The organism is Variovorax paradoxus (assembly GCF_030815975.1).
In the GTDB taxonomy this organism is placed as follows: Bacteria; Pseudomonadota; Gammaproteobacteria; order Burkholderiales; family Burkholderiaceae_C; genus Variovorax; species Variovorax paradoxus_N.
In genome coordinates this window covers 2,592,501-2,703,749 of the sequence record NZ_JAUSXL010000002.1, presented here as the reverse complement: position 1 = coordinate 2,703,749, position 111,249 = coordinate 2,592,501, and the positions used below count along the sequence as shown (strand labels likewise).

Genomic DNA, 111,249 nt, shown 5'->3' with positions numbered 1-111,249 from the left:
GAGTCGTAGCCCTGCATCAGCGGATAGAGGAATTCGTGCACCGAGATCGACTGGCCGGCGTTGAAGCGCTTGTTGAAGTCGTCGCGCTCCATCATCCGCGCCACCGTGTACTTGGCCGCGAGCTGGATCATGCCGCGGGCGCCCAGCGGGTCGCTCCACTCGGAGTTGTAGCGGATCTCGGTCTTTTCGGGGTCCAGCACCAGGCTGGCCTGCCGGTAGTAGGTCTGCGCGTTGGCTTCGATCTGCTCGCGTGTCAGCGGCGGACGCGTGCTGTTGCGGCCCGAGGGGTCGCCGATGGTGGTCGTGAAGTCGCCGATCAGGAAGATGACGCGGTGCCCCAGGTCCTGCAGCTGCCGCATCTTGTTGAGCACCACCGTATGGCCGATGTGGATGTCCGGGGCGGTCGGATCGAGCCCCAATTTGATGCGCAGCGGCGTTCCGGTGGCTTCCGAGCGCTGGAGCTTGCGCACCCATTCGTCCTGGGGGAGCAGTTCGTGGGTGCCCCGGAGCGATATTTCGAGCGCTCGTCTTACACCATCCGAGAGGCTTGTGGATGTAACAGATTCGGCATTCATAGGCTTTTTCAGCTGATTTTCAGGTTGCCGAAGCTATACTCAGCCCGACTTTTCTTGCGCCGAATTCTAAGCGGCGCTTTTTTCCGCACCGTCCTGCCGCCCTGTCCGTCCTGGGCTTTGCAGCGCGGATTTGCAGAACCTGAGCTGGAATTCACAGTTTGATCAACGGCATTCTCGCCGCCGAGGAGCTACTTGCTTCTCGCGTGGCCTATACATTCCGGACCTATCCCAAGCAGATCACCGCGCTCATCGCGGCTGCCTTGCTGAGCGCCGGAACCCTGGCGGTGGCCTCCCTGGGCCCCGACGCTTCCGACCTCCCCGTCAAGCAGGTCCTCGAGGCGACTGCTCCACTGTCTTTCGCCCAACAGAGCGAATCGCTGGAAAACTTCAGCTTCACGCTGTTTCGCACCGATATCACGCGCTCCAGCGACACGGCCGAGGCCCTGCTGAAGCGCCTGGGCATTTCCGATCCGGCCGCCACGGCTTTCGTGCGCGGCAGCAGTGAAGCCCGCAATGCCCTGTTCGCGCGCGCAGGGCGCACCGTCACGGCCGAGGCTACGCAGGAAAACGAACTCAAGAAACTGAGCGCCCGCTGGATTCCCGATGGCGATGGCGGCTTCAAGCGCTTCGTCATCGAGCGCACGCCGGTCGGCTTCGTGGCGCTCACCGAACGCGACACGCTGACGCCGGGCACGCGCCTGGCCAGCGGCACCATCCGCACCTCGCTGTTCGCCGCCACCGACGACTCCCGCGTGCCCGACGCAGTCGCCAGCCAGCTGGCCGACATCTTCGCGGGCGACGTCGACGTGCGCGCGCTGCGCAAGGGCGACCGTTTCGCCGTGGTGTACGAAACCTTCGAGGCCGACGGCCAGGCGCTGCGCAGCGGCCGCGTGCTCTCGGCCGAGTTCGAGAGCGGCGGCAAGGTGCACCAGGCCGTGTGGTTCCAGCCTGCGGGTCAGAAGGGCAGCTACTACCGCCCGAATGGCGACAGCCTGCGCAAGGCTTACCTGAGCTCGCCGGTCGAGTTTTCGCGCGTGTCGAGCGGCTTCGCGATGCGCATGCACCCGATCCTCAACAGCTGGCGCCAGCACAATGGCATCGATTTCGCAGCCCCCACGGGCACCGCGGTGCGCAGCGTCGGCGACGGCACGGTCGATTTCGCCGGCACGCAAAACGGCTACGGCAACATCGTCATCATCAAGCACCGCAACAACCAGCAGACGGCCTACGCCCATCTGAGCCGCATCAACGTCAAGGCCGGCGAGAGCATCACCCAGGGCCAGACGGTCGGCGCCGTGGGCTCCACCGGCTGGGCCACGGGCCCTCACCTGCACTTCGAATTCCGCGTGAACGGCGAGTACCAGGACCCCACTTCCATCGCGCAAGAGGGCGGCGCCCCCATCACCGCGGCACTGCGCCCGGCCTTCGAGCGCATGGCGGTCGGTGCGCGCACCGAGCTGGCTGCCGCGTTCTCGGTCATTCAGGCCAGCGCGGACTGAGCCCCGCGCGGCACCCAGCGCGCGGCTCGCCTCCCATTCTGCGATGGTCGCCGAACTGTTCATCGGCCTGATGTCCGGCACCTCGCTCGACGGGGTCGATGGCGTCCTGGCCGATTTCGCGGGCGGCCGCATCGCCGTGCGGGCCTATGCCACGGCGCCCTTTCCCGCAGCGCTGCGGGCCGAGCTGATGGCGCTCAACACCCCCGGCGACAACGAACTTCACCGTGCCGCGCTGGCCGGCAACGGCCTGGCCCGGATCTACGCCGGCGTGGCCAATCAGCTCCTGGCGGACAGCGGCGTTCCCGCAGGCCAGGTGACCGCCGTCGGCGCGCACGGGCAAACGGTGCGCCACCGGCCCACCGAGTTCGACGGCGTCGGCTACACCCTGCAGGTCAACAATCCCTCGCTGCTGGCCGAATTGACCGGCATCGACGTGGTCGCGGACTTCCGCAGCCGCGACCTGGCGGCAGGCGGACAGGGCGCACCGCTGGTGCCGGCCTTCCACCGCGCGCTGTTCGCACGGGCGGGCGAATCCGTGGCGGTGCTGAATATCGGCGGCATTTCCAACCTGAGCCTGCTGCTCGCAGCCGATGCACCGGGAGACCCGGCGGTGCTTGGTTTCGACTGCGGCCCCGGCAATGCCTTGATGGACCACTGGTGCCAGCTTCATACGGGCCAGCCCTTTGACCGGGGCGGGCAATGGGCGGCGAGCGGGCAGGTCCTGCCCGAACTGCTCGCGCGGCTTCAGGCCGATCCGTATTTTTCGAAGCCACCTCCCAAGAGCACCGGCCGCGACCTGTTAAATCCCGCGTGGCTTTCCGCCTGCCTGGGCCCGGCCGCGGGCGCGGCGCCTGCCGACGTGCAGGCCACGTTGACCGAGTTCACCGCCAGCGTTTGTGCAGCTGAGGTTCTTCGCTACGGAAACAATAGCAATCTGCTGATCGTGTGCGGTGGCGGGGCGCTGAATGATCATCTGCTCGAGCGTCTGCGCGCACACTTGCCCGGCGTGGAAGTGGCCGCGTCCACGGCACATGGGCTGCCTCCGCTGCAGGTCGAGGCCGCGGCTTTCGCCTGGCTGGCCCGAAGCACGGTGCGGCGCGAAGCCGGCAACCTGGCCAGCGTGACCGGCGCAAGGGGCGGCCGCGTGCTCGGAGCGGTCTACCCCGCCTGAGCACGCAGGCCGTCACCCCTGGCCTGAAACCTCCGGCTGCGCAGGATGCACCGCGCGCACCTCTGCCGGCAAATACCAGAAGATCAGCGCGGAAGCGATCGTGACCAGCCCCATGCTCGCAAAGGTGGCCTGGAACGCGTCGAGCGTCTGCTTCGCCGTCTCCTGGCCGAAAACGCTGCTGTAGCCGGCCAGCACCGCGCTCGCAGCCGCCACGCCGAGGCTCATTGCAAGCATCTGGACCATCGACAGCAGGCTGTTGCCGCTGCTGGCCATGCCGCCGTCCAAGTCCTTCAGCGTGATGGTGTTCATGGCGGTGAACTGAAGCGAGTTGACGGCGCCGAAGACCAGCAATTGCAGGATGTGCAGCGCCACCGGCTGGTCCGGGCCGGTCAGGCCGAAACTGGCCATCGCGAGCCCCACCAGGACGGTATTGGCCACCAGCACCTTCCGGTAGCCATGGTGGGTGATCAGCGGGGCCGCGAAACGCTTCATGGCCATGCCGGCCAGCGCGATCGGCAGCATCATGAGCCCCGCCCGAAGCGGTGAATAGCCCAGCGACACCTGCAGCAGCAAGGGCACGAGAAACGGCATGCAGCTGCTCCCGAGCCGCGAGAAGAGGTTGCCGAGCAAGCCGATGCTGAGCGTGGGCACGCCGAAGAGCGAGGGCGAGAACAGCGGCTCTGGCCGGCGCGCGGCATGCAGCCAATAGGCCACCACGCTCGCAAAGCCGAACACCAGCAGCAGCAGCACGCTGACCTGGCGCAGCCCCGCGCCGGAAACGCCGTCGAGCGCCAGCGAGATCGCAACCATGCCGAAGGCCAGCATTGCGTAGCCCGCGCCGTCGAAGCGCCGCTCGACAGCCCCGCGCAGGTCGGGCATGAAGCGCAGCGTTGCCAGGCAGCCCGCCAATCCCACGGGCACGTTGATCAGGAAGATCCAGTGCCAGGAGGCGTACTGCACCAGCCAGCCACCCAGCGTGGGGCCGAGCAATGGGCCGATCAGCCCTGGAATGGCGACAAAGCTCATCGCCTGCAGGAACTCGCCGCGCGGCACGGTGCGCAGCAGGGCCAGTCGCCCCACAGGCAGCAGCAAGGCGCCGCCCAGGCCCTGCACCACCCGCGCAGCCACCAATTGCCCCACGCCCACCGACAGGGCGCACAGGACGGACCCGATGACGAACAGCACAATGGCCGAGAAGAACACGCGCCGGGTGCCGAACCGGTCGGCGATCCAGCCAGAGGCCGGAATCAGCATCGCCATGGTGAGCGCGTAGGCCACCACCACCGACTGCATGCGCAGCGGGCTTTCGCCCAGGCTGGCCGCCATGGCCGGCAGCGCGGTGTTGATGATGGTCGCGTCGAGCGTCTGCATGAAGAAGCCGACCGCCACGAGCCAGAGCAGGCTCTTGCGTGCAGGATCGATGGCCGTTGCGGCGAGGGTCATGAAATGGCGGGAAAGAAGAGAAAGGCGCCGGGCAGCAAAAAGCCGCCCGAAGGCGGCTTTCCTTAAAGAACGAATGCTGGTGACAGCATCAGCCGGGCGTCAGGCCGAGAAGCTCGATCCGCAGCCGCAGGTGCTGGTGGCATTCGGGTTCTTGATCACGAACTGGGCGCCCTGCAGGTCTTCCTTATAGTCGATCTCGGCGCCGACCAGATACTGGTAGCTCATGGCATCGATCAGCAGCGACACGCCGTTCTTGGTCATGGTGGTGTCGTCTTCGTTCGTGATTTCATCGAAAGTGAAACCATATTGGAAGCCCGAGCACCCGCCGCCCTGCACGAACACGCGCAGCTTGAGGTCGGGATTGCCCTCTTCGGCGATCAGGTCGGCCACCTTGGCGGCCGCGCTGTCGGTGAAGACGATCGGTTCGGGCATCTGGGTCTGGATGTTTTCGGCAACAGCGCTCATGGGGGGTAACTCCTTGGGGGCCGAACATGCGGCCAATGGACCAATGCTACTGCAATGCCGCATTCCTGGCTGGCAGGCGGCAGCGAGCACCCAATGCAAGTGGGGTCGAACACACACCCGCCAAGGGCGCGGCAATGAAAAAGCCGCCCGAAGGCGGCTTTGTTCGCAGCGAACAGGATCAACGCTTGCTGAACTGCTTGCGGCGGCGTGCAGAGTGCAGACCGACCTTCTTGCGCTCGACTTCACGTGCATCGCGCGTGACGTAGCCAGCCTGGCTCAACGCCGGCTTGAGGCTTGCGTCGTAGTCGATCAACGCACGGGTGATGCCGTGGCGCGTTGCGCCGGCCTGGCCCGATTCACCACCGCCGTTGACGTTGACCATGACATCGAAAGCTTCGAGGTTGTTGGTCAGCACCAGGGGCTGCTTGGCAATCATGATCGAGGTTTCGCGGCCGAAGAACTCTTGGATGTCCTTGCCGTTGACCGTGATCTTGCCGGTGCCTTTTTTCAGAAACACACGGGCGACGCTCGATTTGCGACGGCCGGTGCCATTGTTCCATTCACCAATCATTCTCAAGGCTCCTTACAGTTCCAGCACTTTGGGCTGTTGGGCGGTATGCGGGTGCTCAGCGCCACCGTACACCTTGAGTTTCTTGATCATCGCGTAACCAAGCGGGCCCTTGGGCAGCATGCCCTTGACAGCCTTTTCCAGGGCACGGCCCGGGAACTTGTTCTGCATGTCGCGGAAGTTCGTCGCCGTGATACCGCCCGGGTAGCCCGAGTGACGGTAGTACACCTTGTCGATCGACTTGGCGCCGGTGACGCGCAGTTGCGCGGCGTTGATGATGACGATGAAGTCACCGGTATCGACGTGAGGCGTGTAAATGGCCTTGTGTTTGCCGCGCAAACGGAGAGCAACTTCGCTGGCTACTCGTCCGAGGACCTTGTCGGTCGCGTCAATCACAAACCACTCGTGCGTCACGTCAGCGGGCTTGGCGCTGAACGTTTTGGTCATGAGTTTTTCTCTTGAAAAGAGGGTTTGGCGAGCCCTTTTCCACGGTCGGCGTTCCTCTGACGGGAATCTCTTAGGTGGGTTTGCACATGCCCCCAGGGCGGTGGTGTGTCTTCGCCGCGGGGCTACAAAAACGCTGCGAAGCCTGCGATTATACGAAGAATCGGCCAATCCGGGCAAATTCGAGCCGACCGCCCGCCCAAGCCGTTACCATTGACCCCATGTTCAGTTACCGCCACGCGTTCCATGCCGGCAACCACGCCGACGTGCTCAAGCACACGGTCCTGATTGCCACGCTCGACCACCTGCTCGAAAAAGAAGCAGCGCTGACCGTGGTCGACACCCACGCCGGCGCCGGCCTGTACCGGCTCGACGGCGACTACGCCGGCACCAGCGGCGAGGCCGCCGAAGGCGTGCTGCGCCTGCTGGCCGACAAGAAAGCAGCTGCTTCGCCGGCCCCTGCTGCAAAGTCCGCTACCAAAAAGGTAGCACCCGAAGCCGAGGCGCCCCTGGCCGACGCGATTGCACGCTACCTGAGCGTGATCCACGACTTCAACCCCAAGGGCGGCGCCCGCATCTATCCCGGCTCGCCTTTCATCGTGCATCACCTGCTGCGCGACCACGACAAGCTCAAGCTGTTCGAACTGCACCCGACCGATGCCCGCACGCTGGACGCCAACATCGCCCAGCTCGAGGCAGGCCGGCAGATCGCGGTGCTGCGCGAAGACGGCTTCGGCAGCGCCACCAAATTCCTGCCGCCGCCCTCGCGGCGCGCGCTGGTGCTGATGGATCCGAGCTACGAGATCAAGAGCGACTACGGCCGCGTGCTCGACTTCGCGGCCGAGGCGCTCAAGCGCTTTGCCACCGGCACCTACGCCATCTGGTACCCGATCATTCCGCGCCCCGAGGCGCACGACCTGCCACGGCGGCTCAAGACCCTGGCCACCAAGGCCGGCAAGCCCTGGCTGCACGCCACGCTGACGGTGAAGTCGAGCAAGCTGACCACCACGCCGACGGGCGAAACCCAGCGTCCGGGCTTGCCCGCCAGCGGCATGTTCCTGATCAACCCGCCCTATACGCTGAAGCCGCTGCTGGCTGCCGCCCTGCCCCAGCTGGTCGAGCGGCTGGCCCAGGACCGGCACGCCACCTTCTCGCTCGACGCGGGCGGCTAGCCTCCTGCGGGCCTTCTTCCGGGCTCATCGGCGGCGGCGCGGCGGCACCTTCACCTGGCGACGTGCAGGTGCCGGAGCTTGCGCCTGCGCCTCGCCCTCTTCCACCTCGGAGCCACCGCAGCGCATGCCCTCGCGGTCGATGATCGTCAGCGCCACCTGCTTGATGCCGAGCCCGATCAGCCCGATGCGCTCGGCCGCGGCGCGGCTCAGGTCGATGATGCGGCCCTGTGCATAAGGCCCCCGGTCGGTGATGCGCACCAGCACCTCGCTGCCGTTGACGAGGCTGCGCACGCACACGCGGGTATTGAACGGCAGGGTCTTGTGGGCCGCCGTCATGGCCATCATGTCGAAGCGCTCGCCGCTCGCGGTCTTGCGCTGGTGGAACTGAATGCCGTACCAGGAGGCTCCGCCGCGCTCGAAGATATCGCGCGGGCCGCCGTCCCCGGGCACGCCGTCGTCGGGCTCGCCGGTACCCGATACCGCGAGGTCATAGCGGACCGAAGGCACGTTCGATCGCGCCGGCGCGCCCGGCGGAACTGCCAGCTGGCGCGGCAGGGGCAGGAGCTTGGCGTCCTTGTCGGCCGGCCCGCCCTCGGTGGCCGGCGGCATGGCGCAGCCGGCCAGCACGCAGGTTGTCGCGACCAGCGCAACGCGAAGCGAAGTGAGCAGCCGATGGCCCGCTTCAGGACGCCACCCCTTCAACCGAGGCGCTCCAGTACAGCCAGCGTGGCCGCCGACTGGTTCATCGTGTAGAAGTGCAGCGCCGGTGCGCCGCCATCGCGCAGGCGCGCGCAGAGGTCGGTCACCACGTCGAGGCCAAACGCCTTGATGGAGGCCGTGTCGTCGCCGAAGCCCTGCAGCCGCAGGCGGATCCAGCGCGGGATCTCGGCGCCGCAGGCATCCGAGAAGCGCATGAGCTGCGTCGAGCTGGTGATCGGCATGATGCCCGGCACGATCGGCGTGTCGAGCCCGAGCTTGCGGGCGTCGTCGACAAAGCGGAAATACGCCTCGGGGCTGAAGAAATACTGCGTGATCGCCGAATCGGCCCCGGCCTTCACCTTGGTGGCGAAGGCCTGCAGGTCAGCCTCGGGCGAGCGGGCCTGCGGGTGCACCTCGGGGTAGCAGGCCACCTCGATGTGGAAGTCGCGCCCGGTCTCTTCGCGGATGAAGGCCACGAGGTCGCTCGCATAGAGGAACTCGCCGCCGATGCCGTAGCCGCTCGGCAGGTCGCCGCGCAGGGCGACCAGGCGCTTGACGCCCATCGCCTTGAGCTCGGCCAGCTGCTCGCGCACGGTGGCGCGCGTGGCGCCGATGCACGAGAAATGGCTCGCGGCGTCCACGCCCTCGGACAGGATCTCCTGCACCGCACCGAAGGTGCCCTGGTGCGTGGAACCGCCCGCGCCGTAGGTCACCGAGCAGAACTCGGGCTTGCGCACATACAGCTGCTGGCGCACTGCGCGCAGCTTGACCGCGCCTTCAGGCGTCTTGGTCGGAAAGAATTCGAAGCTCAGCGGAAGGCGCACCTGCGTCTCCTTAAGAACCGTTCGCCTGGTCTTGCTCCGCGCGAACGGCGTGAATGAAAAACTCGCGGTTGCCGTCGCCGCCGGCAATCGGGCTGTCGAACCACTGCAGCACGCGCAGTTCGAGCGCCTCGCAGGCATCGCGCAGGCGCTTCTCGACCACCGCGTACATCGACGGGTCGCGCACGATGCCGCCCTTGCCGACCTGCCCCGGCTGCAGCTCGAACTGCGGCTTGACGAGCATCAGCAGGTGGCCGTCGCCGGCCAGGAACGGCACCACGGCCGGCAGCACCAGCGTGAGCGAGATGAACGACAAGTCGCCGACGATCAGGTCGAAGCGCAGTTCGGAAGGCTCTTCGCCCTCTTCGTGCAGATCGTCCGGCGACAGCGCACGCGCATTGACGCCTTCGATGGCCACCACGCGCTCGTCCTCGCGCAACTTCGCATGCAGCTGCCCATGGCCGACATCGACGCCCACCACCTTTGCGGCACCGCCTTGCAGCAGGCAGTCGGTGAAGCCGCCGGTCGACTGGCCCACGTCGAAGCACAGCTTGCCGGCGGCATCGATGCCGCTGGCCGCCAGCGCGCCTTCGAGCTTGAGCCCGCCGCGCGAGACGTAGCGCGCCTCGGCCGCATCGTCGAGTTCGACCTCGGCGGCCTCGGGCACCTCGTCGCGGTTCTTCACGACCGCGCGCCACGCGTCCGCGGTACCCGCATCGCGCCAGCGCATGCCGCCGGCAATCAGCCGCACGGCCTGCGAACGCGACGCGGCGAGGCCGCGCTCCACCAGCAATTGATCAGCGCGCATCAGTACCGGTACGTGTCCGCCTTGTACGGACCCGCCTTGTCGACGCCGATGTAGGCGGCCTGCTCGTCCGTCAGTTCGGTGAGCATCGCGCCGACCTTCTTCAGGTGCAGGCGCGCAACCTTCTCGTCGAGGTGCTTGGGCAGCACGTAGACCTTGCCGGCCTGGTAGACATCGGGCTTGGTGAACAGCTCGATCTGGGCAATGGTCTGGTTCGCGAACGAGGACGACATCACGAAGCTCGGATGGCCCGTGCCGCAGCCCAGGTTCACGAGGCGGCCCTTGGCCAGCAGGATGATCTTCTTGCCGTCCGGGAAGGTGATGTGGTCGACCTGCGGCTTGATCTCTTCCCACTCGTACTTCTCGATCGACGCGACGTCGATCTCGTTGTCGAAGTGGCCGATGTTGCAGACGATGGCCTGGTCCTTCATCTTCGCCATGATGTCGTGCGTGATGACGTCCTTGTTGCCGGTGGTGGTCACGAAGATGTCGGCCTTGTCGGCGGCATATTCCATCGTGACGACCTTGTAGCCTTCCATCGCGGCCTGAAGCGCGTTGATGGGGTCGATCTCGGTGACCCACACCTGCGCGCTCAGTGCGCGCAGCGCCTGGGCCGAGCCCTTGCCCACGTCGCCGTAGCCGGCCACGCAGGCCACCTTGCCGGCGATCATGACGTCGGTTGCGCGCTTGATGCCGTCCACCAGCGATTCGCGGCAGCCGTACAGGTTGTCGAACTTGCTCTTGGTGACCGAATCATTCACGTTGATGGCGCGGAACAGCAGCGTGCCCTTGGCGCTCATCTCGTTCAGGCGGTGCACGCCGGTGGTCGTTTCCTCGGTCACGCCGATGATCTCGGCCGACTTGCGGGTGTACCAGGTCGGATCGACCGCCAGCTTGGCCTTGATGGCCGCGTAGAGAATGCGCTCTTCTTCGCTGGTGGGCTTGGCGAGCACGCCCAGGTCCTTCTCGGCGCGCTGGCCCAGGTGCATCAGCAGCGTGGCGTCGCCGCCGTCGTCCAGGATCATGTTCGGGCCTTCGCCCTGCGAACCCTTGGGGCCGAAGTCGAAGATGGCATGGGTGTAGTCCCAGTAGTCCTTCAGCGACTCGCCCTTGATCGCGAACACCGGCGTGCCGGCGGCGGCAATCGCGGCGGCGGCGTGGTCCTGCGTCGAGAAGATGTTGCACGAGGCCCAGCGCACGGTGGCGCCCAGTGCCTGCAGCGTTTCGATCAGCACCGCCGTCTGGATCGTCATGTGCAGCGAGCCCGTGATGCGCGCGCCCTTGAGCGGCTGCGCCTTCGAGAACTCCTCGCGGATGGCCATGAGGCCGGGCATTTCGGTTTCCGCAATGCGGATTTCCTTGCGGCCCCAGGCGGCCAGCGAAAGGTCGGCAATCGCCTGGTCGGCGGAAGAAACGGGGGTGGGCTTGAGAACAGCGCTCATGAGAACTCCAACAAAACTAGTTTGAAAGGTGCCACTGCGTTCGGGGGAAAAGACTCACCGCGAGAACAGCGGGTGAGCGTGGTTGCGATGTGTGGTCCGAGCCTCACGCCTGGCGGCGCTGCAACGCTCCTCGGAACGGCGGATTGTAAACGGGACGGCGAGGCGAGCCAATCGCCGGGGAATCCCACATGCCGGAAAGCGCGTTTCGCATCCGGGGCGTAAATTGACCTGCTCTCAACCACGGAAGTTCCTCCCATGCTCGTCAGAATCTCCCCGGTCTTGCTGGCCTCGGCCGTTCTTCTTGCCGCCGGCGCGCCGGTCCTGGCCTCCGCACAGGCAGCCCCCGACCCCGTGCGCATCCGCGGCACCATCGTGCGCATCGATGCCAGGACCCTCGTGGTCCAGGACCGCGGCGGCGAAGTCGTCAGCCTCGTTCGGCCGGCCGACATGGCCGTGTCGGAGGTCTATCCGATCAAGCTGTCCGACATCAGGCAGGGCAGCTTCATCGGCACCGCCGCCATGCCGCAGGCCGACGGCACGCAGAAGGCGCTCGAGGTGGTGGTGTTCCCCGAGGCCGCGCGCGGCACCGGCGAAGGCCACCGTCCGTGGGACCTGCTGCCGCAGAGCACCATGACCAATGCCACCGTGGCCGACCTGGCCGCGGCGCCGAAATCCGTGCGCGGCGGGCAGCAGCTGCGGCTGACCTACAAGGGCGGCGAGAAGACCGTCGTCGTGCCGCCCGACGTGCCGGTCGTGACCTTCCGCCCCGGCACCGATTCCCTGCTGGTGCCCGGCGCCAAGGTGCTGGTCAATGCGCAGGAAAAGGACGGCGTGCCCACGGCGCTGCGCGTCACCGCCGGGCGCAACGGCTTCGCGCCGCCGATGTAGCCCGAGCAAGGGAAATCCCGCAGGCAAATTTGTCGCCGCGGGAACCGCGGGCGTGCCGGTGCGGCGTATCGTGGCGAGGGACTTTTGCCGTCCGGCCGGTCCTTGCCACTCACCCGTTCTTCACCCGACACAGGAGATACCGCACCATGGCCACTGCCAAGAAAGCCGACGCGAAGAAGACCACTGCCAGCAGCAGCAGCACCAAGGCGGCTCCCGATGCCGCCGACATGCTCAACCCCATGAAGAACCTCAAGGCCATGACCGACCGCCTGCAGGAACTCAACCTGACCGGCGGCGCGAGCAAGCTGCTCGAGAGCGGGCAGAAGGACCTCCAGGCGCTGGTGCAGGCGAACGAAAAGTCCTACCAGGGCCTGCAGACCGTGGTGCAGCGTCAGACGGAAATGATCAAGAGCGCCATCGCCGAATGGCAGACGGCCGCCAAGGAAATGCCGGGCAAGGATGCCAAGGCAAACCTCGCCAAGCTCGACGAGCTCGGCCGCCAGTCGTTCCAGCGCGCCATCGACGACATCAAGGAACTGGCCAACCTGGCCGCCAAGTCGCAGGCCGATGCGTTCGAGCTGGTGCGCCAGCGCATCCAGGCCAATGTGGATGAAGTGACGAAGATGCTGCAGCGCAAGTAAGGCGTTTTCGGCGAGCCGGGCGGGCGACTCGGGGCCGCCTTCTAAAATCGGGCCATCCCCCTGCAGATTGCCCATCTTGTCTTTTCTCGCCGAAACCCGCCGCCGTCGCACCTTCGCGATCATTTCCCACCCTGACGCCGGCAAGACCACGCTGACCGAGAAGCTGCTGCTTTTCTCCGGCGCGATCCAGATCGCCGGTTCGGTGAAGGCGCGCAAGGCCTCGCGCCACGCCACGTCCGACTGGATGGAAATCGAAAAGCAGCGGGGCATCTCGGTGGCCTCGTCGGTCATGCAGATGCTGTACCGCGACCACGTGATCAACCTGCTCGACACGCCCGGCCACAAGGACTTTTCGGAAGACACCTACCGCGTGCTCACGGCCGTGGACTCCGCGCTGATGGTGATCGACGCGGCCAATGGCGTGGAAGCGCAGACGCGCCGGCTGATCGAGGTCTGCCGCCAGCGCGACACGCCCATCATCACCTTCGTCAACAAGATGGACCGCGAAGTGCGCGAGCCGCTCGACATCCTCGACGAGGTGGAGCGCGAGCTCGGCATGCCCTGCGTGCCGATGACCTGGCCCGTGGGCCAGGGCAAGAGCTTTCGCGGGATCATGAACCTGCGCACGCAGACGATGACGGTGTTCGAATCGGGCAGCGAGCGGCTGCCGCACGACTTCGAGACCATTGCGCTCACGGAACGCGAAACGCTCACCAAACGCTTCGGCGTCGACTTCGAATCGGCCATGGACAGCATGGAGCTGGCCACCGGCGCCTCGCCGACCTGGGACCGCGAAGCCTTCCTCGCCGGCAAGCAGACGCCGGTGTTCTTCGGCTCCGGCGTGAACAACTTCGGCGTGATGGAAGTGCTCGAGGCGCTGGTCGACCTCGCGCCCTCGCCGCAGTCGCGCATCAGCACCACCATGGTCAACCGCCAGCCGGTGGTGAAGGAGATCCAGCCCGAGGACAAGGACTTCGCGGGCGTGGTTTTCAAGGTGCAGGCCAACATGGACGCCAACCACCGCGACCGCATCGCCTTCGTGCGCATGGCCTCGGGCAAGTACACGCCGGGCATGAAGCTCAAGGTGCAGCGCACGTCGAAGGAACTGCGCCCCACCAGCGTCGTCACCTTCATGAGCCAGCGCCGCGAGGCGGTCGAAGAAGCCTACGCGGGCGACATCGTGGGCTTCACCACCCATGGCGGCGTGCAGCTGGGCGACACCATCACCGACGGCGCGAGCCTGCAGTTCACCGGGCTGCCCTTTTTCGCGCCCGAGCTGTTCATGACGGTGATCCTCAAGAACCCGCTGCGCACCAAGCAGTTGCAGCAGGGCCTGGCCCAGCTCGGTGAAGAAGGCGCGATCCAGGTATTCCGCCCCGAAGTCGGTGGGCCGATGCTGCTGGGTGCTGTGGGGCAGTTGCAGTTCGAGGTGGTGCAGCACCGCCTGAAGGCCGAGTACGACGCCGACGTGCGGCTCGAAGGCTGCCAGTACACCGGCGCGCGCTGGATCACGGCCGATTCGCCGGCCGAGCTGCGCGAATTCGTCAACGCCTACCCGGTGCGCATGGCGAAGGACGCGGCCGACACGCTGGCCTTCCTGTGCACCTCGCCGTACGACGTGCGGCTGGCGCAGGAGCGCTTTCCGAAGATCCACTTCCATCCGCTGCGGGAGCACGCGGGGCTGGCGCTGCAGAGCGCGGGCTGACGCGGGCTCAGCTCCCGGTCGAAGCGTAGCGGCGCAGCCCGAGGCGCCATGCGCCGAACGCCGCCGCGAGGAACGCGAAGCCCGCGAGCGGCGACACCATGCCCAGCCAAGCCGGCGCGCCCAGCGGGTCGGGCTTGCCGAGGATCGCGAGCGCGGGGTAATACGCCACGCAGGCCAGCGGCACGATGAAGGTCAGCACGCGGCGGAACCACTGCGCATAGAGCGCCAGCGGATACTGCGCCGCCTGCACGCCGCCGTAGGTGAGCACGTTGGCGATCTCCAGGCTTTCGACGGTCCAGAACGACAGCGTACCCTGCAGCACCAGGATGCCGAGGAAGAGCGCGATGCCGCCGGCCAGCGCGAACAGGGCGAGCACCACGGCGCCCGGTGTCCACGCGATGTGGGCCTGAACGGTCGCAAACGCCAGCACGCTCACACCCTGCAGCAGCCGGCCCAGGCGGCTGATGCGCACGTCGTGGCCCATGAGTTGCAACGCGAGCGGGCGCGGGCGCAGCAGCAGCCGGTCGAAGGTGCCGGTGCGCAGGAATTCGGTGCCGAGCACGTCGAAGCCGCGCCCCAGCGCGTCGGCAATCGCGAACATGCAGTTGACCAGGCCGTAGAACAACGCCACTTCGCCGATGGCCCAGCCCTGTACCTCGCCGAAACGGTGGAACAGCGCCCAGACGGCGACCAACTCGATGCCTGTGCCCAGGAACTGGCCCAGGGTCAGCAGCAGGGCCGACGCGGGGTACCTCGCCTGGCCGCCGATCGAGGCGGCCATGAGGCGGAAGAAAAGGGCGAGCGATCCCACGTCAGTGGCTCCCGCCGATGGTGTTTTCCACGCCGTTGTCCGGGGCGCGTGCACGACAGCGCTCCGTGAAGGAGCAGCAAGTCACCTCAGCCACCCTGCACCTGCAGACTGCGCATCGTGCGCCCCATGGCCAGGTGGCCGGATGCGGCCAGCAAGCCGATCCAGAAGCACTGCAGCCCCAGCCCGACCAGCGCATGCCAGCCGCTCAGCTGCCCGAAGTACAGCCGCGCCGGAATGTCGAACAGCCCCGCCAGCGGTTGCACCAGCAGCGCGGTCTGCCAGCCGTCGGGCAGCAGCGCCAGCGGCAGCAGGTTGCCCGAGAACACGATCACCACGGGGGTGACCACCGCGCTGATGCCGCGCTCGTTGAGTGCCGCCGTGGCCGCCACGTTGAGCAGCATCACCATCGCGGTCGACAGCAGCAGCGCGAGCCCCGCGGACAGCAGGAACGCCATGCCGGCCGCCGCGCTCGCGGGCAGTTGCCAGGCCCACTCGCCCAGTCCCGCCAGCGGCAGCGCAACCGCCGCGAAGGCCGCCATCAGCGCCGCGCGCGGCAACAGCCGCGCCGCGATCCAGCCGGCGCTGCGCGCGAACCACAGCACATACGCATCCACCGGTCGCAGACGGTCGTAGGCGACCGCGCCGGTGCGCACGGCCTGCGCCACCTCGGGGTCAGCGAGCCAGGGCAGCAGCACCAGCAGGCCTTGCGCGAGCCAGGTGTAGGTGATGGCCTGGGCGAGCGACATCGGCGAAGCCGCGCCCGCGACGGCGCTGCCGCCGTAGAACGCCGCGAACACCATCACCTTGATGCCGCCCCACCAGCACTGCGTGGCAAAGCCGGCGAGCGCCGCGGTGCGGTACTGCAGCATCTGCATGAAGCGCGACGCGAAGGCCGCGGCATAGGGGCGCAGCAGGTCGCGCGCGCTCACGCTTCGGCCGCTCCGTGCATGGCATAGAAGCGCGCGATCACCGCCTCGATGGCCATGCCCTCGAGGCGGATGTCTTCCACCGCGTGCTCAGCGGCGATGCGCGCGATCAGCGCGGGCGCCGAGGTGACCGCGGGATCGAAATCGAGCACCAGCGTCTGGCCGTCCCGCGCGTGCACCGTGGCGCCTTGCACCTGTTCGGGCAGCGCCGCTTCCTGCGCGAAGTCGACCACCAGCCGGCGCTCGGCCATCACCTGCGCGCGCAGCGCCTCGACCGGGCTGTCGGCCAGCACGCGGCCATGGCCGATGACGATCACGCGCTGGGCCAGCGCCTCGATGTCGTGCATGTCGTGCGTGGTCAGCAGCACGGTGGTGCCGCGCTCGCGGTTGGCGCGGCGCACGAAGTCGCGCACCGCGAGCTTCGAGGGCGCATCGAGGCCGATGGTCGGCTCGTCGAGGAACAGGATGTCGGGCTCGTGCAGCAGCGCCGCCGCGATCTCGGCGCGCATGCGCTGGCCCAGCGAGAGCTGCCGCACCGGCTGGCCCAGCACGCGCTCCAGGTGCAGCAGCGCGACCAGTTCGTCGCGCGTCCTGCGATAGCGCTGCGGATCGACGCGGTAGATGTCGCGCAGCAGGTCGAAGCCGTCGCCCACCGGCAGGTCCCACCACAACTGCGTGCGCTGGCCGAAGACCACGCCGATGCGCGCCACATGCCGCTCGCGGTCCGCGAAGGGATCACGCCCGTCGATCTCCACGCGCCCGCCGTCGGCGCGCAGGATGCCCGCGAGGATCTTGATGGTGGTCGACTTGCCCGCGCCGTTCGGGCCGATGAAGCCCAGCAGCTCGCCGCGCTCGAGCGAGAACGATACGCCCGACAGCGCCTGCACCGTGCGATGGCGGCGCTGCACGAGCCCGCGCAGCGCGCCCATCACGCCCGGGTCGCGCTCGGAGATGCGGTAGCTCTTGAGGAGGTGGTCGACGAGGATGTGGGACATGGAAAGCGCCGCGCCGGCGTGGAACGCGCGGCGGGGGCGGGATGCTACACGAAACCGCCGGTACGATCACGGGCTCTCCAGAAATTGCCCACCCGCCATGCCGTCGTCGAATTCCCTTCCGCCCTCGCCCACCCACCTGCTGCCGCTGGACCGCTGGGCCGCGCCCGCGCGCAGTGCGCTCGCCGGCGTGTTCACGGACATCGACGACACGCTCACCACCGAGGGCGCGATCACGCCCGATGCGCTGCAGGCGCTTGGCAGCCTCAAGGCCGCGGGCCTCGCCATCGTGGCGATCACGGGCCGGCCCGTGGGCTGGAGCCTGCCCTTCGTCCACACCTGGCCGGTCGATGCCATCGTGGCGGAGAACGGCGCGGTGGCGCTGCTGCCTGCGGCCGATGGAAAGATCGAGAAGCGCTACATGCAGGATGCGCCCACGCGCACCGCCAACTTCGAGCGCATGCAGTCCGTGCTGGCGCGCATCGAACGCGAGATCCCGGGTGCGCAGCGCGCCACCGACTCGCCGGGCCGCGAGACCGACATCGCCATCGACCACAGCGAGTTCGTGCAGCTGAGCGAAGAGACCATTGCACACGTCGTGGCGCTGATGCGCAGCGAAGGCATGCATGCCACGGTGAGCAGCATCCACATCAACGGCTGGTATGGCGACAACGACAAGCTCGAGGGCGCACGCTGGATCGTGCGCGAGCTCTGGGGCCGCGCGCTCGACGACGAGCTCCATCGCTGGGCCTACGTGGGCGACTCCACCAACGACCAGCTCATGTTCCGCACCTTCGCGAGCAGCATCGGCGTGGCGAACGTCGCGCGCTTCGTGCCGCAGCTGGAGCACCTGCCACGCTATGTGACCGAGGGCGAGCGCGGCGCGGGCTTTGCGGAGGCGGCGCGCGCGATTCTCTCGGCGCGCGCTACCCGCTGACCGGCCGGCTGCGCGCGCAGCGGCGCAGCACCGCCCATTGGCGCCAGGTGCCGAAGGCCGCAATCAGCAGGAGCACTGCCGCATAGCCCTCCGCCGTATTCAGCAAACCGAGCGGCGCCACCAGAAAGCCGGCCAGCATCGCGGGCAGGCTGAACGCGAGATAGCTCACCACGAAGATCGCGGCGAACAGTTCGCCGCGCTCGTGCGAATCGGCCTGCGGTGCGAGCGTCTGCACCAGCGCCGAGAACGAGCCGCCGAAGCCCACGCCCGCGATCGCGGTGCCGGCAAAGAACAGCGCAAGCGATCGGGTGGCCAGCGAGGCGAGCAGCAACGCGAGGCCGGCCGCGATGCTGGCCGTGCCGAAGATGACCGACCGCGGCGCGCCAAGGCGGCCGAGCAGGCTGGGCGCGATCGCGCCGAAGCCCGAGAGCACCGCCACCGTGAGGCCGTTGACCACACCGTTGTCGATGCCGAACACATGGTGCATCAGCGAGGGTGCGAGCGACAGATACAGGCCGCCCAGCGCCCACACCACGATGAACACCGGCAGGCCGCGCACAAAGTCGGCCCGCGCCCGCACGGGAATGGACACACGCGGCAGCAGCGAGGCCAGTGCACCGGCACGCGGCGTGACGGTTTCGGGCATCCACAGCACCGCGGCCGCACCCAGCGCGAACACCGCGGCGAGCACGCCGAACACCAGTGTCACCGGCGCCGCGGTGAACTTCACCGCCATGCCCGTCAGCAGCGCGCCCACCGCGAGCCCCGCGAGCGGCGACACGCTCGTGATCAATGCGCCCAGCTGCTTGCGCGCAGCCGGCGCGGCCTCGACCACCGCCGCGCTCAGCGCGCCGCTAGCGACGCCCGTGGCCACGCCCTGCACCACGCGCGCGGCGATCAGCCCGCCGATGCCATGCGCCAGCAGGAACAGTCCCATCGCCACCGCCTGCAGCACCAGCGCCGCCAGCACCACGGGCCGGCGCCCGATGTGGTCCGACAGCGATCCCGCCACCAGCAGGGAGATCAGCAACGCGATCGCATAGATCGCGAAAGCCACGGTGAGCATCGACGACGAGAAGCCCCAGGCGTGCTGGAACACCACGAACAGCGGCGACGGCGCGGCAGCCGCGAAGAAGAACGCAAACAGCACCGCGGCCAGCAGCGCAAATCCGACGGCCGCAGGCAGGCGCCGCGGCTCGGAACGCGCGGCGGCGGCTGCAGCGGCAAGCTCAGGACAGGAGGACGGCATGGGCGAATCCTTAACGCAACTTTTTTAGCTTTTGCGATTCTAGACTTACATCCCCCCTAAAGCAAATATCTTTGCGTTAAAGTCCTTCCATGAACGATGTCGTCCTTCCGAACAGGCGCCCCGGCGGCCGCAGCGCCCAGGTGCAGGCGCTGGTGCGCACGGCGCTCGAAGAACTGGTGGCCGAACAGGGGCGCGAACGCGTGACCGTCCCGGCCGTGGCCGAGCGCGCAGGCGTCAGCGCCTCCAGCATCTACCGCCGATGGGGCGACCTGTCCGGGCTGCTGGCCGAAACGGCGACGCACCGGCTGGACCCGAATCGGCCTCTGCCCGACACGGGCTCGCTGCGGCAGGACCTGACGGCGTGGGCGCAGGAACTCATCACGCACCTTGCGCGCCCCTGCAACATCCCGCTGTTGAAAGCCGCGGCCGCCCTGGCCAACGGCAGCGCCGACACCGACTGCCTGCGCAACCGCCGCAAGGAGGCCCTGAAGCTTGTCGAGCGGGCGCACGCCCGAGGCGAGCACGCGCCCGAGGCGCAGCAGGTGATCGATCACCTGATTGCGCCGATCGTGTTTCGGCTGGTGTTCGGCGGCGACCCCGTGAAGCCGGAGCTGGCGGGGCGGCTGGTGGACGAGCTGTTCGTGCTCAGTTCGTCTTGACTTCCTTCGCGAGCCCCAGCTTCTCGATCACCGCCTTCTCGCGCACCACCGTGTCCTGCGCAAACCTGGTGTACGTCGCCGAGCTCATGTAGTTCGGCAGCATGTCGTAGCGGCCGAGCGAGGCCACGTAGCTCGGCTCTTCCATCGCCTGCTTGAACGCGTCGTGCAGCTTCTTCACCACCTCGGGCGGCGTGCCCTTGGGGGCGCCGATGCCGAAGGGCGAGTTCTGCACGATGTCGTAGCCCAGTTCCTTCAGCGTCGGTGCGTCGGGGAACTTGGCGAGGCGCTTCTCGCCCCAGGTGTTCAGCACGCGCAGCTTGCCGGCCTCCACTTGCGGCGCAAAGCCGGTGCTGTCGGCGGCCGCCATCAGCTGGCCGCTGACCACGGCGAGCATCAGGTCGGCGCTGCCCTTGTAGGGCACGTGCTGCAGCTCGATGCCGGCCTTCTGCGCCACCAGTTCGGTCGTGAGGTGCGGACTCGTCAGGTTGCCGGTGGAACCGTAGGTGAGCTTGCCGGGATTGGCCTTGGCATACGCGACGAAGTCGGCCCAGGTCTTGAACGGGCTGCTGGCGGGCACCACGATGCCGAAGGCGTAGCCCGTGACGTTGAGCACGTAGCTGATGTCCTTGAGCGGATCCCAGTTGATCTTGGTGGTGTAGCCGAGGCGGAAGACGCCGAGCGGAATCTGCGCGACGGTGTAGCCGTCGGGCTGCGCGGTCTGCAGCGCCTGGGCAGGCAAGGTGCCGCCGGCGCCGGGCTTGTTGTCGATGATGACGGGCTGGCCGAGGATCTTGCTCGCGTTGTCGGCCAGCTGGCGCATCGTGATGTCGGTGGGCCCGCCCGCGGGGAACGCGATGATCAGCTTGATCGGCTTGGCGGGAAAGGCCTGCGCCAGAGCGGCCAGGGGAGAAAGGAGCCCGCAGGCAGCGGCAAAAGTGACGGCGCGGAGAAGGGATCGGCGGGACATGGCGGGTTCCTGAAACGGGAAAAAGGCAAAGGGCGCATTGGGCCCCGCCCTTCGCGCGGCGGCAATCGGTGCTCACCCGACTGCTGTCGCATGCGGCTCAGCCCGCGGCCTGGTCGAACCCCTGCAGCACGTTGACGGCGTTGACGCCCACCTCCGCCACCGCATAGCCGCCCTCGAACACGAACACCGTGGGCAGGCCGGCGCGCGCCAGGTCTTCGCCCATGCGCAGGTAGTCGCCGCTCTTAAGCCGGAAGCCCGCGACCGGGTCGCCTTCGAAGGTGTCGACGCCGAGCGACACGACCAGCGCGCCCGCGCGCACCGCGGCAATGCCGTCGAGCGCCGCCTTCAGTGCCGCGCGCCAGGTGGCGAAGTCGATGCCGCGCGCAAGCGGCAGGTTGTGGTTGAAGCCGAGCCCGTCGCCCGCGCCGCGCTCGTCGGCATGGCCCAGGTAGTACGGATAGTCGGTCAGCGGATCGCCATGCAGGCTCGCGAAATGCACGTCGCTGCGCTCGTAGAAGATGGCCTGCGTGCCGTTGCCGTGGTGGTAGTCCACGTCGAGCACCGCCACCCGCTCCACGCCCGCATCGCGCAGCGCCTGCGCGGCCACCGCGGCGTTGTTGACGAAGCAGTAGCCGCCGAAGAAATCGGCGCCCGCATGGTGGCCGGGCGGCCGTGTGAGCGCAAAGGCGGCGCGCTGGCCGCCGATGACGCGCTGCGCCGCGGTCCAGGCGCAGGCGGCGCCGTGGCGCGCGGCGGCCCAGCTGCCGGCCGTGAGCGGCGTGCCCGCGTCGAACGAGAACAGTCCCATGCGCGCGGGAAAGCTCTTCGGCAACACATCGGTGCGCATGCCGCGCGTGGGCCAGTACGAAGGCAGGGCATCGCGCGACACGTTGGACGGATCGAGCGCCACCCACTCATCCCAGGCATGGGCAATGAAGTCGAGGTAGCGCGGCGCATGCACCCGGGCCAGCAGCGCCTCGTCGAAGGCATCGGGCGCCTGCAGCGGGCCCAGGCCCCGGCGCTCCAGCTCATGCCTCACATGGTCGACGCGGGCGGGCACCTCGAAGCACGGCACCAGTTCGCCGCGAAACATCTCGACTTTGCCCTGGTGCAGTGCGTGCCGGTCGTTGTAGATGGTGAGCATGCCGCCATCATGCCGCACGCCGCAGCACCGCCCGGCGCCGGCCGGAGGCGGTGAGCCCGAACAGATCCTTCGGGTCGTCGAGTTCGGGCACCAGCGCGATCTGCTGGCCGATGCCGCGCTCGGTGGCAATGCGCTGGATGTAGCGCAGCGCCGTGTAGTCCTCCAGCGCGAAGCCGACCGAGTCGAACACCGTGACCTGCTCCGGGCTCTCGCGTCCGGGCACATTGCCGAGCAGCACCTCCCAGAGCTCGTGCACCGGAAAGTCGGCCGGCAGCTGCTGGATCTCGCCCTCGATGCGGGTCTGGGGTTCGTATTCGACGAACACGCGCGCCAGGCGCAGCACGTCGGGGTGCAGCTCGGTCTTGCCGGGCGAATCGCCGCCGACCGCGTTGATGTGCATGCCCGGCTCGATCATCCCGGGCGCGAGCACGACCGCATGGCCCTGGTGGGCCGTGACCGTGGTGACGATGTCGGCGCCGCGCACGGCCTCGGCGACGGACGGCGCGCGCACCACGGCGAGCGGCGTGCAGGCCGACAGGTGGCGCACCAGCTTGTCGGTGGCATGCGGATCGATGTCGAACACGCGCACCTCCTCGATCCCCAGCAGCGCATGGAAGGCCAGCGCCTGGAACTCGCTCTGCGAGCCGTTGCCGATCAGCGCCATGCTGCGCGAACCGGGCCGCGCCAGCGCCTGCGCGGCCATGGCCGAGGTGGCGGCGGTGCGCAGCGCGGTGGTGAGCGTGAGCTCGGACAGCAGCACGGGGTAGCCCGTGTCGACCTCGGCCAGCACGCCGAAGGCCATGACCGTGGGCAGCCCGACCGCTGTGTTGTGCGGATGGCCGTTGACGTACTTGAAGGCGTAGGCGCCGTCGTCGGCCACCGGCATCAGCTCGATCACGCCGAGGTGCGAGTGGCTGGCGACGCGCGCCTTCTTGTCGAACTCGCGCCAGCGCAGGAAGTCGTCGCGCAGCGCGTCAGCCAAGGCCGTGAGGAATTGGGGAATGCCGGTCTCGTCCACCAGGCGGACCAGGCTGTGAACATCGATGAAGCGGGTCATGGCATGGCTCCTTGCGTAGCCCCGGCACGGCGCTTCATCCCATCACATGCTCACTCCACCATGGCTGATCCAGGATGCGCCTGCGCCAGGGGTTGGAGCCATTGTGCGCCTGCCTGCGGGCCATTGCGAGCCCCGAGCCCCGTCACGTCAGCCGTGCCTGCTCTTCGATGCTGCGCTCCAGGAAGCGCCAGAGCCGCTCGTCTTCGCTGAAGGCCACGTTGAACCGCAGCCAGCCGGTGGGATGCGGGTTGACCAGGAACAGCTGGCCCGGGCCGAGCATGATGCCCTCCGCCGCGGCGCGCCGGGAGAGCTCGGCGCTGTCGGCAATGTCCGGATGCCGGGCCCACAGGTACATGCCGGCCGCGGCTTCGTGGAACAACTCGAAGCCGAGTCCATCGAGCCGCCGCGCGACACTGCCTTGTGCCTGGGCGAGGCGGTCGCGCAGCGACTTGAGATGCTTGCGCCAGCGGCCGTCGGTCACGGTGCCGAAGGCCAGCCGTTCGGTGATGTCGGACGAGGTCAGGCCCGAGACCATCTTGAGCTGCGCCAGGTCTTCGAGCAGCTCCTGCTGGGCCACGACATAGCCGACGCGGATGTTCGGCGAGATGGTTTTCGAGTAGCTGCTCACGTAGACCACGCGGCGCAGCTGCCCCAGGCTGGCGAGTGAGGGGCGCATCGATGCGTCCATCTCGGCATAGATGTCGTTTTCCACCAGCGTGAAGTCGTGCGTCTGGGCCAGCTGAAGCAGTTGCACCAGTTGCGGCAGCGAGGCCATCGAGCAGGTCGGACTCTGCAGCCGGGGCTGGGTGAAGAAGGCCTTGGGCCGGTGCACTGCGAGCAGCGCCTCGAGCGCCGGCATGTCGTAGCCCGTGGGGATGCGCGGCACGCCGATGATCTCGACCCCCAGGAAGCGCAGCATGAACATCAGGTTCGGATAGCCCGGGTCGTCCACCAGCACCGAATCGCCCGGCTTGAGCAGCCGCCGCGCCACCAGGTCCAGCGCCTGGCTGGAGCCCTGGGTCAAGAGGACCTGGGCGGCCTCGACCACGATCTGCTGTTCCGACAGCGCTTCGGCCGTGGCCATGCGCAGCGCCATGTGGCCGAAGGGCAGGCCGTAGCCGCCGATGTCGGTGCCTTCGGAGGCCAGGTGGCGCAGGCTCCGGCGCATGCCGTCCTCGAACAGCCAGTCGTGCGGCAGCCAGCCGCAGCCGGGCTTGAGCGGAAGGTTGCGGTTCTCGAAGATCTGCTGCAGGTACCAGCGGGCGTCGAAGCGCGGGTCTGCGCGGGGCGCGCTGGCGGTGCCGGCTGCGCTTTCTTCGCTGCGCCGCTTGACGAAGAAACCCGCGTTGGCGCGCGAAACCAGCAGGCCCTGGGCCACCAGCCGGTCGTAGGCTTCGACCACCGTGAAAACACTGACGCCGTGGGCCGCGGCAAAGGCGCGGATCGACGGCAGCTTGCTGTCGGCCTTGAGCTTCTGGGAGCCGATCAGTCCACGCAGCCCTTCCACGATCTGGCTTACCAGCGGCGTCGGCTGTTCGGGGCGAAGAATGAGCATCGGGGGCGTCTCCGGCGGTCCGGCCTGCACCATATTGAGGAAAGTATGTACAGGATACAAGACCAGTACAGTCTCCCGGGCGATCACTTCCGGTGTACATGGCCGGATCGATTCGTGCGACCTAGAGTGCCGGCATTCCTTCTTCAAAGCACAGGCCGCACCCATGCAACGCGAACCCCACCTCAGCAATGCCGCCCTCATGGCCCGCCGCAGCGCGGCCGTCGCCCGCGGTGTCGGGCAGGCCCATGAACTCTTCGTCAGCCGCGCCGCCAATGCCGAGCTGTGGGACGTCGAGGGGCGCCGCTACATCGACTTTGCCGGCGGCATCGCGGTGCTCAATACCGGCCACTGCCACCCGGAGATCAGCGCCGCCGTGAAGGCGCAGGTCGATCTCTATTCGCACACCTGCTTCCAGGTGGTGGCCTACGAGCCCTATGTGGAGCTGGCCGAGCGCCTGAACGCGCTGGCGCCGGGCGAATTCGCGAAGAAGTCGATCTTCCTGAGCACCGGCGCCGAAGCGGTCGAGAACGCGGTGAAGATTGCCCGCGCCTACACCCGGCGCCCGGGCGTCATCGCCTTCAACGGCGGCTATCACGGCCGCACGATGATGACGCTCGGCCTGACCGGCAAGGTAGCGCCTTACAAGACCGGCTTCGGCCCGTTCCCGGGCGAGGTGTTCCATGCGCTGTACCCGAATGCGCTGCACGGCGTGAGCGTGGACGATGCCCTGCATTCGGTCGAGCTGCTGTTCAAGAACGACATCGAGCCCGAGCGCGTGGCGGCCTTCATCCTGGAGCCGGTGCAGGGCGAGGGCGGCTTCTACGTGGCGCCCAACGACTTCGTCGAAGGCCTGCGCGCGCTGGCGGACCGCCACGGCATCCTGATCATCGCGGACGAGGTGCAGACCGGCGCGGGCCGCACCGGCACCTGGTTTGCCAGCGAGCAGTGGCCCGTGGCACCCGACCTGATCACCACCGCCAAGTCGATGGCCGGCGGCTTTCCGATCTCCGGCGTGGTGGGCCGCGCCGAGGTGATGGACGCGCCCGCGCCCGGCGGCCTGGGCGGCACCTATGCCGGCAGCCCCATCGGCTGTGCCGCGGCGCTCGCGGTGCTTAAGGTGTTCCACGACGAGCAGTTGCTGGCGCGCAGCCGGGCGCTGGGCGAACGGCTCACGGCCGGCCTGCGCCGCATCGCGGCCGAGGTGCCGGCCATCGGCGACGTGCGCGGGCTCGGCGCCATGGTGGCCATCGAGCTGTTCGAAGAGGGCGACACCGCACGACCTGACGCCACGCTGACCCGCCAGGTGGTGGCGGAGGCGGCGCGGCGCGGGTTAATCCTGCTGTCATGCGGCACTTACGGCAATGTAATTCGCGTGCTGGTGCCGCTGACGGCATCCGACTTGCTTGTGGACGAAGGCCTGGCGCTTCTCGCGGACAGCTTCGCCGCGCTGCGCTGATCGACCGATCCTTTCCTGAAATCCTCCATGACAGCAGAACCCTTGGTGCGCTTCCAGCGCGTCCAGAAGACCTACGACGGCGAACACCTGGTGGTGCGCCAGCTCGACCTGGACATTCACCGCGGCGAGTTCCTGAGCCTGCTCGGGCCGTCGGGCTCGGGCAAGACCACCACGCTGATGATGCTGGCGGGCTTCGAGTCGCCGACCTCGGGCGAGATCCTGCTCGACGGCAAGCCGATCACCGGCACGCCGCCGCACAAGCGCAACTTCGGCATGGTGTTCCAGAACTATGCGCTGTTCCCGCACCTGAGCGTGGGCCAGAACGTGGCCTATCCGCTCACCGTGCGCAAGGTGCCGAAGGAAGAGCAGCAGCGCCGCGTGCAGCGCGCGCTCGACATGGTGCAGCTGCGCGGCATGACCGACCGCCTGCCCGGCCAGCTCTCGGGCGGCCAGCAGCAGCGCGTGGCGCTGGCGCGCGCGCTGGTGTTCGAACCCCAGCTGGTGCTGATGGACGAACCGCTCGGTGCGCTCGACAAGCAGCTGCGCGAGCACATGCAGCTCGAACTCAAGGACCTGCACCGCCAGCTCGGCGTGACCTTCGTCTACGTGACGCACGACCAGGGCGAGGCGCTCACCATGAGCGACCGCGTGGCGGTGTTCAACGAAGGCGTGATCCAGCAGCTGGACACGGTCGACCGGCTGTACGAAACACCGTCCAACCGCTTCGTGGCCGGCTTCGTCGGCGACAACACCGTGCTCAAGGGCCAGCTGGGCCGCGGCGGCGAACACGCCGAGATGACGCTGCCCGACGGCCGCGTGCTGCACGGGCTCAACGTCGGCGGCGCAGCCGCGGGCACGGCCGTCGAGGCCTGCATCCGCCCCGAGCGCGTGGTGCTGCACCGCAGCCCGGCCGCACAGGGCGCCAACATGCTCGCCGCCGAAGTCGCGCGCGTCATCTACTTCGGCGACCACCTGCGGCTGCTGTGCAGCGTGGGCGGGGGCCAGGCCGAGGCCAGCGTGAAGCTGCCGCTGAACGGCGCGGGCGGTGCTGCCGCGCCGCAGGCCGGCGAAGCGGTGGTGCTCGAATTTCCGACGGCGCATGCGCGCATCTATGCCTCCTGAATCCGGTCCGTTGTTCCCTCGTTTCCTTTCATCACCCAGGAAGATTTCCACCATGAAAAAGACTCTCCTCGCCTGCACCGTCGCAGCCAGCTTCGCGCTGCCGGCCTTCGCCCAGCAGCAGCTCACCGTGGTCAACTTCGGCGGTGCCAACGCCAACGCCCAGAAGAAGGCCTACTACGAGCCCTACGAGAAGACCGGCACCAAGATCATCCCGGTCGAATACAACGGCGAGCAGGCCAAGATCAAGGCCATGGTCGAGACCAAGAAAGTCACCTGGGACGTGGTCGAAGTCGAATCTCCCGACGCGGCTCGCGGCTGCGACGAAGGCCTGTTCGAGAAGCTCGACTATTCCAAGATCGGCAGCAAGGCCGACTTCCTGCCGGCCGCCGTCACCGACTGCGGCGTCGGCCTGTTCGTGTGGTCGACCGTGATGGCCTACAACGGCGAGAAGCTCAAGACCGCACCCACCAGCTGGGCCGATTTCTGGGACGTGAAGAAGATCCCCGGCAAGCGCGGCATGCGCAAGGGCGCGCGCTACAACCTCGAGTTCGCGCTCATGGCCGACGGCGTGAAGCCGGCCGATGTCTACAAGGTGCTCGCCACCAAGGACGGCGCCGATCGCGCATTCAAGAAGCTCACCGAACTCAAGCCCAACATTCAGTGGTGGGAAGCCGGCGCGCAGCCGCCGCAGTTCCTGGTGGCCGGCGACGTGGTGCTGACCACCGTGTACAACGGCCGCATCGACGCGGCCAACCGCGAAGGCCGCGACCTCAAGATCTACTGGCCGGGCGGCATCTACGACCTCGACTACCTGGTGATTCCGAAGGGCGCGCCGAACAAGGAGGCCTCGCTCAAGTACATCCAGTTCGCGATGCAGCCGGCCAACCAGGCGGTCTATGCGCAGAACATCGCCTACGGTCCCACCAACACCAAGGCGCTGGCTTCGCTCAGCCCCAAGGTGCTGTCCGACCTGCCGACCTCGGCCACCAACGCCAAGGATGCGCTGCAGTTCAACGTCGGCTTCTGGGCCGACCAGGGCGAGGCGCTCGAGAAGCGCTTCGCATCCTGGGCGACGCAGTAAGCAGGCGGGCAAGAGGCCATGCACGCGGCAACGTTTGCTCCCCTGGGTTCCACCGAGGCGCCGCCTGGCGAGCTGCGGCGTGCGCTGGCGCGTGCCGACGCCCGCCGCAAGTGGCGCGCCTTCGCGCTCACGGTGCCGCTCCTGGTGTTCCTGCTGCTGACGCTGCTGGTGCCCATCGTGGCGCTGCTGCAGCGCGCGGTCGAGAACCCCGAGGTGGCCAACGCGCTGCCGCGCACCGTGCGCGCGCTCGACGGCTGGAACCGCAAGGAAGCGCCCGCGCCCGCGGCCTATGCCGCCATCGCGGCCGATCTCGGCCAGTTGCCCGACAGCTCCGACGCGGGCGCCCTGGCGCGCCGCCTCAACACCGAGATCGCGGGCGCCCGCTCGCTGGTGATGAGCACCTTCCGCGCGCTGCCGATCGCCGGCACGCCGGAAGAGGTCAAGGCGCGCATGCTCGAACTCGATCCGCGCTGGGGCGAACTGCCGTACTGGCAGGCCATTGCCAAGAACGGTTCGCGCTGGACCCCCGACTACCTGCTCGCCTCGGTCGACCTGCGGCGCGACGTGGCCGGCGAGGTGGAGCGCATGCCCGCCGACCAGCGCGCCTTTGCCGGCATCCTGCTGCGCACCTTCAACATCAGCGCCGTGGTCACCTTCTTCTGCCTGCTGCTGGCCTATCCGCTGGCCTGGTGGCTGTCGACGCTGCCGGCGCGCAAGGCCAACGTGCTGATGATCCTGGTGCTGGTGCCGTTCTGGACTTCCATCCTGGTGCGCGTGGCGGCCTGGATCGTGCTGCTGCAGTCCGAGGGCCTGGTCAACCGCGGCCTCATGGGCATCGGCCTGATCGACCATCCGCTGGCGCTGCTGTTCAACCGCACCGGCGTGATCATCGCGATGGTGCACATCCTGCTGCCCTTCATGATCCTGCCGCTCTACAGCGTCATGAAGAGCGTGCCGCCCACCTACCTGCGCGCGGCCGTCTCGCTCGGCAGCTCGCCGCTGGCGGCCTTCTTTCGCGTTTACGTGCCACAGACCTATCCGGGCATCGGCGCCGGCGCGCTGCTGGTCTTCATCCTGGCGATCGGCTACTACGTGACGCCGGCGCTGCTCGGCGGCGCGGACGACCAGATGCTGAGCTACTACATCGCGCGCTATACCAACGTGGAAATCAACTGGGGCATGGCCTGCGCGCTGGGCACCGTGCTGCTGGTCGCCACGCTGCTGCTGTATGCCGTGTACCGCCGCATCGGCAAGGCCGAGCTGAGCCTCGGCTGAGCGGCACGAAAGACAAGATGAAGCTTCCTCAATTCCCGGCCTACGCCACCTTCGCCGACAAGCTCGGCTGGTGGGCGGTGCGCGCCGGCTGCGTCGCGGTGCTGGCCTTCCTGCTGGCGCCGATCCTGGTGGTGATTCCGCTGTCGTTCTCCGACAGCTCGTTCCTGGCCTACCCGATCCGGGGCTGGTCGCTGCAGTGGTATCGCAACCTGTTCGAATCACCCGAGTGGGCACGCGCGGCGCGCAACAGCTTCATCGTGGCGCCGGCCGCCACGGTGCTGGCCACCGTGCTGGGCACATTGGCGGCAGTTGGGCTGTCGCGCACGAGCTTCGCGTTCAAGGGCCTGCTCATGAGCGTGCTGATCTCGCCGATGGTGGTGCCGATCGTGGTGGTGGGCGTCGCCACCTACCTCTACTTCGCACCCATCGGCCTGGCCGACACCTACCTTGGGCTGATCGTGGTGCATGCGGCGCTGGGCGCGCCCTTCGTGCTGACCACCGTGCTTGCCACGCTGGCCGGCTTCAACCAGAACCTGGTGCGCGCCTCGCTGAGCCTGGGCGAAACGCCGTTCAGGACCTTCATGCGCGTCACGCTGCCGGTGATTGCGCCGGGCGTGATCTCGGGCGCGCTGTTCGCCTTCGCCACCTCGTTCGACGAGGTGGTGGTCACGCTCTTCCTCGCGGGGCCGGACCAGGTCACGCTGCCGCGCCAGATGTTCACCGGCATCCGCGAGAACATCTCGCCCACCATCGCCGCCGTGGCGACGCTGCTGATCGTCTTCACCACCACGCTGCTGCTCGCGCTCGAATGGCTGCGCGGCCGGCGGCGCTGAAGTTCCGCCCGATGTCCGCCACCATTCCGAACCAGCCGCTCGGCGGCAACACCATGCCGCGCTTCGCCGGCCCCGGCACGATGATGCGGCTGCCAGCCGCAACGTCCGCGCAGGGGCTGGACGCGGCCTTCATCGGCGTGCCGCTGGACATCGGCACCTCCAACCGGCCCGGCGCGCGCTTCGGGCCGCGCCAGATCCGCGCCGAATCGGCACTGCTGCGGCCCTACAACATGGCCACCGGCGCGGCGCCCTTCGACCGGCTGAACGTGGCCGACCTGGGCGACGTGCCGATCAACACCTACTCGCTCGACAAGTCGCTCGCCATCGTCTCGGACTTCTACGACGCGGTGCTGGCCGCCGGCTGCGCGCCGCTGACGCTCGGCGGCGACCACACCATCGCGCTGCCGATCCTGCGCGCGGTGGCACGCAAGCACGGCCCGGTCGCGCTGGTGCACGTCGACGCGCATGCGGACGTCAACGACGACATGTTCGGCGAGCGCATCGCCCACGGCACGCCGTTCCGGCGGGCGGTCGAGGAAGGCCTCCTGGCCTGCGACAAGGTCTGGCAGATCGGCCTGCGCGGCACCGGCTATGCGGCGGACGATTTCGACTGGCCGCGCGAACAGGGCTTCACCGTGGTGCAGGCGCACGAGGTCTGGTACCAGTCGCTGGCGCCGCTGATGGCGCAGGTGCGCGAGCGCATCGGGCCGACGCATCCGGTTTACATCAGCTTCGACATCGACGGCATCGACCCGTCGTTCGCCGGCGGCACCGGCACGCCCGAGATCGGCGGGCTCACCGTGCCGCAGGCGCTGGAGATCGTGCGCGGCTGCCGCGGCCTGAACGTGGTGGGCGCCGACCTGGTGGAGGTCAGCCCGCCCTACGACACGAGCGGAAACACTGCGCTGCTCGGGGCCAATCTGCTTTACGAAATGCTCTGCGTACTCCCCGGTGTACCTTTTCGCTGACAGCGGCTGCTCATTTTTCCCGAGACCACACGACAACACCATGGACACGAAGACATCCCCTCTCGCATTGCTGAACGACCCGACCCTGCTCAAGACCGATGCGCTGATCGCCGGCGAATGGACAGCGGGCGCCAGCCGTTTCGACGTCAACGACCCGGCCACCGGCCGCAAGCTGGTCGACGTGGCCAACCTCACGCGGGCCGACGCGGCACGCGCCATTGCCGCCGCCAACAAGGCGCTCGCCGCCTGGCGCGGCAAGACCGGCAAGGAGCGCAGCATCGTGCTGCGCAAGTGGTTCGACCTGCTGATCGCCAACACCGAAGACCTCGGCCGCCTGATGACCGCCGAGCAGGGCAAGCCCTTTGCCGAGGCCAAGGGCGAGGTCGTCTACGGCGCGAGCTTCGTCGAATGGTTTGCCGAGGAAGCCAAGCGCGTGAACGGCGAGGTGCTGCCGCAGTTCGACAACAACCGCCGCCTGCTCGTGATGAAGCAGGCCATCGGCGTGTGCGCGGCAATCACGCCGTGGAATTTTCCGCTCGCCATGATCACGCGCAAGGTGGCGCCGGCGCTGGCCGCGGGCTGCACGGTGATCATCAAGCCCGCCGAACTCACGCCGCTGACCGCGCTGGCCGCCGCGGAACTTGCCGTGCGCGCCGGCATTCCGGCGGGCGTGCTCAATGTGCTCACGGCCGACAGCGGCAACAGCATCGCGATCGGCAAGGAGCTGTGCGAGAGCGACGTGGTGCGCCACCTGAGCTTCACGGGCTCCACCGAAGTGGGCCGCATCCTGATGAGCCAGTGCGCGCCGACGGTCAAGAAACTGTCGCTGGAGCTCGGCGGCAACGCGCCTTTCCTGGTGTTCGACGATGCGGACGTGGATTCGGCGGTCGAGGGCGCCATGGCCAGCAAGTACCGCAACGCCGGCCAGACCTGCGTGTGCGCGAACCGGCTGTATGTGCAGGACGGCATCTACGACGCCTTCGTCGAGAAGTTCGCGGCCAAGGTCAAGGCGCTGAAGGTCGGCAACGGCTTCGAGGACGGCGTGGTGCAGGGCCCGCTGATCGAGGAAGCGGCCATCGACAAGGTGCAGCGCCACGTCGCCGACGCCGTTGCCAAGGGCGGCAAGGTGCTGGCGGGCGGCCACAGGATGCAGGGCCAGTTCTTCGAGCCCACCGTGATTGCCGAAGCCAGCGCCGACATGCTGTGCGCGCGCGAAGAAACCTTCGGCCCGTTTGCGCCGGTGTTCCGCTTCAAGACCGAGCAGGATGGCATCGACGCGGCGAACAACACCGAGTTCGGCCTGGCGAGCTACTTCTACACCCGCGACGTGGGCCGCATCTTCCGCGTGGCGGAAGCGCTGGAATACGGCATGGTCGGCATCAACGCCGGCGTGATCGCCACCGAGCATGTGCCCTTCGGCGGCGTGAAGCAGTCGGGCCTGGGACGCGAAGGCTCGCACCACGGCATGGACGACTACGTGGAGATCAAGTACCTCTGCCTGGGCGACATCCAGAAATAGAAGGGCCGGGGCGAGCCCGCCCTCTCCTATCTCGCCAGCACCGGCTTCAGTGCCACGCCGGTGTGCGTGCCGAGCCGCACCACTTCCTCCGGCGGCGCCGCGGCAACGATGCGCCCGCCGGCGTTGCCGCCTTCAGGCCCCAGGTCGATGATCCAGTCGGCCTCGGCGATCAGGTCGAGGTCGTGCTCGATCACGATAACGCTGTGGCCGCCGTTGACCAGCCGGTGCAGCACGTGGATCAGCTTCTCGACGTCGGCCATGTGCAGGCCCACGGTCGGCTCGTCGAGCACGTACAGCGTGTGCGGCGCCTTCTGGCCGCGGCGCGTGATGTCGTCGCGCACCTTGCTGAGCTCGGTCACCAGCTTGATGCGCTGCGCCTCGCCGCCGCTCAGTGTGGGTGACGGCTGGCCCAGCGTGAGGTAGCCCAGCCCCACGTCCTTCAGCAGCTGCAGCGGATGGCTGATGTTGGGCATGGCCGCGAAGAACTCCACCGCCTCGTCCACTTCCATCTGCAGCACCTCGCCGATGCTCTTGCCGCGCCAGCTCACGGCCAGCGTCTCGGGGTTGAAGCGTGCGCCGTGGCAGACCTCGCAGGGCACCTTCACGTCGGGCAGGAAGCTCATCTCGATGGTGCGCACGCCGGCGCCGTCGCAGCCCGGGCAGCGGCCTTCGCCGGTGTTGAAGCTGAAGCGCGCCGGGCCGTAGCCGCGCGCCTTGGCTTCGAGCGTGTCGGCGAACAGCTTGCGGATGGTGTCCCAGAAGCCGATGTAGGTGGCCGGGCAGCTGCGCGGCGTCTTGCCGATGGGGGTCTGGTCGACCTCCAGCACGCGGTCGATGGTCTGGTAGCCCTCGACGCTGCTGCAGCCGGACCAGGCCGGGCGCTTGCCCGCGGCATCGGCGTCGCGGCCGGCCTTGGTCATGCGCTGGACCACGATGGCATGCACGCTGGCCAGCAGCACGTCGCGCGCGAGCGTCGACTTGCCCGAGCCGCTCACGCCGGTCACCACCACCAGCCGGTGCAGCGGCAGCGTGGCGGTCACGTCCTGCAGGTTGTGCAGGTCGGCGCCATGCACGGTGAGCCAGGCATTGGCTCCCTCCCCTTCCGGGGGTGGGTTGGGGTGGGGGCTCGCGGCGCTTGCACGGCCAGAGGCCTTGTTGGAGGCCGTCGTGCCCCCTCCCCGGCCCTCCCCCGGAAGGGGAGGGAGAGGGACAAGCCGACGGGCGTGCAGCGGGTGCTTGATCGCATCGCGCAGGTAGCGGCCGGTCTGCGATTCGCCCGCCGCCTGGATGTCGGCCACCGAGCCCTCGGCCACGAGGCGGCCGCCGCGCTTGCCAGCACTCGGGCCGATGTCGATGATGTGGTCGGCGCGGCGGATGGTGTCTTCGTCGTGCTCCACCACCACCAGCGTGTTGCCCTTGTCGCCGAGCTTGTGCAGCGCATCGAGCAGGATCTGGTTGTCGCGCGCATGCAGGCCGATGGTCGGCTCGTCCAGCACATAGCACACGCCCTGCAGGTTGCTGCCGAGCTGCGCCGCCAGGCGGATGCGCTGCGCCTCGCCGCCCGAGAGCGTGGGCGCGCCGCGGTCGAGCGTGAGGTAGCCCAGGCCCACCTCTTCGAGAAATTCGAGGCGGCTCTTGATCTCGGGCACCAGGTCGCGCGCGATCTCGGCTTCGCGGCCCGCGAGCGCCAGGCCTTCGAACCACTGGCGCACCTCGGTCACGCTCATGCGCGCGAGCTCGGTGATGCCGATGCCGCCCATGCCGTCGGCGACCGATGCGCCGAAGCCCACCGCGCGCGCCGTGGCATTGAGCCGCGTGCCTTCGCAGGTCGGGCAGGCGGTGTCGGCCAGGTCTTCGATCTCGGGCTCGGCAAAGGTCTGTTCGCGGCCCTTGTTGTCGTCGTCGCGGATCGAGTCGTCGAAGACCTTGCGCTCGTCCTTGCTGAGCTTGACACCGGTGCCCACGCAGTCGGGGCACCAGCCGTGCTTGCTGTTGTAGCTGAACAGTCGTGGATCGAGCTCGGCATAGCTGGTGCTGCAGATCGGGCAGGCGCGCAGCGTGGAGAACACGTTGACGCGGCCGATGCCGTGGGCCGACACGCCGGCCATCATCGCGGCCTTCAGGCCGTCGAGCTGGCTCAGCACATGCACCACGCCCTTGCCGTGTTCGAGCGCCTTGGTCAGCGCCTCGCGCAGTTCGGTCTCCTTCGAGGGCAGCACGTCGAGACTGGCCACCGGCAGCTCGATGCTGTGTTCCTTGAAGCGGTCGATGCGCGGGAAGCCTGTGGTCGGCAGGAACTCGCCGTCCACGCGCAGGTGCGTGAAGCCGCGCGGCCGTGCCCAGTCGGCCAGCTCGGTGTACACGCCCTTGCGGTTGCTCACCAGCGGCGCGAGCAGGCCGATGTGCTGGCCCTTGAAGTTGCGCATCAGCTGCGCGGCAATGCTGTCGGGAGTCTGTGGCTGCACGGCCGCGCCGTCGTGGATGCAGTGCTGGATGCCGAGCTTCACGTACAAGAGGCGCAGGAAGTGCCAGACCTCGGTGGTGGTGCCCACCGTGCTCTTGCGGCCGCCGCGCGACAGGCGCTGCTCGATGGCCACCGTGGGCGGAATGCCGTAGACCGCATCCACCTCGGGCCGGCCCGCGGGCTGCACGATGCTGCGCGCATAGGCGTTGAGCGATTCGAGGTAGCGCCGCTGCCCTTCGTTGAACAAAATGTCGAAGGCCAGCGTCGACTTGCCCGAGCCGCTGACGCCCGTCACCACGCTGAACTTGCCGCGCGGAATGTTCACGCTGAGGTTCTTCAGGTTGTGCTCGCGCGCATTGACGATCTCGATCGCGCTGCTGCCGGGCGCCGTCTTCGCATTGGCGATGTAGCGCCGTGCCGCGCGCTCGGCCACCTTGTAGGCTTCGGGGCCGACGGCCAGGTCGTAGTCGGCCAGCGCCGCGCCGGTGAGCGAGGCGCGGTTCTCGCGCAGCTGCTCGGGCGTGCCCTCCGCCACCACCTGGCCACCGCCCTCGCCGCCTTCGGGACCGAGGTCGATGCACCAGTCGCTGGCGCGGATCACGTCCAGGTTGTGCTCGATCACGATCAGCGAATGGCCGGCATCGAGCAGCTTGCGCAGCGCGCGCATCAGGCGCGCGATGTCGTCGAAGTGCAGGCCGGTGGTCGGCTCGTCGAACAGGAACAGCGTGCCCCTGCGCGCGACCGACTGCTTGCTTGCGGTCGCGCTCTTGGCCGCATCGGCCAGAAAACCCGCGAGCTTGAGGCGCTGCGCCTCGCCGCCGCTCAATGTGGGCACCGGCTGGCCGAGCTTGACGTAGTCGAGCCCCACATCGGAAATCGGCTGCAGCACGCGCAGCACGTCGCGGTCGGCCTCGAACACCGCGGCCGCTTCGGCCACGGTGAGGTCGAGCACGTCGGCCACGTTGTAGCTCTTGCCTTTGCGTTCGACCTTCACCTCGAGGATCTCGGGGCGGTAGCGCTTGCCGTCGCAATCGGGACAGCGCAGGTACACGTCCGACAGGAACTGCATCTCGACATGCTCGAAGCCCGAGCCGCCGCAGGTCGGGCAGCGCCCGTCGCCCGAATTGAAGCTGAACTTGCTCGCGGTGTAGCCGCGCTGGCGCGAGAGCGCGGCGGTGGCGAAGATCTCGCGGATCGCGTCCCATGCGCCCACATAGCTCGCGGGATTGGAGCGCGCCGTCTTGCCGATGGGCGACTGGTCGACGAAGACCACGTCGCCCAGGTGATCCGCGCCCAGCAGGCGGTCGTGCGCGCCCGGCGTTTCGGTGGCTTTGCCGAAGTGCCGCATGAGCGCGGGCGCCAGCACGTCCTGGATCAGCGTCGACTTGCCCGAGCCGCTGACGCCGGTCACGCACACCAGCCGCGCGAGCGGAAACTCGACCGTGATGTTCTTGAGGTTGTGCTCGCGCACGCCTTCGAGGATGAGCCGGTGCGTGTTCTCGCTCACGAGCCGCTTGAAGCCCATGCCGATCTTCTTGCGCCCGCCCAGGTACTGGCCGGTGAGCGTGTCGGCGTCGCGCAGCTGGTCGGTGCTGCCGTCGAACACGATCTGCCCGCCGCGGATGCCGGGGCCCGGGCCCATGTCGATCACGCGGTCGGCCGCGAGCATCACGGCCGGGTCGTGCTCCACCACCACCAGCGTGTTGCCGGCGTCGCGCAGGCGCAGCATGGCCTCGGTGATGCGGTTCATGTCGCGCGGATGCAGGCCGATGCTGGGCTCGTCGAGCACGAACAGCGTGTTGACCAGCGAGGTGCCCAGCGCCGTCGTGAGGTTGATGCGCTGCACCTCGCCGCCCGAGAGCGTGCGGCTCTGGCGGTCGAGCGTGAGGTAGCCGATGCCGACGTCGTGCAGGTAGCGCAGGCGGGTGGTGATTTCGTCGAACAGCAGCTTGAGCGCCTGCGCCTCGCCTTCGTTCGCGGTGCTGCCGTTGCCATGGCGCTCGACGCGGTCGAAGAAGCGCCGCAGCCGCTCGATCGGCAGCAGCATCAGGTCGTGCAGGCAAAGCCCCGGCAGCGCCTCGAGCTGCGCGCGCGTCCACTTCACGCCGGTCGGCAGGAAGCGCTTGGCGGGCTCCAGCACCGCATCGGCGTCTTCCTTGCTGCCGATGCGCCACAGCAGGCTGTCGAGCTTCAGGCGCGCACCGCTGCACACGGGGCATGGCGTGTAGCTGCGGTACTTGGACAAGAGCACGCGGATGTGCATCTTGTAGGCCTTGCTCTCCAGGTAGCCGAAGAAGCGGCGCACGCCATACCACTGCTTGTTCCAGTTGCCGTCCTTGTAGTTGGGCGTGCCCTCGATCACCCAGTGCTTCTGCTCGTCGGTGAGCTTGTTCCAGGGCGTGTCGCGCGGAATGCCGGCCGCCTCGGCGTGGCGCATGAGGTCGTCCTGCGCTTCCTTCCACGCCGGGGTCTGGATGGTCTTGATGGCGCCGGCGCGCAGCGTGAGCTTGTCGTTGGGAATCACGAGGCCCAGGTCGACGCCGATCACGCGGCCGAAGCCGCGGCAGGTGTCGCAGGCGCCGACGGCCGAGTTGAACGAGAACATCGACGGGATCGGGTCGGTGTAGCGGATGTCGCTCTCGGGGCAGTGCAGGCCAGTGGAGAACTTCCACACCTCGGCCACGGCGTTTTCCTCGGCGCCGGTCGCATGCACCGTGACGCGCCCGCTGCCGCGCTTGAGCGCCACCTCGATGGCTTCCACCACGCGCGAGCGCTCGGCGCTCGAGATGCGAAAGCGGTCGGCCACCACGTCGAGCACCTTGCGCGGGCCGGTGGGCGTGGCCACCTCGCGCTCGGCCTGCACGCGCGTGAAACCGCTGGCCGAGAGCCATTGCGTGACTTCCTCGGCCGTGGTGCTGGCAGGCAGTTCGACCGGAAAGGTGACGACCAGGCGCGGATCTCCGGCGGCAGCCGCCCGTTCGGCGATCTGCGCATAGATGCTGTCGGGCGAATCGTGGCGCACCGGCAGCGCGGTCTCGCGGTCGAACAGCTGGGCCGCGCGCGCATAGAGCAGCTTCAGGTGGTCGTTGAGCTCGGTCATCGTGCCGACCGTGGAGCGCGAGGAGCGCACCGGGTTGGTCTGGTCGATGGCGATGGCGGGCGGCACGCCCTCCACCTTGTCGACGGCCGGCTTGTCCATGCGGTCCAGGAACTGGCGCGCGTAGGCGGAAAAAGTCTCCACATAGCGCCGCTGGCCCTCGGCATAGAGGGTGTCGAACACGAGGCTCGACTTGCCCGAGCCGCTGGGCCCGGTGACCACGGTCATCTCGCCGGTGCGGATGTCGAGATCGAGGTTCTGGAGGTTGTGCTGGCGCGCGCCGCGAATCCGGATGGAGCCCTGTGTCATGAATGCCTTGGGGGGTGGGGCAAACATTCTAGGGAGTGGCCGGTGACGTTTTCGTGCACTCCGTCACATGGTCCGCGGCCGTGCAGGGGTTTGTACCGATTCAGTCCTTGTCACTTCATGTAACAAATAGCACCTTTGTTTTCATTCCCATCTGCACTTGAAAGTTGTCCCATGAACAAGCTGCACGTTCTTTGCGCCGCCCTGCTGGCAGTGGCCGCGACGTCCGCGCCGGCCCAGATCCTGATCGGCCAGACAGCGGGCATGACCGGCTCGGTGGCCGCCAGCGTGAATGAAACCATCGGCGGGGCCCAGCTGGTGATCGACGCGGCGAACGCCCAGGGCGGAATCCACGGCGAGAAGATCGAGGTGCTGCGCATGGACGATGGCTTCGACGTCAAGCGCGCCAGCGAGAACGCTCGCGTGCTGATCGAGGAAAAGAAGGTGATGGCGCTCTTCATGAGCCGCGGCACGCCGCATTCGCAGGCCATCATTCCGTGGCTCGACAAGCACGACGTGGCCCTGATCGGCCCTTCCACCGGGGCCATGGTGCTGCACAAGCCGGTGCAGAAGTACGTGTTCAACGTGCGCGCCACCTACCAGCGCGAAGCCGAGAAGGCGATCGCGCACCTGCTCACCACCGGCATCGCGCGCATCGCCGTGGTCCACGTGACCGATTCCTTCGGGCAGGACGCGCTCGAGGGCGCCATGGCCGGCTTTGCCAAGGCGCAGGCCAAGCCCGTCGTGACCGTGCCGGCCGACCGCGAGAAGCCCGACTACAAGGCCATCGTGCCGGCCATCAGGGACGCCAATGCGCAGGCGGTGCTGTGGATCGGCTCGGGCGCCGCGGTGGTCGACGGCATCAAGGCGCTGCGCGCGTCCGGCTCGGCCGCGCAGGTGGTCACCCTGTCGAACAACGCCTCCTCGGGCTTCATCAAGCAGCTGGGCGACGCGAGCAAGGGCGTGATCGTGACCCAGGTGTTCCCGAACGAGCGCTCCATCAGCTACCCCATGGTCAAGGAAGCGCTCGCCCTGGCGCGCGCCAAGGGCCAGGCCGAGCTTTCGCCGGCCGCGCTCGAAGGCTTTGCTTCGGCCAAGGTGCTGGTCGAGGCATTGCGCCGCGCCGGACCCAAGCCGACACGCGCCAAGGTGCTGGCGGCGCTCGAGAGCCTGCGCGCCTACGACCTCGGCGGGCTCGAGGTGAGCTATTCGCCGCAGGACCATTCGGGCATCGACTTCGCCGACCTGGCGATCATCAGTGACGGTCGTTTCAAGCGCTGAGCACGCGCTGGCGGCCCCGCCGCGGCAACGCCAGAGCACTGGGAACTATGGTTTGACAGGGTTTCCACGAGCGAGTGAATGTCACTTGCGGCAACACATTACACATCTTCTGACAGAAGCATCCGCTTCGCCCAAAGGCCTGTTCGATGATGAAGATGTTGTCCACGTCCCGCGCTGCTGCGCTGCTCTTTGCGCTGTCCGCCCTCGGCGCCTCGGCGCAGATCGTGATCGGCCAGTCGGCCGACCTGTCGGGCCCCGTGGCGGCAAGCGTGAAGGAAACGATCATGGGCTCGCAACTGGTCATCGACCAGGTCAATGCCCAGGGCGGCATCAACGGCGAGCAGATCGAGGTGATCCGGCTGGACGATGGCCTGGACGCGAAGCGTTCGATCGAGAACACGCGCATCCTGATCGAGGACAAGAAGGTGCTGGCGCTGCTGCTCAACCGCGGCACGCCCAACACCCTGGCCGTCATTCCGCTGCTCGACAAGTACGGCGTGGCGCTGGTGGGCCCTTCCACCGGCGCGATGGCGCTGCACAAGCCGCTGCAGAAGAACATCTTCAACGTGCGCTCGACCTACCAGCGCGAAGCCGAAAAGGCCGTGCAGCACCTGCACACCACGGGCATCCAGCGCATTGCCGTGGTCCAGGCCGACGACTCGTTCGGCAAGGACGCGATGGAAGGCGCGAGCAAGGGCTTCGAGAAGGCCGGGCTCGCGCCGGCCGTGCTGGCGCTGGCCGACCGCAGCAAGCCCGACTATTCGGCGATCGTGCCGCAGCTGCTCAAGGCCAATGCGCAGGCGGTGCTGTGGATCGGCTCGGGCACCGCGGTGACCGAAGGCGTGAAGGCGCTGCGGGCCGCGGGCTCGGCGGCGCAGATCATCACGCTGTCGAACAATGCCGCCTCGGGCTTCATCAAGGAGCTCGGCTCGGCCAGCGCCGGCGTGATCGTCACGCAGGTGCTGCCCTACGAGCGCTCGTTCGGCCATCCGCTGATCAAGGAGGCGATGGCGCTCGCCAAGGCCAAGGGACAGACCGAGCTGTCGCCGGCGCTGCTCGAAGGCTTCGTCGCCACCAAGGTGATGGTGGAGGCGCTGCGCCGCACGGGGCCCAAGCCCACGCGCGCGAGGCTGATTGCCACGCTCAACAGCTTCCAGTACGACCTGGGCGGCAACATCGACGTGAGCTACTCGCCGACGGACCATACCGGCATCGACTACGTCGATCTCTCCATCGTCAGCGAAGGCCGCTTCAAGCGGTAGCCGCCGCCGCGCGGCGCCTTACTTGGGTGCGGCGGCGGGCGCAGGCTCGTGCGTGGCGTCGCCGCCGTGCTTCTCGCCCGACATGTCGATCTTGTCGCCGGCATTCGAGATGACGTACAGGGCAATGGCGGCAAAGATGACGAAGCCGACAACGAGTTTCCACATGGGTTCTGTCTCCTGATGGGTTCAAGAAAAAGGCCTCATGCCGACGGCATGAAGCCTCTTTGTTGAACGGAGGGCCGGCTCTCGCCTCCCTCCTGTCTGAGCTTGCGGTCAGTCGTTCGCGTAAATGTCGACGTCCTTGGTTTCGCGGATGAAGAGCGTGCCCACCACCAGCGTGATGCCGGCGATGATGATCGGGTACCAGAGGCCGTTGTACATGTTGCCGGTGGACGCCACGATGGCGAAGGCGGTGGTCGGCAGCAGGCCGCCGAACCAGCCGTTGCCGATGTGGTACGGCAGGCTCATGGAGGTGTAGCGGATGCGGGTGGGGAACAGTTCGACCAGCATGGCGGCGATCGGGCCGTAGACCATCGTCACCAGCAGCACCAGCCAGAACAGCAGCCCGACCGTCACCAGCTTGTTGATCTTCGCGGGGTCGGCCTTGGCCGGGTAGCCCGCGACCTTCAGGTCTTCGGCCACGCCCTTCTTGAAGGCGGCGATTTCCTTGGCGGAGTTCTCGTCGAACTTGAGGTTCACCACGTTGCCCACAGGCGCCTCGACCGTCTTGTCGCCGATCTTCACGACCGCCTTCGAGCCCGACGCGCCGGCCACGTTCTCATAGCTCACCGAGTTCTGCACCAGATAGCGCTTGGCGATGTCGCAGGAACTCCTGAAGTCGATCTCACGGGCCACCGGGTTGCCCTGGAACGAGCAGGTCGCCGGGTCGGCCGTCACCGTGACGCCGGCGGTGGCTTGCGCCTTGGCCAGGTCGGGGTTGGCAGCTTCGGTCAGCATCTTGAAGACCGGGAAGTAGGTGACCACGGCCAGAAGGCAGCCGGCCATGATGATCGGCTTGCGGCCGATCTTGTCGGACAGCGTGCCGAAGACCACGAAGAACGGCGTGCCGAGCAGCAGCGCGGCGGCGATCATCAGGTTGGCCGTGGTCGCATCGACCTTGAGCTGCTGCGTCAGGAAGAAGAGCGCGTAGAACTGGCCCGAGTACCAGACCACGGCCTGGCCTGCCGTGAGGCCGACCAGCGCCAGGATCACGATCTTGAGGTTCTTCCATTGGCCGAAGGATTCGGACAGCGGCGCCTTCGAAGTCTTGCCCTCGGCCTTCATCTTCTGGAACGCCGGCGATTCGCTCAACGAGAGCCGGATCCACACCGACACGCCGAGCAGCGCGATCGACACCAGGAAAGGAACGCGCCAGCCCCAATCGCCGAACGCCTGTTCGCCGAGCCAGGTGCGCACGCCCAGGATCACCAGCAGGCTCAGGAACAGCCCGAGCGTGGCGGTGGTCTGGATCCACGAGGTGTAGGCGCCGCGCTTGCCGTGCGGCGAGTGCTCGGCCACGTAGGTGGCGGCACCGCCGTACTCGCCGCCGAGCGCGAGGCCCTGCAGCATGCGCAGCGCAATCAGGATCACCGGCGCCGCGACGCCGATGGTCGCGTAGCTGGGCAGGAGGCCGACGATGAAGGTCGACAGGCCCATGATCAGGATCGTGACCAGGAAGGTGTACTTGCGCCCGATCATGTCGCCGAGCCGGCCGAACACGATGGCGCCGAACGGCCGCACCAGGAAGCCCGCGGCAAACGCCAGCAGCGCAAAGATGAAGGCCGCGCCGGCATCCAGGCCGCTGAAGAACTGCTTCGCGATGATCGCGGCCAGCGAGCCGTAGAGGTAGAAGTCGTACCACTCGAACACCGTGCCAAGGGAGGAAGCGAAGATGACCTTCTTTTCCTCCGCGGACATGGGCCGGGGGGCCGGATGCGGCACCCCCCTCGAATCCAGTGTTGCTGCCATTTGCGTCGTCTCCTGTGTATGCGTTCGGTCGGCCCCGGCATTCGGGACCGTCAAGCATTCTTGGAGGCGCGACTGACCCGAGCCTTTCGCGAAACTGAACCGACGCTTACGAATTAAGGTGAAACCCGCGGGGCCCGTTTCAGCTTGTAAGAAATCGGGCGGTTGCTCAGCTTTTGCTGCTTCGCAGCAAGGAAGGCCGCTGGTCGGCCGCGTCCCATTGCGGGCCTTCGAACCACGCGTCCCGGCCCAGGTAGGCACGCAGCATCGCGAGGCCGTCGAAGCCCCAGAACAGCCGGCCGTCGGCCACGCAGCTCGGCGTGCCGAACACGCCGGCCTGCAGGGCTTCGTCGGTGTTGCGCTTGAGCAGCGCCTTGTTGTCGTCGCCGTTCATGTCGCGCTTGAGCCGCAGCTGCGCCGCCAGCGCAGCCAGGCGCGTGGCATCGCCGGCTTCCTCGCCGCCGCGCCACACGCTGCGGAAGATGGTCTCGGCCGCGAGGCGGCTGATGCTGCCGTCCTCCGAGGTCGACAGCGCGAGCCGCAGGTGCGGCAGCGGGTTGTACGGGTGCGAGGCCGGCATCTCGATTTCGATGCCGTTCGCGTGGCCGAGCCAGAGCACGTGGCGGTAGGTCCAGCTGCGCTTGGCCGGAATCTCGGCCGGCCCGAGCTGGCCGTGGTGCTTGAGGATCGCGCCGAGCAATACCGGCTTGTAGGCCACGCTGCAGCTCAGGCCCTCGAGCGCCTGGGGCAGCTGCTCGAACGCAAGGTATGCGTAGGGCGAGATGAAGTCGAGGTAGAAGTCGATGTGCTTCATGCGTGCTTGTCTCCTGGTTGCTCCGGGATGCGCCAGAGGCCGGCCCGTGCCCGCAACTCTATCGCGCGCCACACGCTGCGCCGCGCAACGTCTTCCATCGTGCTCCAGCCCGCGATCTCGGGGAGGGTGCGCAGGCACCCTTCGCAGAAGCCGCTCTGGCTGTCCATGCGGCAGACCGAGGTGCAGGGCGATGGCACATCGGACGCATCGTCGCTGGCCGAGCGCTGCACGGCCGCGGCGCGTTCGGCCAGCGTCTGCGCGCCGTCGACATTCACGTCGTCACACCACGTCCGCCACCGGCGCGCCGGTGAGCTTCTCGAGGTCGTGCGGGCGCAGCTGGAACACCGCATGGGGATGGCCCGCCGCGGCCCAGATCTCCTCGAAGCGGAACAGCTCGCGGTCGATCAGCACCACCGGCGGCGTGGCATGCGCCACCGGCGACACGCCGCCGATCGTGAAGCCGGTGCGCGCCTTCACGAACTCCGCATCGGCGCGGCCGGTCTTGCCGACCAGCGCATCGACCTTCTTCTCGTCCACGCGCTTGTCGCCCGAGGTGATGACCAGCACCGCCGCGTCGTCGCTCTTGCGCCGGAAGATGATGCTCTTGGCGATCTGCCCGACCAGAATGCCGAGCGCGTCGGCCGCCTGCTGCGCGGTGCGGCAGGCGTCGTCGAGCATGCGCGGCGAATGGGGGTGGCCGGCGTCCTGCAGCACGCGCGAGACGCGCTGCACGCCTTCGGGCAGCGAATGAAGTTCAGCGCCGCACATCACACGCCTCCCCGCTTTTCGTGGACGCTCATCATCCGGCCCTCTTCGTACGGAGCGCCTTCGACGCGCGCGAATTCGGCTCGCGCCCCAGCGCCTCGCTGATGTACACGCCCGCGTCGATCAGCTTGTCGAGGTCGATGCCGGTCTCGATGCCCATGCCGTGCAGCATGTAGACCACGTCTTCGGTCGCCACGTTGCCGGTCGCGCCCTTGGCGTAGGGACAGCCGCCCAGCCCGGCGGAGGACGACTGGAAGTTCCAGACCCCCAGCTCCAGCGAGGCCAGCGTGTTGACCAGCGCCTGGCCGTAGGTGTCGTGGAAGTGGCCCGAGATGTGGTCCACGCCGAAATGCGCCAGCGCGGCCTCGATCGCGGCCTGCACCTTGCGCGGCGTGCCCACGCCGATGGTGTCGGCCACGTCCACGCGCTGCACGCCGATGTCCTTCATCAGCTTTGCCAGCATGCCCACGCGTTCGGGTGCGATCTCGCCTTCGTAGGGGCAGCCCACGGTGCACGACATGGCGCCGCGCACCGCGATGCCCTTCTCGCGCGCCGCGGCCACCACGGGCGCGAAGCGCTCGATGCTCTCGGCAATGGAGCAGTTGATGTTCTTCTGGCTGAAGGCCTCGCTCGCGGCGCCGAACACCACGATCTCGTCGGGCCACTCTTCGCGCGGCGCGGCAATGGCGGCCTCGAAGCCCTTCATGTTGGGCGTGAGCACCGAATAGCGCACGCCGGCCTTGCGTTGGATGCCATGCATCACGGAGGCAGCGTCGGCCATCTGCGGCACCCACTTGGGGCTCACGAAGCTGGTGACCTCGATCTCCTTCAGGCCGGCGTCCTGCAGGCGGTGCACGAGGCCGATCTTGACTTCGGCGGAGACCGGTTGCTTCTCGTTCTGCAGTCCGTCGCGCGGACCGACGTCGACGATCTTGACCTTGGCGGGGATTTTCATGGGTGTCTCTGGGTTCGCTGGGAAAAGAAAAAACCGTCGGTCAATTGTCGGCCGTCTGCGTCCTGCGTGCTCGGCCGCGCCTGCCGCAGGGGTTGCAATGCCTGCCAGCGGCGTTGCAGATCGCGCCAGCGCCGCTGTTCACACCGTTTCGCGCTGCACGAAATCCGATGGCGGCTCGGCGGGCGCGGGCGCCTCCACCACTTCCAGCGCATCCACGCGCGCGCCGTCCGGCCCGCTGCGGGCCCACGAAACCAGCGCATCGACCGCAGCAGCCGGTCCGAAGGCCAGCGCCTCCACGCTGCCGTCGCGGCGGTTGCGCACCCAGCCGCGCACGCCCAGGCGCCGCGCGGCCTGCACCATCGACCAGCGATAGCCCACACCCTGCACCAGGCCGCGGACGACAAGATGGCGGGTGACGGCGGAGGGATTCATGGCATGGGCAACATCAGTACGACTTGGGCAGGCCGAGCGCCTTTTCCGCGATGAAGTTCAGGATCATCTGCGGGCTGACCGGCGCAATGCGCGGAATGTAGCTCTCGCGCAGCAGCCGCTCGACATGGTATTCCTTCGCATAGCCCATGCCGCCCAGCGTGAGCACGGCGTTCTGGCAGGCGTCGTGCGCCGCCTCGGCCGCCAGGTATTTGGCGGCGTTGGCCTCGATGCCGCAGGGCTCGCCCGCGTCGTACAGCGTGGCCGCCTTGAACACCATCAGGTCGGCCGCCTCGAGATTGGCCCAGGCGCGCGCGAGCGGATGCGCCACGCCCTGGTTCTGGCCGATCGGCCGGCCGAAGACGACGCGCTCCTGCGCGTACTGCGAGGCGATGCGCAGCGCCGCGCGGCCGATGCCGATGGCCTCGGCCGCAATCAATATGCGCTCGGGGTTGAGCCCGTGCAGGATGTATTCGAAGCCGCGCCCTTCGTCGCCGATGCGGTCTTCCTCCGGCACTTCGAGCCCGTCGATGAAGAGCATGTTCGAGTCGACCGCCGCGCGGCCGAGCTTGTGGATCTCGCGCACCTCGACCTTGCCGCGGTCGAGCGGCGTGTAGAACAGCGTGAGGCCCTGCGTAGGCTTCTTCACCTGGTCGAGCGGTGTGGTGCGCGTGAGGATCAGCATGCGGTCGGCCACCTGCGCGGTCGATATCCAGATCTTGCGGCCGTGCAGCAGGTAGCTGCCATCGGGCTGGCACACCGCCTGCGTCTTGAGGCTCGTGGTGTCGAGCCCCGCATCGGGCTCGGTCACGGCGAAGCAGGCCTTCTCGGTGCCCGCGATCAGCGGCGGCAGGAAGCGCTGGCGCTGCGCCTCGCTGCCGAACACCACCACCGGGTTGAGCCCGAAGATGTTCATGTGCACCGACGACGCGCCCGACATGCCCGCGCCCGAGGCGCTGATGGCGCGCATCATCAGCGCCGCCTCGGTGATGCCGAGCCCCGCGCCGCCCTGCGCCTCGGGCATCGCGATGCCGAGCCAGCCGCTGTCGGCCACCGCGCGGTGGAATTCGTGCGGGAACGCGGCGCGGTCGTCGTGGTCGCGCCAGTAGTCGGCGGGGAAGTCTTCGCAGAGACGTTCAATGGCCGCGACGAGCGAGCGCTGGTCTTCGTTCAGGGAGAAATTCATTCGCTGTCTTTCGCAGGGTCCGGTTGCAGGGTGACGCCACACGCGAGCATGCGGTCGATGTCTTCGTCCGCGTAGCCCGCTTCGCGCAGCAGCTCGACGCTCTGCTCGCCGATGCGCGGCGCCATGCGGCGGATGCCCGCGGGCGTGGCGCTGTAGCGGCCGACCGGCGCCAGCGTGCGGATGCGGCCTTCGCTCGGATGATCGAACTCGGGAAAGAAATCGACCGCGCGCAGGTGCGGGTCGCCGAGCAGGCTCTCGGTGCTGTGCAGCCGCGCGACCGGGATGTCGGCCGCTTCCAGCGCAGCCATCCATTCCTCGCTGCTTCGCGTGGCCATCACCTCGGCCACGAACGCATAGACCGCGCCGATGTTGGCGGCGCGCGCCGTGTGCGTGCCGAACATCGGCGAGGCACGCAGCTCGGGCCGGCCGATCAGGTCGAAGAAGGCCTGCCAGTGCTTGTCGTTGTAGATCAGCACGCTCAGGTAGCCGTCGGCCGTGGCGTAGGGCTTGCGGTGCGGCGCAAGCAGGCGCGCATAGCCGGTGGGGCCGAGCGGCGGCTCGAAACTGTGGCCGCCGAGGTGGTCGCCCATCACGAACTGCGAGAGCGCCTCGAACATCGGCACCTCGACCGCCTGGCCGCGGCCGGTGCGCTGCGCGTGCAGCACGGCGGCGAGCAGCGCGATGGCGGCCTGCAGCCCCACGGCGCGGTCGGCCAGCGTGACAGGCGCGTAGCGCGGCGCATCGCCGCTTTGCTGCGCGAACAGCGAGGCCACGCCGGCCGCGCCCTGGATCAGGTCGTCGTAGGCGGGCTTGCCGGCATAGGGGCCCTCCTCGCCATAGCCGAAGGCGCCGAGATAGACGATCTTCGGGTTGGCCGCCGCCACGGCCTCGTAGCCGAGCCCGAGCCGCGCCATGGCCTGGGGGCGCGTGTTGTAGATCAGCGCATCGCAGCCGGCCGCAAGCCGCAGGCAGGCCTCGCGGCCCTCGGGCTGCTTGAGGTCGAGCACGATCGAGCGCTTGTTGCGGTTGAGGTGCATCGCCATCGCGCCCATGCCGGCGTGGCGCATCGGGCCGACCGCGCGCAGGTTGTCGCCGGCGGGCGGCTCGACCTTGACGATGTCGGCGCCCAGATCGCCGAGCGTCTGCGTGGCGTAGGGTCCCATCACCACGGCCGTGAGGTCGAGGATGCGGATGCCTTGAAGCGGCCCGGTGGCATTCATGTCTTTGCTCCTTCCCCTTCCGGGGGAAGGCTGGGATGGGGGCAGGCAGAGCGCCCGATGGAGGCGCCGCTTGCCCCCACCCCTGCCCTCCCCCGGGAGGGGAGGGAGAAACTCAAATTCAACAACACGCTCATTCCGGTTGAATCCCCGCGGCCTGGATCAGCTTCTTCCACTTGGCCAGTTCCGCCACCGTGAACGCGCCCAGCTCCTCCGGCGTGCTGCCGAAGGCATCGAAGCCCAGCTTGGCCACCCGCTCGCGGAAGGCCGTGCCGTTCGCCATCTCCGACAGCACCTTGTTGAGCTTCAGCACCACATCGCGCGGCGTGCCGGCCGGCGCGAACACGCCGTTCCACGAGGTGATGTCGAAGCCCTTGAGTTCCGGCGTATCGGCCAGCGGTGGCAGTTCCGGAAACAGCTTGGTGCGCTCCTGCGTGGTGACCGCAATCGCGCGCATCTTGCCGGCCTTCACCGTGGCAAGCCCTGCGGCGAGGTCGACCACCATCATCGACACCTGCCCGCCGATCAGGTCGGCAATGGCCGGCGGCGTGCTCTTGTAGGGCACGTGCAGCATCGGCACGCCGCTCATGCGCGAGAGCGTGGCGCCGCTCACGATGCCGGTGCTGTTGCCGCTCGCATAGGTGAGCTTGCCCGGATGCGCGCGGCCCCAGGCCAGCAGCTCGGCCGCGCTCTTCACGGGCAGGTCGTTGTTCACCACCAGCATGAACGGCAGGTTGCCCATGCGGCTCACGGGCGCGAAGTCCTTCACCGGGTCGTAGGGCAGCGACTTCATCAGGCTCGGGTTGGCCGAATGCGTGGTGTTGGTGGTCATGAAGAGCGTGTAGCCGTCGGGCGGCGCTTTGGCCACCGCTTCCGCGCCGATGACGCCGTTGGCGCCCGCCTTGTTGTCGACGATGACCGAAGCCTTGAGCGCCTCGCCCAGCATCTGCGCCGTGATGCGCGCCACCGCATCGGTGCCGCTGCCGGCCGCGAAGGGCACGATCAGCTTGATCGGCTGCTTCGGGTAGCCCTCCTGTGCAAGGGCCCAGGGCGCCGCGCCGGCCAGGCCCGCGGCGGCGCCGATGGAAATGAAACGGCGGCGGCTTGCCACCGCGACCGTGGTTGTCGCGTTCTTCGTCGTCTGCATGGTTCTTGTCTCCGGGGGTTGTCGTTCAGGGCCGGATCACGCGCTCCGGCGATTCCTCGTACGGCGGGCTGTAGATCACCAGCACGCGCACCGGCTCGTCGCTGACCACCGTGAAGGTGTGCATTGCATCGGCCGGGAAAAAGCAGCTGTCGCCCGGGTGCAGTTCCTGCCGCTGGCCGCCCACCTCGGCGACCGCGCGGCCTTCGAGCATGTAGCAGACCTGCTCGATGCCCGGGTGCGCATGCGGCAGCGCGCCCTTGCCTTTCTGGATGTGGCCGACCAGCACTTCGAGCTGCTTCGCGCCCACGGTCTCGGGGCCGATCAGGCGCTTGTTGAGCGTGCCCGTGTGGTTGGCCGGGTGATAGCCAGTGATGTCGCTTTCGCGGACGAAGTAGCGTGCGGAGGTCATTGTTTTTTCAGCCTTTGTGTTCGATGGCCAGGCAGGCCGAGCGCAGCATGGCGGCCACCTCGTCGATGCGCGGCTCCAGCCGGTAGCGCGGGCCCGCCACCGAGATGGCATAGGCCTCGCCGCCGATGCGCAGCGGCCACGCGAGGCCGACGAGATCGGGAATGCTCTCGCCGAGGTTGCCGTACCAGCCGCGCGCGGGCGAGCGTTCGAGCTCCTGCTCGATGGCATCGGGCGTGGTCAGCGTGGCGTCGGTCAGCGGTGCCAGCGCAGTGGCTGCCAGCAGCTTGCGGCGCGCCTCGGGCGCAAGCGTGGAAAGCAGCGCGCGGCCCATCGAATTGGCATAGGCCGGGCGGGTTTCGCCCGACTCGGCGGAATAGCGAATGCTCTGCGGCGCACTCAGCACTTCCAGGTAGACGACAGTGCTCGGGTCGCGGAACTTGCCGAACAGCACGGTTTCGCGCGCGCCGTCGCGCAGCTCTTCGAGCGCGGGCCGCACGCGGTCGAGCACCGGGTCGTGCGCCGCGATGATCTGCGCCATCGCCAGCAGCCGGCCGGTGGGGTAGTAGCCCTGGCGGCGGCCGGTCTCGTACATGTAGCCCTGCTCTTCGAGCGTGCGGATCAGGCCGAGGCAGCTGGACACCGGCATCTCGAGCAGCCGCGCCATTTCGGACAGCGCGAGCGGCTGCTTCTCCCGGGCGAAGAGCTCGACGATCTCGATCACGCGAAAAGCAGTTTTCACAACCATGAATAAATTTTCGCGTATGTGAAAAACAAAAGCGTCAGGGTTTGCCCTGCCCGTGCCTCCTTTCAGCGTAATCGTCGGTAACGCAGGCGGTCAGTAGCCCCGGACCGGATCGACCACGCCGCTGACCGGCAGGCCCTGTTCCATCGCGCGGATCTTCCCGGCGATCTGGGCGATGGATTCCTCGCGCAGCGTGCGCGCCGAGCCGTGCGGCGTGACGGTGATCTTCGGGTGGCGCCAGAAGGCGTGGCCGGCCGGCAGCGGCTCGACCTGGAACACGTCGAGCGTGGCACCGGCCAGTTCGCCGGCATCGAGCATCGGGATCAGGTCGTCTTCCACCAGGTGCGCGCCGCGCGCAATGCTGATGAGATAGCCGCCCGGCCGCAGCTTGCCGAGCGTGTTGCGGTTGAGGATGCCGCGCGTGGCTTCGGTCAGCGGCAGCAGGTTCACGAGCACGCGCGTGGACGACAGGAACTCGTCGAACTGCGCCTCGCCGCTGAACACCTTCACGCCGTCGATGGCCTTGGTCGAACGGCTCCAGCCCAGCACCGGAAACTCGAACTGCGCCACGGCCTTGGCCACGCGCTCGCCGAGCACGCCCAGGCCCATGATGCCGACCGGAAAGTCGCGCCGCAGCTTCGGCTTGCGGTAGCTCCAGCGGCCTTCGCGCGCATCGGCCTCGTAGACGTCGAATTCGCGGAAGTGGCGGATCAGCGTGTGGCACACGTACTCGGCCATCTGCACCGACATGCCGGCATCGTCGAGCCGCACGATGCGCGTGTGCGCCGGCACGCGCAGCTTGAGCAGCGCATCGACGCCCGCGCCGATGTTGAACAGGCCGCGCAGCTCGGGCTGCTCGTCGAGCAGCTGCTGAGGCGGCGCCCACACCACCGCGTGGTCGGCCTGGGCGGCGCCCGGCTTCCAGGCCTCGATCCGTGCATCGGGCAGTTCGGCCCGGAGGCCCTCGATCCAGGGTTCGGGGCGGTTGTCGGTCAGGGAGACGATGATTTTCATGAATCGAATCTTATTAGGGCCCCCGGCCGATCGGCGGCTTGTCCCTCCCGGTGCCTTCTTCTATGCTCGTGCGCGACCATCCAGAACATCGACACACCCGGAGACCGAAGCATGATCAAAGTCAGCGTGATGTACCCCTACACCGAAGGCGCGCGGTTCGACCACGCCTACTACCGCGACAAGCACATGCCGCTCCTGAAGGCGCGCATGGGCGACGCGTGCAGGTCGTACACCATCGACAAGGGGCTGGCAGGCGGCGCGCCGGGCACACCGCCGACCTATGTCGGCATGTGCCACGTGTTCTGCGACTCGGCCGAAGCCTTCCAGGCGGCGTTCGGCCCGCATGCCAAGGAGATCCTGGGCGACATCAAGAACTACACCGACATCGCGCCTGTGATGCAGATCAGCGAAGTGGTGGTGGGCTGAGCGGCGGCATTCAGGCCGCCACCGCAGCCATTCGCAGCAGCTCTTCGCCCTCGGCCACCTGCTCGCCGGGCGAGAACATCAGTTCTTCCACCGTGCCGTCGGCCGGCGCGGCAATGGTGTGCTCCATCTTCATGGCCTCCATCACCGCCAGCGGCTGACCGCGGCTGACCTTGTCGCCGGCCTTGACCGCGAAAGAGACGACCTTGCCGGGCATCGGCGCCGTGAGCCGGCCGACTTCGGCGTGGGTGTCGCCGGCATGGGCCAGGCGGTCGATCGCCGTGATCTTCGTGGCGCCCTTCGAGGCGAAAACATGGGCCGTGGCGCCGTCCAGGTGCACATCGAGCGTCTGCCGCGTGCCGGCGAATTCGACCTCGAACTCGCCCGTCGGGAACTGGCCCACGACCAGCGGACCCTGCACGCCGCCGGCTTCGAGCCACAGGCTGCCGTCGCGCCTGTAGGTCAGCAGCGCCGTCTGCTCGGCGCCGCGAAATTCGAAGTCGAAGTGGCGCCGGTACTCGCCATGCGAGCGCCAGCCGTCGCGCCGCTCGAACGGATCGGGCGCGCCAACCGGCCGCTCGGTGATCAGCGTGCGCGTGATGGCGGCGGCCGCGGCCAGCGGCAGGCCCAGTGCCTCGCGGTCGAACAGCACGGCGCGCTCGCGCTCGATCAGCGCGGTGTCGAGGTTGGCTTTCGAGAATGATTCGGTCGCGAGGATGCCGCGCAGGAACTGCACGTTGGTCGATACGCCCACGATCTGCACCTGCGCCAGCGCCGCGTCGAGCCGCGCCAGCGCCTCGGCGCGCGTGCTGCCGTGCACGATCAGCTTGGCGATCATCGAGTCGTAGAAGGGCGAGATCTCGCCGCCCTCGCGCACGCCATCGTCGATGCGCACGCGGCTGCGCTGGAATGCGGTGGCCTGCGGCTTGCGGTAGACGCGCAAGCTGCCTGTCGCAGGCAGGAAGTTGTTGTCGGGATTCTCGGCACAGATGCGCGCCTCGATCGCGTGGCCGTGGATTTGCAGTTCCGCCTGCTTCGCGGGCAGCGCCTCGCCCGAGGCCACGCGCAGTTGCCATTCGACGAGATCGAGGGCCGTGATGGCTTCGGTCACGGGATGCTCCACCTGCAGCCGTGTGTTCATCTCCATGAAGAAAAAGTTCATTTCGCCGCCTTCGCGCTGCTCGACGATGAACTCCACCGTTCCCGCACCCACGTAGTTCACCGCGCGCGCCGCAGCCACCGCCGCCTCGCCCATCTGCTTGCGCATCGCTTCGGTCATGCCGGGCGCGGGCGCCTCTTCGAGCACCTTCTGGTGGCGGCGCTGCACCGAGCAGTCGCGCTCGAACAGGTAGACGTAGTTGCCGTGCGTGTCGCCGAACACCTGGATCTCGATGTGGCGCGGCCGCTGCACGTATTTCTCGATCAGCACCGCATCGTCGCCGAAGCTGTTGATCGCTTCGCGCTGGCACGAGGCGAGCGCCGCGGCAAAGTCCTCGGCCCTGTCGACCGCGCGCATGCCCTTGCCGCCGCCGCCCGCGCTGGCCTTGATGAGCACCGGATAGCCGATGCGGTCGGCCTCGCGCTGCAGCAGCTGCGGGTTCTGGTCGTGGCCGTGGTATCCCGGCACCAGCGGCACGCCGGCCTTTTCCATCAGCTGCTTCGACTCGGCCTTGAGGCCCATCGCCTTGATGGCCGAAGGCGGCGGGCCGATGAAGACCAGGCCCGCGTCGGCGCAGGCCTGCGCGAACTCCTCGTTCTCACTCAGGAAGCCGTAGCCCGGATGCACGGCCTCGGCGCCCGTGGCCTTGGCCGCTTCGAGGATCTTTTCCCAGCGCAGGTAGCTGTCCTTGGGCGCGCTGCCGCCGAGGTGCACCGACTCGTCGCAGGCGCGCACGTGGTTGGCATGCGCGTCGGCGTCGGAATACACGGCCACGGTGCGGATCGCCATGCGGCGGGCAGTGGCCGCAACGCGGCAGGCGATTTCACCGCGATTGGCGATCAGGATCTTTTTAAACATGGAGGGCTTTCGCGGTGAATTCGCCTGCGCACGCTGCGCGTGCCAGGCAATTTGGCTTCGCCGCTGCGCCGCTTTGCGGCTGGTCACCACGGTTGGCGACGAGTATCTTCTTAAACATTCGGAGTGTCTCCCGGAGGATTCTTTTTCAGTTGAAACGCGGGCGTGACGCCCGGATCGGGCCGGCCGCTGAAGATGCGGGCCACGCGGGTGAACAGCGCCCTGAGAAAACGCCAGCTCTTGCGGATGAGCCACACGCTGAGCACCAGTACCAGGACGAACAGCACCAGGAAGACCAGCGGATGCGCCACCGCGAGCCACAGCCCGGTTGGCACCATCGTGTCCTCGACCAGCGACGCGCCCACGTTCGAGAACGGCTCGGGCGATGTGTTGATGGCCGCACGCGTCGTGGCCTTGGCCGCATGCGCGGTGGCCGCAAAGCCGCCGCCCACGAGCGCGGCCACGATGGCCATCGCACCGTGGTCGGAGCCGAACACGCTGGCCGCGAGCGCCGCGCCGGCGGGAATGCGGATGGCCGTATGCACCACGTCCCACAGCGAATCGAGGCCGGGGATCTTGTCGGCGAAGAACTCGATGAACACCATGAAGCCGCTGGCCGCGATGACCACCGGATGCGCCAGCAGCTGCAGCCCGCTAGGCAGCGGCACCCAGCCGAAGTAGCCGGCCAGCCCGGTCAGCAGCACGACCAGGTACAGCCGCACCCCGCTGGCCCAGCCGATGGCCGCGGCCAGCGCGAGCAGCTGGGGCATGTCGAGTGCGTTCATCGCGTTGCGCTCAGTGGCCCAGCCAGGACGGCTTGCGCTTCTGAAGGAAGGCCTGCACGCCCTCGCGGCCTTCTTCGCTGGCTCGGATGTCGGCAATGCCTTCGACCGTCTTCGCGATCAGCGCGTCGTCGATCTCGCGGCCGTCCACGTCGGCGATCAGTTGCTTGCAGGCACGCACCGCGGCCGGGCTGGCGCTGGTGAGCGCCTTCAGCAGCTCGTCGACCTTGGCATCGAGCGCATCGGCCGCCACCACTTCATGCACGAAGCCGATGCGGTACGCCTCGGCGGCCGTGAAGCGCTCCGCCGTGAGGAAGTAGCGCTGCGAGGCGCGCGTGCCCATGGCACGCAGCACGTACGGGCTGATGGTCGCGGGCACGAGGCCGATCTTGACCTCGCTCAGGCAATACCACGCGGTGTCCACGCTCACCGCCATGTCGCAGGCCGCGACCAGCCCCATGCCGCCCGCATATACATCGCCCTGCACGCGCGCGATGGTGGGCTTGGGGCATTCGGCAATGGTGCGCAGCATGGCGGCCAGCTTGCCCGCGTCGGCGATGTTCTCGTCGCGCGTGTAGTCGGCCATGCGGCGCATCCAGTTGAGGTTGGCGCCTGCGCAGAAGGCCGGGCCGTTGGCGCCGAGCACGATGGCTTTGACCTGCGGCTGAGCACCAGTTTCGATGAAGGCCTGCGTCAGCTCGGCGATGACGATGTCGTCGAAGGCATTGCGCGCGTCGGGCTGGTCGAGCCAGATGCGCGCGACGGTGCCCTGTGTTTCGAGTTTCAGTTTGGTGAAGGTCATGTCAGTGATCCGTGGCGCGGTGCGCGTTTATTCGGGGCGTGTGCACAGGCCACCGGGTACTCCCCTCCGCGAATGTCCCCCGGGCTTCGCCCTCCTCCTTGATTTCGCTGCGGGGAGCACCCGATGCCCTGTGCACTTGGGCAGGCTGCGGGTGTACCGCTGATCAACGACTGCTCCGTATAACGCTCTCGCTGGCGGGGTGCCTTGCGCAGCGAAATCAAGGAGGAGGCCGCAGGCCGGGGGACATTCGCGGAGCAAGGTACCCCGTCGGCGGGAGCGCGCCCTGGAGCACGATGACCGCATCGACTCGAATTACGCAAAAGCGGTGCCATGGCTACATCCGGAAGATGCCGAACTTCGGCTCTGGGATGGGCGCATTGCGTGCGGCAGCAAGGCCCAGCGCCAGCACCCGCCGCGTATCCGCCGGATCGATGATGCCGTCGTCCCACAACCGTGCCGTCGCGTAGTAGGGGTGGCCCTGGTCTTCGTACTGCTGGCGGATCGGCGCCTTGAAGGCTTCTTCCTCTTCCTTGCTCCAGCTGCCACCCTTCAGCTCGATGCCATCGCGCTTCACCGTGGCCAGCACGCTCGCGGCCTGCTCGCCGCCCATCACGCTGATGCGCGCGTTCGGCCACATCCAGAGGAAGCGCGGTGAGTACGCACGGCCGCACATGCCGTAGTTGCCGGCGCCGAAGCTGCCGCCGATGATGATCGTGAACTTGGGTACGTTGGCGGTGGCCACGGCCGTCACCATCTTGGCGCCGTGGCGCGCGATGCCTTCGTTCTCGTACTTGCGGCCCACCATGAAGCCCGTGATGTTCTGCAGGAACACCAGCGGCGTCTTGCGATGGCAGCACAGCTCGATGAAGTGCGCGCCCTTCTGCGCCGACTCGGAAAACAGGATGCCGTTGTTGGCGATGATGCCCACCGGCATGCCCTCGATCTCGGCAAAGCCGCAGACCAGCGTGGCGCCGAAGCGGGCCTTGAACTCGTGGAACTCGCTGCCGTCGACAACGCGCGCAATGATCTCGCGCACATCGAAGGGCTTGCGCGTGTCGGTCGGGATCACGCCGTAGAGCTCTTCGCGCGGGAACTCGGGTGGGCGCACTGCACTTGCCCCCGCCGCCGGCTGCGCCGCGGCCTTCGCATTGAGATTGGCTACCGCCGAGCGCGCGAGCGCGAGCGCATGCAGGTCGTTTTGCGCCAGGTGGTCCACCACGCCCGAGAGCCGCGTGTGCACGTCGCCGCCGCCCAGATCCTCGGCCGTCACGACCTCGCCGGTCGCGGCCTTCACGAGCGGCGGGCCGCCCAGGAAGATGGTGCCCTGGTTCTTCACGATGATCGACTCGTCGCTCATCGCCGGCACGTAGGCGCCGCCGGCCGTGCACGAGCCCATGACCACCGCGATCTGCGCAATGCCCTGGGCGCTCATGTTGGCCTGGTTGTAGAAGATGCGGCCGAAGTGGTCGCGGTCGGGGAACACCTCGTCCTGGTTCGGCAGGTTGGCTCCGCCCGAGTCGACCAGGTAGATGCAGGGCAGGCGGTTCTGCTCGGCGATCTCCTGCGCGCGCAGGTGCTTCTTGACCGTCATCGGGTAGTAGGTGCCGCCCTTCACCGTCGCGTCGTTGCAGACGATCATGCAGTCGACGCCGTTCACGCGGCCGATGCCGGCGATGAGGCCCGCGCCGGGTGCGGACTCTGCGCCCTTGGCATCGAGGTACATCGCATGCGCGGCCAGCGGCGCGATCTCGAGGAACGGCGTGCCGGGGTCGAGCAGTTCGGCCACGCGGTCGCGCGGCAGCAGCTTGCCGCGCGCGGTGTGCTTGGCGCGCGCGGCCTCGCCGCCGCCCTGCTCCACCTTGGCGAACTGCTTGTGCAGGTCGTCGACCAGCGCGCGCATCGCGGCGGCATTGGCTTGGAAGTCGGCCGAGCGGGCGTTGAGTTTGGTTTCGAGTTGGCTCATGCTGTCTTTTCTTGCTGGAGGCCGAGCTGCTCGGCCATCGCTTCGCGGATCTTGAATTTCTGGATCTTGCCGGTCACCGTCATCGGAAACTCGGTGACGAAGCGGATGTACCTCGGCACCTTGTAGTGCGCGATCTGGCCCTTGCAGAAATCGCGGATCTCGTCTTCGGTCGCAGCCTGGCCGGGCTTGACGATGATCCATGCGCACAGCTCCTCGCCGTACTTTTTGTCGGGCAGGCCGACCACCTGCACGTCCTGCACCTTCGGATGGCGATACAGGAACTCTTCGATCTCGCGCGGGTAGATGTTCTCGCCGCCGCGGATCACGAGGTCCTTGATGCGGCCGACGATGTTGACGTAGCCCTCGGCGTCCATGGTCGCCAGGTCGCCGGTGTGCATCCAGTGCTCGGCATCGATGGCCTCGCGGGTCCTGGGCTCGTCTTCCCAGTAGCCGTGCATCACCGAGTAGCCGCGCGTGCAGAACTCGCCGGAGCTGCCGCGCGGCACGATGGCGCCGGTCTCGGGGTCGATGATCTTGATCTCCAGGTGCGGCTGCACCGTGCCCACGGTGGACACGCGCTTGTCGAGCGGCGTGTCGGTGCTGCTCTGGCAGCTCACGGGGCTGGTTTCGGTCATGCCGTAGGCGATGGTGATTTCGCCCAGGTGCATTTCATTCACCACGCGCTTCATCACCTCGGTCGGGCACGGCGAGCCGGCCATGATGCCGGTGCGCAGCGTGGACAGGTCGAACTCCTTGAAGCGCGGATGGTCCAGCTCGGCAATGAACATCGTGGGCACGCCATGCAGGCCGGTGCACTTCTCGGCCTGCACGGTCTCGAGCACGGTGAGCGGATCGAAGCCGTCGTTCGGATACACGATGGCCGAGCCATGCGTGAGGCAGGCGAGGTTGCCCAGCACCATGCCGAAGCAGTGGTAGAGCGGCACCGGAATGCAGAGCCTGTCGGCGGGCGTGAGCTTCATGCACTCGCCGATGAAGAAGCCGTTGTTCAGGATGTTGCGGTGCGTGAGCGTCGCGCCCTTGGGAAAGCCCGTGGTGCCGCTGGTGAACTGGATGTTGATCGGGTCGGTGGCCGTGAGCGTCTTCTGCGTGGCGGCCACGCGCGGGTCGGCCGCATCGCCGCTTGCGAGCAGCTGGCTGAAGCGCTGCATGCCGGGCTGCTCGCCGCTCTCGCCGGGCTTGTCGATCCAGAAGGTATGAAGCAGCTGCGGCAGGCGCTTGGGCCCGAGTTCGCGCAGCATGCCCAGGTAGTCGCTGGTCTTGAACTTCGCCATCGTCACCAGCGCCTTGCAGCCGACCTTGTTGAGCGCGTATTCGAGCTCGGAGGTGCGGTAGGCCGGGTTGATGTTGACGAGGATCAGGCCGGCCTTGGCCGTCGCGATCTGCATCAGCACCCAGGGCGCGTTGTTGTGCGACCAGATGCCCACGCGGTCGCCGGGTGCGAGCCCCAGCTTCAGCAATGCGCTCGCGAGCTTGTTGGACTCGGCCTGCAGTTCGCGGTAGGTGAAGCGCCTGCCTTCGTGACGGCTGACGAGCGCCTCGCGGTCGGGCTGCTTCGCGGCCATCTCGTCGAAGAAATCGCCGATGGTTTGCTCGATGAGGGGGATGTCGGTGGCGCCTTGGGCGTAGCTCTTGTCCAGCGCAGCAGTCATGTTCATGTCCTTGTCTCCTTGTCTGGCTCCTTCCCCTTCCGGGGGAAGGTTGGGATGGGGGCACACGGCGCTTGTTCGGCGCTGTGCTTCATCGAACGCCGCGTGCCCCCACCCCTGCCCTCCCCCGGAAGGGGAGGGAGAAAAACATCCTAGGCGGTTTCAGCGAACAACTCGCGCCCGATCAGCATCCGCCGGATCTCGCTCGTCCCCGCGCCAATCTCGTACAGCTTGGCATCGCGCCACAGCCGCTCGACCGGAAAGTCCTTCGTGTACCCCACGCCGCCCAGGGCCTGGATCGCCTCGCCGGCCATCCACGTCGCCTTCTCGGCCGAATAGAGAATGGCGCCGGCCGCGTCCTTGCGGAAGGTGCGCGCATGGTCGTTGCGGTCGCAGGCTTTGCCGACCGCGTACACATAGGCGCGCGTGGCCTGCCAGGTCGAGTACATGTCCGCGAGCTTGCCCTGCATCAGCTGGAACTCGCCGATGCTCTGGCCGAACTGCTTGCGCTCGTGAATGAAGGGCAGCACCGCGTCCATGCAGGCCGCCATGATGCCCAGCGGCCCGCCCGAAAGCACCGCGCGCTCGTAGTCGAGGCCGCTCATCAGCACCTTCGCGCCCATGCCTTCGCCGCCGAGCACGTTCTCTTCGAGCACTTCGCAGTTGTCGAAGAACAGCGGGTAGGTGTTGGAGCCGCGCATGCCGAGCTTGTCGAGCTTGGTGCCGGCCGAGAAGCCCGCAAAGCCCTTCTCGACAATGAAGGCCGTCATGCCGCGCGCGCCCATCTCGGGTTCGGTCTTGGCGTAGATCACCAGCGTGTCGGCGTCGCCGCCGTTGGTGATCCACATCTTGCCGCCGTTGAGCACGTAATAGCCGTTCTTCTTCTCGGCCTTGAGCTTCATGCTCACCACGTCGGAGCCGGCGTTGGGCTCGCTCATGGCCAGGGCGCCGACGTGCTCGCCGCTCACGAGCTTGGGCAGGTACTTCTTCTTCTGCGCATCGCTGCCGTTGCGGTGGATCTGGTTCACGCACAGGTTGGAGTGCGCGCCGTACGAAAGGCCGACCGAGGCCGAGGCGCGCGAGACTTCTTCCATCGCCACGATGTGGGCCAGGTAGCCCAGCTCGGTGCCGCCGAACTCTTCCTTCACCGTCATGCCGTGCAGACCGAGCTCGCCGAGCTTCTGCCAGAGGTCGTGCGGAAACAGGTTGTCGCAGTCGATGTCGGCGGCGCGCGGGGCGATCTCATGAGCGGCAAAGTCCTGGATCGCGCTGCGCAGCGAGTCGATGGTGTCGCCCAGGTCGAAGTTCAGGCCGGGATCGTGCATGTGTGTTGTCTCCTCTGAGGGGTCGGCGCGCAGGCGGGCTGTCCCACGCGGATGGGCGCTTGGAAGAATGCAGCTTACGCCTCGCTGCGCCGCAATTGGCGCCACAATGGTTGCAAATTGCGCCACGCCGGCACCGCCTGACCATGTCGTCCCCGTCCTTCCTCCGACCCGCCCGCGCCGTCACGCCGATGGCCTTCGTGAGAGCCATTGTCAAGGGCTACGAGCGCTACGGCATCGATCCGTCCGCGGCGCTGCGAGCGGCACAGATCACGCCGCGCGAGCTGGCCCGGCCGGACGCACGGGTGACGGCCGCGCAGTTCGAGGCGCTGTCGGGCCACGCGATGCAGGAACTCGACGATGAGGCGCTCGGCTGGTTCTCGCGGCGGCTGCCCTGGGGCAGCTACGGCATGCTGTGCCGCGCCTCGCTGACCTCGCCCGACTTGGGCGTGGCCATCAAGCGCTGGTGCCGCCATCACCGCCTGCTGACCGAGGACATCACGCTGGCGCTGGAGGTGTCGGGCGGCGTGGCCACGCTGCGCATTGCCGAGCACCGCCCGCTGGACGAGGCGTTCCGCGAGTTCTGCCTGGTGACGAGCCTGCGCTTCCTGCACGGGTACGTCTGCTGGGCCATCGATTCGCGCATTTCGCTGCGCGACGCGGCCTTTCCCTTTGCGCCGCCGCCGCACCGCGATGCCTATCCGCTGATGTTCACGCCCGAGGTGCGCTTCGATGCACCCGAGGCCAGCATCAGCTTCGACGAGCGCTATCTGGCCCTGCCGCTGCAGCGCGACGAGCGCGCGCTGCGCACCATGCTCAAGCGGGCGCTGCCGCTCACGGTGCTGCAGTACCGGCGCGACCGCCTCTTGGGGCAGCGCGTGCGCGAGCTGCTGCGCTCGCGCGCCGCCGAGGCCACCACGGCGGAGGCGCTGGCCACGCTGCTCAATGTGTCGAGCCGCACGCTGCACCGGCAGCTGCATGAAGAAGGCACGTCACTGCAGACGCTGAAGAACGAAGTGCGCCACGAGATGGCGGTGGAGCAGTTGCGCCGCACCAACCGGCCGATCAAGCAGGTGGCGCTGGCGGTGGGATTTCGCAACGAGAAGAGCTTTTCGCGTGCGTTCCTGCAGTGGACGGGACATGCGCCGCGGGACTTTCGGCTGCGGGGGTTGTAGCGGTTCGGGGCGCTGTTGTTTCGGCGCTGTTGTTCGGGGCGCGTGCACAGGACACCGGGTACTCCCCTCCGCGAATGTCCCCCGGGGCTACGCCCCTCCTCCTTTATTTCGCTGCGGGGAGCACCCGATGCCCTGTGCACCAGGGCACGCTGCTGGTGTACGGCCGATCAACGACCGCTCTGCATAACGATCACGTCGATGGGGTGCTCTGCGCAGCGAAATTAAGGAGGAGGCCGCAGGCCGGGGGACATTCGCGGAGCAGAGCACCCCGTCGGCGTGAGCGCACCCTGAACAACGGCGCTCCGAACAAGGCCCCCACGCGAAGTTGCGAGGCTCAGCCCGGCTGCGCAATCAGCGCCAGCGCATCGGCGATCGATTGGCTGTCTTCGGGACGCACCAGCTTCGCGACCTGCTGGCCGTCGCGCATGAACACCAGCGTGGGCCACAACCGCACGTTGAACGAGCGGCCCAGCGGACGTCCGCTGCCGTCCTCGACCTTGATGCGCGGGATGTCCGGGTACTTGGCGAAGGCCTCGGCGATGTTCGGCTGCGCGGCCTTGCAGATGCCGCACCAGTTGGTGCCGAACTCGACCACGGCCGGGCCCTTCAGGGCATCGATCTCGGCGCGGTCGGGCTGCTCGGTCTTGTATTCGGAAGTCATGGGATCCGGCTCCTTGTGGAACTTGCTTGCTTGACGCCATTGCAGCAGAAACCCCGCAGGCTTGCTCGCGGCAGGGGCTTGGTCTTCAGGCCGGCTGCAGGCCGTGCGAAGCAAGCAGCGCGGGCAGTTCCCGCATGTCGCTGAACACCTGCAGCGCGCCGACGCTGCGCAGCGCCTCCGGCCCGCTGTGGCCGGATTCTCCGGTGCTGTAGCCGAACACCGTGGCACCCGCGGCCACGCCGGCCATCGCGCCCGTGACGGTGTCCTCGACCACCGCGCACCGCTTCGGATCGACGCCCAGCGCCTCGGCGGCGGCAAGGTACACGTCGGGGTGCGGCTTGGAGCGCGGCATCTCGTGGCCGCTGAAGATGCGGCCTTCGAAGCAATCGAGCAGGCCGACCTTGGTCAATTGCAGTTCGACCTTGTGGCGGTCGGCGCCCGAGGCGCAGGCGATGCGGCCCCTGAGCCGCGCATGAATTTCGCGGATGGCCGCGGGGGCGTGAGGAATGGCCCCGAGGTCGCGTTCGAGGGCTTCGTTGCGGCGAGCCCGGAAGGCCTTGAGCCAGTCCTCGGTGATCCTGACGCCGGTCTTCGATTCGATGAGCGCGGTTTCGTCCTTCACGGCCTTGCCGGTGAAGGTGTTCATCGACTCCTCGGTGGTCAGAGGCCAGCCGAGTTCGCCGAGCATTTCGGCGAGCACGCGGTTGGTGATGGGTTCTGAATCGACGAGGACGCCGTCGCAGTCGAAGAGCACGGCGTCGAAGGGGAATGGGGTCATTGCGCTGCAGAGGTTCGGGGGAGTTCCCCCATGGTAGCAATGACCCCGCGGGAACTCAGGACACCGGCTGGATCGGAATATAGATCTCGCCGCCACCCGCCATGAACTCCCTGGATTTCTGCTCCATGCCCTCGGCCAGGGCTTCTGCCTCGGCCACGCCCTTCTTCGCGGCGTACTCGCGCACTTCCTGCGTGATCTTCATCGAGCAGAACTTCGGTCCGCACATCGAGCAGAAGTGCGCCACCTTGCTCGAATCCTTGGGCAGCGTCTCGTCATGGAATTCGCGCGCGGTGTCGGGGTCGAGGCCCAGGTTGAACTGGTCTTGCCAGCGGAATTCGAAGCGCGCCTTGCTGAGCGCATCGTCGCGCGAACGCGCCCCCGGATGCCCCTTGGCCACGTCGGCCGCATGCGCGGCGATCTTGTAGGCGATGATGCCCTGCTTGACGTCGTCGCGGTCGGGCAGGCCCAGGTGCTCCTTGGGCGTCACGTAGCAGAGCATCGCGGTGCCGGCCCAGCCGATCATCGCGGCGCCGATGGCGCTGGAGATGTGGTCGTAGCCCGGTGCGATGTCGATGGTCAGCGGGCCAAGCGTGTAGAACGGCGCCTCGTGGCAGTGCTTGAGCTGCTCGTCCATGTTGGCCTGGATCATGTGCATCGGCACGTGGCCGGGCCCTTCGATCATGGTCTGGACGTCGTGCTTCCACGCGATCTGCGTGAGCTCGCCCAGCGTGCGCAGCTCGGCGAACTGCGCTTCGTCGTTGGCATCCGCACCCGAGCCGGGGCGCAGGCCGTCGCCGAGCGAGAAGCTCACGTCGTAGGCCTTCATGATGTCGCAGATGTCCTCGAAGCGCTCGTACAGGAAGCTCTCCTTGTGGTGCGCGATGCACCACTTGGCCATGATCGAGCCGCCGCGCGAGACGATGCCCGTCATGCGGTCGGCCGTCAGGTGGATGAACGGCAGGCGCACGCCGGCATGAATGGTGAAGTAGTCGATGCCCTGCTCGGCCTGCTCGATCAGCGTGTCGCGGAAGATCTCCCAGGTCAGGTCCTCGGCCACGCCGCCCACCTTCTCGAGCGCTTGGTAGATCGGCACGGTGCCGATGGGCACGGGGCTGTTGCGCACGATCCAGTCGCGCGTGGTGTGGATGTTCTTGCCGGTGGAAAGATCCATCACGTTGTCGGCGCCCCAGCGGATCGCCCACACGAGCTTTTCCACTTCTTCCTCGATGCTCGAGGTGACGGCCGAATTGCCGATGTTGGCGTTGATCTTGACCTTGAAGTTGCGGCCGATGGCCATCGGCTCGACTTCGGGGTGGTTGATGTTGGCCGGAATGATGGCGCGGCCGCGCGCCACTTCGTCGCGCACGAACTCGGGCGTGATGATGCGCGGAATGCTCGCGCCCATCGGGTTGCCGGCCACGCGCTTCGCGCGCTCCTCGTTGGCGAGGTATTCGGCCATCCACTCGCGCTTGCCGTTCTCGCGCAGCGCCACGTATTCCATCTCGGGCGTGACGATGCCGCGGCGCGCGTAGTGCATCTGCGTGACGTTGGCGCCCGCCTTGGCGCGGCGCGGCGTGCGCTGCAGCGCCGAGGCATCGGCGCGCAGTGCAGCCAGGCGCTGGGCATCGTGGTCGTGCGCGTGCTTGAGGCCTTCGTCGAGCGCCTGGTGCGAGCGGCCTTCATAGCTCTCGGTGTCGTTGCGCTCGGCGATCCACGCATCGCGCACGCCGGGCAGGCCGCGGCGCACGTCGATCTCGACCTTGGCATCGGTGTAGGGGCCCGAGGTGTCGTAGAGCGAGACGGTCTCGCCGTTGGTCAGCAGCACGTCGCGCACCGGCACGTTCAGGTCGGGCCGGCTGCCCGGGATCAGGCACTTGTGCGATGCGGGAAAGGGCTCGCGCGTGAGCGAGAGCAGGGAGGTGAACTTGTCGGGGGCATTCATGCGGGGCACTCCTTGTTGAGGGAAAAGGTGCTCCGCAATCGCTCTGAGGACTTTGGGCCGCCACGGTGGGTGGGTGGCGGGACCGGAGTCGGGAGTGCAGCTCTTCTTACGCCGGTATGACCCGGATCAAGTTCGCGGGTCGGCACTTTGCCATCTCAGCACGCCACATGCGTGCACCCCGGAGCGGGGACTATTGTGCGGGCCGCGGCCCGGTGCGTCAACCGGGGGTCTGCAGGTCGCCTTCGAGGTAGAACCAGCGGTCCCCCTCTCGCACGAAGCGGCTGCGCTCGTGCAGGCGCGTGGCGGTGCCGGCGCTGCTGCGCTGGCGCGCGACGAATTCGACCTCGGCATGGTCGGCGTCGAGCACCGAGCGCGAGCGGATGTCGAGCCCGAGCCACTTCACGCCGGGTTCGAACTCGATCGACGCCGGACGCGTCGACGCATGCCAGGTGGCGAGCAGGTAGGGGCCGCGCTCCAGCACGAAGGCGGTATAGCGCGAACGCATCAGCGATTCGGCGTCGGGCGCGGGGGTGCCCTCGAAATCTTCGAGGTAGCGGCCGCAGCACAGGGCATAGCCGATGGGCTTGTCTCGGCGGTCCGTGCGGCCGCAGGGGCAAGGTCCGGTGGTGGGATCGGTGGCACTCATGAAGAACGCTATTGGAACATCCTCCGGGACCCTTCGCCGATGGGGCAAGCCCGAGGCCCGCCGGCGGCCGTGCGAAGCGCCCGGTTCAGGCCAGCGCGCGCTGGATCAGCAGCTTCTGGATGTCCGAGGTGCCTTCGTAGATCTGGCACACCCGCACGTCGCGGTAAATGCGTTCGAGCGGAAAGTCGTTCACATAACCGTAGCCGCCCAGCGTCTGGATCGCGGCGCTGCAGACGCGCTCGGCCATCTCGCTCGCGAACAGCTTGGCCATGGCCGCTTCCTTGAGGCAGGGCCGGCCGGCATCGCGCAGGCTGGCGGCGTGCCAGATCAGCTGGCGGGCGGCTTCCAGCTGCGTGGCGCATTCGGCCAGCCTGAAACCGACGGCCTGCTGGTCGAAGATCGCCCCGCCGAAGGCCTGGCGCTCCTTGGCATAGGCCAGCGCCACGTCGAAGGCGCTGCGCGCCATGCCCACGCTCTGCGCCGCAATGCCGATGCGGCCGCCTTCGAGCGCGCCCAGCGCGATCTTGTAGCCCTCGCCCTCGGCGCCGATGAGGTTTTCCGCCGGGATGCGGCAGCCGTCGAAATTGATCTGTGCGGTGTCGCTGCTGTGCTGGCCCAGCTTGTCCTCGAGCCGCGCCACGCTGTAGCCGGGCGCATCGGTGGGCACGATGAAGGCGCTCATGCCGCGCTTGCCGGCGCCCTTGTCGGTCACTGCGATGACGATCGCGACCTGGCCGTTCTTGCCGCTGGTGATGAACTGCTTCACGCCGTCGATCACATAGCCCTCGCCGTCCTTGCGCGCCGTGGTGCGCAGGCTCGATGCGTCGCTGCCGGCCTGCGGCTCGGTGAGGCAGAAGGCGCCGAGCATCCGGCCTTGCGCGAGCGGCTCGAGCCACTGCTTCTTCTGCTGTGCATTGCCGTAGCGCATGAGGATGGCGTTGACCGGGCAGTTGGTCACGCTGATGGCCGTGCTGGTGCCGCCGTCGCCGGCTGCGATTTCTTCGAGCACCAGCGCGAGCGTGAGGTAGTCGAGGCCCGCGCCGCCGTGTTCCTCTGGCACGCAGATGCCGTAGGCGCCGAGCGCCGCGAGGCCCTGGTGCGCTTCCTTCGGGAAGCTGTGCTCGCGGTCCCATTGGGGGGCGTGGGGCCAGAGTTCGGCTTGCGAAAAATCGCGCACCGCGTCGCGGATGGCTTCCTGGTCGGCACTGAGCAGCATGGCGTTGTCTCCTGTTTTTTCTACTTGTTTGCTTGCTTGCTTACTTGCCGGAGCCCAGATCCATGATGAGCCGGGCGGCCATGTACAGACGCCGCGGAATGGCGCTGATGTCCACGTACTCGGCCTTGTCGCTGTGGTAGCCGAAGCCCGGCAGGCCCAGGCTTTCGATCACGGGCTTGCCCGAGAGCGCCGCGTAGGCTGCGTCGGTGCCGCCGCCGGTGCGTTCTTCCACGCCCAGCGTGCCGCCGGCTTCCTTGTAGTAGGCCACGGCCTTGTCGACCAGTTTCTTGCCGCCTTCGCCGGCGTTGAAGGCCGGACGGCCGCGCGTGACCACCACCTTGACATCGGATTCGGGCAGCTTTTTCTGCTGCGCCTTTTCTTCCAGCGTCTTCATGGCGGCCTCGAAGTCCTCGTTCTGCGCATAGCGCACGTCGGCGTTCAGCGTGGCGCTCGCAGGAATGATGTTCGACACGTTGCCGGCCTTGGCCATGGTCCAGTTGAAGCGCAGGTGCTTCGCCTTGTCGTCGATGCTCATGGTCCGCAGCACGAGGTCGGACGCCTCGACCAGCGCGTTCACGCCCAGGTCGGGCGCGGCGCCCGCATGCGAGGCCTTGCCGGTGATGTTGACCTGCACATAGGCAATGCCCGAGGTGCCAAGCGAGAGCTTCTCGTCGCCCGCGCCCGTGGGTTCGAACGAGAGCACGTAGTCGGCCTGCTTTGCTTCTTCCTGGATCAGGTCGCGCGAGCCGAAGGAGCCCTTTTCCTCGTCGGTGTTGAACAGCACGGTGATGGTGCCGTAGTCGCGCACGCCGTAGTCCTTGAGCAGCTTCAGCGTATGCAGAATGACGGCGTTGCCGCCCTTGTCGTCGGCAATGCCGGGCCCGTAGGCCTTGTTGCCTTCGACGCGGAACGGCGCCTTGGCGAGCGTGCCCTTGAGGTACACGGTGTCCATGTGCGACATCAGCAGCAGGTTCTTGCCGCCCCGGCCCTTGAGCTTGCCGACGATGTTGTCGCCCACCACAAGCCCGGCGGACTTGCTGCGCGTGACGGTGAAGCCCAGGTTCTTCAGTTCGCCTTCGAGGTAGTTGCCAGCCGCGGCAAGGCCCTCGGCATCGCCCGTGCCGGTTTCGATGTTGACCAGCTGCTCCAGCGTCTTGAGCACCGCGGGCTGCGCATCGGTGGCTGCCTGGAACAGCACGTTGTCGCGCTTCTGCGCCCAGCCGGCGGCAGGCGCCAGGAAGGCGGCCGCCAGCAGGGCAGCGAGGACGGTGCGTTGATTGAAAGGGCGCATGAAGAATCTCCTGGCGTCTGCAGTATTCGTAGAGAAAAAAACCACGAAGCGCCCCGGCAAGGGGCGCTTGTGGCGGTTGTTTTTTGTTAAAGCAACTCGAGTGCCACGGCAGTGCCTTCACCGCCGCCGATGCACAGCGTGGCCACGCCGCGCTTCTTGCCGCGCGCCTTCAGCGCATGGATCAGCGTGACCATGATGCGCGCGCCGCTGGCGCCGATCGGGTGGCCCAGCGCGCAGGCGCCGCCGTTCACGTTGACGATCTCGTGCGAAACGTCGAATTCGTGCATCAGCGCCATCGGCACCACCGCGAAGGCTTCGTTCACTTCCCACAGATCGACGTCCTTGACGCTCCAGCCGGTCTTCTTGAACAGCTTGGCCACGGCGCCGACGGGGGCGGTGGAGAACCACTCGGGCTGCTGCGCGTGCGTGGCATGGCCGACCAGGCGCGCGATGGGCCTGGCGCCGATCTTCTTCGCGTGCGACTCGGTCATCATCACCAGCGCCGCGGCGCCGTCGTTGATCGACGAGCTCGAGGCGGCGGTGATGGTGCCGTTCTCCTTCTTGAACGCGGGCTTGAGCGTGGCGATCTTGTCGAGCTTGACCTTGCCCGGGCCTTCGTCGATGGAAATGACGGTGTCGCCGCCGCGGCCCTTCACGGTGACGGGCGTGATCTCGTCCTTGAACGCACCGGATTCGGTGGCGGCCTTGGCGCGCTGCACGCTCGCGATGGCAAACGCATCTTGCTGCTCGCGCGTGAACTTGTACTTGGCGGCGCAGTCTTCGCCGAAGGTGCCCATCGAGCGGCCCGGCTGGTAGGCGTCCTCGAGGCCGTCGAGCATCATGTGGTCGAAGATGCGGTCGTGGCCCATGCGGTAGCCGCCGCGGCCCTTGAGCATGAGGTAGGGCGCGTTGGTCATGCTTTCCATGCCGCCCGCCACCATCACCTCGTGCGTGCCGGCCAGGAGCAGGTCGTGCGCGAGCATGGCGGCCTTCATGGCCGAGCCGCACATCTTGCTGAGCGTGACGGCGCCCGCGCTGTCGGGCAGGCCGCCCTTGTAGGCCGCCTGGCGCGCCGGCGCCTGGCCCTGCCCGGCCATCAGGCAGTTGCCGAACAGCACTTCACCCACGCTCTCGGGCGCAATGCCGGCGCGCTCGACGGCGGCCTTGATGGCGGCGCCGCCGAGGTCGTGCGCGGCAAGGGAAGAAAAGTCGCCCTGGAAGCTGCCCATGGGGGTGCGGGCTGCGCCGACGATGACGATGGATTCGGACATGGTGATCTCCTTCGGGAAGTTGAAAGAAAGCGGTCGTCGTTGACCGGGACTCAATCAGAAATGGGTCGCATGGCCCTCATGCGGAAAGCGCTGCGACTCTTCGTACGGGAACACGTCCAGCATCTGGCCGGCGCGGATGCGTTCCTTGTGGTGCTGCCAGAAGGCAGCGTCGAGCAGGTCGGCATGGTGCGCCATGAAGGCTTCACGCACCGCGTCGTTGCCGAGCAGGAAAGGGCCGAAGGTCTCGGGGAACACGTCCTTCGGGCCCACTGAATACCAGACCTCGCCGCTCATCTCTTCTTCCTCGTTGCGCGCTTCGGGCACCTTGCGGAACTGACAGTCGGTGATGTATTCGATCTCGTCGTAGTCGTAGAAGACGACCTTGCCGCCGCGCGTGACGCCGAAGTTCTTCCACAGCATGTCGCCCGGAAAGATGTTGGCCGCCACCATGTCCTTGATGGCGTTGCCGTACTCGACCACCGCGTGCTCGAGCTGCTCCTTCGCGCGCTTGGCATGCGCCGGGCTTTCGGGGTCGGCCAGCGTATCGAAGGCCTCCTGCAGGAAGATATTGAGCGGGATCATGCGGCGCTCGATGTACACGTGCTTGAGCACGAGCTCCATCTCCCCGTTGACGTCGCGGTCGCCGATCTCGAGCTGGCTGGGCGCGAACTTCCGGATTTCCTCGATCAGCTCGGGCTCGAAGCGGTCGAGCGGAAAACCCACGTCGCTGTACTCCAGCGTGTCGGCCATGCGGCCCACGCGATCGTGCTGCTTCACGAGCAGGTACTTGCCCTTGATCTGCTCGCGCGTGGTGTCCTTCTGCGGTGGATAGAAGTCCTTGATGACCTTGAACACGAACGGAAACGACGGCAGATCGAACACCAGCATGACCATGCCCTTGATGCCGGGCGCAATGCGGAAGCGGTCGCTCGAATAGTTCAGGTGCGAGAGGAAGTCGCGGTAGAACAGCGTCTTGCCCTGCTTGGCCAAACCCAGCGCGTTGTAGATTTCCGCCCGCGGCTTGCGCGGCATGAGCGAGCGCAGGAACTGCACGCAGGCCGAAGGCACTTCCATGTCGACCATGAAGTAGGCGCGCGCAAAGCTGAAGAGCATCTGCAGGTCGTCTTCGCCGAAGAGCGCCGCGTCCACATAGAACTTGCCCTGGCTGTCGTGCAGGATCGGCAGCGAGAACGGGAGCTCGACGAAGCCGTTCATGATCTTGCCGACCACGTAGGCGCCCTTGTTGCGGTAGAACAGCCCCGAGAGCACCTGCAGCTGGAAATTGGCGCGCAGCTTCACCTGGTGGAAGCGCCCCATGATGGCGTGCGCCACGCGCTCGGCATCGCGCCGCTTGTTGGCAAAGCTGCCCTGCAGGCCGTAGTCGTCGAGCATCTGCTCGATGGTGTCGGCCAGCGTCTCGTGCGAGGGATAGTAGGGCCTGTAGGTGGGCGCACCGCGCGGCTCGATGTACTCGGTGCTGATGGCCGGGCGAACGAAGATGAAGTCGTTCTGGAAGTACGCCCGGTGCAGGATCTTCGTGGTCACCGAGTTGAAGAAGCTCTCGGCCAGCTCGGGCTGGTGGTGGTCCACCAAAAGGCCGATGAAGTGCAGCTTGACCTGGTGCCACACCTCCATCGACTGCTCGCCGGCCTTGAACTCTTTTTCGAGCCGGGCCACGGCCTCGTTCACGCGCAGGTCGTAGAACTCGATGCGCTCGCGCTGCGCGCGCTGCTGGCCGTGCCAGTCGGCCGTTTCGAAGCGGTGCTTGGCGCGCGCCGACTCGGCTCGGAACAGCGTGTAGTGGCGATTGAACCCGTCGATCATCGCCTTGGCGATGTCGTAGGCCAGCGGTGAATCGAGACGCTGCGGGAACATGGGCTCAGCCGGTTTTCGTTCCGGTGCTTTCGACGGCCTGGTCGACCACTGGACTCGCTTCGATGGCTTCGGTCCCGTCGGCCCCGGCCTGCGCCGACGGCGAGGCGCCCGCGGGCTTGCTCCACTTGTAGCGGATGCGCTGTACCGCGGCCTTGTAGACCGCATCGAGCGGCTTGGCGCCGTCGACATTCAGGCCCAGGTCCTGCAGCAGGCCGTCGTGCACGCCGAACGTCCAGCCGTGGATCTTGACCTTCTGGCCGCGGCCCCAGGCATCGACCATGACGGTGCTGACGGCCACGTTGACCACCTGCTCGGCCACGTTGAGTTCGCACAGTGCGTCGACGCGCACGTCTTCGGGCAGGGAGTCGAGCATCACGGCGTGGCGGTCGCGCACGTCCTGGATGTGGCGGATCCAATTGTCGGCCAGGCCGATGCGCTTGCCGCTGAGCGCCGCCTTCACGCCGGCGCAGCCGTAGTGGCCCACCACCATGATGTGCTCGACCTTCAGGTGCTCGACCGCGAACTGGATCGCCGAGAGCGCGTTGAGGTCGGAGTGCACCACGATGTTGGCGACGTTGCGGTGCACGAACACCTCGCCCGGCTCCAGGCCGGTGATCTGGTTGGCGGGTACGCGGCTGTCGGAACAGCCGATCCACATGTAGCGCGGCGTCTGCTGCTTCACCAGGCTGGTGAAGAAGCCAGGCCGGTCGCGTTCCATCTGTGCGGACCAGGCACGGTTGTGGGCGAACAGGTCATCAAGATTGTCGGACATGGTGGTGATTGTCGATGAGTCGTGGTTCGGCCGGGATCTCAGGCGGTCCTGGCCGCTTTCTGCGCCTTGGCCAGGGCCGTGCGGCCCTTTTTTTCGTGCTCGCGCACTTCCGCCAGGTTGGCCTGCAGCTCGGCCAACTGCGATTCGAGTTGGGCGCGGTGCGTGCCCAGCACGCCAAGGAACTTCTGCAGCTGCGGCACGGTGTCGCGCGGGCTGTCGTACATGTCGAGAATGTCTTTCGCCTCGGTCAGGCTCAGGCCCAGGCGCTTGGCACGCAGCGTGAGCGTGAGCCGCGCCCGGTCGCGCGCGCTGTAGACGCGCTGCACGCCGGCGCGCTCGGGCGTCAGCAGCCCCATGTCTTCATAGAAGCGGATGGCGCGCGTCGTGAGGTCGAACTCCTTCGCGAGCTGGCTGATGGTGAAGGTTTGCACGGACATGGACCGATATCTGTCGAAAAGCCGTCTGGAGGGGCGTTGCGGTGGCGACAGCAGGATGGCCCCGCTCTCCCTACAATAATGCATCAACCCATGACGTTTACGTAAACGTCAATCTTACATGAACCTCCTCGAACGCGAACTCCACTACCCCCTGGGCGACACCCTGCCCGCCCCCGGCGAAGCACTGGAAGTTGCGCCGGGCGTGCGATGGATCCGCATGCGGCTGCCGTTTGCGCTCGACCATATCAACCTCTGGCTGCTGCGCGACAGCCTCGACGGCGTCGAGGGCTGGACCGTGGTCGACTGCTGCATCGCGCACGACGAAGCCCGCGCGCAGTGGGAGCAGGTCTTCGAAACCCAGCTGCAGGGCTTGCCGATCCTGCGCGTGATCGTCACCCACATGCATCCCGACCACATCGGCCTGGCCGAGTGGCTGTGCACGCGCTGGAACGCGCCGCTGTGGATCAGCTCGACCGACTACCACGTGGCCCGCGTGCTGAGCACCGCCGGCGACACGCTGGCGGGCGGCGACGCCGCGGCGCGCTTCTTCGCGTCGCACGGACTCGTCGATCTCGAGGCGGTCGCCAAGATCCGCGCGCGCACCAACTACTACGCCAGCATGGTGCCCTCCGTGCCCGACCGCTTCACGCGCATGATGGACGGCGACACCGTGGCCATCAACGGCCACGCCTGGCGCTGCATCAGCGGCTACGGCCACGCGCCCGAGCACATCGCGCTGTACTGCGACGAGCTGAAGCTGCTGCTGGGCGGCGACATGATGCTGCCGCGCATCTCGACCAACGTGAGCGTGCATGCGGGCGAGCCCGAAGCCAACTCGCTGCGGCTCTTCCTGGACAGCATCGACAAGTTCAAGGCGCTGCCGGCCGACACGCTGGGCCTGCCCTCGCATGGCAAGCCGTTCACGGGCATTCACCGCCGCGTCGACCAGCTGCAGGAGCACCATCGCGACCGCCTGGCCGAGCTGCTCGAAGCCTGCACCGCGCGTCCGCTGACCGCGGCCGAGGGCCTTCCGATCCTGTTCAAGCGCGAACTCGATCTGCACCAGATGACCTTCGCCATGGGCGAGACCGTGGCGCACCTGCACCTGCTGTGGTTCGCGGGCCAGCTCAGGCGCGAATTGGGCCCGGACGGCATCTACCGCTTCGGCGCGCGCAGCGCCGCGGCCCGGGCACTTTAGACTCGCCGGATGGACACGCTTGCTGAGCTGCGCGCGGGCCGGCTGGCAGGCGCCACCAGGCTCGACCTCTCGTGCGGACTCACCGAGTTCCCGCGCGAAATCTTCGACCTGGCCGATTCGCTCGAAACACTGAATCTTTCAGGCAATGCGCTCGATTCGCTGCCCGCCGACCTCGGCCGGCTGCACCGCCTGCGCGTGCTGTTCTGCTCGGACAACCGCTTCACGCATCTGCCCGAATCCCTCGGCCAGTGCCAGGCGCTGGAGATGGTCGGGTTCAAGGCCAACCGCATCCGCATCGTGCCTGCCGCTGCGTTGCAGCTGCCGTCGCTGCGCTGGCTGATCCTCACGGACAACCAGATCGAGAACCTGCCCGAGGCGCTCGGCCAGTGCACTGCCATGCAGAAGCTCATGCTGGCCGGCAACCGGCTGCGGGCGCTGCCGGAATCGCTGGCGGCCTGCGGCCGGCTCGAACTGCTGCGCATTTCCGCCAACCGCTTTGAGGCGCTGCCCGCATGGCTGCTCGCGCTGCCGCGCCTCTCATGGCTCGCGGGCGCGGGCAATCCCTTCGACATGCAGGCCGAGGAAGCCGCCATCGCCGCGCAGTCGGTGCCGCACGTCGACTGGCGCGAGCTGAAGCTGGGGCAAAAGCTCGGCGAAGGCGCGTCGGGGGTCATTCACCAGGCGACCCAGGGCCCCGCGTCGCAGCCGGTGGCCGTCAAGCTGTTCAAGGGCGCGGTCACCAGCGACGGCTGGCCGCACAGTGAAATGGCCGCCAGCATTGCAGCCGGCGCGCATCCGACGCTGATTGCCGCGCAGGGCCGTGTCGACGGCCATCCCGACGGCACCCAGGGCCTGGTCATGGCGCTCGTGAATCCATCTTTCCGTACGCTCGCCGGCCCGCCGAGCCTTGCGTCCTGCACGCGCGACGTCTATGCAGCCGATGCGCAGTGGACTTCCGAAGTGGCGTTGCGCATCGCCCGCGACATCGCCTCCGCCATGCGGCACCTGCATGCGCGCGGCATCCTGCATGGAGACCTCTACGCGCACAACATCCTCTGGAATGCGCAGGGCGGCGGACTGCTCGGCGACTTCGGCGCGGCCTGGATGACCGGCGCGCTCGACACGGCGCAGGCCAGGGCACTGCAGCGGCTGGAGATGCGCGCCTTCGGCTGCCTGCTGGAAGAATTGCTCGAGCGCTGCAGCGATGCACCGCCGCAGGCCATGGTTGCGCTGAAGGACCGCTGCATGCAAGCCGACGTATCCGCGCGGCCCTCGTTCGCCGAGGCCGTGGCGCTGCTCCAGGCCGAACTCTCGCAATGACGAGCCAACGCCTGCCCCTGCCCACGCGCGACGGCGTCGGCCCGAGCTGCGTCGGGCTTCCGCAAGGCCCATGGCCCACCATCGTCGAATTCCTGATCGAACGCTTTCCCGCGATCACGCGCGAAGCCTGGATGGCCCGCATCGAGGCCAGCGACGTGGTCGACGAACACGGCGTGCCCGTGACCGCGCAGCGCCGCTACCAGGCGCCCTTGCGCGTGTACTACTACCGCACGCTCGATGCCGAGGTGCGCATTCCCTTCGACGAGCAGGTGCTGTTCCAGGACGACCAGCTCCTGGTGGTGGACAAGCCCCCGTTCCTGCCCGTGACTCCCACCGGCAAATACCTGCAGGAAAGCCTGCTGGTGCGGCTCAAGCGCAAGCTGAAGCTCGACGACCTGGTGCCGCTGCACCGCATCGACCGCAGCACCGCGGGGCTGGTGCTGTTCTCGGTGCGTCCCGAAACGCGCGGCGCCTACCAGGCCATGTTCCCGGAGCGCCGCATCGCCAAGCACTACGAGGCCGTGGTGCCGTGGCAGCCGGGCGTGTCGTCGGTGCCCGGCACCTACCGCAGCCGGCTGGTCGACGACGACCACTTCATGCGCGTGAAGGAAGAGGCCGGCGAGCCCAACTCCGAAACGCGCATCGCCGTGCAGCAGACGGCGGGAGGCCACGCCCTGCTGGCGCTCTCGCCGGTCACGGGCCGCAAGCACCAGCTGCGGGTGCACTGCATGGCGCTGGGCATGCCGATCGTGAACGATCCGTTCTACCCCGTGCTGCTGCCGTCCGGCAGGGACGACTTCGACAAGCCCCTGCAGCTGCTGGCCAAGTCGGTGGCGTTCCAGGATCCGGTGAGCGGCGAGCTGCGCAGCTTCACGAGCCCGCGCAGCCTGGCACTGCCGCCAAGGTGACGCGCCGCGGGCACGCGGCGCACTAAGCTCGTTTCCTGAAATTTTTCATTCAGGAGACACCTGCACCATGGACACCACCCAACTCTTCTCGCTGAAGGGCCGCAGCGCCTTGATCACCGGCGGCTCGCGCGGCATCGGCCGCATGATCGCCGAGGGCTTCCTGGCCCAGGGCGCGCGCGTGTACATCTCGGCCCGCAAGGCCGCGGCCTGCGACCAGGCCGCCAAGGAGCTTTCGGCCTTCGGTCCTTGCGTGTCGCTGCCGGCCGACGTGTCGACGCTGGAAGGCGCGCAGGCGCTGGTCGATGCCTATGCGAAGCATGAAGATGCGCTCGACATCCTGGTCAACAATGCCGGCGCAGCCTGGGGCGCGCCGTACGACGAATTTCCCGAAAGCGGCTGGGACAAGGTGGTGGACCTGAACCTCAAGACGCCCTTCTTCCTGACCCAGGCACTGACGCCGATGCTCAAGAAGGCCGCAACCGACCACCTCGCGAAGGTGATCAACATCGCATCCATCGACGGCATTTCGGTGAATCCGCAGGAGACTTATTCGTATGCGGCGAGCAAGGCCGGCCTGATCCAGCTCACGCGGCGCATGGCGCTGCGGCTCGCGCAGGACCGGATCGTGGTGAGCGCGATTGCGCCCGGGGCGTTTGCCTCGGACATGAACAAGCTGGCGCGCGACCATGGCGACGAGGTGAAGGAACGGATTCCCGCGGGGCGCATCGGGGTGCCTGAGGACATGGCGGGGGCGGCCATCTATCTCGCCTCTCGGGCGGGGGACTATGTGATGGGGTCTACGTTGGTGGTGGATGGGGGGGTGACGCACGCGCGGTGATTTTTTTGTGTTCCGGGGCCGGGTCTCGCCCCGGCGGGCGAGACCCGGCCCCGGACCCCAACCAAAGCCAGCAAGCAATCAAGACCACCGAGGCACAGCCTCATCCTTGAGCTGCTGCCGAAGCAGATCGTAGTCCGGCACCACGCTCTCCACCGTGTCCCAGAACCGCTGCGAGTGGTCCATCACCCGCAGGTGCGCCAGTTCATGCGCCACCACATAGTCGATCACCGGCAGGCGAAAGTGGATCAAGCGCCAGTTCAGCCGGATCGATCCATCGGCGCTCGCACTCCCCCATCGGGTCGCGGCATTCGACAACGACAGCTTCTGCCACCGCACACCCAGGCGGGGCGCGAAGTGGTCGAGCCGCTCGATGAAAAGCCGGCGCGCCTGCCGCATGAGCCAGGCCTGGGCGGCATCGCGGATCTGCGAAGCCTCGGCGTTCTGCGACACGGCCAGGCGCAGGATGCGCAGCCCGGCGCCGTCGTCGCTCGCATCGAGCGTGCCGCCGACGCTTGCAAAGCCGTGCTTCGGATCGAGGCGGATCACGACCGTTTCGCCCATGAAGGGAAACTCGGCGCCGTCTTTCCAATCGATGCGCGTGGCCTCGACGCGCGCGTGGCGCTGCCGTGTCTCCAGCAGCTTGCGCAGGATCCAGTCGGCCTTTTCCTGGATGGCGGCATCGACGTCGCGCAGCGTCACCCAGCGCGGCGCGCGCACCGACAGGCCTTCGGCGCCGACCACGAAGCCGATGGTCTTGCGCTTGCCGCGCTTGAACTCGTAGGCCACGCGCGCCGACCCGAGCACCGCTTCGCGCGTGGCCTGGGGGTGCACGAAGCTCGCGAGCGCCAGCGTGTCGCGCAACGGGATGGCGGGCAGCGCCGGGCCGGCAAGGTCGGCCCTTTCCTGTGACTGCGCATCGGCCACGAAAGGCGCGGCCACGGGCACCACGACAGGCGGCGCCGCCTTTTTCCTGACCTTCTTTCCGCGGGGCTCGGTCGGCTTGGCCGGCGCAAACTCGTTGCCCAGCCCTTCGAACAGGTCCATCGTGAACTGGAGCAGTCCCCGCATCGGGCTCTTTCTTTTTTCTTCTTCAGCGCACTTCTTGCGGCACCTGCGGCAGCGGCAGGCTGTCGCGGTACGCCTCGGGGTCGAGCCTGCGCATTTCGGATTCGATCCAGGCTTCGACTTCGCGCATCAGTTCGTCGGGCTTGCGGCCCACGCTCGGAATGGCCGGGCCGATCGACACGTCGACCACGCCGGGGCGCTTGATGAAGGCCTTGCGCGGCCAGACCTTGGCCGAGGTGACGGCCACCGGGATCACCGGCACGCCGGTCTCGCATGCGAGCCGTGTGCCGCCGCTCTTGTAGGTGCCCTTCTGGCCACGCGGAATGCGGGTGCCTTCGGGAAACATGATGATCCAGATGCCCTGCGCAAGCAGCTTGCGGCCTTGGTTCACGACCTTGTTGAAGGCCTGCGCGCGCTGGCTGCGGTCGATGTGGATCATGTCGAGCCGGGCCATCGCCCAGCCGAAGAAGGGCACGTAGATCAGTTCCTTCTTGAACACGAAAGCCAGCGGATGCGGCATGAGCGTGGGCATGAGGAAAGTCTCGAGCGTCGATTGGTGCTTGACCAGCAGGACCGCGCCGGCCAGCTGGTCGGTCGGCAGATTTTCCATGCCGGTCACGCGGGTGCGGATGCCCAGCAGCACGCGCGCGCCGCCGATGGCCCAGCTGAGCCACTGCTCCGCCATCCAGTAAAGGGGAATGCCGCGCTTCCAGAGCGAGCTGACGCACATGATGATGCCCCAGGGCACCACGGTGACGAGCATCCACAGTGCGTGGAGAACGGATCGGATAAACGCCATCAGACAGCCACCTGCAATGCAGCCTGCGCTTCGCGCGCAAGCAAGAAATCGACAAAGGCGGCGAGGTTCTCGTGAACCAGGGTGTTCGCCGGGTATTCGGGGGGCAGCGGATCGACGCCGCGGCAGGCCGCACCCATGCCGGTGAGGCAGCAGGTGCGGCTCGCAACCGGCGGCCGCGCCGGCCTGCAGGTCGCGCAGGCTGTCGCCCGCGGTGGGCACGTCCTTCAGGTCGATGCCGTAGCGGTCGCCGATCTGGCGGAACAGGCCCGGCGCGGGCTTGCGGCATTCGCAGCCCTCGTCGGGGCTGTGCGGGCAATAGAAGACCGCATCGACCCGCCCGCCCACGGCCGCGAGCATCTTGTGCATCTTGGCGTGCATGGCGTTGAGCGAGGCCATGTCGAACAGTCCGCGACCCAGGCCCGACTGGTTGGACGCGACCACCACGTGCCAGCCCGCATGGTTGAGCCGGGCCACGGCCTCGAGCGCACCGGGCAGCGGCGTCCATTCGATGTCGCTTTTGACGAAGTCTTCGCGGTGCACGTTGATCGTGCCGTTGCGGTCGAGGATGACGAGTTTCATGGGGCAGTCCCTTCAGACTCCAGCTTGCGCCGCTCCAGCCAGGCCCTCAGGTGCGGCAGCGAATACTTGGCCGCATCCAGCATGTCGATGCGTTCTGTCAACGTGGCGGCTGACACCAGTCCATGTTTCAAGAGTTCTCGGACAAAATCGGCGTCCTTCTCGCGACCAGCCACGCATTTGGAGACGACGAGGTCGTGCAGGTCCGGGCAGATGGCCGTGATCTCGCCGATGTAATGCAGGCTTGCACGGCTCATCCAGTCGCTGGGCATGACGGCTGTCTCGGGGCCGACACCGTCCGCGAAATAGCCGAAGGTCTCATGGAAGCTGGAGTGCATGCCGATCGCACCATCGATCAGATCCGCGCGCTCCGGATGCAAGGCCGGATAGAGATCGATCTCGCGCGACACCAGCAGCGCCTCGGGTGGATGCTCGAGCAGGAGCAGCACGGCCTGGCTGCCGACGACGACAAAGGATTTTTCGTTCGAGATCGCCGCGGAGGCTCGCAGCACGTGCTGCAGTTCGTCGAGCTTCATTGCAGTGCGGCTTGCTCGCGCGCCTGCTTGAGCAACACCATTCTTTCGCTCTGCGACACAAGCCCGCCAAGCGGGGACACGCTGCGCAAGAGCTGGCCGTGGTCAGACTCGACCAGCGCCGCGCTTTCAAGCGCGGCGAACTCGTCGGCGAGCAGCTGCTCCCATTCGTCCCACAGCGCATCGGACCGTGTTGCGCCCGCCTGCCGGCGCCAGCGCGCCAGCGTCTGGCGTGCATGGTCGCGCAGCGCGGGCTCACGGCGCAAGGCATCCAGCGCCCGCCGATGCAGGGCGAGCGAGAACTGATCCAGTTGCTGTTGCCGGTTCATGCGCAATTATCGAACGACAGAGGTCAAGCAGCCAGCCGCTCGAGCTGCGCCACGCGGTTCATCGCGGCGTGCAGCGACATCAGCAGGCCCAGCCGGTTCAGGCGCAGGTCGGCCTGTTCGGCATTGACCATCACGCCGTCGAAGAAGGCATCGACCGGCTCGCGCAGCGCAGCCAGGGTCTGCAGCGAGGCCGTGTAGTCGCCGGCATCGAACTGGGCATTGGCGGCGGGCACGACCTCGGCCATGGCGGCATGCAGCGCCTTCTCGGCGGGTTCCTTAAGCAGCAGCTCGCTGACGTGCGCGTCGGCCTCGGGCGCCTTCTTGAGGATATTGCCGATGCGCTTGTTGGCGGCGGCCAGCGCGGCGGCGGCGGGCAGCGCGGCAAAGGCGCGCACCGCTGCCAGCAGCTTGGGCACTTCGCCCAGGCGCTGCGGCCGCGGCGCCAGCACGGCGTCGACTTCCTGCGCGCTGGCGCCCTGCTCGCGCAGGCTGCCGGCCAGGCGATCGAGGATGAAGTCCTGCAGTTCGACCGTGGCCTTGCTGCCGTCGAAGCCCTCGATGCCGCCGAACTGCGAGGCCGCTTCCTGCAGCAAGGCATCGAGCCCCAGCGGCAGGTCTTTCTCGATCAGCATGCGGATCACGCCGAGCGCATGGCGGCGCAGCGCGAAGGGGTCGCGGTCGCCGGTGGGCAGGTTGCCGATGCCGAACATGCCGACCAGCGTCTCGATCTTGTCGGCCAGCGCCACCACGATGCCCACGCTGTTGCGCGGCAGCTCGTCGCCGGCGAAGCGCGGCTTGTAGTGGTCTTCGATGGCGTCGGCCACTTCGGTGGACAGGCCGTCGTGCAGTGCGTAGTAGCGGCCCATGGTGCCCTGCAGTTCCGGGAACTCGCCGACCATGTCGGTCACGAGATCGGCCTTGGCGAGCTGCGCGGCCTGGGTGGCATGCGCCGCGAGCGTGGCGCCGCCGAGCTTCTCGGCCATGCCGCGCGCAATGCGCATCACGCGTTCGACGCGTTCGCCCTGGGTGCCGAGCTTGTTGTGATAGACCACCTTGCCCAGCGATTCGACGCGCGAGGCCAGCGACTTCTTGCGGTCCTGGTCGAAGAAGAACTTGGCGTCGGCCAGGCGCGGGCGCACCACGCGCTCGTTGCCGCCGACCACCGCGCTCGCGTCCTCGGGGCTGATGTTGCTGACGACCAGGAACTTGTTGGTGAGCCTGCTCGATGCGTCGAGCAGCGGAAAGTACTTCTGGTTGGCCTTCATCGTGAGGATCAGGCACTCCTGCGGCACTTCGAGGAATTCGCGCTCGAAGCTGCAGACCAGCACGTTGGGCCGCTCGACCAGCGCCGTCACTTCGTCGAGCAGCGCGTCGTCGTGAATGGGCACGGCGGCGCCGCCGACCCGCACGGCCGCGGCCGCGAGCTGGCGCGCGATCTCGGTGCGGCGGGCTTCGAAGCTCGCGACGACCGCGCCTTCGTCCTGCATCTGCAGCGCGTAGCTGTTGGCATCGCGCAGCACGACCGGATCGACCGCCGCCTCGAAGCGGTGGCCATGGGTTTCGCGGCCGGCCTTGAGCCCAAGCGCCTCGACCGGCACCACGGCATCGCCATGCAGCGCCACCAGGCCGTGCGCGGGGCGCACGAAGCTCACGCTGCTCCAGCCGGGCAGCTCGCAGCCGCTTTCGAGCTGGTAGCTCATCACCTTGGGAATCGGCAGCTTGGCGATCGCTTCGGCCAGCGCCTTCTGCAGGCCTTCGGCCAGCGTCGCGCCCTTGGCAGTGCTTTCATAGAACAGCGCTTCGGCCTTGCCGTCCATCGCGCGCTTCAGGCCGGACACGGCCGAGGCATCGGCTCCCAGTGCGGCAAGCCGCTTGAGCAGCGCGGGCGTGGGCTGGCCCGAGGCGTCGAGCCCCACGGCCACGGGCATGAGCTTTTGCGAGACGGCCTTGTCGGCGGCGCGCTCGGCCACGTGCGTGAGGTGCGCAGCCAGGCGGCGCGGCGACGCATAGGCCGTGAGCACCGAAGCAGGCTCGGCAAGCCCCTGGGCCACGAGCTGGTCGCGCAGCACGCCGGCGAAGGCATCGCCGAGTTTCTTCAGCGCCTTGGGCGGCAGCTCTTCGACGAAGAGTTCGACCAACAGGTTCTTTTGCACGCTCGTCATCGTTCAGGCCGCCTTCTTCGTCATTTGTGCAACCCACTCGCGAGGCGCCATCGGAAAACCGAGCCGCTCACGGCTCTCGTAGTAGCTCTGCGCCACGCTGCGCGCGAGGTTGCGGATGCGGCCGATGTAGGCCGCGCGCTCGGTCACGCTGATGGCGCCGCGCGCGTCGAGCAGGTTGAAGCTGTGCGCGGCCTTGAGCACCTGCTCGTAGGCCGGCAGCGCGAGCTGCTCGGTCATGAGGTGCCTGGCCTGCTTCTCGTGCGCCGCGAAGGCGGTGAACAGGAACTCGGCGTCGCTGTGCTCGAAGTTGTAGGTCGACTGCTCGACCTCGTTCTGCTTGTAGACGTCGCCATAGCTCAGGCCCTCGGTCCAGGTCAGGTTGTAGACGTTGTCCACGCCCTGCAGGTACATCGCGAGCCGCTCCAGCCCGTAGGTGATCTCGCCGGTGATGGGCTTGCAGTCGATGCCGCCCACCTGCTGGAAATAGGTGAACTGCGTCACCTCCATGCCGTTGAGCCAGACTTCCCAGCCCAGGCCCCAGGCGCCGAGCGTGGGGTTCTCCCAGTCGTCTTCCACGAAGCGGATGTCGTTCTTCTTGAGGTCGAAGCCGAGCGCTTCGAGGCTGCCGAGGTAGAGCTCCAGGATGTTGCTGGGCGCGGGCTTGAGCACCACCTGGTACTGGTAGTAGTGCTGCAGGCGATTGGGGTTCTCGCCGTAGCGGCCGTCCTTGGGGCGGCGGCTGGGCTGCACGTAGGCGGCCTTCCAGGGCTCGGGGCCGAGCGCGCGCAGGAAGGTGGCGGTGTGCGAGGTGCCCGCGCCGACTTCCATGTCGTAGGGTTGCAGCAGCGCACAGCCCTTGTCGGCCCAGTACGACTGCAGTTTGAGAATGATTTGCTGGAAGGTCAACATGAAGCAGGCCGGCGTGACCGGGCGTTGGACGGTAGCGCGGTGACGCACCGCGAAAGCAGACGATTTTACGGTCGGAGGGCCGCTCTCCCACAGCAAGCCGGGATGCCGGCCGCCTGCGCGGGCCGGCCGGCCATGCGACAACCGCAGGGCGGGGGCGCGCACCGCGCTTTTCCCGGGCTTCCTGCCCCTCGCGCCCGAACTTTCGCAGCCCACCGCGCTCTTCCCTCCTTTTTTCCGGTTTCCATCGACATGCAGCCGTCTCCCCTCGGTCCGAGCTCCCCCTTGTTCGTCGTTCTCAATGCCGGCTCCGGCAGTGCGGACGCCGCCGAAACCCGCGAGATCATCGAGGCGGGCTGCGCCGCGGCCGGCCGCAGGCTGCGCATCTTCCTGGTCGACGAACGCACGACGGTGCAGGCGCTCGCGCGCGAGGCGGTGGAGCGCGCCCGCGCCGTGGACGGGGTGGTGGTGGCCGCGGGCGGCGACGGCACCATCAACACGGTGGCGCGAGCCACGCTCGGCAGCGGGCTGGCCTTCGGCGTGCTGCCGCAGGGCACCTTCAACTATTTCAGCCGCTCCCACGGCATTCCGCGCGACACGGCAGAGGCGCTGCAGGTGCTGCTGGCCGAGCAGCCGCGGCCGGTGCAGGTGGGGCTGGTCAATGACCGCATCTTCCTGGTGAATGCCAGCATGGGCCTGTATGCCGAACTGCTGGAGGAACGCGAAAGCTACAAGGTGCGCTACGGCCGCAGCCGCTGGGTCGCGTTCTTCGCCGGCCTGCTCACCGTGATGCGCGGCCACCGGCACTGGAACCTGCGCATCGCCTCGCACGGGGTGGAGCGCGACATCCGCACGACGACGCTTTTCGTGGGCAACAACCCGTTGCAACTGCTGCAGGTAGGCATCGAGCATGCCGATGCGCCCGAGAACGGCCAGCTGGCCGCCGTCGCGCTGAAACCGGCGGGTGTGCTGGCCATGCCCGGCCTGCTGGTGCGCGGCGCGCTCGGCCGGCTGGGGAGCGCCGACGAGGTGCTGAGCTTCCCGTTCGAGTCGATGACGGTGAAGGCCGGCCGCCTGCACCCGCCGCGCCGCGTGAAGGTGGCCACCGACGGCGAGATCGCCTGGGCCGAGATGCCGCTGCTGTTCCGGGTTTCGCCCGAACCGCTGTGGCTGGTGCGGCCCGACATCGCTCCCGAGCTGGAGGCCGCGAAGCAATGAGCTGCCTGCTGCAGATCTCCGACACGCATTTCGGCACCGAGCAGCCCGAGGTGATGGCCGCGCTCGAGCGGCTCGCGCATGCCTTGGCGCCGCAGGTGGTGGTGCTCTCCGGCGACATCACGCAGCGCGCCACGCGCAAGCAGTTCGCGGCCGCGCGCGCCTTCGTCGACCGGCTGGCCGCGCCGGCCGTGGTGGCCATTCCGGGCAACCACGACATTCCGCTGTTCCAGCTGGGTGCGCGCCTGTTCTCGCCTTATGGGCGCTACGCCGGCGCCTTCGGCACCGACCTGGAACCGGTGTTCGAATCCGCCGACTGGCTGGTGGTCGCGGTCAACACCACGCGCTGGTGGCGGCATGCGGACGGCGAGGTCTCGCCCGCGCAGATCGAACGGGTGGCAGCCCGGCTGGCGGCCGCTTCGCCCGCGCAATTGCGCGTGGTCGTCACGCACCAGCCGGTGATGGTGACGCGGCAGAAAGACCTGTCGAACCGGCTGCACGGGCGCGAAGCCGCCGTCGCGCGCTGGTGCGCGGCGGGCGCCGACCTGATCCTGGGCGGCCACATCCACCTGCCGTTCGTGCGTTCGCTGCACGGTGCGTACGCCGGCTGCCCGCGCACCACATGGGCGGTGCAGGCCGGCACGGCCGTGTCGTCGCGGTTGCGCGCGGGGCATCCCAACTCGGTGAACGTGCTGCGCCTGGAAACACCGGAAGCCGGCCGCGTGTGCCAGGCCGAGAGGTGGGACCATTCGGCAGTCCACAAGGCCTTCGTGTGCGCCAAGGTATGGCGGCTTCCGCTTGCCAGCGCCGCGGCGCCCGCTTAGGGTGCGCCGCATGCCGATGGAAGCCCCTGCCCTCGTTCTTCTCGCCCGCCAGCTGGGCGAACATTCGCTGGCCTGGTTCGCATGCGCCTTCGCCGCCTCGGTGCTCGGCGCCGGCATGGCCTGCCGGGCGCTGCAGCGGCGCCGCATCGGGAGATCGTCGAGCGAAGAGCCCGACGAACCGCGGCTGGCCGCCGGACTGGTCATCGGCTTCCTGTCGATCCTCGCAGCGGCCAGCCTGGTGGCGTACCTCGCATCGAAACTCGGCGACGGGCGCCTGCTGGGCCTGGCCGACCAGGCGCTGGCCGATGCCATCGGCGAGCATGTGCCGTGGGCGACGCTCGTGGCCTTCAGCTGGCTCACGCACCTGGGCGATGCCGAACTGCTGGCGCCGGTGTGCCTCGTGGTGGCCCTGCTGCTGTGGCGCCGCGCGCACCATGGCCTGGCACTGGGCTGGGTCATGGCGCTCGGCGGCATCGTGCTGCTGAACCCGGCGCTCAAGCGCATCTTCGCGCGCGCGCGGCCGCTGCACGACCACGGGCTGGCGCTGGAGACGAGCTTCAGCTTTCCGAGCGGCCACAGCGCGGGCGCAATCGTGAGCTACGGCATGCTGATGTACTTGGCGCTGCGCCTGTTGCCGGCGCGCTGGCATGTGCCGGCGGCCATGGCGGCGGCCGCCGCCATCGTCACCATCGCGTGCAGCCGCGTCTTCCTGCAGGTGCATTTCGCAAGCGACGTGGCGGCCGGCCTGCTGACCGGCCTGGCCTGGCTGCTCGTGTGCGTGGGCAGCCTCGAATACGCGCGGCACCGCAAGCGGCGCGCCGCGCGCTGAGGGAGATCAATACTCCCAGAAGATGCGTTGGAGTTCTTTCGTGTCGCTGGTTTTAGTGAGAGCCACCATCGCCAGGATGCGCGCCTTCTGCGGACGCAGGTCGTGCGCCACCACCCAGTCGTACTTGTCGTCGGGCTGCTCGGCGTTGCGGATCACGAAGCCGTCGGGCACGCGCGAACTGCGGATCACGATCGCGCCGCCGGTGCGCGCCTTCTGCAGGTTGGGCACGATGCGGTCGGCCACCGAGCCGTTGCCCGTGCCGCCATGGATGATCGCCTTCACGCCGCTCTTGGCCAGAGCGTCGATGGCAATGGACGAAACACCTTCGTAGCCCATCGCAATCTCGACCGGCGGCAGCGCATTGATGCTGTCGATGTCGAACTCCGAATTCATGGTGTGGCGCTTGACCGGCGCGCGGAACCAGTAGTTCCTGCCCTCGACCACCATGCCGAGCGGGCCCCACTGGCTCGAGAAGGCGCTGGTCTTGACGTTGACGTTCTTGCTTACATCGCGGCCGCTGTCGATGTTGTCGTTCATCGTCACGAGCACGCCCTTGCCCGCCGCGTCCTTGCTGCCGGCCACGCTGACCGCGTCGTACAGGTTGAGCGCGCCGTCGGCCGAAAGCGCCGTGCCCGGGCGCATCGAGCCGACCACGACGATCGGCTTGCTGGTGTGCACGGTGAGCGTCAGGAAGAAGGCAGTTTCTTCCAGCGTGTCGGTGCCATGGGTGATGACGATGCCGTCCACGTCCGGCTGCTTCGACAGCGCGGAGACGCGCTTGGCCAGCGTCAGCAGGTTGTCGTTCGTAAGGCTTTCGGAAGCGACCTGGAACACCTGCTCGCCGCGCACGTTGGCGATCTTGGAGAGTTCGGGCAGGCCGGCGATCAGCTTCTCGACACCGACCTTGGCGGCTGCGTAGGTGGCGCTGTTGACGGCCGAGGCGCCGGCCCCCGCAATGGTGCCGCCGGTGGCCAGGATCACCACATTGGGCAGTGCCTGCTGGGCTTGCGCGAGGGCGCTGGCTGCGAGCAGCGCGGCACCGGCCGCGAAGGCCCTGAAACGGGGGGAAAGGTACATGAAGGAACTCCTTGTCTTGAACGAATTTCTGGAAGCGGCAAGAAGATACATGAACCATGCCCGCATGCCCTTCGCTTCCATGCCGGCATGGCATGCGGCCATGCGCCAAGGATTACCATCGCCGGGCGTACCGCCGCATATCCGCCACCCCATGAACGCCGATCCCGCCGCCCTGTCCCCGAGTACCGCCCAGGAAATGCCCGCCCCCGACGGTCCGCTGTCGCGCGCGCGGCCGGGGCGCGAACGCATCATGGCGGCGATCCGCACCGCGGCCGTGGCCGAGTTCAGCCTGCACGGCCTGAAGGGCTCCTCCACCCAGGCCATTGCCGCGCGCGCCGGCCTCACCAAGCCCCAGCTGCACTACTACATCGCCGGCAAGGAAGAGCTCTACGAAGAGCTGCTGATGCAGGTGCTGCATGCCTGGAAGGTGGTGTTCTCGTTCGAGGACGCGAGCGATCCGGCCACCGTGCTGGGCGACTACATCCGCAAGAAGCTCGACCACGCCTTCGACAACCCCGAGATCTCGCGCATCTTCACGCGCGAAGTGCTCGACGGCGGCCGCAACCTCGAGCGCTACTGGCCCAACGCGCGGGCCTGGACGCAAAAGAAGGTCGACATCATCAACGGCTGGATCGCGCGCGGGCAGATGCGCCCGCTCGACGCGCGCCTGCTGCTGATGCACATCTGGGCCATGACCCAGAGCTACGCCGACTACGCGATCCAGACGCGCGTGATGCTCGGCCTGCCGCCCGACGCGCCGATCGACCGCGAGCCGATCGCGCGCGAGCTGGTGGCTTTCGTGCTGGCCGGCTGCGGCATCGGTAGCCGAGCCTAGCCGCAGGCCTTCATCAGACCGTGCCCCGGCAGCACGGCGTTCTCCTGCGTTCGCAGAGCGCTTGGCGTTGCCCCCTGGTGACTTTCGGCACTGGTTCGCCCGCGGGGGCGGCTGTACCTTCACGCCCGCCGCCGGACTGATCCGTCGCGGCGAGCCCGTACCAAGGAGGCGGGAGAACATGGAAACAAAGTTGCTCTTGACGGTGGCTGCGACGGCCTTGCTGTTGGCCTGCGGTGGCGGCGGTGGTGGCGGTGGCGGGTACAGCGGCTTGCCGATCAGCGGGGCCCCGCCCAGCCCGGAGCCCAATCCGAACTCGAACCCGAACCCGAGCCCGAATCCGAGCCCGGCCCCGGACCCGGCCCCGAATCCGGCGCCAACGCCGATCACCGCCAACTACAAGTTCCTGACGTTCGAGCAGAACGTCGACATCGGCAACGACCCGCCCGAGAAGCGCTTCAACGACTACGTCGCGCTGCTGAACCGCGAAGGGGCCTTGGGCTATCGCTATATCGCGGGCAGTCCCGGCGGCAACAACGTGTCGCTGCAGGACAGCTTCATGATGGTCAAGGACAGCGAGACCACCTACAGCTACGAGTACAAGACCTTCGAACTCGACATCATGCGGACCGACGGGCTGGCCCGGCTGCTGCAGCAGATGAAGGAACAGGGCGCGCAGGGCAAGGTCCTGGTGCAGTTCCTTCCGCAGATGACCCTCACGCCCCCGCCGAACCTCAATCCGGTCTTCGGCATTCTCTACCGCAAGGACGAGGGCTCGTCAGCCACCTATGACTTCGACGCCTTCATGTTCCCCAATGCCATGGCCGACCTGGTGAACGGGGCCAACGCGCGGGGCGCCAACGGCTTCAGGCCCTGGGCCACGCCGAGCATGCTCACCCAGGGGAAGGCGCAATTCTTCATCAAGGACCTGAGCAGCTCGGCACGCTATGAACTGAAGGCCGTGGTCAGCCCGCTGAGCCTGGTCGGCGGCGAGACGCCGCACGTCAAGGCCCAGATCCGCGAGCAGGGCGCGCTGGGGTATCGCCTGGTGACCGAGCGCTTCATGACGGCACCGGACGGCACGAGACCCAGCTACATCTTCTACGTGAAGGACCTCACGCAGTCGAGCACCTTCGAGTACGAATTCCTCGAGAACCCGGACCCCGTGTTCGGCCTCCAGGCAGCCAACGCCGCGCAAGCCAACGGACAGACGGCGAACGGCCTGCGCTACCTCGCGCTGCCGGACGCACCGGTCTTTTTCCGGTCTCTCAACTGCGCGGGTCCGCTGTGCGTGTCGCCGACCCTGCTCGAGACGAGCGAGTGAGATCACCCGGCGCCCCGGCCTCCCAGGCACGGCCCGCCGGGTCGGCCAGCGCGAGCCGCATGGTCTCGATGAAGCGGCGCAGGCGCGCGGGCTGGAAGCGCGACGGCGGATAGATCAGGTAGACAGGCAGTGCCGCAACATGCCATTGCGGCACCAGCTGCACCAGCCGGCCGGCGGCGATGTCCTCGTTCATGAGCCACGCCGAGCCGATGCAGGCGCCCAGGCCCATGCGGACGGCGCTGTGCAGCGCGTAGAGGCTGTCGGTGCTCATGCGCGGGCGGATCGGCACCCGGGCGACCTCGCCGCTCGGCCGGTGCGTGAGCACCACCTCGCGGCGATAGAAGGTGCGCAGCGCGAGCCACGGCAACTCGGCCAGCTCCGACGCATGCGCGGGCGGCGCGCGCCCGGCCAGCACCGATGGCGCGGCGACCACCACGCGCGGCACTTCGGAGAGCTTGATCGCCACGGCCAGGGTGTCGGCCGGCTCGCCGACCTGGATTGCGCAGTCGACGCCTTCGGCGATGAAGTCGGGCCGGCGGTCGTTCAGCAGCCATTCGACGGCCACGCGCGGATAGGCCCGAAGGTAGTCGGCCAGCGGACCGACCAGCAGCAGCTGGCCCAGCGCATGCGGGGCCACCACACGCAGCGTGCCCTCGGGCTCGTCGCCCACGCCGCGCAGGTCGGCCTCGAAGGCGTGCCAGTCGGCGATCAGCTCCCGGGCGCGCTCGTAGCAGCGCTCGCCGTCCTCGGTGAGTTTCATGGCGTGCGTGGAGCGGCGCAGCAACCGCACGCCCAGCGAGCGCTCCAGCGCCTGCAGGCGGCGGCTCACGGTGGGCTGCGTCGCACCCATCTGGAGCGCGGCGGCCGAGAGGCTGCCGGCCTCGACGATATGGACGAAGGTCTGCATCAGCTCGATGCGGTCGGCGGCGGGCGAAGGAGTCGACATGGCCTGTCTTTATGCGTTCAGTGTATGGGCATTGTGCGATCCATGGGACTACCAAGCCAAGTCCCATAGGCGCACATTTCAACCATCGCTCGATATTCAAGGGTTAATACCATGTCTTCCATTCAAACAGTGCATGCGGCGACGGATACCGCGCCGCAGGGGCGCGACCTGCCGGCCTCGCTGGTCCTGCTGCTGGCCACCGGCGCAGGCCTGTCGGTGGCCTCGCTCTACTACGCCCAGCCGATGCTCGGCGTGCTGGGCGCCGACATCGGTGCCTCCACCCGGTCGGTGGGTTTCATCCCCACGCTCACGCAGCTGGGCTATGCGCTCGGCATCCTGCTGCTGGCGCCGCTGGGCGACCGCTTCGACCGGCGCCGCATCGTGCTGGCCAAGGCGGCCGCGCTGTGCGCCGCGCTGCTGGTGGCCGGCGCCGCGCCTTCGATCGGCGTGCTGCTCGCGGCCAGCCTGGCCATCGGCCTGGCGGCCACGATGGCGCAGGACATCGTGCCCGCCGCCGCCACGCTGGCGCCCGAGGCCACGCGCGGCAAGACGGTCGGCACGGTGATGACAGGGCTGCTGCTGGGCATCCTGCTGTCGCGCGTGGTGAGCGGCTTCGTGGCCGAGCATTTCGGCTGGCGCGCGATGTTCATCGCGGCCGCGGCCAGCATCGCGCTGATCGGCGCGGCCGCCTGGCGCGGACTGCCGCGCTTCAGGCCCACCACGCACCTGGCCTACGGCGCGCTGCTGGGCTCGCTGGGCACGCTGTGGTCGCGCCACGGCGCACTGCGCCGCGCCGCGCTGGCCCAGGCGCTGCTGGCGGTGGGATTCAGCGCCTTCTGGTCGACGCTGGCGGTGATGCTGCACGGCGCGCCCTTCCACCTGGGCAGCGCGGCGGCCGGCGCCTTCGGCCTGGCCGGCGCGGCCGGTGCGCTGGCGGCGCCGCTGGCCGGGCGGCTGGCCGACCGGCGCGGGCCGGAGCTGGTGACGCGCCTGGGTGCCGGGCTGGTGGTGGTGTCGTTCGCGGCCATGGGCCTGGCGCCGCTGATGCTGCCGCACGCGCAGCTCTGGCTGCTGGCGCTGGCCGCGGTCGGCTTCGACCTGGGCATGCAGGCGGCGCTGATCGCGCACCAGACCATCGTCTACGGCATCGAGCCCGGTGCGCGCAGCCGGCTCAATGCGGTGCTGTTCACGGCCATGTTCATCGGCATGGCGGCGGGTTCGGCGCTGGGCGCGCTGGCGCTCGCGCAATGGGGCTGGGCCGGCGTGACCTGGCTGGCGACCGGCACGGCCGCCGCCGCGCTGGCCGTGCGGCTCTGGCCGCGCAAGGCAGCGTAGCCACCGGGCCGCGGGCAGCCCCCGCCTCCCCAGGCTGGTGCATCCGGACTGGCACGTCGCTTGCATAACCTGACCACTTGCTCTGATTAAGCGGTCAAACACACCATGCGCGTGCTCGTCGTCTACTGCCATCCGGTCGAAACCAGTTTCCACGCCGCCCTGCACCAGGAGGTGCTGAAGAACCTGCGCGCCGCCGGGCACGAGGTGGACGACTGCGACCTGTACGCCGAGGGCTTCAATCCGGTGCTCTCGCGCGAGGAGCGGCTCGGCTACCACGAGGTGCCGCACAACCAGCTGCCGCTCAAGCCGTACGTAGAGCGGCTGCAGTGGGCCGAAGGCCTCGTGTTCTGCTTTCCGACCTGGTGCTTCGGCCTGCCCGCGATGCTCAAGGGCTACTTCGACCGGCTCTTCATGCCCGGGGTGGCCTTCGACATCAGCGATCCGGCCCACGTGAAGCCGATGCTCACGCACATCAAGCGCATCAGCGCCGTGGTCACCTACGGGCGGCCGCGCTGGATGGCCTGGTACATGGGCGACCCGCCGCGCAAGATCGTCACGCGCTACATGCTGCGGCTCACCGGCCGCCGCGCCCGGGTGGACTACCACGCCCACTACCACATGAACGTGGCGACCGAGCCCCAGCTCAAGCGCTTCATGGCACGGGTCGGCGCCGCGATGGCGCGTTTCGCATGAGGGCGCCCGCCGTGCTCGGCAACGCGCGCCTGCCGCGCTGGCTGCTGCCCGCCGACTGGCCCGAGCGCGACGGCGTGCCGGTGCTGGCGCGCATTGCGCTCGAAGCCGGGCGCGTGCAGTCGCTGCGGCCTGTTTCCGACCAGGACGAGCCCCATCCCGAAGATTGGGACCTGGCCGGCACCCTCGTGCTGCCGGGCTTGGTCGACGCCCACACGCACCTGGACAAGGCCTTCACGCTGCCGCGCATGAAACAGGTGCAGCCCGGCCTGCTCGGCGCCATCGACGCGATGCTGGCCGACCGCGTGCACTGGAGCCCCGCCGATGTGCACGAGCGCGCCGCGCGCGGCCTGCAGTGGGCCTGGGAATGCGGCACCACGCACCTGCGCACGCATGTCGACTGGTGGGAGCCCGATGCGGTCCCGCTGGCCTGGCCCGTGATGGCCGAGCTCGCGCAGGAATGGGCCGGCAGGATGCGGCTGGAACAGGTCAGCCTCATCAAGCTGCCGCTGTTCGAGGACGCCGCGCAGGCCCTGCGGCTCGCCAGGCAGGTGAAGGCCACGGGGCCGCACGCGCTGCTCGGCGGCTTCGTGCACTCCACCAACTGGAGCGCGAACGCGCTGCGCAACCTGCTGGTGGCGGCGCAGGCCTGCGATCTCGACGTCGACCTGCACGTCGATGAAGAACTGAATCCCGCGGCGGCCGGCTTGCAGACCACCGCCCGCATCCTGCGCGAGATCGGCTTCGAAGGCCGCGTGGTCTGCGGCCACGTCTGCGCACTCTCGGTGCAGCCCGAAGCCGAGGCGCTGACCACGCTCGACGCGGTCGCACATGCGCCGATCACCATCGTCTCGCTGCCCGCCACCAACCTGCTGCTGCAGGACGCGGTGACGGGCCGCACGCCGCGCATGCGCGGCATCACGCTGGTGAAGGAAGCGCGCGAGCGCGGCATTCCGCTGCTGTTCGCGAGCGACAACGTGCAGGACCCGTTCTGCCGCCTCGGCAGCTTCGACCCTGTCGAGGCCCTGGGCACCGCCGCGCTGGTCGCGCAGCTCGACGACCTCTTCGACGACTGGTCGCAGGCACTGTGCCGCAGCGACTGGCTGCAGCGCGCGCCGGCCACGCCCACGCTGGTCGGCGCCACGGCCGACCTCGTGCTGTTCACCCAGGCCGACCGCCACGGCTGGCCCTCGCGCAGCGCCGCGCGCGTGGTGCTGCGCGAAGGCCGCGTCACACACGGCGACGCGGCGCCTTTCCTTCCCCGCTGACGCACAAAGGACATCCTATGCTCCACGGCTACATCCCGCCCCACCGCTTCCTGCCCTACCTGAGCTGGACCGAAATCGCCGCGCTGCCCGACCGCGAAAACACGGTCATCGTGCTGCCCTGCGGCGCCATCGAGCAGCACGGCCCGCACCTGCCGTGCTCGGTCGACAGCGTGATCGCCTCGGGCGTGATGGGCAAGGCGCTCGAGAAGCTGCCGGCCGAGGTGCGCGCCTTCGCGCTGCCCACCATCACCTACGGCAAGTCGGAAGAGCACCTGCACTTTCCCGGCACCATGACGCTCACCGGCACCACGCTGCTCGCGACCGTGACCGAGATCGGCGAGTCGGTCTACCGCGCGGGCTTTCGCAAGCTGCTCTTTGCCAACGGCCACGGCGGCCAGCCGCAGGTGCTGGAGATGGCGGCGCGCGAGCTGCGGCTGCGGCATGGCGACTTCGTGGTGGTGCCGCATGGCGTGTCGCGCCTGCCGAACGCATCGAGCAAGCAGATCAGCGAGCAGGAAAGGCGCCTGTCGATGCACGCCGGCCATTCCGAGACCGCACTGATGCTCGCGCTGGCGCCCGACACCGTGCACATGGAGCGCGCCGCCGCCAACTTTCCGCCCCCGTTCCCGATCAAGCTGCTGTCGGCCGACGGACGCCCGGCCTGCGCCTGGACCGCGCGCGACTTCGGCCCCAGTGGCGTGATCGGCGACCCGACCAGCGCCACGCGCGAGCAGGGCCAGGAGATCCTGGACACGCTCTCCGACAGCTGGGTGCAGGCGCTGACCGAGCTCCATGCGCTGCGCTGGGTGGTGCGCGAGGAAGCCACCTGGGAGCGCGGCCACCAGCAGGGCTTCATCCAGCAGTCCTTCGAAGCGGCCTGAGGCGCGCTCCTTGCATCGGTCGATCGCCCCTTTTTTCCAACCGTTCCTTCACCCGCCTTCGAGAGGTTCCCACCATGCGCTCCTTCGCTCTTTCCATGGCCGGCGCCGCCGCGCTCGCACTGCTCGCCGCTGCACCAGCACCGGCCCAGGCGCAAGACAAGTTCACCTACATGACCAACTGGTACGCGCAGGCCGAGCACGGCGGCTTCTACCAGGCAGTAGCGCTGGGCATCTACAAGAAGCACGGCCTCGACGTGACCCTCAAGATGGGCGGGCCGCAGGTCAACATCACGCAGATGATGGCCGCGGGCCAGGCCGACTGCATCATGGGTTCGAGCGATATCCAGATGATGCAGGTGCGCGAAGGCGGCGTGCCGGTCGTCAACGTGGCGGCCTTCTTCCAGAAGGATCCGCAGGTGCTGATCGCGCACGACGACGTGAAGAAGTTCGAGGACCTCAAGGGCAAGACGCTGCTGATCGGCGCGCAGGCCAACCGCGGCTACTGGCCCTGGCTCAAGGCCAGGTTTGGCTTCACCGACGAACAGACGCGCCCCTACACCTTCAACATCCAGCCCTTCGTGGCCGACAAGAACACCGCGCAGCAGGGCTACCTGACCTCGGAGCCCTACGCGATCCAGAAGGCCGGCGTGAAGAGCACCGTGCTGATGTTCAGCGACCACGGCTTCCCGGCCTACGCCACCACGGTGTCGTGCATGGAAAAGACCGTGAAGGACCGCAGCAAGCAGGTGGAAGCCTTCGTGAAGGCCTCGGCCGAGGGCTGGAAGAGCTACCTCGCCGATCCGGCGCCCGCCAACGCGCTGATCAAGAAGGACAACCCCAACATGACCGACGACCAGCTGGCCTACAGCGTGGCCAAGCTCAAGGAAATGGGCATGGTCACCGGCGGCGATGCGGCCAAGCTCGGCATCGGCGTGATCACCGACGCGCGCTCCAAGGCGAGCTACGACTTTCTCGTCGCCGCCAAGCTGCTCGACCCGGCGAAGGTGGAACTGGCCAAGACCTACACCACAGAGTTCATCAAGGACGCCAAGGTCCTGCCCTGAGCTTTTCCTCCTCATGAACCGCATCGAACCCCACACCCTCGCGCCGCCCGCGGCGCCTGCCGTGCCCGCGGTGGAAGTGCTCTCGGCCGAGAAGACCTACCCCAACGGCACGCAGGCGCTGCTGCCGGTGGACCTGTCGATCGCAGAAGGCGAATTCGTCACGCTGCTCGGGCCTTCGGGCTGCGGCAAGAGCACGCTGCTCAAGATGGTGGCGGGCATGCTCGAGCCGAGCGACGGACGGCTGCTGGTGTGGCGCAAGCCGGTCAGCCAGTTGCACGACAGCGCACGCCGGATGTCCTTCGTGTTCCAGTCGGCCACGCTGATGCCGTGGGCCAGCGTGCGCACCAACGTGCGGCTGCCGCTCGACCTGGCCCGCGTGCCGCGCAAGGACGCCGACGCGCGGGTGATGGAGTCGCTCGCGCTGGTGGGCCTGGAGAAGTTTGCCGATGCATTGCCGCGCGCGCTCTCGGGCGGCATGCAGATGCGGGTGTCGATCGCGCGCGGGCTGGTCACGCAGCCCGACCTGCTGCTGATGGACGAGCCCTTCGGCGCGCTCGACGAGATCACGCGCCACAAGCTCGATGCCGACCTGCTCGACCTCTGGCGCAAGAAGAAGCTCACGGTGATCTTCGTGACGCACTCGATCCACGAGGCGGTGTTCCTGTCGACCCGCGTGGTGATGATGGCCGCGCGGCCGGGCCGCGTGGTGGAGCAGTTCCACATCGACGAGCCCTACCCGCGCACCCCCGACTTCATGGTGACGCCGGAGTTCGCGCGCCATGCCAGGCGGCTGCAGGACAGCCTGCTGCGCGCGAGCAACGCCGACGAGGAGTACGCACGGTGAAGGCCAAACCTCTTCTGAGCCAGCCGCGCGTGCAGCGCGTGCTCTATCCCGTGCTCATCGGCGTGGTGCTGGTCGCGCTGTGGCAGTGGATGGTGGTCGCGATGGAGCTGCCGCCCTACCTGGTGCCCTCGCCCTTCCTCATGGTGCAGACGCTCGTCACCGACTGGGTGCCGCTCGGCAACGCGCTGCTGGTCACGCTCAAGATCACGCTGCTGTCCTTCGCGCTGGCCACCGTGGCCGGGGTGCTGATCTCGTTCCTGTTCGTGCAGAGCAAGCGCATCGAGACCGCGCTCTTTCCGTATGCGGTGCTGCTGCAGGTGACGCCCATCGTGGCGGTGGCGCCGCTCATCATCATCTGGGTGAAGAACCCGACGGCGGCCATGACGGTATGCGCCGCGCTGGTGGCGCTGTTCCCGATCATCAGCAACACCACGCTCGGCCTGCGCAGCATCGACCCCGACCTGCAGAGCTACTTCAAGCTCAACCGCGCGACGCGCTGGCAGCAGCTGGTGCGGCTGCGCATCCCGAGCGCGCTGCCGTACTTCTTTGGCGGGCTGCGCATCTCGAGCGGGCTGGCGCTGATTGGCGCGGTGGTGGCCGAGTTCGTGGCCGGCACCGGCGGCTCGGGCGCGGGGCTGGCTTACCAGATTCTTCAGGCCGGCTTCCAGCTGAACATTCCGCGCATGTTCGCGGCCCTGCTGCTGATTTCGCTGACCGGCGTTGCGCTCTTCGTGCTGATGGCCTGGCTCACCAAGCTGGCGCTGGGCTCGTGGCATGCGAGCGAACTTTCCCAGGATTGAAAACCTTGACCATGAACGCTTCCATTTCCGCCATCGAGCAGTTGCTGTTCGAACTGCCCGACCTCGACTGGATCACCGACGAAAGCCGCGTGGCGCGCCTGTCGCAGGACTTCTCGTGGTTCAGCCCCGTGCTGAACCGCCAGCTGAAAGACAAGCGCGCCGACGTGGCCGTGCGTCCGCGCACCGAGGACGAAATCCGCGCCGTGGTCGGCGCCTGCGCGCGACGCAACCTGCCGATCACCATCCGCGGCAGCGGCACCGGCAACTACGGCCAGACCACGCCGCTCGCGGGTGGCGTGGTGCTCGACATGACGGGCTACAACGCCTTCCTGTGGGTGAAGCCCGGCGTGGCCCGCGCACAGGCGGGCATTCGCCTGGGCGAGCTCGAGAAGCAGACCCGGCCCTCGGGGCAGGAGATGCGCAGCGTCCCCTCCACCTACCGCAGCGCCACGCTCGGCGGCCTGTTCGGCGGCGGTTTCGGCGGCGTGGGCTCCATCAACTATGGGCCGCTGGGCGCGCCCGGCAATGTGCTGGGCATCCGCGCGATGACCATCGAGGCCGAGCCGCAGATGGTCGAGCTGCGCGGCGCCGAGGCCATGCGCATGCACCACCTCTGGGGCACCAACGGGCTGGTGCTGGAGCTGGAGATCGCACTCGCGCCCGCGCACCCCTGGCTCGAAACGCTGGTGACTTTCGACAATTTTGCAGACGCGCTGCACTTCGCCGACAAGCTCGCGAATGCGCCCGGCATCGTGAAGCGGGAGATCGCCTTCTTCGCCGCCCCGATCTCGGACCACCTGGCGCAGCTCGCCGCGCACCTGCCCAAGGGCTGCCACACGGTGCTGTCGCTGGTGGCGCAATCCTGCGAGCCGGCGATGCTGCAGCTGGCCGAGGCGCATGGCGGCACCGTGAGCTACCGCAGGACGGCGGCCGAGGTGCAGAAAAGCAACCGCACGCTGGTGGAATTCACCTGGAACCACACCACGCTGCATGCACTCAAGGCCGACCCCACGCTCACCTACCTGCAGAGCGGCTTCGTGCCGGGCCGGCATGTCGAACAGGTCATCGAGATGGAGCAGCTGCTCGGCGGCGAGGTGCTGATGCACATCGAGTTCATCCGCAACGTGGCAGGGCTCATGACCTGCAGCGGACTCCAGCTGGTGCGCTTCAGTACCGAGGAGCGGCTCGCGGAGATCATCGGCATTCACCGCGCGCACGGCGTGCACATCAACAATCCGCATGTGAACATCGTGGAAGACGGCAAGGCGGGCGGGGCGCTGCCGCCCGAGGTCATCGAGATGAAGAAGCGCTTCGACCCGATGGGCCTGCTGAACCCGGGCAAGCTGCGCGACTGGCCCGTGAAGGCCGCAGCGGCGGCCGCCTGACGGTGATGGCGCGCTGCGTCAGCCCCAGCGGCGGCGCAGCGCGAAGGCCATGGCCACGACGGCGATCGCCGCGATCCACAGCGGCCACAGCCCGAACGGCGCCACCCAGCGCGCATAGGGCGTGAGGCCCGTGCGGCCTTCGACCGACGCTTCGAGCACGCCGCGCGTGAGGCGCGGCAGCTGGTGCGTGACGCGGCCTTCGGCATCGATGACCGCAGTCGCGCCGGTGTTGGTGGCCCGCACCATCGGCCGCGCGAATTCGAGCGAGCGCATGCGCGAGATGGCCAGGTGCTGGTCGATGGCCACCGAGTTGCCGAACCACGCGATGTTGCTCACGTTGAGCAGGATGGTCGGCGCCGTGGCCTGGTCCTTGAAGTTGGCGCCGATCTCGTCGCCGAACAGGTCTTCGTAGCAGATGTTCGGCGCAATGCGCTGGCCCTGCCAGGCGAAGGGCGCCTGCGCCAGGCCGCCGCGGGCGAAGTCGCCGAGCGGGATGTTCATCATGCGGATGAACCAGCGAAAGCCCGGCGGAATGAATTCGCCGAACGGAACCAGGTGGTGCTTGCTGTAGCTGTAGGGCTCGGCCGCGCCGGGCTGGAAGCCGAGCACCGCGTTGCTGTAGCTGCCCTGGCCGCCCAGCGGCAGGCCGACGATGGCGGCCTGCGTGCCCTGGCTGTAGCGCGCCTGTATCGCCTCCAGGTAGCCGGCGGGCAGTTGCTGTGGCAGCAGCGGCAATGCGGTTTCCGGCGTCACCACGAGCGAGGCCTTGGCATCGCGCAGCTGTTCTCCGTACCAGCGCAGTGCAAGGTCGATGCCGCCGCCGGGAATGAATTTTTCGTCTTGCGGGATATTGCCTTGCAGCAGCGCGAGTTGCAGCTTGCCGCTCGAGGCGCCGGCGCCCTGCGCAGCAACGGGCAGCGGTGCCGCGAGATGCGGCGCGGCGAATGCAGCGGCGGCAAGCACCAGGGCCTGCGCCAGTGCGACGCTGCGCGCGGGGCGGGTCAGCGCCACCAGCGCGGCCACCAGCGCAGCCACCGCGCCAATGCCGTACACGCCGATCCACGGCGCCCACGCAGCCAGCGGCCCCTCGACGTGCGCATAGCCGCCCGCGCCCCAGGGCAGGCCCGTGAACCAGCTGCCGCGCACGAGTTCGGCCAGCGTCCACAGTGCGGCGAACACCAGCGCGCCGGCCACGGGCCCGCGAGGCCCGCGAACGACGAACCAGGCGCAGGCCACCGCGTAGTACAGCCCGAGCGCGGCCGCGAGCAGGAGCACCGCGATCGCCGCAAGCGGCGCCGCAAGCCCGCCATAGGTGTGCATCGAAATGAAGAGCCACCAGAAGCTGCCGGTGAGCCAGGCGGTCGAGAAAAGCCAGCCATGCAGGCCGGCGCGGCGCCAGCCCGCGCCTTCGGCGCGCAGCCGGTCCAGCAGGCCGACGAGCACCGCCAGCGAGACCAGCTGCAGCCACCACAGCGGCCGCCCGTTCGCGGGCCAGGCAATGGCGGCGGCCTGTGCGAAACCCGCGAAAGCGAATCCAAGAAGGCGCAGCAGGCCCACGGCGGAAAAGGCGCGCGACGTGCGGAGCGTGGCCGCTGCGGGCAGCGGCATCAGTCGGCCGCGTCGCTGCCGCGGGCCGGGGACACCTTGAACCAGCGCACGGCCCCGCCCTTGGTGTGCAGCACCACGAAGTCGAAGCCGCCCATGGCGTGGTGTTCGCCGCGCTTGGGCACGTGGCCCATCTCGTGCGCGATGAGTCCGCCGATGGTGTCGAAATCTTCGCTCAGCTGTTCTTCGTCGAAGGTGATGCCGAAGGCCTCGGCCACGCGCTCGATGGGCGTGTCGCCCGAGACGCGGTAGGTGTGGTCGGCCAGGCCGAAGATGTCGCCTTCGTCTTCGGCAATGTCGAACTCGTCCTCGATCTCGCCGACGATCTGCTCGAGCACGTCCTCGATGGTGATGAGGCCGGCCACGCGGCCGAACTCGTCGATCACGATGGCCAGGTGGTTGCGGTTGCCGCGGAACTCGCGCAGCAGGTCGTTCAGGCCCTTGCTCTCGGGAACGAAGGTGGCGGGCCGCAGCAGCGCTCGGATGTTGAGCCCCGGCGCGCGCTGCAGCTTGAGCAGGTCCTTCGCGAGCAGGATGCCGATGATGTTTTCCTTCTCGCCCTCGTACACCGGAAAGCGCGAGTGCGCGGTGTCGATGACCAGGTGCAGCAGCGCGTCGAAGGGCGCGTCGATGTTCACCAGGTCCATGCGCGGAGCCGCAACCATCACGTCGCCGGCCGTCATGTCGGCCATGCGCAGCACGCCCTCGAGCATGACGCGCGACTCGGCGCCGATCACCTCGTTGTCCTCGGCGTCCGCGAGGGTTTCGATCAGCTCGTCGCGGGAGTCGGGGCCAGGGTGGATGAATTCGGCCAGCTTCTGGAGAAAGCCGCGCTTGTCTTCCCGTTCGACGGGTGCGCGTTCAGGGTGAGGTTCGGCCACTGCGGGAGGCGTAGTTGAAGAGATACAAGGATACCGGATTGCGCGTGACAGGCTCTACCTTCACCTTTCCTGTCGGGACAGAACGCAGGCGGCCGCCGCCGGGCCGCCCCAAGGCGAGCCGCGCCTCCCCCTCGGGGGTGGCGAATTACACGCAGCGCAGCGAAGTGAAAAGCCCGGGGGGCCAACAGTTACGGGGCGGACTTGCTGCGCGCGTCCCGCATGCCGCTGCGCACTTCCTGCAGGCTGGCCAGGAAGGACCAGAACTGCTTGGCGCGGGTCTTGAGGTGGTAGTCGACCGCCGCGTACTGCTCGAGCGCGATCTCGCTCATGCGGCTGTCGAAGGTGGCGCTTGGCAGCTGCAGATGCGCTTCGGATTCCGAACCGCTGCGCACCACGGTCGCGCCGGCGTTGCGGGCGATCTTCAGCATGGCGGCGTTCTCGCTCAGCGCATGGATGAACAGCATGCCCACGCCTTCGTTGCGCGCCACGACCACGGCACGCTCGAAGAGGCGGGCCCCGTAACCACGGCCGCGCGCATGCGCAGCCACCGACACGCCGAATTCGGCGCAGTCGCTGTGCTGCTCGTCCGGCGCAAATGCCAGGTGGGCCATGGCGATCAGGTCGAGCCGGCGGTTGTAGATGCCAAAGAGCTCGTCGCGCTCGAAGTCGAGCCCTTCGACGTAGCGCCGCACCTGCTCGTCTCCCGCGGCATAGCCGAAGCGCAGGTAACGGTCGTGCGGAGTCAGCGCCAGCAGGTGCTGCGCGATGCGGTCGCGCTCGCGCGGGCCAATCGAGCGGATCGGCACCATGACGGGTTGTGGCGCGAAGGCCGCGCGCGGTTGCGCCTCAACCATCGGCGCCTTCAGGAAAGAGCCGAGGCCGAGGGACGCCTTCAGGAGGGTCTTGGCGGTAAGCATGGCTCAAATATAAGGGTTTTCCCTTAAACACCAAGCCAGCAGGGGTACTTTTGGGCCACATTCGTGAATCAATACCAGAGGGCGTGTCGTTCACACAACCAATCGTGGCTAAACCGGCACGGCCGTGGTGGCCTTGACACGGTCGAGCACGAAGCTGGTCTTGCAATCCTCCACGCTGGGATGCTTGAGCAGGGTGTCCATGATGAAACGGCTGTAGTGCCCCATGTCGGCGACCACCACGCGCAGCAGGTAGTCCATGTCGCCGGTCAGGGCCGCGCACTCGACCACTTCGGGCCAGGTCTGCACGCTGGCGCGGAACAGGTCCATGGGATTGCGCTTGTGGGTTTCGGTGTGCTTTTCGAGGCGCACATTGAGATAGGCGGTCAGGCCCAGGCCGATGACTTCGGGGCGCACGAGCGCGACATAGCGGTCGATGACCCCGCTCTCCTCGAGCCGCTTGACGCGCCGCAGCACCGCGCTCGGAGAAAGGCTGACCTGCTCGGCGATCTGGTCGTAGGTGGCGCGCCCATCTGCTTGCAGCGTGCGCAAAATAAGCCGATCAATCTTGTCGAGTGCTTCCATGACTCTATTTTCGCAGTTTTACTGCGTCACACGCATCTTCAGCGCCCAATAACGCTGGAAACGTGAGTGGCATCCGCTCTACAGTGCAGCACTGGTCGTTCTCACCCATTCGTTCGCTATTTCATTCATTCGAATCCCACCTCTGGAGACCCTCACATGAGCCACACCGACGCGCCCCCCTTCACGCCCTGGGACAACCCCATGGGAACCGATGGCTTCGAATTCATCGAGTACGCGGCGCCGGATCCAGTTGCAATGGGGAAGGTGTTCGAGCGCATGGGCTTCACGGCCGTGGCGCGCCATCGCCACAAGAACGTGCTGCTGTACCGCCAGGGCACGATCAATTTCATCGTCAACGCCGAGCCCGATTCGTTCGCACAGCGCTTTGCGCGCGAACACGGCCCGAGCGTCTGCGCCATCGCCTTCCGCGTGCAGGACGCCAAGCAGGCCTACGAGCGCGCCATCTCGCTCGGCGCATGGGGCTTCGCCGACAAGGCCGGACCTGGCGAACTGAACATTCCCGCCATCAAGGGCATCGGCGACAGCCTGATCTACCTGGTCGACCGCTGGCCCGGCAAGAACGGCGCGAAGCCGGGCGACATCGGCAACATCGGCTTCTACGACGTCGACTTCGAGCCGCTGCCGGGCGTGGCCTCGCAGGATGCGCTGGCGCCCAAGGGCAACGGCCTGACCTACATCGACCACCTCACGCACAACGTGTACCGCGGCCGCATGAACGTCTGGGCCGGCTTCTACGAGAAGCTCTTCAATTTCCGCGAGATCAAGTACTTCGACATCGAAGGCCAGGTCACGGGCGTGAAGAGCAAGGCCATGACCAGCCCCTGCGGCAAGATCCGCATCCCGATCAACGAAGAAGGCAAGGAGCAGGCAGGCCAGATCCAGGAGTACCTGGACATGTACCGCGGCGAAGGCATCCAGCACATCGCGATGGGCTCGGACAACCTGTACGAGACTGTCGACGCGCTGCGCGCCAAGGGCGTGACCCTGCTCGACACGATCGACACCTACTACGAACTGGTCGACAAGCGCATTCCCGGCCACGGCGAAAGCGTGGCCGAGCTGCAGAAGCGCAAGATCTTGATCGACGGCAAGAAGGACGCGCTGCTGCTGCAGATCTTCAGCGAGAACCAGCTCGGCCCGATCTTCTTCGAGTTCATCCAGCGCAAGGGCGACGATGGTTTCGGCAACGGCAACTTCAAGGCGCTGTTCGAAAGCATCGAACTCGACCAGATGCGCCGCGGCGTGCTGTCGGCCCCAAAATAAGCGCCTCTTTCACTGGCCAGGAGCCTCCATGCGCAGCACGTTCTCGATCGGCTTGATCCTCATCGCGGCAGCCGCCGTCCTTTCCGGTTGCGCGATGGCGCCGGCCGTCAACCCGGCCGGCTCGCACCTCGACACGGTGCAGAAGACGGCCGCGCTGCGCATCTGCACGCCGGGCGATTACAAGCCCTTCAGCTTCCAGAAGGCCGACGGCGCGTTCGAGGGCATCGACGTCGATCTCATGACAGGCTTCAGCGCCAGCCTCGGCGCGAAGCCCGAGTGGGTCAAGACCACCTGGGCCAACCTGCTGCCCGACCTCAGTGCCGGCAAGTGCGACATTGCCGTGGGCGGTGTTTCCGTGACCACCGACCGCCAGAAGCGTGCCTTCTTCAGCGCGCCCTACATGGTGAACGGCAAGGCGCCCATTGCACGCTGCGCCGACGTCGCCAAGTACCAGAGCGTGGCCGACATCGACAAGCCGTCCACACGGGTCATCTTCAATCCGGGCGGCAGCAACGAGCGCTTCGCGCGTGCCAACTTCAAGCAGGCCAAGCTCACGCTGCACGGCGAGAACGTGACGATCTTTGACGAGATCCTGGCCAATCGCGCCGACGTCTTCGTGACCGAATCGGCAGAAGCCATCACGCAGCAGAAGCTCAAGCCAGGCCTGTGCGCAATCAACCCCGACAAGCCGCTGCAATACGGCGAAATGGCCTGGATGCTGCCGCGCGACGACGTGGCATTCAAGGCCTACGTCGACCAATGGCTGCACCTGCAGCAGGCCGGCGGCGACTTCCAGCGCGTGATGGACCGCTGGCTCAAGTAAACCGAAAGAGCATTCCCATGGACACTCCTGCAGCAGCCGCTGTCGTCACGCCCGCCGTCTACGGTGCCTCGGACCGTCCGCCGCGCGGCGACTACTCGCGCGGCGGCGCGGTGCTTGCCGACTACACCTGCCCGCAGGACTGGGCCAGCTACACGCCGGCCGACCACGAGACCTACAAGCGCCTCTACGAACGGCAGGCCGCGCAGCTGCCGGGCCTCGCCTGCGATGCATTCATCGAGGCGCTGCCCTCGCTGGGCGTGAAGGACCGCATCCCGCGCTTCGACGAGATTAACGAGCGGCTGCACCGCGCCACGGGCTGGGAAATCGTCGCGGTGCCGGGCCTGATTCCCGAGTTGCCGTTCTTCACGCTGCTCGCGAACCGCAAGTTCCCGGTGACCGACTGGATCCGCAAGCCCGAGGAGTTCAACTACATCGTCGAGCCCGATGTGTTCCACGACCTGTTCGGCCACGTGCCGATGCTGTTCGACCCCACCTTCGCCGACTATGTGCAGCGCTATGGCCAAGGCGGCATCAAGGCGCATGAACTGGGCGCGGGCGAGAAGCTCGCGCGGCTCTACTGGTACACGGTCGAGTTCGGCCTGATCCGCCAGCCCGACGGCCTGCGCGCCTACGGCGCCGGCATTCTGAGCTCCGTGGGCGAACTGCAGCACGCCGTGCGCAGCGACGAGCCGCACCGGCTGCAACTCGATCTGCTGCGCACCATGCGCACGCTCTACAAGATCGACACCTACCAGAGCAACTACTTCGTGATCGAGAGCTTCGCGCAGCTCTTCGAACTCACGGCCCCCGACTTCACGCCGCTCTACCAGGCGCTCGAGGCTCTGCCCGACATCCCGGCCGGGACGCTGCTGCCCGGCGAGTCCGGCAAAGCCTGATGAAAGCGCTCCCCGCGCACTGACTGCCGCGGCATGCATGCGCTGCGGTGCGCTATCGCGTGCGCGACAGCGCACGCCCTGCTCCTAGGACAAGCCCGCTGGCGGCTGAGTGTGTATGGCTCCCACAATCCGCGCAACAGGAGCTTGCATGCAGACATCCGCGCGACAGAACTACCCGGCCGACGTGCCGCACGAGATCGACCCGGAGCAGTACCGATCCCTGCCCCACATGTTCGACGAGGCCTTTGCCCGCTATGCCGAGCGGCCGTTCTCGGTCTGCATGGAGCGCTGGATGTCGTATGGGGAGCTCGACGGCCTGTCGAAGGCCCTGGGCGCGTGGCTCCAGTCGCTGGGCCTCGAGCCTGGCGCACGGGTCGCCATCATGCTGCCCAACGTACCCCAGTTCGCCGTCACGATGTGCGGCGTGCTTCGCGCAGGCTATACCTGCGTCAACGTCAATCCGCTCTACACGGCGCGCGAACTCGAGCACCAGCTCAAGGATTCGGGTGCCACGGCCATCGTCATTCTCGAGAACTTCGCCGCGACGCTGGAACAGGTGATCGAGCGCACGCCGGTCAGGCATGTGGTCGTCACTTCGATGGGCGACCTGCTGGGCGGACTCTACGGCGCCTGGATCACGGTCGCGGTTCGCCACCTGGCGAAGATGGTTCCGCCGTACAAGCTGCCTCTGGGCAACGGCCGCACCGTCACGCCTTTTTCCAAGGTCATCGAAGAGGGGCGTGGGCGCGCGCTGGCGCCGGACCAGAGCACGCTCGATTCGATCGCATTCCTGCAATACACCGGCGGCACGACGGGCTTGTCCAAGGGGGCGGTACTGACCCACCGCAACATCGTCGCGGCCACGCTGCAGGCAGAAGCCTGGTTCACGCCCGCGCTGTCGCGGGCGGGCGACCTGTCGAAGGTCAACAGCATCGCGGCGCTGCCGCTCTATCACATCTTCGCGCTCACGCTCTGCCTCCTGGTCATCCGCCAGGGCTCGCACATGACGCTGGTCCCCAATCCGCGCGACTTCGACAAGTTCATCGCCGTACTCAAGAAGCGCCCCTTCCACATGCTGCCCGCGGTGAACACACTCTTCAATGCGCTCTTGATGCATCCCGGATTCAAGTCGATCGACTTCTCCACGCTGTTCGTGTCGCAAGCAGGCGGAATGGCTGCTTCCGAAGGCACAGCCCGGCGCTGGTTCGAGGCCACCGGCTGCCCGATGATCGAAGGCTGGGGCATGAGCGAGACCTGCGCGATCGGCACCAACAACCCGGTGTCGAATACCCAATTCACAGGCACCATCGGCTTGCCGCTGCCGAGCATCGAAATTGCCATCAAGGACGATGAAGGCAACTCCCTGCCCGTGGGCGCACCGGGCGAGCTCTGCATCAAGGGCCCCAACGTGATGACCGGCTACTACAACCAGCCCGCCGAAACCGCGGCGGCCTTCACTGCCGATGGCTTCATGCGCACCGGCGACATTGCCGTCATGCAGGAAGACGGCTACAGCCGCATCGTCGACCGCAAGAAGGACATGATTCTGGTGAGCGGCTTCAATGTTTTTCCAAACGAACTGGAGAACGTGATCTCGCTGTGTCCTGGCGTCGTCGAGTGCGCGGCCGTCGGTGTGCCGGACGAAAAGCAGGGCGAAGCGATCAAGGTTTTTGTCGTTCGCAAGGACGCGGCGCTCACCGAAGAGGCTGTGCTGCAATACTGCAATGGACAGCTCACCGGCTACAAACGGCCCAAGCACATCGAATTCCGCGACTCGCTGCCCAAGACCAATGTCGGGAAGATCCTGCGGCGCGAGCTGCGCACCAGTGCGAGTGTCTGAATGAACGATCGCGCCGCGGCCGGGCTGCCGGCGAATCTCGTTGTCTTGGAGCGCGGCTGGCTATCTTCGAACAACATCCTGTTCATCGGCGCCGACGAGACCGCGCTGGTCGACACCGGCTATGCCACGCATGCCGATCAGACCCTGGCGTTGGTCGAATCGGTGCTGGGAGCCCGGCCGCTCGACCGGATCGTGAATACCCATCTGCACAGCGACCACTGCGGCGGCAACGCGGCCCTGCAGCGGCGCTACCCGGCGATCCGGACGGACATCCCGCCCGGAGAGGCGGCACTGGTGGAACGGTGGGATGAGCGCGGGCTGAGCTTTCTTGCGACGGGACAGACCTGCCCGCGGTTCCGGTTCACCGGCCTCTTGCAGCCAGGGACCGAATGCATGCTCGGCGACAGCCCGTGGCAGGTGCATGGTGCGCCTGGCCACGATCCCCACTCGATCATCCTGTTCGATCCCGCCTCACGGACGCTGATCTCGGCGGATGCCTTGTGGGAAAACGGCTTTGGTGTTGCCTTTCCCGAACTCGCGGGCGAACCGTCATTCGGCGACCTGGCTGCAACGCTGGATCGGATCGAGAGGCTGGGCCCGCTGCAGGTGATCCCGGGGCACGGCCGCGTCTTCAGCGACGCCGGCAAGGCACTGGCCACGGCGCGCCGACGGCTTGAGGGTCTTCAGCGCGATCCCGTGAAGCATGCGCGGCATGCCATCAAGGTCTTGATGAAATTCAAGCTGCTGGACGTGCAGTCTATTGCCTTTGATGACTGGAAGATCTGGCTTCGGAATGCGTCATATCTGGAAATCGTTCGTTCGCGCTTCTTTGCCGATGCCGAATTGGAGCAATTGGCAGACGATGTCCTGCACGAGCTGATCGGTGCAGGCGCGGCCGAGATGGACTCTTCAGGTATCCACAATATCTAATCCCTAATTTGCAGGAATAAAAAAAGCGCGTCACCGAAAGATGACGCGCTTTTTAAGCTGCAAAGAAAAAAGCCCAACACGCTGTGTTGGGCTTTTCCTGGGCTGTAAGAGCCTGACGATGACCTACTTTCACACGGGAACCCGCACTATCATCGGCGCTGACGCGTTTCACTGTCCTGTTCGGGATGGGAAGGAGTGGTACCACGTCGCTATGGTCATCAGGCATAACTTTTTGTTTGACTGATCACATGATCAATCAAACGAATTCATAGAGTTTGGAATCAGCTTTGGCGAATTATTTTGAATGCGTCAACTTGGCATAACACCTTGATCTGATTGATCAAAGTTATAGGGTCAAGCCGCACGAGCAATTAGTATCAGTTAGCTTAACGCATTACTGCGCTTCCACACCTGACCTATCAACGTCCTGGTCTTGAACGACTCTTTAGGGGGCTCAAGGCCCCGGCAGATCTCATCTTGAAACGAGTTTCCCGCTTAGATGCTTTCAGCGGTTATCTCTTCCACACTTAGCTACTCGGCAATGCCACTGGCGTGACAACCGATACACCAGAGGTGTGTCCACTCCGGTCCTCTCGTACTAGGAGCAGGCTTCCTCAAATCTGCAGCGCCCACGGAAGATAGGGACCAAACTGTCTCACGACGTTTTAAACCCAGCTCACGTACCTCTTTAAATGGCGAACAGCCATACCCTTGGGACCGGCTACAGCCCCAGGATGAGATGAGCCGACATCGAGGTGCCAAACACCGCCGTCGATATGAACTCTTGGGCGGTATCAGCCTGTTATCCCCAGAGTACCTTTTATCCGTTGAGCGATGGCCCTTCCATACAGAACCACCGGATCACTATGTCCTGCTTTCGCATCTGCTCGACTTGTCAGTCTCGCAGTTAAGCACGCTTATGCCATTGCACTATCGTCACGATGTCCGACCGTAACTAGCGTACCTTCGAACTCCTCCGTTACGCTTTGGGAGGAGACCGCCCCAGTCAAACTGCCTACCATGCACTGTCCCCGATCCAGATAATGGACCTAGGTTAGAACCTCAAACACACCAGGGTGGTATTTCAACGTTGGCTCCACAAGATCTAGCGACCCTGCTTCAAAGCCTCCCACCTATCCTACACAGATCTGTTCAAAGTCCAATACAAAGCTACAGTAAAGGTTCATGGGGTCTTTCCGTCTTTCCGCGGGGAGATTGCATCATCACAAACATTTCAACTTCGCTGAGTCTCAGGAGGAGACAGTGTGGCCATCGTTACGCCATTCGTGCAGGTCGGAACTTACCCGACAAGGAATTTCGCTACCTTAGGACCGTTATAGTTACGGCCGCCGTTTACTGGGACTTCAATCAAGAGCTTGCACCCCATCATTTAATCTTCCAGCACCGGGCAGGCGTCACACCCTATACGTCCACTTTCGTGTTTGCAGAGTGCTGTGTTTTTAATAAACAGTCGCAGCCACCGATTTTTTGCAACCCATTCATGCTTCGTTGTTCACTACACACTAATAGGGCACACCTTCTTCCGAAGTTACGGTGTCAATTTGCCGAGTTCCTTCTCCTGAGTTCTCTCAAGCGCCTTAGAATACTCATCTCGCGCACCAGTGTCGGTTTGCGGTACGGTCGTATATAGCTGAAGCTTAGTGGCTTTTCCTGGAACCTCGTTCAGTCACTTCACGGACAAGTCCGCTCGATCGTTGGCCTCGGTATATGTGCACCGGATTTGCCTAATGCACGCCTACATCCAACTAAACCGGGATATCCAACACCCGGATGACCTATTAAGATCCGTCCCCACATCGCACTATATAACGGTACAGGAATATTGACCTGTTTCCCATCAGCTACGCATCTCTGCCTCGCCTTAGGGGCCGACTCACTCTACGCCGATGAACGTTGCGTAGAAAACCTTGCGCTTACGGCGAGGGGGCTTTTCACCCCCTTTAACGCTACTCATGTCAGCATTCGCACTTCTGATACCTCCAGCACGCTTTACAACGCACCTTCACAGGCTTACAGAACGCTCTCCTACCACTTGCAATAAATTGCAAATCCGCAGCTTCGGTAACTGGCTTAGCCCCGTTACATCTTCCGCGCAGGACGACTCGATCAGTGAGCTATTACGCTTTCTTTAAATGATGGCTGCTTCTAAGCCAACATCCTGACTGTTTTAGCCTTCCCACTTCGTTTCCCACTTAGCCAATTTTAGGGACCTTAGCTGGCGGTCTGGGTTGTTTCCCTCTTGAGTCCGGACGTTAGCACCCGGTGCTCTGTCTCCCAAGCTGTACTCATCGGTATTCGGAGTTTGCCTTGGTTTGGTAAGTCGCCATGACCCCCTAGCCAAAACAGTGCTCTACCCCCGATGGTAATACTTGAGGCACTACCTAAATAGTTTTCGGAGAGAACCAGCTATTTCCAAGTTTGTTTAGCCTTTCACCCCTATCCACAGCTCATCCGCTAGTTTTGCAACACTAGTCGGTTCGGACCTCCAGTACCTGTTACGGCACCTTCATCCTGGCCATGGATAGATCACTTGGTTTCGGGTC

100 protein-coding genes, 2 rRNA genes, 1 pseudogene and 2 riboswitches (2 of these 105 running past the window's edge) are annotated in these 111,249 nt (G+C 67.2%); of the genes and pseudogenes, 41 read left to right on the top strand and 62 right to left on the bottom strand.

The features are described from left to right. On the bottom strand, positions 1-575 hold the 5' end (the start) of the coding sequence (gene tyrS, locus QFZ47_RS16350; protein WP_307656618.1) for a tyrosine--tRNA ligase. Its footprint begins 658 nt before the window's first position; only the first 575 of its 1,233 coding nucleotides appear in the window; it begins with the start codon at positions 573-575; its stop codon lies beyond the left edge, outside the window. A gap of 158 nt (positions 576-733) precedes the next feature. Here tyrS and QFZ47_RS16345 point away from each other — a divergent pair, with 158 nt between their 5' ends. Then, positions 734-2,074, top strand: a complete 1,341-nt coding sequence (locus QFZ47_RS16345; RefSeq protein ID WP_307656617.1) for a M23 family metallopeptidase — start codon at positions 734-736, stop codon at positions 2,072-2,074. A gap of 43 nt (positions 2,075-2,117) precedes the next feature. Then, positions 2,118-3,245 (top strand): anhydro-N-acetylmuramic acid kinase, encoded by a 1,128-nt coding sequence (locus tag QFZ47_RS16340; protein WP_307656616.1) that lies wholly within the window; start codon positions 2,118-2,120, stop codon positions 3,243-3,245. 12 nt (positions 3,246-3,257) lie between these two features. Here the strand turns inward: QFZ47_RS16340 and mdtD are convergent, their stop codons facing one another. The 4 genes from mdtD to rplM form a co-directional block, all read right to left on the bottom strand. Then, on the bottom strand, positions 3,258-4,688 hold the full coding sequence (gene mdtD / locus QFZ47_RS16335) for a multidrug transporter subunit MdtD (RefSeq protein ID WP_307656615.1): 1,431 nt from the start codon (positions 4,686-4,688) through the stop codon (positions 3,258-3,260). A gap of 99 nt (positions 4,689-4,787) precedes the next feature. After that, a complete protein-coding gene (erpA, locus tag QFZ47_RS16330; RefSeq protein WP_007827949.1) occupies positions 4,788-5,153 on the bottom strand; it encodes an iron-sulfur cluster insertion protein ErpA in 366 nt (121 codons plus the stop codon). Between the two features lie 178 nt (positions 5,154-5,331). Then, positions 5,332-5,724: a 30S ribosomal protein S9 gene (gene rpsI / locus QFZ47_RS16325; protein WP_307656614.1), complete on the bottom strand. Its 393-nt coding sequence runs from the start codon at positions 5,722-5,724 to the stop codon at positions 5,332-5,334. A 12-nt stretch (positions 5,725-5,736) separates the two neighbouring features. Further along, complete coding sequence (rplM, locus tag QFZ47_RS16320) at positions 5,737-6,168, bottom strand: 50S ribosomal protein L13 (protein ID WP_307656613.1); 432 nt, start codon at positions 6,166-6,168, stop codon at positions 5,737-5,739. Positions 6,169-6,386: 218 nt separating this feature from the next. Here rplM and QFZ47_RS16315 point away from each other — a divergent pair, with 218 nt between their 5' ends. Continuing rightward, a complete protein-coding gene (locus QFZ47_RS16315; RefSeq protein WP_307656612.1) occupies positions 6,387-7,337 on the top strand; it encodes a 23S rRNA (adenine(2030)-N(6))-methyltransferase RlmJ in 951 nt (316 codons plus the stop codon). A gap of 24 nt (positions 7,338-7,361) precedes the next feature. On the opposite strand, the gene QFZ47_RS16310 is transcribed toward QFZ47_RS16315, so the two are convergent. The 4 genes from QFZ47_RS16310 to ahcY all read right to left on the bottom strand — a co-directional run bounded on the left by QFZ47_RS16310 (position 7,362) and on the right by ahcY (position 11,104). Then, complete coding sequence (locus tag QFZ47_RS16310) at positions 7,362-7,946, bottom strand: septal ring lytic transglycosylase RlpA family protein (protein WP_307658952.1); 585 nt, start codon at positions 7,944-7,946, stop codon at positions 7,362-7,364. Between the two features lie 89 nt (positions 7,947-8,035). Next, a complete protein-coding gene (gene metF, locus QFZ47_RS16305; RefSeq protein ID WP_307656611.1) occupies positions 8,036-8,860 on the bottom strand; it encodes a methylenetetrahydrofolate reductase [NAD(P)H] in 825 nt (274 codons plus the stop codon). A gap of 10 nt (positions 8,861-8,870) precedes the next feature. After that, positions 8,871-9,665 carry a TlyA family RNA methyltransferase gene (locus tag QFZ47_RS16300; RefSeq protein WP_307656610.1) on the bottom strand — a complete coding sequence of 265 codons (795 nt, stop codon included), beginning with the start codon at positions 9,663-9,665 and terminating at the stop codon, positions 8,871-8,873. Continuing rightward, positions 9,665-11,104, bottom strand: a complete 1,440-nt coding sequence (ahcY, locus tag QFZ47_RS16295; RefSeq protein ID WP_307656609.1) for an adenosylhomocysteinase — start codon at positions 11,102-11,104, stop codon at positions 9,665-9,667. Before ahcY ends, QFZ47_RS16300 begins: the two co-directional genes overlap by 1 nt. A 67-nt stretch (positions 11,105-11,171) precedes the next feature. Further along, positions 11,172-11,242, bottom strand: a riboswitch (S-adenosyl-L-homocysteine riboswitch). Between the two features lie 117 nt (positions 11,243-11,359). Here ahcY and QFZ47_RS16290 point away from each other — a divergent pair. The 3 genes from QFZ47_RS16290 (at position 11,360) to QFZ47_RS16280 (ending at position 14,338) form a co-directional block, all read left to right on the top strand. Beyond that, on the top strand, positions 11,360-11,992 hold the full coding sequence (locus tag QFZ47_RS16290; protein WP_307656608.1) for a hypothetical protein: 633 nt from the start codon (positions 11,360-11,362) through the stop codon (positions 11,990-11,992). Between the two features lie 146 nt (positions 11,993-12,138). After that, complete coding sequence (gene phaP, locus QFZ47_RS16285; RefSeq protein ID WP_307656607.1) at positions 12,139-12,633, top strand: TIGR01841 family phasin; 495 nt, start codon at positions 12,139-12,141, stop codon at positions 12,631-12,633. A 76-nt stretch (positions 12,634-12,709) separates the two neighbouring features. Then, positions 12,710-14,338, top strand: coding sequence for a peptide chain release factor 3 (locus tag QFZ47_RS16280; RefSeq protein ID WP_307656606.1), 1,629 nt, complete (start codon positions 12,710-12,712; stop codon positions 14,336-14,338). A gap of 7 nt (positions 14,339-14,345) precedes the next feature. Here the strand turns inward: QFZ47_RS16280 and QFZ47_RS16275 are convergent, their stop codons facing one another. The 3 genes from QFZ47_RS16275 to QFZ47_RS16265 form a co-directional block, all read right to left on the bottom strand. Continuing rightward, positions 14,346-15,149, bottom strand: coding sequence for an ABC transporter permease (locus QFZ47_RS16275; RefSeq protein WP_307656605.1), 804 nt, complete (start codon positions 15,147-15,149; stop codon positions 14,346-14,348). Between the two features lie 86 nt (positions 15,150-15,235). Then, on the bottom strand, positions 15,236-16,024 hold the full coding sequence (locus QFZ47_RS16270) for an ABC transporter permease (RefSeq protein ID WP_370880639.1): 789 nt from the start codon (positions 16,022-16,024) through the stop codon (positions 15,236-15,238). Between the two features lie 50 nt (positions 16,025-16,074). Further along, positions 16,075-17,070 carry an ABC transporter ATP-binding protein gene (locus QFZ47_RS16265; RefSeq protein ID WP_307656603.1) on the bottom strand — a complete coding sequence of 332 codons (996 nt, stop codon included), beginning with the start codon at positions 17,068-17,070 and terminating at the stop codon, positions 16,075-16,077. Between the two features lie 97 nt (positions 17,071-17,167). On the opposite strand from QFZ47_RS16265, the gene QFZ47_RS16260 reads away from it, so the two are divergent. Continuing rightward, a complete protein-coding gene (locus tag QFZ47_RS16260; RefSeq protein WP_307656602.1) occupies positions 17,168-18,004 on the top strand; it encodes an HAD-IIB family hydrolase in 837 nt (278 codons plus the stop codon). Here the strand turns inward: QFZ47_RS16260 and QFZ47_RS16255 are convergent. Next, positions 17,994-19,253 (bottom strand): MFS transporter, encoded by a 1,260-nt coding sequence (locus tag QFZ47_RS16255; RefSeq protein WP_307656601.1) that lies wholly within the window; start codon positions 19,251-19,253, stop codon positions 17,994-17,996. The genes QFZ47_RS16260 and QFZ47_RS16255 overlap by 11 nt on opposite strands. A gap of 89 nt (positions 19,254-19,342) precedes the next feature. Between QFZ47_RS16255 and QFZ47_RS16250 the strand changes: the two genes are divergently transcribed. Next, positions 19,343-19,912, top strand: coding sequence for a TetR/AcrR family transcriptional regulator (locus QFZ47_RS16250; RefSeq protein WP_307656600.1), 570 nt, complete (start codon positions 19,343-19,345; stop codon positions 19,910-19,912). Here QFZ47_RS16250 and QFZ47_RS16245 read toward each other — a convergent pair. The 4 genes from QFZ47_RS16245 to QFZ47_RS16230 form a co-directional block, all read right to left on the bottom strand. Next, entirely contained in the window at positions 19,899-20,879 is a 981-nt protein-coding gene (locus QFZ47_RS16245; RefSeq protein ID WP_307656599.1) for a Bug family tripartite tricarboxylate transporter substrate binding protein, read from the bottom strand. The two genes, QFZ47_RS16250 and QFZ47_RS16245, sit on opposite strands and share 14 nt — an antisense overlap. A gap of 97 nt (positions 20,880-20,976) precedes the next feature. Then, positions 20,977-22,023 (bottom strand): histone deacetylase family protein, encoded by a 1,047-nt coding sequence (locus QFZ47_RS16240; protein WP_307656598.1) that lies wholly within the window; start codon positions 22,021-22,023, stop codon positions 20,977-20,979. A 7-nt stretch (positions 22,024-22,030) separates the two neighbouring features. Then, positions 22,031-23,080 (bottom strand): ornithine cyclodeaminase, encoded by a 1,050-nt coding sequence (gene ocd / locus QFZ47_RS16235; RefSeq protein WP_307656597.1) that lies wholly within the window; start codon positions 23,078-23,080, stop codon positions 22,031-22,033. Positions 23,081-23,222: 142 nt separating this feature from the next. Further along, positions 23,223-24,635, bottom strand: a complete 1,413-nt coding sequence (locus QFZ47_RS16230; RefSeq protein WP_307656596.1) for an aminotransferase-like domain-containing protein — start codon at positions 24,633-24,635, stop codon at positions 23,223-23,225. Positions 24,636-24,798: 163 nt separating this feature from the next. Between QFZ47_RS16230 and gabT the strand changes: the two genes are divergently transcribed. Genes gabT through QFZ47_RS16195 form a run of 7 tightly spaced genes read left to right on the top strand, consistent with a single transcriptional unit; the run spans position 24,799 to position 32,889 of the window. Next, the gene (gene gabT, locus QFZ47_RS16225) at positions 24,799-26,091 is read left to right on the top strand and encodes a 4-aminobutyrate--2-oxoglutarate transaminase (protein WP_307656595.1); all 1,293 of its coding nucleotides are present in this window, start codon (positions 24,799-24,801) and stop codon (positions 26,089-26,091) included. 27 nt (positions 26,092-26,118) lie between these two features. Next, positions 26,119-27,213, top strand: coding sequence for an ABC transporter ATP-binding protein (locus QFZ47_RS16220; RefSeq protein ID WP_307656594.1), 1,095 nt, complete (start codon positions 26,119-26,121; stop codon positions 27,211-27,213). Between the two features lie 52 nt (positions 27,214-27,265). Further along, positions 27,266-28,294 (top strand): ABC transporter substrate-binding protein, encoded by a 1,029-nt coding sequence (locus QFZ47_RS16215; RefSeq protein ID WP_307656593.1) that lies wholly within the window; start codon positions 27,266-27,268, stop codon positions 28,292-28,294. 18 nt (positions 28,295-28,312) lie between these two features. Next, positions 28,313-29,569 carry an ABC transporter permease gene (locus QFZ47_RS16210; RefSeq protein WP_307656592.1) on the top strand — a complete coding sequence of 419 codons (1,257 nt, stop codon included), beginning with the start codon at positions 28,313-28,315 and terminating at the stop codon, positions 29,567-29,569. Between the two features lie 17 nt (positions 29,570-29,586). Further along, on the top strand, positions 29,587-30,402 hold the full coding sequence (locus QFZ47_RS16205) for an ABC transporter permease (protein WP_307656591.1): 816 nt from the start codon (positions 29,587-29,589) through the stop codon (positions 30,400-30,402). A gap of 11 nt (positions 30,403-30,413) precedes the next feature. Then, positions 30,414-31,370: an agmatinase gene (gene speB, locus QFZ47_RS16200; protein ID WP_307656590.1), complete on the top strand. Its 957-nt coding sequence runs from the start codon at positions 30,414-30,416 to the stop codon at positions 31,368-31,370. Between the two features lie 40 nt (positions 31,371-31,410). Next, a complete protein-coding gene (locus QFZ47_RS16195; RefSeq protein ID WP_307656589.1) occupies positions 31,411-32,889 on the top strand; it encodes an NAD-dependent succinate-semialdehyde dehydrogenase in 1,479 nt (492 codons plus the stop codon). Positions 32,890-32,915: 26 nt separating this feature from the next. On the opposite strand, the gene uvrA is transcribed toward QFZ47_RS16195, so the two are convergent. After that, on the bottom strand, positions 32,916-38,759 hold the full coding sequence (gene uvrA / locus QFZ47_RS16190) for an excinuclease ABC subunit UvrA (RefSeq protein ID WP_307656588.1): 5,844 nt from the start codon (positions 38,757-38,759) through the stop codon (positions 32,916-32,918). A 171-nt stretch (positions 38,760-38,930) separates the two neighbouring features. On the opposite strand from uvrA, the gene QFZ47_RS16185 reads away from it, so the two are divergent. Both QFZ47_RS16185 and QFZ47_RS16180 read left to right on the top strand, forming a co-directional pair. Next, positions 38,931-40,037, top strand: coding sequence for an ABC transporter substrate-binding protein (locus QFZ47_RS16185; protein WP_307656587.1), 1,107 nt, complete (start codon positions 38,931-38,933; stop codon positions 40,035-40,037). Positions 40,038-40,183: 146 nt separating this feature from the next. Continuing rightward, positions 40,184-41,299: an ABC transporter substrate-binding protein gene (locus QFZ47_RS16180; protein WP_307656586.1), complete on the top strand. Its 1,116-nt coding sequence runs from the start codon at positions 40,184-40,186 to the stop codon at positions 41,297-41,299. A gap of 18 nt (positions 41,300-41,317) precedes the next feature. Here QFZ47_RS16180 and QFZ47_RS16175 read toward each other — a convergent pair whose 3' ends face one another. The 13 genes from QFZ47_RS16175 to QFZ47_RS16115 form a co-directional block, all read right to left on the bottom strand. Next, entirely contained in the window at positions 41,318-41,464 is a 147-nt protein-coding gene (locus tag QFZ47_RS16175) for a hypothetical protein (RefSeq protein ID WP_307656585.1), read from the bottom strand. Positions 41,465-41,572: 108 nt separating this feature from the next. Beyond that, positions 41,573-43,267: an MFS transporter gene (locus QFZ47_RS16170; protein WP_307656584.1), complete on the bottom strand. Its 1,695-nt coding sequence runs from the start codon at positions 43,265-43,267 to the stop codon at positions 41,573-41,575. 166 nt (positions 43,268-43,433) lie between these two features. After that, complete coding sequence (locus QFZ47_RS16165; RefSeq protein WP_307656583.1) at positions 43,434-44,078, bottom strand: 2-hydroxychromene-2-carboxylate isomerase; 645 nt, start codon at positions 44,076-44,078, stop codon at positions 43,434-43,436. Beyond that, a complete protein-coding gene (locus QFZ47_RS16160) occupies positions 44,075-44,353 on the bottom strand; it encodes a DUF1289 domain-containing protein (protein ID WP_307656582.1) in 279 nt (92 codons plus the stop codon). Before QFZ47_RS16160 ends, QFZ47_RS16165 begins: the two co-directional genes overlap by 4 nt. A gap of 4 nt (positions 44,354-44,357) precedes the next feature. Next, entirely contained in the window at positions 44,358-44,846 is a 489-nt protein-coding gene (locus QFZ47_RS16155) for a YbaK/EbsC family protein (RefSeq protein ID WP_307656581.1), read from the bottom strand. A gap of 31 nt (positions 44,847-44,877) precedes the next feature. After that, positions 44,878-45,798: a hydroxymethylglutaryl-CoA lyase gene (locus tag QFZ47_RS16150; RefSeq protein ID WP_307656580.1), complete on the bottom strand. Its 921-nt coding sequence runs from the start codon at positions 45,796-45,798 to the stop codon at positions 44,878-44,880. Positions 45,799-45,936: 138 nt separating this feature from the next. Then, entirely contained in the window at positions 45,937-46,230 is a 294-nt protein-coding gene (locus tag QFZ47_RS16145; protein WP_307656579.1) for an acylphosphatase, read from the bottom strand. 13 nt (positions 46,231-46,243) lie between these two features. Continuing rightward, the gene (locus QFZ47_RS16140) at positions 46,244-47,413 is read right to left on the bottom strand and encodes an acyl-CoA dehydrogenase family protein (RefSeq protein WP_307656578.1); all 1,170 of its coding nucleotides are present in this window, start codon (positions 47,411-47,413) and stop codon (positions 46,244-46,246) included. Next, entirely contained in the window at positions 47,410-48,633 is a 1,224-nt protein-coding gene (locus QFZ47_RS16135; protein WP_307656577.1) for a CaiB/BaiF CoA transferase family protein, read from the bottom strand. The genes QFZ47_RS16140 and QFZ47_RS16135 overlap by 4 nt, the downstream gene beginning before the upstream one ends. Positions 48,634-48,763: 130 nt before the next feature. After that, a complete protein-coding gene (locus QFZ47_RS16130) occupies positions 48,764-49,777 on the bottom strand; it encodes a Bug family tripartite tricarboxylate transporter substrate binding protein (RefSeq protein ID WP_307656575.1) in 1,014 nt (337 codons plus the stop codon). 25 nt (positions 49,778-49,802) lie between these two features. Next, positions 49,803-50,186 (bottom strand): cupin domain-containing protein, encoded by a 384-nt coding sequence (locus QFZ47_RS16125; RefSeq protein WP_307656574.1) that lies wholly within the window; start codon positions 50,184-50,186, stop codon positions 49,803-49,805. Positions 50,187-50,193: 7 nt separating this feature from the next. After that, a complete protein-coding gene (locus QFZ47_RS16120) occupies positions 50,194-50,931 on the bottom strand; it encodes an IclR family transcriptional regulator (RefSeq protein WP_307656573.1) in 738 nt (245 codons plus the stop codon). Between the two features lie 90 nt (positions 50,932-51,021). Then, positions 51,022-51,942 carry a 2-hydroxyacid dehydrogenase gene (locus QFZ47_RS16115; RefSeq protein WP_307656572.1) on the bottom strand — a complete coding sequence of 307 codons (921 nt, stop codon included), beginning with the start codon at positions 51,940-51,942 and terminating at the stop codon, positions 51,022-51,024. 111 nt (positions 51,943-52,053) lie between these two features. Here QFZ47_RS16115 and QFZ47_RS16110 point away from each other — a divergent pair, with 111 nt between their 5' ends. Next, positions 52,054-52,368 carry an EthD family reductase gene (locus QFZ47_RS16110; RefSeq protein ID WP_307656571.1) on the top strand — a complete coding sequence of 105 codons (315 nt, stop codon included), beginning with the start codon at positions 52,054-52,056 and terminating at the stop codon, positions 52,366-52,368. Positions 52,369-52,378: 10 nt separating this feature from the next. Here the strand turns inward: QFZ47_RS16110 and QFZ47_RS16105 are convergent, their stop codons facing one another. The 6 genes from QFZ47_RS16105 to QFZ47_RS16080 form a co-directional block, all read right to left on the bottom strand. After that, positions 52,379-54,382: an acetyl-CoA carboxylase biotin carboxylase subunit gene (locus QFZ47_RS16105; RefSeq protein WP_307656570.1), complete on the bottom strand. Its 2,004-nt coding sequence runs from the start codon at positions 54,380-54,382 to the stop codon at positions 52,379-52,381. A 110-nt stretch (positions 54,383-54,492) separates the two neighbouring features. Then, positions 54,493-55,164, bottom strand: coding sequence for a DUF4126 domain-containing protein (locus QFZ47_RS16100; protein WP_307656569.1), 672 nt, complete (start codon positions 55,162-55,164; stop codon positions 54,493-54,495). Positions 55,165-55,174: 10 nt separating this feature from the next. Beyond that, the gene (locus QFZ47_RS16095) at positions 55,175-55,963 is read right to left on the bottom strand and encodes an enoyl-CoA hydratase/isomerase family protein (protein WP_307656568.1); all 789 of its coding nucleotides are present in this window, start codon (positions 55,961-55,963) and stop codon (positions 55,175-55,177) included. Positions 55,964-56,297: 334 nt separating this feature from the next. Beyond that, positions 56,298-57,926: a carboxyl transferase domain-containing protein gene (locus QFZ47_RS16090; RefSeq protein ID WP_307656567.1), complete on the bottom strand. Its 1,629-nt coding sequence runs from the start codon at positions 57,924-57,926 to the stop codon at positions 56,298-56,300. Further along, positions 57,923-59,602, bottom strand: coding sequence for an AMP-binding protein (locus QFZ47_RS16085; RefSeq protein ID WP_307656566.1), 1,680 nt, complete (start codon positions 59,600-59,602; stop codon positions 57,923-57,925). The genes QFZ47_RS16090 and QFZ47_RS16085 overlap by 4 nt, the downstream gene beginning before the upstream one ends. 143 nt (positions 59,603-59,745) lie before the next feature. Beyond that, on the bottom strand, positions 59,746-60,918 hold the full coding sequence (locus QFZ47_RS16080) for an isovaleryl-CoA dehydrogenase (RefSeq protein WP_307656565.1): 1,173 nt from the start codon (positions 60,916-60,918) through the stop codon (positions 59,746-59,748). 143 nt (positions 60,919-61,061) lie between these two features. Between QFZ47_RS16080 and QFZ47_RS16075 the strand changes: the two genes are divergently transcribed. Beyond that, entirely contained in the window at positions 61,062-62,090 is a 1,029-nt protein-coding gene (locus tag QFZ47_RS16075) for an AraC family transcriptional regulator (protein ID WP_307656564.1), read from the top strand. A gap of 334 nt (positions 62,091-62,424) precedes the next feature. Here QFZ47_RS16075 and QFZ47_RS16070 read toward each other — a convergent pair whose 3' ends face one another. From QFZ47_RS16070 to QFZ47_RS16025, 10 genes are all read right to left on the bottom strand, one after another. Continuing rightward, positions 62,425-62,751 carry a thioredoxin family protein gene (locus QFZ47_RS16070; RefSeq protein WP_027730156.1) on the bottom strand — a complete coding sequence of 109 codons (327 nt, stop codon included), beginning with the start codon at positions 62,749-62,751 and terminating at the stop codon, positions 62,425-62,427. Between the two features lie 85 nt (positions 62,752-62,836). After that, on the bottom strand, positions 62,837-63,529 hold the full coding sequence (locus QFZ47_RS16065) for an HAD family hydrolase (protein ID WP_307656563.1): 693 nt from the start codon (positions 63,527-63,529) through the stop codon (positions 62,837-62,839). 55 nt (positions 63,530-63,584) lie between these two features. Further along, complete coding sequence (gene thiC / locus QFZ47_RS16060) at positions 63,585-65,471, bottom strand: phosphomethylpyrimidine synthase ThiC (protein ID WP_307656562.1); 1,887 nt, start codon at positions 65,469-65,471, stop codon at positions 63,585-63,587. Positions 65,472-65,557: 86 nt separating this feature from the next. Continuing rightward, positions 65,558-65,662: riboswitch (TPP riboswitch) on the bottom strand. Positions 65,663-65,688: 26 nt separating this feature from the next. Continuing rightward, the gene (locus QFZ47_RS16055; protein WP_307656561.1) at positions 65,689-66,117 is read right to left on the bottom strand and encodes a YchJ family protein; all 429 of its coding nucleotides are present in this window, start codon (positions 66,115-66,117) and stop codon (positions 65,689-65,691) included. An 85-nt stretch (positions 66,118-66,202) separates the two neighbouring features. Further along, the gene (locus QFZ47_RS16050; RefSeq protein WP_307656560.1) at positions 66,203-67,333 is read right to left on the bottom strand and encodes an acyl-CoA dehydrogenase family protein; all 1,131 of its coding nucleotides are present in this window, start codon (positions 67,331-67,333) and stop codon (positions 66,203-66,205) included. Positions 67,334-67,373: 40 nt separating this feature from the next. Then, positions 67,374-68,624 carry a glutamate carboxypeptidase gene (locus QFZ47_RS16045; protein ID WP_307656559.1) on the bottom strand — a complete coding sequence of 417 codons (1,251 nt, stop codon included), beginning with the start codon at positions 68,622-68,624 and terminating at the stop codon, positions 67,374-67,376. A gap of 86 nt (positions 68,625-68,710) precedes the next feature. Next, positions 68,711-69,895, bottom strand: a complete 1,185-nt coding sequence (locus QFZ47_RS16040; protein ID WP_307656558.1) for an acetyl-CoA C-acyltransferase — start codon at positions 69,893-69,895, stop codon at positions 68,711-68,713. Positions 69,896-69,949: 54 nt separating this feature from the next. After that, positions 69,950-71,770 (bottom strand): bifunctional isocitrate dehydrogenase kinase/phosphatase, encoded by a 1,821-nt coding sequence (aceK, locus tag QFZ47_RS16035; protein ID WP_307656557.1) that lies wholly within the window; start codon positions 71,768-71,770, stop codon positions 69,950-69,952. 4 nt (positions 71,771-71,774) lie between these two features. Further along, positions 71,775-72,542 carry a carbonate dehydratase gene (can, locus tag QFZ47_RS16030; RefSeq protein ID WP_307656556.1) on the bottom strand — a complete coding sequence of 256 codons (768 nt, stop codon included), beginning with the start codon at positions 72,540-72,542 and terminating at the stop codon, positions 71,775-71,777. 38 nt (positions 72,543-72,580) lie between these two features. Beyond that, positions 72,581-72,979, bottom strand: coding sequence for a MerR family transcriptional regulator (locus QFZ47_RS16025; RefSeq protein WP_307656555.1), 399 nt, complete (start codon positions 72,977-72,979; stop codon positions 72,581-72,583). A 118-nt stretch (positions 72,980-73,097) separates the two neighbouring features. Between QFZ47_RS16025 and QFZ47_RS16020 the strand changes: the two genes are divergently transcribed. The 4 genes from QFZ47_RS16020 (at position 73,098) to QFZ47_RS16005 (ending at position 77,243) form a co-directional block, all read left to right on the top strand. Next, positions 73,098-74,177, top strand: coding sequence for an MBL fold metallo-hydrolase (locus QFZ47_RS16020; RefSeq protein ID WP_307656554.1), 1,080 nt, complete (start codon positions 73,098-73,100; stop codon positions 74,175-74,177). 9 nt (positions 74,178-74,186) lie between these two features. Continuing rightward, positions 74,187-75,497, top strand: coding sequence for a leucine-rich repeat-containing protein kinase family protein (locus QFZ47_RS16015; RefSeq protein WP_307656552.1), 1,311 nt, complete (start codon positions 74,187-74,189; stop codon positions 75,495-75,497). Beyond that, positions 75,494-76,405, top strand: a complete 912-nt coding sequence (locus tag QFZ47_RS16010; RefSeq protein ID WP_307656551.1) for a pseudouridine synthase — start codon at positions 75,494-75,496, stop codon at positions 76,403-76,405. Before QFZ47_RS16015 ends, QFZ47_RS16010 begins: the two co-directional genes overlap by 4 nt. A 67-nt stretch (positions 76,406-76,472) precedes the next feature. After that, positions 76,473-77,243, top strand: a complete 771-nt coding sequence (locus QFZ47_RS16005; RefSeq protein WP_307656550.1) for an SDR family oxidoreductase — start codon at positions 76,473-76,475, stop codon at positions 77,241-77,243. Between the two features lie 78 nt (positions 77,244-77,321). Here the strand turns inward: QFZ47_RS16005 and QFZ47_RS16000 are convergent, their stop codons facing one another. The 7 genes and pseudogenes from QFZ47_RS16000 to glyQ form a co-directional block, all read right to left on the bottom strand. Continuing rightward, a complete protein-coding gene (locus tag QFZ47_RS16000; protein WP_307658951.1) occupies positions 77,322-78,287 on the bottom strand; it encodes a M48 family metallopeptidase in 966 nt (321 codons plus the stop codon). A 46-nt stretch (positions 78,288-78,333) separates the two neighbouring features. Then, complete coding sequence (locus tag QFZ47_RS15995; protein ID WP_307656549.1) at positions 78,334-79,107, bottom strand: lysophospholipid acyltransferase family protein; 774 nt, start codon at positions 79,105-79,107, stop codon at positions 78,334-78,336. Next, positions 79,107-79,686 (bottom strand): annotated as a pseudogene (gene gmhB / locus QFZ47_RS15990) (D-glycero-beta-D-manno-heptose 1,7-bisphosphate 7-phosphatase). Before gmhB ends, QFZ47_RS15995 begins: the two are co-directional and overlap by 1 nt. Then, complete coding sequence (locus QFZ47_RS15985; RefSeq protein WP_307656548.1) at positions 79,683-80,219, bottom strand: DUF6036 family nucleotidyltransferase; 537 nt, start codon at positions 80,217-80,219, stop codon at positions 79,683-79,685. The pseudogene gmhB and the gene QFZ47_RS15985 overlap by 4 nt, the downstream one beginning before the upstream one ends. Next, positions 80,216-80,545 carry a hypothetical protein gene (locus tag QFZ47_RS15980; protein ID WP_307656547.1) on the bottom strand — a complete coding sequence of 110 codons (330 nt, stop codon included), beginning with the start codon at positions 80,543-80,545 and terminating at the stop codon, positions 80,216-80,218. Before QFZ47_RS15980 ends, QFZ47_RS15985 begins: the two co-directional genes overlap by 4 nt. Before the next feature lie 23 nt (positions 80,546-80,568). After that, positions 80,569-82,707, bottom strand: coding sequence for a glycine--tRNA ligase subunit beta (gene glyS, locus QFZ47_RS15975; protein ID WP_307656546.1), 2,139 nt, complete (start codon positions 82,705-82,707; stop codon positions 80,569-80,571). A 3-nt stretch (positions 82,708-82,710) separates the two neighbouring features. Then, complete coding sequence (gene glyQ, locus QFZ47_RS15970) at positions 82,711-83,616, bottom strand: glycine--tRNA ligase subunit alpha (RefSeq protein ID WP_307656545.1); 906 nt, start codon at positions 83,614-83,616, stop codon at positions 82,711-82,713. Positions 83,617-83,865: 249 nt separating this feature from the next. On the opposite strand from glyQ, the gene QFZ47_RS15965 reads away from it, so the two are divergent. The 3 genes from QFZ47_RS15965 to QFZ47_RS15955 are packed head-to-tail and all read left to right on the top strand — an operon-like array spanning position 83,866 to position 86,481. Beyond that, positions 83,866-84,831 (top strand): diacylglycerol/lipid kinase family protein, encoded by a 966-nt coding sequence (locus tag QFZ47_RS15965; protein WP_307656544.1) that lies wholly within the window; start codon positions 83,866-83,868, stop codon positions 84,829-84,831. Continuing rightward, positions 84,828-85,652, top strand: coding sequence for a metallophosphoesterase family protein (locus QFZ47_RS15960; RefSeq protein ID WP_307656543.1), 825 nt, complete (start codon positions 84,828-84,830; stop codon positions 85,650-85,652). Before QFZ47_RS15965 ends, QFZ47_RS15960 begins: the two co-directional genes overlap by 4 nt. A 10-nt stretch (positions 85,653-85,662) precedes the next feature. Then, complete coding sequence (locus QFZ47_RS15955; protein WP_307656542.1) at positions 85,663-86,481, top strand: phosphatase PAP2 family protein; 819 nt, start codon at positions 85,663-85,665, stop codon at positions 86,479-86,481. Positions 86,482-86,487: 6 nt separating this feature from the next. Here the strand turns inward: QFZ47_RS15955 and QFZ47_RS15950 are convergent, their stop codons facing one another. Next, positions 86,488-87,558 (bottom strand): asparaginase, encoded by a 1,071-nt coding sequence (locus QFZ47_RS15950; protein ID WP_307656541.1) that lies wholly within the window; start codon positions 87,556-87,558, stop codon positions 86,488-86,490. 151 nt (positions 87,559-87,709) lie between these two features. On the opposite strand from QFZ47_RS15950, the gene QFZ47_RS15945 reads away from it, so the two are divergent. Then, the gene (locus QFZ47_RS15945; RefSeq protein WP_307656540.1) at positions 87,710-88,393 is read left to right on the top strand and encodes a TetR family transcriptional regulator C-terminal domain-containing protein; all 684 of its coding nucleotides are present in this window, start codon (positions 87,710-87,712) and stop codon (positions 88,391-88,393) included. A gap of 178 nt (positions 88,394-88,571) precedes the next feature. Next, on the top strand, positions 88,572-89,714 hold the full coding sequence (locus QFZ47_RS15940; protein WP_307656539.1) for a hypothetical protein: 1,143 nt from the start codon (positions 88,572-88,574) through the stop codon (positions 89,712-89,714). On the opposite strand, the gene QFZ47_RS15935 is transcribed toward QFZ47_RS15940, so the two are convergent. Next, positions 89,659-90,660, bottom strand: coding sequence for a LysR family transcriptional regulator (locus QFZ47_RS15935; RefSeq protein ID WP_307656538.1), 1,002 nt, complete (start codon positions 90,658-90,660; stop codon positions 89,659-89,661). The two genes, QFZ47_RS15940 and QFZ47_RS15935, sit on opposite strands and share 56 nt — an antisense overlap. A 111-nt stretch (positions 90,661-90,771) precedes the next feature. Here QFZ47_RS15935 and QFZ47_RS15930 point away from each other — a divergent pair, with 111 nt between their 5' ends. The 8 genes from QFZ47_RS15930 to QFZ47_RS15895 all read left to right on the top strand — a co-directional run bounded on the left by QFZ47_RS15930 (position 90,772) and on the right by QFZ47_RS15895 (position 98,927). Then, positions 90,772-91,995, top strand: coding sequence for an MFS transporter (locus QFZ47_RS15930; protein WP_307656537.1), 1,224 nt, complete (start codon positions 90,772-90,774; stop codon positions 91,993-91,995). A gap of 105 nt (positions 91,996-92,100) precedes the next feature. Continuing rightward, entirely contained in the window at positions 92,101-92,688 is a 588-nt protein-coding gene (locus tag QFZ47_RS15925) for an NAD(P)H-dependent oxidoreductase (RefSeq protein ID WP_307656536.1), read from the top strand. Continuing rightward, positions 92,685-93,953 carry an amidohydrolase family protein gene (locus QFZ47_RS15920; RefSeq protein WP_307656535.1) on the top strand — a complete coding sequence of 423 codons (1,269 nt, stop codon included), beginning with the start codon at positions 92,685-92,687 and terminating at the stop codon, positions 93,951-93,953. Before QFZ47_RS15925 ends, QFZ47_RS15920 begins: the two co-directional genes overlap by 4 nt. A 17-nt stretch (positions 93,954-93,970) precedes the next feature. After that, on the top strand, positions 93,971-94,834 hold the full coding sequence (locus QFZ47_RS15915) for a creatininase family protein (protein ID WP_307656534.1): 864 nt from the start codon (positions 93,971-93,973) through the stop codon (positions 94,832-94,834). 74 nt (positions 94,835-94,908) lie between these two features. Then, entirely contained in the window at positions 94,909-95,898 is a 990-nt protein-coding gene (locus tag QFZ47_RS15910; RefSeq protein WP_307656533.1) for an ABC transporter substrate-binding protein, read from the top strand. A 13-nt stretch (positions 95,899-95,911) separates the two neighbouring features. Continuing rightward, positions 95,912-96,742, top strand: a complete 831-nt coding sequence (locus QFZ47_RS15905) for an ABC transporter ATP-binding protein (protein ID WP_307656532.1) — start codon at positions 95,912-95,914, stop codon at positions 96,740-96,742. After that, positions 96,739-97,542: an ABC transporter permease gene (locus QFZ47_RS15900; RefSeq protein WP_307656531.1), complete on the top strand. Its 804-nt coding sequence runs from the start codon at positions 96,739-96,741 to the stop codon at positions 97,540-97,542. Before QFZ47_RS15905 ends, QFZ47_RS15900 begins: the two co-directional genes overlap by 4 nt. An 11-nt stretch (positions 97,543-97,553) precedes the next feature. Continuing rightward, entirely contained in the window at positions 97,554-98,927 is a 1,374-nt protein-coding gene (locus QFZ47_RS15895) for an FAD-binding oxidoreductase (protein ID WP_307656530.1), read from the top strand. A gap of 18 nt (positions 98,928-98,945) precedes the next feature. On the opposite strand, the gene lnt is transcribed toward QFZ47_RS15895, so the two are convergent. The 4 genes from lnt to QFZ47_RS15875 all read right to left on the bottom strand — a co-directional run bounded on the left by lnt (position 98,946) and on the right by QFZ47_RS15875 (position 102,912). Beyond that, the gene (lnt, locus tag QFZ47_RS15890) at positions 98,946-100,535 is read right to left on the bottom strand and encodes an apolipoprotein N-acyltransferase (protein ID WP_307656529.1); all 1,590 of its coding nucleotides are present in this window, start codon (positions 100,533-100,535) and stop codon (positions 98,946-98,948) included. Next, positions 100,535-101,413 (bottom strand): CorC family transporter, encoded by an 879-nt coding sequence (locus QFZ47_RS15885; protein WP_307656528.1) that lies wholly within the window; start codon positions 101,411-101,413, stop codon positions 100,535-100,537. The genes lnt and QFZ47_RS15885 overlap by 1 nt, the downstream gene beginning before the upstream one ends. A 188-nt stretch (positions 101,414-101,601) precedes the next feature. After that, positions 101,602-102,330: a GNAT family N-acetyltransferase gene (locus tag QFZ47_RS15880; RefSeq protein ID WP_307656527.1), complete on the bottom strand. Its 729-nt coding sequence runs from the start codon at positions 102,328-102,330 to the stop codon at positions 101,602-101,604. Positions 102,331-102,438: 108 nt separating this feature from the next. Further along, positions 102,439-102,912 carry an Lrp/AsnC family transcriptional regulator gene (locus tag QFZ47_RS15875; RefSeq protein WP_028254383.1) on the bottom strand — a complete coding sequence of 158 codons (474 nt, stop codon included), beginning with the start codon at positions 102,910-102,912 and terminating at the stop codon, positions 102,439-102,441. Between the two features lie 156 nt (positions 102,913-103,068). Here QFZ47_RS15875 and hppD point away from each other — a divergent pair, with 156 nt between their 5' ends. The 5 genes from hppD to QFZ47_RS15850 all read left to right on the top strand — a co-directional run bounded on the left by hppD (position 103,069) and on the right by QFZ47_RS15850 (position 108,685). Next, entirely contained in the window at positions 103,069-104,196 is a 1,128-nt protein-coding gene (gene hppD, locus QFZ47_RS15870) for a 4-hydroxyphenylpyruvate dioxygenase (RefSeq protein ID WP_307656526.1), read from the top strand. 28 nt (positions 104,197-104,224) lie between these two features. Further along, complete coding sequence (locus QFZ47_RS15865) at positions 104,225-105,019, top strand: transporter substrate-binding domain-containing protein (protein ID WP_307656525.1); 795 nt, start codon at positions 104,225-104,227, stop codon at positions 105,017-105,019. Between the two features lie 17 nt (positions 105,020-105,036). Next, positions 105,037-105,915 (top strand): phenylalanine 4-monooxygenase, encoded by an 879-nt coding sequence (gene phhA, locus QFZ47_RS15860; RefSeq protein ID WP_307656524.1) that lies wholly within the window; start codon positions 105,037-105,039, stop codon positions 105,913-105,915. 148 nt (positions 105,916-106,063) lie between these two features. Next, on the top strand, positions 106,064-107,755 hold the full coding sequence (locus QFZ47_RS15855; RefSeq protein WP_307656523.1) for an AMP-binding protein: 1,692 nt from the start codon (positions 106,064-106,066) through the stop codon (positions 107,753-107,755). Next, entirely contained in the window at positions 107,756-108,685 is a 930-nt protein-coding gene (locus QFZ47_RS15850) for an MBL fold metallo-hydrolase (protein WP_307656522.1), read from the top strand. Between the two features lie 110 nt (positions 108,686-108,795). Here the strand turns inward: QFZ47_RS15850 and rrf are convergent. Beyond that, positions 108,796-108,908, bottom strand: a 5S ribosomal RNA gene (rrf, locus tag QFZ47_RS15845). A 127-nt stretch (positions 108,909-109,035) separates the two neighbouring features. Further along, a 23S ribosomal RNA gene (locus tag QFZ47_RS15840) occupies positions 109,036-111,249 on the bottom strand (it continues 659 nt past the right edge of the window).

What these genes read in the sequence shown, in the direction of transcription:
- ahcY (WP_307656609.1), bottom strand. Translation starts at nt 11,104, where the DNA reads ATGAGCGCTGTTCTCAAGCCCACCCCCGTTTCTTCCGCCGACCAGGCG.
- QFZ47_RS15980 (WP_307656547.1), bottom strand. Translation starts at nt 80,545, where the DNA reads ATGAACCGGCAACAGCAACTGGATCAGTTCTCGCTCGCCCTGCATCGG.
- QFZ47_RS16090 (WP_307656567.1), bottom strand. Translation starts at nt 57,926, where the DNA reads ATGAGCCAACTCGAAACCAAACTCAACGCCCGCTCGGCCGACTTCCAA.
- QFZ47_RS15945 (WP_307656540.1), top strand. Translation starts at nt 87,710, where the DNA reads ATGAACGCCGATCCCGCCGCCCTGTCCCCGAGTACCGCCCAGGAAATG.
- QFZ47_RS15865 (WP_307656525.1), top strand. Translation starts at nt 104,225, where the DNA reads ATGCGCAGCACGTTCTCGATCGGCTTGATCCTCATCGCGGCAGCCGCC.
- glyS (WP_307656546.1), bottom strand. Translation starts at nt 82,707, where the DNA reads ATGACGAGCGTGCAAAAGAACCTGTTGGTCGAACTCTTCGTCGAAGAG.
- QFZ47_RS16145 (WP_307656579.1), bottom strand. Translation starts at nt 46,230, where the DNA reads ATGAATCCCTCCGCCGTCACCCGCCATCTTGTCGTCCGCGGCCTGGTG.
- QFZ47_RS16040 (WP_307656558.1), bottom strand. Translation starts at nt 69,895, where the DNA reads ATGTCCGAATCCATCGTCATCGTCGGCGCAGCCCGCACCCCCATGGGC.
- QFZ47_RS16100 (WP_307656569.1), bottom strand. Translation starts at nt 55,164, where the DNA reads ATGAACGCACTCGACATGCCCCAGCTGCTCGCGCTGGCCGCGGCCATC.
- QFZ47_RS16080 (WP_307656565.1), bottom strand. Translation starts at nt 60,918, where the DNA reads ATGCACGATCCCGGCCTGAACTTCGACCTGGGCGACACCATCGACTCG.
- QFZ47_RS16010 (WP_307656551.1), top strand. Translation starts at nt 75,494, where the DNA reads ATGACGAGCCAACGCCTGCCCCTGCCCACGCGCGACGGCGTCGGCCCG.
- glyQ (WP_307656545.1), bottom strand. Translation starts at nt 83,616, where the DNA reads ATGTTGACCTTCCAGCAAATCATTCTCAAACTGCAGTCGTACTGGGCC.
- rpsI (WP_307656614.1), bottom strand. Translation starts at nt 5,724, where the DNA reads ATGATTGGTGAATGGAACAATGGCACCGGCCGTCGCAAATCGAGCGTC.
- QFZ47_RS16005 (WP_307656550.1), top strand. Translation starts at nt 76,473, where the DNA reads ATGGACACCACCCAACTCTTCTCGCTGAAGGGCCGCAGCGCCTTGATC.
- QFZ47_RS16195 (WP_307656589.1), top strand. Translation starts at nt 31,411, where the DNA reads ATGGACACGAAGACATCCCCTCTCGCATTGCTGAACGACCCGACCCTG.
- QFZ47_RS16230 (WP_307656596.1), bottom strand. Translation starts at nt 24,635, where the DNA reads ATGCTCATTCTTCGCCCCGAACAGCCGACGCCGCTGGTAAGCCAGATC.
- QFZ47_RS16105 (WP_307656570.1), bottom strand. Translation starts at nt 54,382, where the DNA reads ATGTTTAAAAAGATCCTGATCGCCAATCGCGGTGAAATCGCCTGCCGC.
- phaP (WP_307656607.1), top strand. Translation starts at nt 12,139, where the DNA reads ATGGCCACTGCCAAGAAAGCCGACGCGAAGAAGACCACTGCCAGCAGC.
- QFZ47_RS16290 (WP_307656608.1), top strand. Translation starts at nt 11,360, where the DNA reads ATGCTCGTCAGAATCTCCCCGGTCTTGCTGGCCTCGGCCGTTCTTCTT.
- QFZ47_RS15920 (WP_307656535.1), top strand. Translation starts at nt 92,685, where the DNA reads ATGAGGGCGCCCGCCGTGCTCGGCAACGCGCGCCTGCCGCGCTGGCTG.
- QFZ47_RS16050 (WP_307656560.1), bottom strand. Translation starts at nt 67,333, where the DNA reads ATGCTGCTCAGTGCCGACCAGGAAGCCATCCGCGACGCGGTGCGCGAT.
- QFZ47_RS16170 (WP_307656584.1), bottom strand. Translation starts at nt 43,267, where the DNA reads ATGGCAGCAACACTGGATTCGAGGGGGGTGCCGCATCCGGCCCCCCGG.
- QFZ47_RS16180 (WP_307656586.1), top strand. Translation starts at nt 40,184, where the DNA reads ATGATGAAGATGTTGTCCACGTCCCGCGCTGCTGCGCTGCTCTTTGCG.
- QFZ47_RS16140 (WP_307656578.1), bottom strand. Translation starts at nt 47,413, where the DNA reads ATGAATTTCTCCCTGAACGAAGACCAGCGCTCGCTCGTCGCGGCCATT.
- QFZ47_RS16220 (WP_307656594.1), top strand. Translation starts at nt 26,119, where the DNA reads ATGACAGCAGAACCCTTGGTGCGCTTCCAGCGCGTCCAGAAGACCTAC.
- QFZ47_RS15950 (WP_307656541.1), bottom strand. Translation starts at nt 87,558, where the DNA reads ATGTACCTTTCCCCCCGTTTCAGGGCCTTCGCGGCCGGTGCCGCGCTG.
- QFZ47_RS16070 (WP_027730156.1), bottom strand. Translation starts at nt 62,751, where the DNA reads ATGACTTCCGAATACAAGACCGAGCAGCCCGACCGCGCCGAGATCGAT.
- can (WP_307656556.1), bottom strand. Translation starts at nt 72,542, where the DNA reads ATGTCCGACAATCTTGATGACCTGTTCGCCCACAACCGTGCCTGGTCC.
- QFZ47_RS16165 (WP_307656583.1), bottom strand. Translation starts at nt 44,078, where the DNA reads ATGAAGCACATCGACTTCTACCTCGACTTCATCTCGCCCTACGCATAC.
- erpA (WP_007827949.1), bottom strand. Translation starts at nt 5,153, where the DNA reads ATGAGCGCTGTTGCCGAAAACATCCAGACCCAGATGCCCGAACCGATC.
- QFZ47_RS15875 (WP_028254383.1), bottom strand. Translation starts at nt 102,912, where the DNA reads ATGGAAGCACTCGACAAGATTGATCGGCTTATTTTGCGCACGCTGCAA.
- QFZ47_RS16110 (WP_307656571.1), top strand. Translation starts at nt 52,054, where the DNA reads ATGATCAAAGTCAGCGTGATGTACCCCTACACCGAAGGCGCGCGGTTC.
- QFZ47_RS16150 (WP_307656580.1), bottom strand. Translation starts at nt 45,798, where the DNA reads ATGAAAATCCCCGCCAAGGTCAAGATCGTCGACGTCGGTCCGCGCGAC.
- QFZ47_RS16250 (WP_307656600.1), top strand. Translation starts at nt 19,343, where the DNA reads ATGAACGATGTCGTCCTTCCGAACAGGCGCCCCGGCGGCCGCAGCGCC.
- QFZ47_RS15960 (WP_307656543.1), top strand. Translation starts at nt 84,828, where the DNA reads ATGAGCTGCCTGCTGCAGATCTCCGACACGCATTTCGGCACCGAGCAG.
- ocd (WP_307656597.1), bottom strand. Translation starts at nt 23,080, where the DNA reads ATGACCCGCTTCATCGATGTTCACAGCCTGGTCCGCCTGGTGGACGAG.
- rplM (WP_307656613.1), bottom strand. Translation starts at nt 6,168, where the DNA reads ATGACCAAAACGTTCAGCGCCAAGCCCGCTGACGTGACGCACGAGTGG.
- mdtD (WP_307656615.1), bottom strand. Translation starts at nt 4,688, where the DNA reads ATGACCCTCGCCGCAACGGCCATCGATCCTGCACGCAAGAGCCTGCTC.
- QFZ47_RS16015 (WP_307656552.1), top strand. Translation starts at nt 74,187, where the DNA reads ATGGACACGCTTGCTGAGCTGCGCGCGGGCCGGCTGGCAGGCGCCACC.
- QFZ47_RS15930 (WP_307656537.1), top strand. Translation starts at nt 90,772, where the DNA reads ATGTCTTCCATTCAAACAGTGCATGCGGCGACGGATACCGCGCCGCAG.
- QFZ47_RS16185 (WP_307656587.1), top strand. Translation starts at nt 38,931, where the DNA reads ATGAACAAGCTGCACGTTCTTTGCGCCGCCCTGCTGGCAGTGGCCGCG.
- gabT (WP_307656595.1), top strand. Translation starts at nt 24,799, where the DNA reads ATGCAACGCGAACCCCACCTCAGCAATGCCGCCCTCATGGCCCGCCGC.
- QFZ47_RS16210 (WP_307656592.1), top strand. Translation starts at nt 28,313, where the DNA reads ATGCACGCGGCAACGTTTGCTCCCCTGGGTTCCACCGAGGCGCCGCCT.
- hppD (WP_307656526.1), top strand. Translation starts at nt 103,069, where the DNA reads ATGAGCCACACCGACGCGCCCCCCTTCACGCCCTGGGACAACCCCATG.
- QFZ47_RS16205 (WP_307656591.1), top strand. Translation starts at nt 29,587, where the DNA reads ATGAAGCTTCCTCAATTCCCGGCCTACGCCACCTTCGCCGACAAGCTC.
- QFZ47_RS16265 (WP_307656603.1), bottom strand. Translation starts at nt 17,070, where the DNA reads ATGTCCCACATCCTCGTCGACCACCTCCTCAAGAGCTACCGCATCTCC.
- QFZ47_RS16300 (WP_307656610.1), bottom strand. Translation starts at nt 9,665, where the DNA reads ATGCGCGCTGATCAATTGCTGGTGGAGCGCGGCCTCGCCGCGTCGCGT.
- QFZ47_RS15965 (WP_307656544.1), top strand. Translation starts at nt 83,866, where the DNA reads ATGCAGCCGTCTCCCCTCGGTCCGAGCTCCCCCTTGTTCGTCGTTCTC.
- thiC (WP_307656562.1), bottom strand. Translation starts at nt 65,471, where the DNA reads ATGAATGCCCCCGACAAGTTCACCTCCCTGCTCTCGCTCACGCGCGAG.
- QFZ47_RS16245 (WP_307656599.1), bottom strand. Translation starts at nt 20,879, where the DNA reads ATGTCCCGCCGATCCCTTCTCCGCGCCGTCACTTTTGCCGCTGCCTGC.
- QFZ47_RS15985 (WP_307656548.1), bottom strand. Translation starts at nt 80,219, where the DNA reads ATGAAGCTCGACGAACTGCAGCACGTGCTGCGAGCCTCCGCGGCGATC.
- QFZ47_RS16020 (WP_307656554.1), top strand. Translation starts at nt 73,098, where the DNA reads ATGAACCTCCTCGAACGCGAACTCCACTACCCCCTGGGCGACACCCTG.
- phhA (WP_307656524.1), top strand. Translation starts at nt 105,037, where the DNA reads ATGGACACTCCTGCAGCAGCCGCTGTCGTCACGCCCGCCGTCTACGGT.
- QFZ47_RS16215 (WP_307656593.1), top strand. Translation starts at nt 27,266, where the DNA reads ATGAAAAAGACTCTCCTCGCCTGCACCGTCGCAGCCAGCTTCGCGCTG.
- QFZ47_RS16075 (WP_307656564.1), top strand. Translation starts at nt 61,062, where the DNA reads ATGTCGTCCCCGTCCTTCCTCCGACCCGCCCGCGCCGTCACGCCGATG.
- QFZ47_RS15910 (WP_307656533.1), top strand. Translation starts at nt 94,909, where the DNA reads ATGCGCTCCTTCGCTCTTTCCATGGCCGGCGCCGCCGCGCTCGCACTG.
- QFZ47_RS16310 (WP_307658952.1), bottom strand. Translation starts at nt 7,946, where the DNA reads ATGCCGCCGGCCACCGAGGGCGGGCCGGCCGACAAGGACGCCAAGCTC.
- QFZ47_RS15850 (WP_307656522.1), top strand. Translation starts at nt 107,756, where the DNA reads ATGAACGATCGCGCCGCGGCCGGGCTGCCGGCGAATCTCGTTGTCTTG.
- lnt (WP_307656529.1), bottom strand. Translation starts at nt 100,535, where the DNA reads ATGCCGCTGCCCGCAGCGGCCACGCTCCGCACGTCGCGCGCCTTTTCC.
- uvrA (WP_307656588.1), bottom strand. Translation starts at nt 38,759, where the DNA reads ATGACACAGGGCTCCATCCGGATTCGCGGCGCGCGCCAGCACAACCTC.
- aceK (WP_307656557.1), bottom strand. Translation starts at nt 71,770, where the DNA reads ATGTTCCCGCAGCGTCTCGATTCACCGCTGGCCTACGACATCGCCAAG.
- QFZ47_RS16260 (WP_307656602.1), top strand. Translation starts at nt 17,168, where the DNA reads ATGCCGTCGTCGAATTCCCTTCCGCCCTCGCCCACCCACCTGCTGCCG.
- QFZ47_RS15940 (WP_307656539.1), top strand. Translation starts at nt 88,572, where the DNA reads ATGGAAACAAAGTTGCTCTTGACGGTGGCTGCGACGGCCTTGCTGTTG.
- QFZ47_RS16125 (WP_307656574.1), bottom strand. Translation starts at nt 50,186, where the DNA reads ATGACCTCCGCACGCTACTTCGTCCGCGAAAGCGACATCACTGGCTAT.
- QFZ47_RS15955 (WP_307656542.1), top strand. Translation starts at nt 85,663, where the DNA reads ATGCCGATGGAAGCCCCTGCCCTCGTTCTTCTCGCCCGCCAGCTGGGC.
- QFZ47_RS15925 (WP_307656536.1), top strand. Translation starts at nt 92,101, where the DNA reads ATGCGCGTGCTCGTCGTCTACTGCCATCCGGTCGAAACCAGTTTCCAC.
- QFZ47_RS16175 (WP_307656585.1), bottom strand. Translation starts at nt 41,464, where the DNA reads ATGTGGAAACTCGTTGTCGGCTTCGTCATCTTTGCCGCCATTGCCCTG.
- QFZ47_RS15995 (WP_307656549.1), bottom strand. Translation starts at nt 79,107, where the DNA reads ATGGCGTTTATCCGATCCGTTCTCCACGCACTGTGGATGCTCGTCACC.
- QFZ47_RS16135 (WP_307656577.1), bottom strand. Translation starts at nt 48,633, where the DNA reads ATGAATGCCACCGGGCCGCTTCAAGGCATCCGCATCCTCGACCTCACG.
- QFZ47_RS15895 (WP_307656530.1), top strand. Translation starts at nt 97,554, where the DNA reads ATGAACGCTTCCATTTCCGCCATCGAGCAGTTGCTGTTCGAACTGCCC.
- QFZ47_RS16045 (WP_307656559.1), bottom strand. Translation starts at nt 68,624, where the DNA reads ATGCGCCCTTTCAATCAACGCACCGTCCTCGCTGCCCTGCTGGCGGCC.
- QFZ47_RS16270 (WP_370880639.1), bottom strand. Translation starts at nt 16,024, where the DNA reads ATGCAGATGCTGCAGTACCGCACCGCGGCGCTCGCCGGCTTTGCCACG.
- QFZ47_RS15905 (WP_307656532.1), top strand. Translation starts at nt 95,912, where the DNA reads ATGAACCGCATCGAACCCCACACCCTCGCGCCGCCCGCGGCGCCTGCC.
- QFZ47_RS15935 (WP_307656538.1), bottom strand. Translation starts at nt 90,660, where the DNA reads ATGTCGACTCCTTCGCCCGCCGCCGACCGCATCGAGCTGATGCAGACC.
- QFZ47_RS16065 (WP_307656563.1), bottom strand. Translation starts at nt 63,529, where the DNA reads ATGACCCCATTCCCCTTCGACGCCGTGCTCTTCGACTGCGACGGCGTC.
- QFZ47_RS15915 (WP_307656534.1), top strand. Translation starts at nt 93,971, where the DNA reads ATGCTCCACGGCTACATCCCGCCCCACCGCTTCCTGCCCTACCTGAGC.
- QFZ47_RS16000 (WP_307658951.1), bottom strand. Translation starts at nt 78,287, where the DNA reads ATGGACCTGTTCGAAGGGCTGGGCAACGAGTTTGCGCCGGCCAAGCCG.
- QFZ47_RS16155 (WP_307656581.1), bottom strand. Translation starts at nt 44,846, where the DNA reads ATGTGCGGCGCTGAACTTCATTCGCTGCCCGAAGGCGTGCAGCGCGTC.
- QFZ47_RS16025 (WP_307656555.1), bottom strand. Translation starts at nt 72,979, where the DNA reads ATGTCCGTGCAAACCTTCACCATCAGCCAGCTCGCGAAGGAGTTCGAC.
- QFZ47_RS16130 (WP_307656575.1), bottom strand. Translation starts at nt 49,777, where the DNA reads ATGCAGACGACGAAGAACGCGACAACCACGGTCGCGGTGGCAAGCCGC.
- QFZ47_RS16115 (WP_307656572.1), bottom strand. Translation starts at nt 51,942, where the DNA reads ATGAAAATCATCGTCTCCCTGACCGACAACCGCCCCGAACCCTGGATC.
- QFZ47_RS16120 (WP_307656573.1), bottom strand. Translation starts at nt 50,931, where the DNA reads ATGGTTGTGAAAACTGCTTTTCGCGTGATCGAGATCGTCGAGCTCTTC.
- QFZ47_RS15880 (WP_307656527.1), bottom strand. Translation starts at nt 102,330, where the DNA reads ATGCTTACCGCCAAGACCCTCCTGAAGGCGTCCCTCGGCCTCGGCTCT.
- QFZ47_RS16340 (WP_307656616.1), top strand. Translation starts at nt 2,118, where the DNA reads ATGGTCGCCGAACTGTTCATCGGCCTGATGTCCGGCACCTCGCTCGAC.
- speB (WP_307656590.1), top strand. Translation starts at nt 30,414, where the DNA reads ATGTCCGCCACCATTCCGAACCAGCCGCTCGGCGGCAACACCATGCCG.
- QFZ47_RS15855 (WP_307656523.1), top strand. Translation starts at nt 106,064, where the DNA reads ATGCAGACATCCGCGCGACAGAACTACCCGGCCGACGTGCCGCACGAG.
- QFZ47_RS16055 (WP_307656561.1), bottom strand. Translation starts at nt 66,117, where the DNA reads ATGAGTGCCACCGATCCCACCACCGGACCTTGCCCCTGCGGCCGCACG.
- QFZ47_RS16095 (WP_307656568.1), bottom strand. Translation starts at nt 55,963, where the DNA reads ATGACCTTCACCAAACTGAAACTCGAAACACAGGGCACCGTCGCGCGC.
- QFZ47_RS16255 (WP_307656601.1), bottom strand. Translation starts at nt 19,253, where the DNA reads ATGCCGTCCTCCTGTCCTGAGCTTGCCGCTGCAGCCGCCGCCGCGCGT.
- QFZ47_RS16085 (WP_307656566.1), bottom strand. Translation starts at nt 59,602, where the DNA reads ATGAACATGACTGCTGCGCTGGACAAGAGCTACGCCCAAGGCGCCACC.
- QFZ47_RS16315 (WP_307656612.1), top strand. Translation starts at nt 6,387, where the DNA reads ATGTTCAGTTACCGCCACGCGTTCCATGCCGGCAACCACGCCGACGTG.
- QFZ47_RS16240 (WP_307656598.1), bottom strand. Translation starts at nt 22,023, where the DNA reads ATGCTCACCATCTACAACGACCGGCACGCACTGCACCAGGGCAAAGTC.